This is a genomic window from Oceanimonas sp. GK1 (assembly GCF_000243075.1).
Taxonomy (GTDB): Bacteria; Pseudomonadota; Gammaproteobacteria; order Enterobacterales; family Aeromonadaceae; genus Oceanimonas.
Genome location: NC_016745.1, coordinates 3,070,172 through 3,185,514 on the forward strand (window position 1 = coordinate 3,070,172; position 115,343 = coordinate 3,185,514).

At 61.6% G+C, this 115,343-nt stretch carries 90 protein-coding genes and 1 pseudogene (1 of these 91 cut by a window edge); 40 read left to right on the forward strand and 51 right to left on the reverse strand.

All coding sequences use genetic code 11. From position 1 onward, the window contains the following. Positions 1-48 precede the first annotated feature (48 nt). Together gabT and GU3_RS14555 are read right to left on the reverse strand one after the other, a co-directional pair. Positions 49-1,329, reverse strand: coding sequence for a 4-aminobutyrate--2-oxoglutarate transaminase (gene gabT / locus GU3_RS14550; protein WP_014293290.1), 1,281 nt, complete (start codon positions 1,327-1,329; stop codon positions 49-51). A 23-nt stretch (positions 1,330-1,352) separates the two neighbouring features. Then, the gene (locus tag GU3_RS14555; RefSeq protein WP_014293291.1) at positions 1,353-2,816 is read right to left on the reverse strand and encodes an NAD-dependent succinate-semialdehyde dehydrogenase; all 1,464 of its coding nucleotides are present in this window, start codon (positions 2,814-2,816) and stop codon (positions 1,353-1,355) included. 166 nt (positions 2,817-2,982) lie between these two features. On the opposite strand from GU3_RS14555, the gene GU3_RS14560 reads away from it, so the two are divergent. From GU3_RS14560 to GU3_RS14580, 5 genes are all read left to right on the forward strand, one after another. Then, positions 2,983-3,912, forward strand: a complete 930-nt coding sequence (locus GU3_RS14560; protein ID WP_014293292.1) for a LysR family transcriptional regulator — start codon at positions 2,983-2,985, stop codon at positions 3,910-3,912. 266 nt (positions 3,913-4,178) lie between these two features. Then, on the forward strand, positions 4,179-5,186 hold the full coding sequence (dctP, locus tag GU3_RS14565; RefSeq protein ID WP_014293293.1) for a TRAP transporter substrate-binding protein DctP: 1,008 nt from the start codon (positions 4,179-4,181) through the stop codon (positions 5,184-5,186). Positions 5,187-5,241: 55 nt separating this feature from the next. Then, positions 5,242-5,775: a TRAP transporter small permease subunit gene (locus GU3_RS14570; protein ID WP_014293294.1), complete on the forward strand. Its 534-nt coding sequence runs from the start codon at positions 5,242-5,244 to the stop codon at positions 5,773-5,775. Continuing rightward, entirely contained in the window at positions 5,772-7,091 is a 1,320-nt protein-coding gene (locus GU3_RS14575; protein WP_014293295.1) for a TRAP transporter large permease subunit, read from the forward strand. Before GU3_RS14570 ends, GU3_RS14575 begins: the two co-directional genes overlap by 4 nt. Positions 7,092-7,097: 6 nt before the next feature. Continuing rightward, entirely contained in the window at positions 7,098-7,520 is a 423-nt protein-coding gene (locus GU3_RS14580) for a universal stress protein (RefSeq protein ID WP_014293296.1), read from the forward strand. Positions 7,521-7,701: 181 nt separating this feature from the next. Here GU3_RS14580 and GU3_RS14585 read toward each other — a convergent pair whose 3' ends face one another. Both GU3_RS14585 and zntR read right to left on the reverse strand, forming a co-directional pair. After that, positions 7,702-8,958, reverse strand: coding sequence for a purine/pyrimidine permease (locus tag GU3_RS14585; protein WP_237711152.1), 1,257 nt, complete (start codon positions 8,956-8,958; stop codon positions 7,702-7,704). A 210-nt stretch (positions 8,959-9,168) separates the two neighbouring features. Continuing rightward, on the reverse strand, positions 9,169-9,597 hold the full coding sequence (gene zntR / locus GU3_RS14590) for a Zn(2+)-responsive transcriptional regulator (RefSeq protein ID WP_014293298.1): 429 nt from the start codon (positions 9,595-9,597) through the stop codon (positions 9,169-9,171). Between the two features lie 197 nt (positions 9,598-9,794). On the opposite strand from zntR, the gene purH reads away from it, so the two are divergent. Both purH and purD read left to right on the forward strand, forming a co-directional pair. After that, positions 9,795-11,378 carry a bifunctional phosphoribosylaminoimidazolecarboxamide formyltransferase/IMP cyclohydrolase gene (purH, locus tag GU3_RS14595; protein ID WP_014293299.1) on the forward strand — a complete coding sequence of 528 codons (1,584 nt, stop codon included), beginning with the start codon at positions 9,795-9,797 and terminating at the stop codon, positions 11,376-11,378. A 22-nt stretch (positions 11,379-11,400) separates the two neighbouring features. Then, positions 11,401-12,684 carry a phosphoribosylamine--glycine ligase gene (gene purD / locus GU3_RS14600; RefSeq protein ID WP_014293300.1) on the forward strand — a complete coding sequence of 428 codons (1,284 nt, stop codon included), beginning with the start codon at positions 11,401-11,403 and terminating at the stop codon, positions 12,682-12,684. 89 nt (positions 12,685-12,773) lie between these two features. Here purD and GU3_RS14605 read toward each other — a convergent pair whose 3' ends face one another. The 4 genes from GU3_RS14605 to GU3_RS14620 all read right to left on the reverse strand — a co-directional run bounded on the left by GU3_RS14605 (position 12,774) and on the right by GU3_RS14620 (position 15,046). Further along, positions 12,774-13,145 carry a sirohydrochlorin chelatase gene (locus tag GU3_RS14605; protein WP_014293301.1) on the reverse strand — a complete coding sequence of 124 codons (372 nt, stop codon included), beginning with the start codon at positions 13,143-13,145 and terminating at the stop codon, positions 12,774-12,776. A 1-nt stretch (position 13,146) separates the two neighbouring features. Continuing rightward, positions 13,147-13,569 carry a hypothetical protein gene (locus tag GU3_RS14610; RefSeq protein WP_014293302.1) on the reverse strand — a complete coding sequence of 141 codons (423 nt, stop codon included), beginning with the start codon at positions 13,567-13,569 and terminating at the stop codon, positions 13,147-13,149. A 122-nt stretch (positions 13,570-13,691) separates the two neighbouring features. Continuing rightward, positions 13,692-13,964, reverse strand: coding sequence for a nucleoid-associated protein HU-alpha (gene hupA / locus GU3_RS14615; RefSeq protein ID WP_014293303.1), 273 nt, complete (start codon positions 13,962-13,964; stop codon positions 13,692-13,694). A 218-nt stretch (positions 13,965-14,182) separates the two neighbouring features. Next, on the reverse strand, positions 14,183-15,046 hold the full coding sequence (locus GU3_RS14620) for an NAD(P)-dependent oxidoreductase (protein WP_014293304.1): 864 nt from the start codon (positions 15,044-15,046) through the stop codon (positions 14,183-14,185). A 158-nt stretch (positions 15,047-15,204) separates the two neighbouring features. Between GU3_RS14620 and GU3_RS14625 the strand changes: the two genes are divergently transcribed. Further along, a complete protein-coding gene (locus GU3_RS14625; RefSeq protein WP_014293305.1) occupies positions 15,205-17,175 on the forward strand; it encodes a TonB-dependent copper receptor in 1,971 nt (656 codons plus the stop codon). A gap of 24 nt (positions 17,176-17,199) precedes the next feature. Here GU3_RS14625 and GU3_RS14630 read toward each other — a convergent pair whose 3' ends face one another. Then, positions 17,200-18,090, reverse strand: coding sequence for a LysR family transcriptional regulator (locus GU3_RS14630; protein WP_014293306.1), 891 nt, complete (start codon positions 18,088-18,090; stop codon positions 17,200-17,202). 140 nt (positions 18,091-18,230) lie between these two features. Between GU3_RS14630 and GU3_RS14635 the strand changes: the two genes are divergently transcribed. After that, a complete protein-coding gene (locus tag GU3_RS14635; RefSeq protein WP_256380375.1) occupies positions 18,231-19,400 on the forward strand; it encodes an MFS transporter in 1,170 nt (389 codons plus the stop codon). 9 nt (positions 19,401-19,409) lie between these two features. On the opposite strand, the gene GU3_RS14640 is transcribed toward GU3_RS14635, so the two are convergent. The 5 genes from GU3_RS14640 to GU3_RS14660 form a co-directional block, all read right to left on the reverse strand. Beyond that, complete coding sequence (locus GU3_RS14640; protein WP_014293308.1) at positions 19,410-20,213, reverse strand: DUF1338 domain-containing protein; 804 nt, start codon at positions 20,211-20,213, stop codon at positions 19,410-19,412. A 19-nt stretch (positions 20,214-20,232) separates the two neighbouring features. Further along, positions 20,233-21,702: a succinylglutamate-semialdehyde dehydrogenase gene (astD, locus tag GU3_RS14645; protein WP_014293309.1), complete on the reverse strand. Its 1,470-nt coding sequence runs from the start codon at positions 21,700-21,702 to the stop codon at positions 20,233-20,235. Further along, the gene (gene astA, locus GU3_RS14650) at positions 21,695-22,723 is read right to left on the reverse strand and encodes an arginine N-succinyltransferase (RefSeq protein WP_014293310.1); all 1,029 of its coding nucleotides are present in this window, start codon (positions 22,721-22,723) and stop codon (positions 21,695-21,697) included. Before astA ends, astD begins: the two co-directional genes overlap by 8 nt. A gap of 65 nt (positions 22,724-22,788) precedes the next feature. Next, complete coding sequence (locus GU3_RS14655) at positions 22,789-24,003, reverse strand: aspartate aminotransferase family protein (RefSeq protein WP_014293311.1); 1,215 nt, start codon at positions 24,001-24,003, stop codon at positions 22,789-22,791. Between the two features lie 365 nt (positions 24,004-24,368). Beyond that, entirely contained in the window at positions 24,369-24,950 is a 582-nt protein-coding gene (locus GU3_RS14660; protein ID WP_014293312.1) for an aminodeoxychorismate/anthranilate synthase component II, read from the reverse strand. Positions 24,951-25,282: 332 nt separating this feature from the next. Here GU3_RS14660 and GU3_RS16665 point away from each other — a divergent pair, with 332 nt between their 5' ends. The 3 genes from GU3_RS16665 (at position 25,283) to GU3_RS14680 (ending at position 32,018) form a co-directional block, all read left to right on the forward strand. Continuing rightward, entirely contained in the window at positions 25,283-29,662 is a 4,380-nt protein-coding gene (locus GU3_RS16665; protein ID WP_014293313.1) for a PAS domain S-box protein, read from the forward strand. After that, positions 29,643-30,842, forward strand: a complete 1,200-nt coding sequence (locus tag GU3_RS14675) for an EAL domain-containing protein (RefSeq protein ID WP_014293314.1) — start codon at positions 29,643-29,645, stop codon at positions 30,840-30,842. Before GU3_RS16665 ends, GU3_RS14675 begins: the two co-directional genes overlap by 20 nt. A 69-nt stretch (positions 30,843-30,911) precedes the next feature. Beyond that, positions 30,912-32,018, forward strand: a complete 1,107-nt coding sequence (locus tag GU3_RS14680) for a sensor domain-containing diguanylate cyclase (protein WP_014293315.1) — start codon at positions 30,912-30,914, stop codon at positions 32,016-32,018. A gap of 28 nt (positions 32,019-32,046) precedes the next feature. Here GU3_RS14680 and GU3_RS14685 read toward each other — a convergent pair whose 3' ends face one another. Both GU3_RS14685 and GU3_RS14690 read right to left on the reverse strand, forming a co-directional pair. Further along, entirely contained in the window at positions 32,047-35,091 is a 3,045-nt protein-coding gene (locus GU3_RS14685) for an efflux RND transporter permease subunit (RefSeq protein ID WP_014293316.1), read from the reverse strand. A gap of 14 nt (positions 35,092-35,105) precedes the next feature. Then, the gene (locus GU3_RS14690; RefSeq protein WP_041543286.1) at positions 35,106-36,167 is read right to left on the reverse strand and encodes an efflux RND transporter periplasmic adaptor subunit; all 1,062 of its coding nucleotides are present in this window, start codon (positions 36,165-36,167) and stop codon (positions 35,106-35,108) included. 162 nt (positions 36,168-36,329) lie between these two features. Here GU3_RS14690 and GU3_RS14695 point away from each other — a divergent pair, with 162 nt between their 5' ends. Continuing rightward, the gene (locus tag GU3_RS14695; protein ID WP_014293318.1) at positions 36,330-36,767 is read left to right on the forward strand and encodes a hypothetical protein; all 438 of its coding nucleotides are present in this window, start codon (positions 36,330-36,332) and stop codon (positions 36,765-36,767) included. 155 nt (positions 36,768-36,922) lie between these two features. Here the strand turns inward: GU3_RS14695 and GU3_RS14700 are convergent, their stop codons facing one another. Together GU3_RS14700 and zapE are read right to left on the reverse strand one after the other, a co-directional pair. After that, the gene (locus tag GU3_RS14700) at positions 36,923-37,945 is read right to left on the reverse strand and encodes a DUF5924 family protein (protein ID WP_014293319.1); all 1,023 of its coding nucleotides are present in this window, start codon (positions 37,943-37,945) and stop codon (positions 36,923-36,925) included. 123 nt (positions 37,946-38,068) lie between these two features. Next, positions 38,069-39,184 (reverse strand): cell division protein ZapE, encoded by a 1,116-nt coding sequence (gene zapE, locus GU3_RS14705; protein WP_014293320.1) that lies wholly within the window; start codon positions 39,182-39,184, stop codon positions 38,069-38,071. A gap of 184 nt (positions 39,185-39,368) precedes the next feature. On the opposite strand from zapE, the gene pcaQ reads away from it, so the two are divergent. Next, positions 39,369-40,298, forward strand: a complete 930-nt coding sequence (gene pcaQ, locus GU3_RS14710; RefSeq protein ID WP_014293321.1) for a pca operon transcription factor PcaQ — start codon at positions 39,369-39,371, stop codon at positions 40,296-40,298. A 154-nt stretch (positions 40,299-40,452) separates the two neighbouring features. Here the strand turns inward: pcaQ and GU3_RS14715 are convergent, their stop codons facing one another. Genes GU3_RS14715 through GU3_RS14730 form a run of 4 tightly spaced genes read right to left on the reverse strand, consistent with a single transcriptional unit; the run spans position 40,453 to position 44,513 of the window. Then, positions 40,453-42,024: an FAD-binding oxidoreductase gene (locus GU3_RS14715; protein WP_014293322.1), complete on the reverse strand. Its 1,572-nt coding sequence runs from the start codon at positions 42,022-42,024 to the stop codon at positions 40,453-40,455. Positions 42,025-42,038: 14 nt separating this feature from the next. Then, the gene (locus GU3_RS14720) at positions 42,039-42,677 is read right to left on the reverse strand and encodes a hypothetical protein (RefSeq protein ID WP_014293323.1); all 639 of its coding nucleotides are present in this window, start codon (positions 42,675-42,677) and stop codon (positions 42,039-42,041) included. A gap of 2 nt (positions 42,678-42,679) precedes the next feature. Continuing rightward, positions 42,680-43,009 carry a cytochrome c gene (locus tag GU3_RS14725; protein WP_014293324.1) on the reverse strand — a complete coding sequence of 110 codons (330 nt, stop codon included), beginning with the start codon at positions 43,007-43,009 and terminating at the stop codon, positions 42,680-42,682. A 34-nt stretch (positions 43,010-43,043) separates the two neighbouring features. Beyond that, positions 43,044-44,513, reverse strand: a complete 1,470-nt coding sequence (locus tag GU3_RS14730; protein WP_014293325.1) for an aldehyde dehydrogenase family protein — start codon at positions 44,511-44,513, stop codon at positions 43,044-43,046. Positions 44,514-44,974: 461 nt separating this feature from the next. Between GU3_RS14730 and pcaD the strand changes: the two genes are divergently transcribed. The 6 genes from pcaD (at position 44,975) to GU3_RS14760 (ending at position 51,177) form a co-directional block, all read left to right on the forward strand. After that, a complete protein-coding gene (gene pcaD, locus GU3_RS14735; protein WP_041543289.1) occupies positions 44,975-46,150 on the forward strand; it encodes a 3-oxoadipate enol-lactonase in 1,176 nt (391 codons plus the stop codon). 2 nt (positions 46,151-46,152) lie between these two features. Further along, positions 46,153-46,851 carry a protocatechuate 3,4-dioxygenase subunit beta gene (gene pcaH, locus GU3_RS14740; protein ID WP_193372532.1) on the forward strand — a complete coding sequence of 233 codons (699 nt, stop codon included), beginning with the start codon at positions 46,153-46,155 and terminating at the stop codon, positions 46,849-46,851. A 3-nt stretch (positions 46,852-46,854) separates the two neighbouring features. Beyond that, entirely contained in the window at positions 46,855-47,454 is a 600-nt protein-coding gene (gene pcaG / locus GU3_RS14745) for a protocatechuate 3,4-dioxygenase subunit alpha (protein ID WP_014293328.1), read from the forward strand. 202 nt (positions 47,455-47,656) lie between these two features. Beyond that, complete coding sequence (gene pcaB, locus GU3_RS14750) at positions 47,657-49,015, forward strand: 3-carboxy-cis,cis-muconate cycloisomerase (protein WP_202798262.1); 1,359 nt, start codon at positions 47,657-47,659, stop codon at positions 49,013-49,015. Positions 49,016-49,066: 51 nt separating this feature from the next. Beyond that, a complete protein-coding gene (locus GU3_RS14755; protein ID WP_014293330.1) occupies positions 49,067-49,999 on the forward strand; it encodes an AEC family transporter in 933 nt (310 codons plus the stop codon). A 257-nt stretch (positions 50,000-50,256) separates the two neighbouring features. After that, positions 50,257-51,177: a transporter gene (locus GU3_RS14760; RefSeq protein ID WP_014293331.1), complete on the forward strand. Its 921-nt coding sequence runs from the start codon at positions 50,257-50,259 to the stop codon at positions 51,175-51,177. Between the two features lie 40 nt (positions 51,178-51,217). Here GU3_RS14760 and GU3_RS14765 read toward each other — a convergent pair whose 3' ends face one another. Continuing rightward, positions 51,218-52,126, reverse strand: coding sequence for a helix-turn-helix domain-containing protein (locus tag GU3_RS14765; protein ID WP_014293332.1), 909 nt, complete (start codon positions 52,124-52,126; stop codon positions 51,218-51,220). 133 nt (positions 52,127-52,259) lie between these two features. Here GU3_RS14765 and pobA point away from each other — a divergent pair, with 133 nt between their 5' ends. Both pobA and tatA read left to right on the forward strand, forming a co-directional pair. After that, positions 52,260-53,444, forward strand: a complete 1,185-nt coding sequence (gene pobA / locus GU3_RS14770) for a 4-hydroxybenzoate 3-monooxygenase (protein WP_014293333.1) — start codon at positions 52,260-52,262, stop codon at positions 53,442-53,444. 58 nt (positions 53,445-53,502) lie between these two features. Further along, a pseudogene (gene tatA, locus GU3_RS14775) lies at positions 53,503-53,655 on the forward strand (twin-arginine translocase TatA/TatE family subunit); the annotation flags it as partial. A 112-nt stretch (positions 53,656-53,767) separates the two neighbouring features. Here the strand turns inward: tatA and GU3_RS14780 are convergent. Beyond that, complete coding sequence (locus GU3_RS14780) at positions 53,768-54,670, reverse strand: LysR family transcriptional regulator (protein ID WP_014293335.1); 903 nt, start codon at positions 54,668-54,670, stop codon at positions 53,768-53,770. 160 nt (positions 54,671-54,830) lie between these two features. Between GU3_RS14780 and GU3_RS14785 the strand changes: the two genes are divergently transcribed. The 3 genes from GU3_RS14785 to GU3_RS14795 are packed head-to-tail and all read left to right on the forward strand — an operon-like array spanning position 54,831 to position 57,768. Next, on the forward strand, positions 54,831-55,037 hold the full coding sequence (locus GU3_RS14785; RefSeq protein WP_014293336.1) for a hypothetical protein: 207 nt from the start codon (positions 54,831-54,833) through the stop codon (positions 55,035-55,037). After that, positions 55,030-56,484: a sodium:solute symporter gene (locus GU3_RS14790; protein ID WP_014293337.1), complete on the forward strand. Its 1,455-nt coding sequence runs from the start codon at positions 55,030-55,032 to the stop codon at positions 56,482-56,484. Before GU3_RS14785 ends, GU3_RS14790 begins: the two co-directional genes overlap by 8 nt. A gap of 12 nt (positions 56,485-56,496) precedes the next feature. Beyond that, positions 56,497-57,768, forward strand: a complete 1,272-nt coding sequence (locus GU3_RS14795) for an amidohydrolase (RefSeq protein ID WP_014293338.1) — start codon at positions 56,497-56,499, stop codon at positions 57,766-57,768. A 60-nt stretch (positions 57,769-57,828) separates the two neighbouring features. On the opposite strand, the gene bcsC is transcribed toward GU3_RS14795, so the two are convergent. From bcsC to GU3_RS14845, 10 genes are all read right to left on the reverse strand, one after another. Next, positions 57,829-61,281: a cellulose synthase complex outer membrane protein BcsC gene (gene bcsC, locus GU3_RS14800; protein ID WP_041543292.1), complete on the reverse strand. Its 3,453-nt coding sequence runs from the start codon at positions 61,279-61,281 to the stop codon at positions 57,829-57,831. Beyond that, complete coding sequence (gene bcsZ, locus GU3_RS14805; RefSeq protein ID WP_083829480.1) at positions 61,272-62,369, reverse strand: cellulose synthase complex periplasmic endoglucanase BcsZ; 1,098 nt, start codon at positions 62,367-62,369, stop codon at positions 61,272-61,274. The genes bcsC and bcsZ overlap by 10 nt, the downstream gene beginning before the upstream one ends. Positions 62,370-62,372: 3 nt before the next feature. After that, complete coding sequence (gene bcsB, locus GU3_RS14810) at positions 62,373-64,634, reverse strand: cellulose biosynthesis cyclic di-GMP-binding regulatory protein BcsB (RefSeq protein ID WP_014293341.1); 2,262 nt, start codon at positions 64,632-64,634, stop codon at positions 62,373-62,375. Continuing rightward, positions 64,631-67,222, reverse strand: a complete 2,592-nt coding sequence (gene bcsA / locus GU3_RS14815; RefSeq protein WP_014293342.1) for a UDP-forming cellulose synthase catalytic subunit — start codon at positions 67,220-67,222, stop codon at positions 64,631-64,633. Before bcsA ends, bcsB begins: the two co-directional genes overlap by 4 nt. Continuing rightward, the gene (bcsQ, locus tag GU3_RS14820; protein ID WP_014293343.1) at positions 67,222-67,938 is read right to left on the reverse strand and encodes a cellulose biosynthesis protein BcsQ; all 717 of its coding nucleotides are present in this window, start codon (positions 67,936-67,938) and stop codon (positions 67,222-67,224) included. Before bcsQ ends, bcsA begins: the two co-directional genes overlap by 1 nt. Continuing rightward, positions 67,935-68,147 carry a BcsR/BcsP family cellulose biosynthesis protein gene (locus GU3_RS14825; RefSeq protein ID WP_014293344.1) on the reverse strand — a complete coding sequence of 71 codons (213 nt, stop codon included), beginning with the start codon at positions 68,145-68,147 and terminating at the stop codon, positions 67,935-67,937. The genes bcsQ and GU3_RS14825 overlap by 4 nt, the downstream gene beginning before the upstream one ends. Continuing rightward, positions 68,123-69,712, reverse strand: a complete 1,590-nt coding sequence (bcsG, locus tag GU3_RS14830; RefSeq protein WP_041543294.1) for a cellulose biosynthesis protein BcsG — start codon at positions 69,710-69,712, stop codon at positions 68,123-68,125. The genes GU3_RS14825 and bcsG overlap by 25 nt, the downstream gene beginning before the upstream one ends. Beyond that, positions 69,702-69,884: a cellulose biosynthesis protein BcsF gene (locus GU3_RS14835; RefSeq protein WP_014293346.1), complete on the reverse strand. Its 183-nt coding sequence runs from the start codon at positions 69,882-69,884 to the stop codon at positions 69,702-69,704. The genes bcsG and GU3_RS14835 overlap by 11 nt, the downstream gene beginning before the upstream one ends. Then, a complete protein-coding gene (locus GU3_RS14840; RefSeq protein ID WP_014293347.1) occupies positions 69,885-71,387 on the reverse strand; it encodes a protease in 1,503 nt (500 codons plus the stop codon). A 220-nt stretch (positions 71,388-71,607) separates the two neighbouring features. Continuing rightward, entirely contained in the window at positions 71,608-72,318 is a 711-nt protein-coding gene (locus GU3_RS14845; protein ID WP_014293348.1) for a UTRA domain-containing protein, read from the reverse strand. Between the two features lie 199 nt (positions 72,319-72,517). Between GU3_RS14845 and GU3_RS14850 the strand changes: the two genes are divergently transcribed. The 6 genes from GU3_RS14850 to GU3_RS14875 are packed head-to-tail and all read left to right on the forward strand — an operon-like array spanning position 72,518 to position 77,722. Next, positions 72,518-73,564, forward strand: coding sequence for an ABC transporter substrate-binding protein (locus GU3_RS14850; protein WP_014293349.1), 1,047 nt, complete (start codon positions 72,518-72,520; stop codon positions 73,562-73,564). Between the two features lie 2 nt (positions 73,565-73,566). Next, entirely contained in the window at positions 73,567-74,370 is an 804-nt protein-coding gene (locus GU3_RS14855; RefSeq protein ID WP_014293350.1) for an alkaline phosphatase family protein, read from the forward strand. Continuing rightward, positions 74,367-75,278: an ABC transporter permease subunit gene (locus GU3_RS14860; RefSeq protein ID WP_014293351.1), complete on the forward strand. Its 912-nt coding sequence runs from the start codon at positions 74,367-74,369 to the stop codon at positions 75,276-75,278. The genes GU3_RS14855 and GU3_RS14860 overlap by 4 nt, the downstream gene beginning before the upstream one ends. Then, positions 75,271-76,053 (forward strand): ABC transporter permease, encoded by a 783-nt coding sequence (locus GU3_RS14865; RefSeq protein ID WP_014293352.1) that lies wholly within the window; start codon positions 75,271-75,273, stop codon positions 76,051-76,053. The genes GU3_RS14860 and GU3_RS14865 overlap by 8 nt, the downstream gene beginning before the upstream one ends. Continuing rightward, the gene (locus GU3_RS14870; RefSeq protein WP_014293353.1) at positions 76,053-77,069 is read left to right on the forward strand and encodes an ABC transporter ATP-binding protein; all 1,017 of its coding nucleotides are present in this window, start codon (positions 76,053-76,055) and stop codon (positions 77,067-77,069) included. The genes GU3_RS14865 and GU3_RS14870 overlap by 1 nt, the downstream gene beginning before the upstream one ends. After that, positions 77,069-77,722: an HAD family phosphatase gene (locus GU3_RS14875; protein ID WP_014293354.1), complete on the forward strand. Its 654-nt coding sequence runs from the start codon at positions 77,069-77,071 to the stop codon at positions 77,720-77,722. Before GU3_RS14870 ends, GU3_RS14875 begins: the two co-directional genes overlap by 1 nt. Position 77,723: 1 nt before the next feature. Here GU3_RS14875 and wrbA read toward each other — a convergent pair whose 3' ends face one another. Continuing rightward, positions 77,724-78,323 carry an NAD(P)H:quinone oxidoreductase gene (gene wrbA, locus GU3_RS14880; protein WP_014293355.1) on the reverse strand — a complete coding sequence of 200 codons (600 nt, stop codon included), beginning with the start codon at positions 78,321-78,323 and terminating at the stop codon, positions 77,724-77,726. A gap of 272 nt (positions 78,324-78,595) precedes the next feature. After that, the gene (locus GU3_RS14885) at positions 78,596-78,937 is read right to left on the reverse strand and encodes a DUF2750 domain-containing protein (RefSeq protein WP_014293356.1); all 342 of its coding nucleotides are present in this window, start codon (positions 78,935-78,937) and stop codon (positions 78,596-78,598) included. 136 nt (positions 78,938-79,073) lie between these two features. Here GU3_RS14885 and GU3_RS14890 point away from each other — a divergent pair, with 136 nt between their 5' ends. The 4 genes from GU3_RS14890 to GU3_RS14905 all read left to right on the forward strand — a co-directional run bounded on the left by GU3_RS14890 (position 79,074) and on the right by GU3_RS14905 (position 82,148). Next, a complete protein-coding gene (locus GU3_RS14890) occupies positions 79,074-79,721 on the forward strand; it encodes an isochorismatase family protein (protein ID WP_014293357.1) in 648 nt (215 codons plus the stop codon). Further along, complete coding sequence (gene pncB, locus GU3_RS14895) at positions 79,714-80,904, forward strand: nicotinate phosphoribosyltransferase (RefSeq protein ID WP_014293358.1); 1,191 nt, start codon at positions 79,714-79,716, stop codon at positions 80,902-80,904. Before GU3_RS14890 ends, pncB begins: the two co-directional genes overlap by 8 nt. Before the next feature lie 98 nt (positions 80,905-81,002). After that, positions 81,003-81,797, forward strand: coding sequence for a phenylalanine 4-monooxygenase (gene phhA, locus GU3_RS14900; protein ID WP_014293359.1), 795 nt, complete (start codon positions 81,003-81,005; stop codon positions 81,795-81,797). Between the two features lie 9 nt (positions 81,798-81,806). After that, positions 81,807-82,148: a 4a-hydroxytetrahydrobiopterin dehydratase gene (locus GU3_RS14905; RefSeq protein WP_014293360.1), complete on the forward strand. Its 342-nt coding sequence runs from the start codon at positions 81,807-81,809 to the stop codon at positions 82,146-82,148. A gap of 97 nt (positions 82,149-82,245) precedes the next feature. On the opposite strand, the gene GU3_RS14910 is transcribed toward GU3_RS14905, so the two are convergent. Genes GU3_RS14910 through puuD form a run of 4 tightly spaced genes read right to left on the reverse strand, consistent with a single transcriptional unit; the run spans position 82,246 to position 86,366 of the window. Beyond that, positions 82,246-83,523 carry an FAD-binding oxidoreductase gene (locus tag GU3_RS14910; protein ID WP_041543859.1) on the reverse strand — a complete coding sequence of 426 codons (1,278 nt, stop codon included), beginning with the start codon at positions 83,521-83,523 and terminating at the stop codon, positions 82,246-82,248. Positions 83,524-83,535: 12 nt separating this feature from the next. After that, positions 83,536-85,020 carry an aldehyde dehydrogenase PuuC gene (gene puuC, locus GU3_RS14915; protein ID WP_014293362.1) on the reverse strand — a complete coding sequence of 495 codons (1,485 nt, stop codon included), beginning with the start codon at positions 85,018-85,020 and terminating at the stop codon, positions 83,536-83,538. Positions 85,021-85,038: 18 nt separating this feature from the next. Next, positions 85,039-85,599 (reverse strand): HTH-type transcriptional regulator PuuR, encoded by a 561-nt coding sequence (puuR, locus tag GU3_RS14920; protein WP_014293363.1) that lies wholly within the window; start codon positions 85,597-85,599, stop codon positions 85,039-85,041. Then, positions 85,596-86,366, reverse strand: a complete 771-nt coding sequence (gene puuD / locus GU3_RS14925) for a gamma-glutamyl-gamma-aminobutyrate hydrolase (protein WP_202798264.1) — start codon at positions 86,364-86,366, stop codon at positions 85,596-85,598. The genes puuR and puuD overlap by 4 nt, the downstream gene beginning before the upstream one ends. A gap of 184 nt (positions 86,367-86,550) precedes the next feature. On the opposite strand from puuD, the gene GU3_RS14930 reads away from it, so the two are divergent. Then, a complete protein-coding gene (locus GU3_RS14930) occupies positions 86,551-87,963 on the forward strand; it encodes a glutamine synthetase family protein (protein ID WP_041543299.1) in 1,413 nt (470 codons plus the stop codon). Positions 87,964-88,025: 62 nt separating this feature from the next. Continuing rightward, positions 88,026-89,510 (forward strand): Na+/H+ antiporter NhaC family protein, encoded by a 1,485-nt coding sequence (locus GU3_RS14935; protein ID WP_014293366.1) that lies wholly within the window; start codon positions 88,026-88,028, stop codon positions 89,508-89,510. A 90-nt stretch (positions 89,511-89,600) separates the two neighbouring features. Here the strand turns inward: GU3_RS14935 and GU3_RS14940 are convergent, their stop codons facing one another. From GU3_RS14940 to GU3_RS14955, 4 genes are all read right to left on the reverse strand, one after another. Continuing rightward, entirely contained in the window at positions 89,601-91,337 is a 1,737-nt protein-coding gene (locus GU3_RS14940; protein ID WP_014293367.1) for an EAL domain-containing protein, read from the reverse strand. After that, positions 91,337-93,973: a GAF domain-containing protein gene (locus GU3_RS14945; RefSeq protein WP_014293368.1), complete on the reverse strand. Its 2,637-nt coding sequence runs from the start codon at positions 93,971-93,973 to the stop codon at positions 91,337-91,339. Before GU3_RS14945 ends, GU3_RS14940 begins: the two co-directional genes overlap by 1 nt. Before the next feature lie 236 nt (positions 93,974-94,209). After that, positions 94,210-95,205, reverse strand: coding sequence for a cytochrome d ubiquinol oxidase subunit II (locus tag GU3_RS14950; RefSeq protein WP_014293369.1), 996 nt, complete (start codon positions 95,203-95,205; stop codon positions 94,210-94,212). A 1-nt stretch (position 95,206) separates the two neighbouring features. Further along, the gene (locus GU3_RS14955; RefSeq protein ID WP_014293370.1) at positions 95,207-96,613 is read right to left on the reverse strand and encodes a cytochrome ubiquinol oxidase subunit I; all 1,407 of its coding nucleotides are present in this window, start codon (positions 96,611-96,613) and stop codon (positions 95,207-95,209) included. Between the two features lie 294 nt (positions 96,614-96,907). On the opposite strand from GU3_RS14955, the gene GU3_RS14960 reads away from it, so the two are divergent. Both GU3_RS14960 and GU3_RS14965 read left to right on the forward strand, forming a co-directional pair. Beyond that, positions 96,908-98,776, forward strand: a complete 1,869-nt coding sequence (locus GU3_RS14960) for a sensor histidine kinase (RefSeq protein WP_014293371.1) — start codon at positions 96,908-96,910, stop codon at positions 98,774-98,776. Beyond that, complete coding sequence (locus GU3_RS14965) at positions 98,773-100,137, forward strand: sigma-54 dependent transcriptional regulator (RefSeq protein WP_014293372.1); 1,365 nt, start codon at positions 98,773-98,775, stop codon at positions 100,135-100,137. Before GU3_RS14960 ends, GU3_RS14965 begins: the two co-directional genes overlap by 4 nt. A gap of 75 nt (positions 100,138-100,212) precedes the next feature. Here GU3_RS14965 and GU3_RS14970 read toward each other — a convergent pair whose 3' ends face one another. Further along, positions 100,213-100,953, reverse strand: a complete 741-nt coding sequence (locus tag GU3_RS14970) for a M48 family metallopeptidase (RefSeq protein WP_014293373.1) — start codon at positions 100,951-100,953, stop codon at positions 100,213-100,215. A 257-nt stretch (positions 100,954-101,210) separates the two neighbouring features. On the opposite strand from GU3_RS14970, the gene GU3_RS14975 reads away from it, so the two are divergent. Beyond that, positions 101,211-102,833 carry a methyl-accepting chemotaxis protein gene (locus tag GU3_RS14975; protein ID WP_014293374.1) on the forward strand — a complete coding sequence of 541 codons (1,623 nt, stop codon included), beginning with the start codon at positions 101,211-101,213 and terminating at the stop codon, positions 102,831-102,833. A 43-nt stretch (positions 102,834-102,876) separates the two neighbouring features. Here GU3_RS14975 and GU3_RS14980 read toward each other — a convergent pair whose 3' ends face one another. The 6 genes from GU3_RS14980 to GU3_RS15020 all read right to left on the reverse strand — a co-directional run. Next, positions 102,877-104,247 carry a sodium-dependent transporter gene (locus GU3_RS14980; RefSeq protein ID WP_014293375.1) on the reverse strand — a complete coding sequence of 457 codons (1,371 nt, stop codon included), beginning with the start codon at positions 104,245-104,247 and terminating at the stop codon, positions 102,877-102,879. A 137-nt stretch (positions 104,248-104,384) separates the two neighbouring features. Then, the gene (gene hppD, locus GU3_RS14985) at positions 104,385-105,458 is read right to left on the reverse strand and encodes a 4-hydroxyphenylpyruvate dioxygenase (RefSeq protein WP_014293376.1); all 1,074 of its coding nucleotides are present in this window, start codon (positions 105,456-105,458) and stop codon (positions 104,385-104,387) included. A 123-nt stretch (positions 105,459-105,581) separates the two neighbouring features. Beyond that, entirely contained in the window at positions 105,582-108,401 is a 2,820-nt protein-coding gene (locus GU3_RS17175) for a hypothetical protein (protein WP_148265922.1), read from the reverse strand. Positions 108,402-108,451: 50 nt separating this feature from the next. After that, positions 108,452-112,582, reverse strand: coding sequence for a peptidoglycan-binding protein (locus tag GU3_RS16890; protein ID WP_158308472.1), 4,131 nt, complete (start codon positions 112,580-112,582; stop codon positions 108,452-108,454). 23 nt (positions 112,583-112,605) lie between these two features. Beyond that, positions 112,606-113,442: an SH3 domain-containing protein gene (locus GU3_RS16895; RefSeq protein WP_083829483.1), complete on the reverse strand. Its 837-nt coding sequence runs from the start codon at positions 113,440-113,442 to the stop codon at positions 112,606-112,608. Positions 113,443-113,561: 119 nt separating this feature from the next. After that, on the reverse strand, positions 113,562-115,343 hold the 3' portion of the coding sequence (locus tag GU3_RS15020; protein WP_014293382.1) for a UvrD-helicase domain-containing protein. Its footprint extends 231 nt past the window's final position; the window shows 1,782 of its 2,013 coding nt (coding positions 232-2,013); its start codon lies beyond the right edge, outside the window; its stop codon occupies positions 113,562-113,564.

Sequence of the window (115,343 nt, forward strand, 5' to 3'; positions counted from 1 at the left end):
GCGGGCACCAGGCCCGCCAAATGATTTGACATCGACGTATCTACCGGCTCAAACGAGCTCGGCCAGCACCTGCTCAAGCAGATCCAGACCTTCACTGACCACTTCCAGCGGTGAGGTCAGGGCGGGCAGGAAGCGAATGACGTTGCCGCGTACACCGCAAGACAACAAAATCACGCCCTTCTCGATACCCTTGGCCACCACGGCCTTGGTCAGTTCAGGGTTGGGCTGATCCACATCCCCATTGTGCACCAGCTCCATCGCCACCATGGCGCCCAGGTTGCGCACCTGGCCGATATGGTGAGGATACTTGGCCTGCAGCTCGGACAGGCGTTTGTTCATCAGCTCGCCCAGGGCCAAGGCCTTGTCGCACAGCTGCTCTTCTTCAATGATGTTCAGCACTTCCAGGCCGGCGGCGCAGGCCAGCGGGAAGGCAGCGTAGGTGCCACCCAGGCCGCCCGGGTTGGCGGCGTCCATGATGTCCGCCTTGCCCACCACGGCAGACAGCGGGAAACCGCCGGCAATGCCCTTGGCCATGGTCATCAGATCCGGCTCGATGCCGGCGTACTCGGTGGCAAACAGTCGGCCGGTACGGGCAAAACCGGTCTGGATTTCGTCGCAAATCAGCACGATGCCGTGCTGATCGCAGAGGGCACGCAGCTTTTGCAGGAAAGACGGCGGCGCCGGGTAGAAACCACCCTCGCCCTGTACCGGCTCGATGATCAGCGCCGCCACCCGGCCCGGCTCGATATCGCAGTGGAACAGCTCGTCCAGGGCCTTGAGGGACTGGGCCTCGGTCACACCGTGGTAGGCGTTCGGGTACGGCAGGTGATAGATCTCGCCCGGGAAGGGACCAAAGCCGGCCTTGTAGGGGGCAACCTTGCCGGTCAGGCCCATGGCCAGGTTGGTGCGGCCGTGAAAACCGCCGTTAAAGGCGATCACGCCGCTGCGCTTGGTGTGGGCGCGGGCAATTTTCACCGCGTTTTCCACCGCCTCGGCACCGGTGGTAACGAAAATGGCCTTTTTCGGGCTGTTTCCCGGTGCCAGCTTGACCAGTCGCTCGGCCAGTGCCACCGCACTTTCGTAAGGGGTGACCATGGCGCAGGTGTGGCTGAAGCGCTGCAGCTGCTCGCTCACCGCGGCCACAATGCGCGGGTGGCTGTGACCGGTGTTGACCACGGCGATGCCGGCGGCGAAGTCGATAAAGCGGTTGCCTTCCACGTCCCAGATTTCATTGTTCTTGGCGTGATCCACGTATACCGGCGCCATGTTGCCCATGCCGCGGGCAAAGACGGCGTCCTTGCGCTGCTGAAGTTGCTGGTTCTTGCTCATGATAAGTCTCCTTTGGTCGCGGCTCAGCGAATGCCGCCCATGCACAGGTATTTGGTTTCCATGAAATCGGCCAGGCCTTCGGCGGAGCCTTCCCGGCCGAGGCCGGATTCCTTCACGCCGCCAAAGGGGGCGATTTCGTTGGACAGAATGCCTTCATTAATGCCGATCATGCCGTATTCCAGCTGCTCGGCAATGCGCCAGATACGGCTGTGGCTCTCGGTATAAAAATAGGCGGCCAGGCCGTAGGGGGTGTCGTTGGCAATGGCCACGGCCTCGGCCTCATCGGCAAAGCGGATCACCGGCGCCACCGGACCGAAGATCTCCTGGCTGGCAATGGCCATTTGCTGCGTCACGTTACCCAGAATGGTGGGAGCGTAGAACAGCTCGCCGGCCTCGTGCCGGCGACCACCGGTCACCAGGGTGGCGCCCTCGGTCAGGGCCGCATCCACCATGCCGGCAATCTTGTCGATGGCAGCCTTGTTGATCACCGGCCCCAGGGTAGTGGCGGCGTCGAGGCCGTTGCCTACCATGAACTTCTCCACCTCGGCCTTGAAGCGGGCCATGAATTCATCGTAAATGCCATCCTGCACCAGAATGCGGTTGGCGCACACGCAGGTCTGGCCGGCGTTGCGGAACTTGGAGATCACCGCGCCGGTGACGGCAGCATCGAGGTCGGCATCGTCAAAAACAATAAAGGGCGCGTTGCCACCCAGCTCCAGGCTGAGCTTTTTCACGGTGCCGGCGCTCTGGCCGTAAAGCAGCTTGCCCACCCGGGTGGAGCCGGTGAACGACAGCTTGCGAACGCGGGCGTCATTGGTCAGCACATTGCCCACCACGGCGGCCTGGCTGGAGGTGACCATGTTGATAACGCCATTGGGAATGCCCGCCTGCTCGGCCAGGGCCATCAGCGCCAGGGCGGAAAACGGGGTTTCTTCCGACGGTTTGACCACGGTAGTGCAGCCCGCCGCCAGGGCCGGCGCCAGCTTGCGGGTGATCATGGCGTTGGGGAAGTTCCAGGGGGTGATAGCCGCCACCACGCCGATGGGCTGCTGAATGCTCAGCGCCCGCTTGTCGGCGGTGGGCGCGGAGAACACTCGGCCGTAGGCGCGCTTGGCTTCTTCGGCGTACCACTCGATGTAGGACGCGCCGTACAGCACCTCGCCCCGGGTTTCGAACAGCGGCTTGCCCTGCTCCTGGGTCATCAGCCGGGCCAGGTCTTCCTTGTGCTCGATAATGAGGTCGAACCAGTCCCGCAGCAGGCGGGCGCGCTCTTTCGGGTTGAGCGCACTCCAGGCCGGCAGGGCACGGCTGGCGGCGTCGATGGCGGCACGGGTCTCGGTTTCGCCCATGTCGGGCACCTGGCCCAGGGGTTCGCCGTTGGCGGGGTTGTAAACGCAGATGGTGGCGCCGCTCTCGGCCTGACACCAGCGACCGTCGATATGGCCGCTTTCCCTTACCAGGATGCTGTTGACTGCAGAAATGCTCATATTGGCTGCCTCATGTTGATTCCGTCCTGCCCGTAAGTCCCCTCTTCAGGTTTTGCCGTGAGCGGCGCCACAACGGCACGGGCCATGGTTTGACAACATGCTAGCCGTGAGCGCAAAGTCGGGTAAATCATCTCCTATCAACATATACATTGAAGCAGTTCAAACTATGAGCCAGACCAACCGGCCCGTGCTGGGCCAGATCGGTGACTATGAAATCCGCCTGCTGAAGCTGTTCAAGACGGTGGTGGAATGCGGCGGCTTTTCGGCGGCGGAGACCGAGCTGAACATCAGCCGCTCTACCATCAGCGTACACATGGCCAACCTAGAAAGCCGGCTCAAGCTCAAACTGTGCCGCCGGGGCCGCTCGGGCTTTTCCCTCACTGACGACGGCGAGGTGATTTACGAATCGACCAAGCGGCTGTTCAGCCGGCTGGAAGAGTTCCGCTACACGGTGAACGAGCTGCACGAGCAGCTCAGCGGCGAGCTTAAAATCGTGTCCAGTGACAGCATCTGGCTGGAAGACGAGTTTTCCATGGTGGAGGTGTTCGCCGCCCTGGGCGAACAGGCGCCGGATGTGAACGTGAGCGTGGACGTGGCCTACATGGGCGAGATCGAGCGCCGCGTGCTAAGCGACGACGCCGACATCGGCTTTATTCACTACCACCGGGATCTGGAAGGGCTGGATTACCATCATCTCTATCAGGTGCGCTGTTTTCTGTATTGCAGCGATCGCCACCCGCTGTTTGCCGAGCAGGACGACGCCGTGATTGCCGAACGGCTGCCCGAGTTCAAGCTCATTCACCCGGGCATTCACACCAACCCGGAAACCAGCGCCCAGCATGCGGGCCTGCAGCTGGCCGGGCGCGCCTACCACTACGAGCCCCGGGCCGCGCTGATCCTCTCGGGCCAGTACATCGGCTTTTTGCCCGAAAGCTACGCCCGGCGCTGGGTGGACGGCGGCCGCCTGCGGCCCCTGCTGCCCCGCCAGAAAACCCACCTGCTGGGCATTTCCGCCATCACCCGCAGCCACGGTCGCCAGAGCCGGTTGCGCCAGCTGTTCCTGCAGCTGCTGAAAGAACAGCTGACCCGTTCCTGAGCCTTTGGCCGGCAGCCTGCCGGCCATAACAATATGATCACACTCACAGTTCCCGCCACAAATTCTGCTGCATCAATACTCAAATACGGTGCTAACCACTGTATACATAAGGGTTTTCCGCTTTTTGTTTGAGTGTCATCAAACCTAAGTTGAATTCCCGTGAATTTAACCGGACGTTAACCTGACGCAGACTGCTCACCGCTAACACACCCGCTTCGGGCCTGGCCCGACGCCAATGGAACGTGATAACACAAGGGACTAACCACATGAACACACTCTGGAGCTCTGCCCGCACCAAGATTGCCGCTTCCCTGATTGCCGTGGCCGGCATGGGGGCCACCATGGAAGCCATGGCCGCCGACGTGACCTGGCGCTTTACCAACCTCTACTCCCGCGGCACCGCCTTTGGCGACGTTTATCAGTCTTTTGCCGACAAGATTGAAGCCGACTCCAACGGCCGCATGAAGATCAACATGCTCTACGCCGGCGAAGGCGTCGACACCAAAGGCATCATCAGCGCCACCAAGTCCGGCTTGCTGGACATGGCCGCGCCCTTCCAGCCCATGCACGCCGGTGAAATTCCCTTCGGCGTGGTGGAAGTGGGCCTGCCCGGCTCCGACGGCAGCCTGGAAGAGCTGAACCAGCTGTTTCACGAAAAGGGCTGGAGTGAGGTGCTGACCGAAGCCTATGACCGTCACAATCTGGTGTGGCTGGATCCCTACTTTCAGCCCGGCGTCTACGTCATCACCAAGAAAAAAATCGAGTCCATTGACGACTTCAAGGGCCTGAAAATCCGTGCCCCCGGCGCCTATGGCCGCTTCTTCCGTGAACTGGGCGCCTCACCGGTCAACCTGGCCTGGGGGGAAACCTACACCAGTCTGGCCACCGGCGTGATTGACGGCACCATCGGCTCCAACCTGATCGACCACCGCGACGGCAACTTCGCCGAAGTGGCCAAGTTCATGTACCCGTTGCCGGTGTCCAGCGCCCAGGCCCTGCCGGTACTGGTCAACAAGAACGCCTGGAGCAAGCTGCCGGACGATCTGAAGGACGTGGTGCGCAACGCCGCCAAATGGCATGCCCAACAGCAGGCCGAGAAATCCGCCCTGTGGGAGAAGGAAGCCGTGGCCGACATGGAACAGCTGGGCATGACCTGGAGCCCCGCCGCTTCCGAGGCCGATCAAGCCAAATGGCGTGACGCCGCCGAAGCGGTATGGGCCCACTACGGCCAGACCGACAAGTACAGCGCCCGCCTGGTAGAACTGCTGAAGTAAGCCTTATCACTGCCCCGCACCGCGGGGCAGTCTGCCTGACTCACCCGGATTGATGATGAAAACACTGCTTAGTATCTGGTGCAAGGCCACCGGCTGGCTGGTGTCGGCCACCAGTCATACCATTTCCCTGGCGCTGCCGCTGCTGGCGGGCACCGTCGCCTTTGAGGTGTTCTCCCGCTACGTGCTCGACCGCCCTACCCTCTGGGCCTATGACGTTTCCCTGTTTCTGTTCGGCTACATCGGTGCCCTGTGCGGCGCCCACGCCCAGCTGAAAAAATCCCACATCAACGTCGACATCGTTTATCTGGCGGTGTCTCAGCGCTGGAAAAACGCCTTTGACCTGCTGGCCAACACCCTGGGTGGCTTTTTCCTGCTGGTGATCGCCACCAAAAGCTGGGAAAAGGCGGTGGAAGCCCTGGAATTCGGCTATACCCGCCAGTCGGAATGGGCGCCTTCCATTTCCCATTTCTGGATCATGGTGACCGCCGCGGCCGTGCTGTTTCTGCTGCAGCTCTCCGCCGACATGATCAAGGACGCCTGGCAACTGGTGACCGGCGAACCGCTGCTGAGCGAGGAAGAACAACAATGAGTATTGAACTGATCACCGGCCTGCTGCTGCTGGGCGTGCTGGTGTCCTTTATCATGGGTGCCCAGGTGGGCCTGGCGCTGGGCGGCGTGGCCATGCTGCTGGGCTACGCCACCTGGGGCGACGGCATTTTCAATATCGTGCCCACCACCATTGAAAGCACCCTGTTCAGCTTTGTGCTGCTGGCCATTCCCCTCTACATCTATATGGGTCAGTTGCTGACCCGCTCCGGTATTGGCGATGCCATGTTCAAGGCGAGCCAGCTGGTGATTGGCCGCATTCGGGGATCCCTGGCCATCAGCGTGATCGGCGTCTGCTCGATGATCGGCGCCATGGTCGGCATTATCGGGGCCGGCATCATGACCTCGGGCAGCATTGCCCTGCGCCCCATGCTGGAGCGCGGCTACGACAAAAAGCTGGCCCTGGGCGTGATCATGGCCGGCGGTGGCCTCGGCATTCTCATTCCGCCCAGCATTCCCATGATACTGTTCAGCTCCACCACCCAGAATTCGGTGGGCAAGATGTTTATCGGGGCCCTGGTGCCGGCGCTGATCTCCATCACCGTGCTGGTGCTGTATGTGGTGATCTCCTGCCGGCTGAACCCGGAACGGGCCCCCCTGGGCCACGCCCTGGACACCGTCCCCCAGAACCGGCGGGAGAAGCTGATTACCCTGCGCGACGGCTTTATGGCCCTGGGGCTTATCGTGCTGGTGCTGGGCAGCATCATCAGCGGCATTGCCACCCCCACCGAGTCCGGCGCCATCGGCGTGGTCGGCGCCCTGCTGTTGGCCATCATTTACAAACGCTTCAAGCTCAACATGATGAAACGCTCCGGCGCCGAAACCGCGCTGCTGGTGAGCGTGGCCATCTGGATCGTGCTGGGCGCCTCGGTATTCAGCAACTTTCACCTGCTGATGGGGGTACAGGGCATGGTGGCCGACTTTGCCGCCGGCCTGGATCTGCCGCCCATCGTCATCATCATCATGATGCAGGTGGTGATGCTGCTGCTCGGCTTTATCATCGACGAGATGATCATCGTGCTGATCTGCGCGCCCCTGTTCACCCCCATCGCGGTGAGCCTGGGCTATGACCCCATCTGGTTCGGCATTCTGATGATTCTGAATATCGAGATCGCGGTGCAGACCCCGCCCTACGGCTTTGCGCTGTTCTACCTCAAGGGCATCGCCCCTCCCGGGGTCACCATGATGGATATTTACAAGTCCATTCTGCCCTTTGTCATGCTCAAGCTGGGCGTGCTTGTCCTGTGCATGCTGGTGCCGGAAATCGTGACCTGGCTGCCCAATAAACTGATGGGGTAACGACTCATGTTCAAGGAAATACTGCTGCCGCTCGACTTTGAGCACCAGGATCTGTACGCCCAGGTGGTGGAGTCGGCCCTGCGGCTGTGCCACCCCGAAGGCCGCATTCACCTGCTGTACGTGAACCCGTCCCGGGTACATCACGCCGCCGCGCCCTTCTACTCGGAAGAGTTGCTGAAAAAGCAGGATCAGGCCATTCGCGACCGGCTGGAGGAGTTTATGCAGCATCATATTCCCGCCGAGCACCGCGGCCGGCTGGAAACCCGCCACGGCGTGGTGTACGACACCATACTGGCCCGGGCCAAAAAGCTGGCAGTGAATCTGATCATCATGCCCGCTTCCCGCCCGGGAGCCGAGACCTACCTGCTGGGCTCCAACTCGTCCAAGGTGGTGCGCCACGCCGACTGCGCCGTGCTGGTGGTGCGGTAAAAGGCTGGGGACTGGGGACTGGGGACTGGGGACTGGAATTCTGTAGGCCCCGGTTTATCCGGGGCAACACATCCCTGTCTTTGTCATTCCGGGCTAGACCCGGAATCCATTCTGCAGCCGGCAGAGTTGCTGGCCCTGGACTCCGGCCTTCGCCGGAGTGACAGCTTTTTGTCGCCCTTGATTAATGCCCTTTCACTTTCGGCCAGAGCTGCTCCATGGCCAATGCCAGCAGGGTGCCGGTCAGCAGGCCGTTGCCCAGCAGGTATTGCGCCATGCTGGGGAAATGCCGGTACAGGCCGGCAGGCAGGAACATGCAGCCCACCCCCAGTAACAACGCCACGCCCACTATGGTGCTGGCGCGGTTGTCCATGCCGTGTTTGGTAATCAGCTGAAACGCCAGGCTGACCAGCTTGATAAAGGTGGCCAGCAGCGCCGCGTTGGCCACCGGCGCCGGCAACAGCGACAACACCCCCACCGCACTCGGAAACAACGACACCAGGGCCAGCAGGGTACAGGCCAGAATAAAGGGCGCGCGTCGGTCTTCCCCGCTCAGCTGAATAAAGCCGGCCGTTACCGGCAACGGCACCACGGCAATGGTGGCAAAACTGCCGGCCAGACCGTGGCTGATGCCCGACGCCCAGCTGCTGCGGTTGATCACGGCGTGATCGTCACGCTGGCGTTCACGCACCACTGCCGAGACCGCGGTCACCGCCGCTATCTGGTTGGAAAACAGCAGCAGGGAAAACAGCACCGCCACCACCAGCATGCCCGCATCCAGCCGGGGCAGGCCCCAGGCGAACAGCTCGGGCAACGCCAGCCCGGCGCCTTCGGTTGGGGTTGCCGGCGACAGCTCAAACAGCCAGAACGCCGCCCAGCCCAGCACGATGCCCACCAGCACCGCATAGGTGCGCAGCAGGTTGTGGCGGCTGAAGGAGCACAGCAGCACCCCAAGGAACACCAGCAGGCCAATCAGCAGCACCGGCAGGCTCATGGTGCCGGTACGCGGATCCGTCACCATGCCGCGCACGAACACCCCGGCCAGCTGAATGACCAGCAGCAGAATAAAGCAGCCGGTGACCAGCGGCGTGAACAGAAACAGCAGCCGGTGCACCTGGCGTGCCAGCCCCAGCACCAGCATGATAAGCCCCGCCACCAGCACGCCGCCGGAGAGCAGCCGCAGGGTGTCGAAGCTATCAAACCCCTGCTCACGGCCGATGTAGGCCATCACCACAAACACGATGGCCCAGGAGCCGGCGGGACCGTCGGCGATAGGATAACGGTGCCCCAGCCAGGCCTGCAGCCCGGAGCTCAGGCCCACCACCAGCAGGGTGCGCTGCACCAGGCCCGCCACCTCGGCACTGTCCAGACCAAAGGCCTGCCCCAGCACGATGGGCAGCGCCAGGGCGTTGGCCAGCAAAAACACAAACCACTGAGTCACGCTCAGTCCCCACCCCAGGTGGTGTCGCATTAAAAATCTCCCGTGTTGAAAAATGAAGAAAACGCCGTAGCTGCCGCTTCAGCCGGCAGGGCGTGCAACGCACGCCTTTAACTCAGATGTCTGCATCATTGCGCCGGCTAAAGCGGCGCCTACCATTTCTGCAGGCAAAGCAAAGACAGGCCGCAAGCTGCGGCCCTTTTCAGGGGGACATTAACGGGCGTTATTGTCGGTATTCTCCAGCCGGCCGTCCAGGGCTTCCAGAATGGAGCAGTGCTCGGCGCTTTCCTGACCGCCGCAGCAGGCGTCGGACAGCTGGCGCAGCGAGCGGCGAAACTGCTCCAGCTCGCGAATGCGCTCTTCCACGTCGGCCAGCTTGGTGTCGGCCACCGCCTTCACCTCCCGGCAGGTCACCTGGCAACTGCTGATGCGCAGGGCCAGCAGCTCTTCAATGTCTTTCAGGGAAAAGCCCACCTTCTTGCTGCGCAGAATAAAATGCAGGCGTTTCTTGTCGTCTTCGCTGTATTGCCGGTAACCGGTGGGCGTGCGCAGACTGGGCACCAGCAGCCCTTCCTTTTCATAAAAACGCAGGGTATCGGTCTTGATGCCAAAGGCCTTGGCCAGCTCGCCGATGCGATACATTTACTTCTCCTTGCGGACGGTATTAATTAGACGTAAAACCTCTCGACACCAAACCAAATAGTCCGGCAGAAGGCGGCAAAAACGGGTAGAATATGCCGCCTCCGTTCTGGCGTACCAGGCGGTTTGGTAAAGCCGGTGGTGTCCTTTCGCCGATTTTACCAAACCCCCCGATGAATCGTTAAAGGAACGAGAACATAATGGAAACTGCCCGACCCATTCGCCGTGCTCTGCTGAGTGTGTCCGACAAACAAGGCATTGTGGAATTCGCCCAGGGGCTGCACGCCCGTGGCGTGGAGCTGCTGTCCACCGGCGGCACCGCCCGTCTGCTGGCGGAGCAAGGCCTGCCCGTGACCGAAGTATCCGACTATACCGGTTTTCCGGAAATGATGGACGGCCGCGTCAAGACACTGCACCCCAAGGTACACGGCGGCATTCTCGGTCGTCGCGGCCAGGACGACGCCATCATGGCCGAGCACGGCATTGCGCCCATCGACATGGTCGTGGTCAATCTCTATCCTTTTGCCAACACCGTGGCCAAGCCTGACTGCACGCTGGAAGACGCCATCGAGAACATCGACATCGGTGGCCCCACCATGGTGCGCGCCGCGGCCAAAAACCACAACGACGTGGCCATTGTGGTCAATGCCAGCGACTACGATCGCCTGCTGGCCGAGCTGGATGCCAACGGCAACAGCCTGACCCAGGCCACCCGCTTCGATCTAGCCATTGCCGCCTTTGAGCACACCGCCCAGTACGACGGCATGATCGCCAACTACTTCGGCACCATGGTACCGGCCTATCATGAGGCCGCCGAGGGCTCCAAGTTCCCGCGCACCGTCAACTACCAGTTCACCAAGAAGCAGGATCTGCGCTACGGCGAAAACAGCCACCAGAGCGCCGCCTTCTACGTGGAAAACAACGTGGATGAGGCGTCCGTGGCCACCGCCACCCAGTTGCAGGGCAAGGAGCTGTCCTACAACAACATCGCCGACACCGACGCGGCCCTTGAGTGCGTGAAAGAATTCGACGAGCCGGCCTGTGTCATCGTCAAGCACGCCAACCCCTGCGGCGTGGCCCTGGGCGAGAACCTGCTGGAAGCCTACGATCGCGCCTACCAGACCGATCCCACTTCCGCCTTTGGCGGCATCATCGCCTTTAACCGCGAGCTGGACGAAGCCACCGCCCGCGCCATTATCGAGCGCCAGTTTGTGGAAGTGATCATCGCCCCGTCCATCAGCGCCGAGGCAAAAGCCGCCGTGGCCGACAAGAAGAACGTGCGACTGCTGGAATGCGGTCAGTGGAGCAACCAGACCAAGGGGCTCGATATCAAGCGCGTGAACGGCGGCATTCTGGTGCAGGACCGGGATCAGGGCATGGTGGACATGGCCGACCTCAAGGTAGTTTCCAAGCGCCAGCCCACCGAGGAAGAGCTGAAAGACCTGCTGTTCTGCTGGAAGGTCGCCAAGTTCGTCAAGTCCAACGCCATCGTCTATGCCAAGGGCAGCCAGACCATCGGTGTGGGCGCCGGCCAGATGAGCCGCGTGTACTCTGCCAAAATTGCCGGCATCAAGGCCGCCGACGAAGGCCTGCAAGTGGAAGGTTCGGTGATGGCGTCCGACGCCTTCTTCCCCTTCCGTGACGGCATCGACGCCGCCGCCGCCGCCGGCATCAGCTGTGTGATCCAGCCCGGTGGCTCCATGCGCGACGAAGAAGTGATCCAGGCCGCCGACGAGCACGGCATGGCCATGGTGTTTACCGGCATGCGCCACTTCCGGCACTGATCGGCTAAACGAGGAAGCAACCATGAACGTATTGGTTATTGGCGGTGGCGGTCGTGAACACGCCCTGGCCTGGAAAGCCGCCCAGTCTCCCAAGGTGAGCCGGGTGTTTGTGGCGCCGGGCAACGCCGGCACCGAGCTGGAACCGGCCCTCACCAACGTGGCCATTGCCGCCACCGACATTCCGGCCCTGTTGGCCTTTGCCAAACAGGAGCAGGTTGAGCTGACCATCGTCGGCCCCGAGGCGCCCCTGGTGGCCGGTGTGGTGGATGCCTTTGAAGCGGAAGGCCTGGCCATTTTCGGCCCCACCGCCGGCGCCGCCCAGCTGGAAGGCTCCAAGGCCTTTACCAAGGACTTTCTGGCCCGCCACCGCATTCCTACCGCCGCCTACCAGAACTTCACCGAAGTGGAGCCGGCATTGGAATACCTCCGTCAGCAGGGTGCCCCCATCGTGATCAAGGCCGACGGCCTGGCAGCGGGCAAGGGCGTGATCGTGGCCATGACCCTGACCGAAGCCGAAGACGCGGTACGCGACATGCTGGCGGGTAACGCCTTTGGTGATGCTGGCAGCCGGGTGGTGATCGAGGAGTTTCTGGAAGGCGAAGAAGCCTCTTTCATCGTGATGGTAGACGGCGAGCACGTACTGCCCATGGCCACCAGCCAGGATCACAAGCGCGTAGGCGACCAGGATACCGGCCCCAACACCGGCGGTATGGGCGCCTACAGCCCGGCCCCCGTGGTGACGCCCGAAATCCATGAGCGCATCATGGAGCAGGTCATTATGCCCACGGTGCGCGGCATGGCGGAAGAAGGTCATGTGTATAAGGGCTTCCTCTACGCCGGCCTGATGATCGACCAGGCCGGTCAGCCCAAGGTGATCGAGTTCAACTGCCGCTTTGGCGATCCTGAAACCCAGCCCATTATGCTGCGGCTCAAGTCCGATCTGGTGGAACTTTGTCTGGCCGGCTGTAAAGGCGGGCTGGACAAGGTCACCGCCGAGTTCGACGAGCGCGCCGCCGTGGGCGTGGTGATGGCCGCCGGCGGCTACCCCGGCGCCTACCGCCAGGGGGACGCCATCACCGGCATTCCCGCCGAGACCGAGGGCGCCAAGGTGTTTCACGCCGGTACCCAGTTCAAAGGTGACGACGTGGTCACCGCCGGCGGCCGAGTGCTGTGCGCCACCGCCTTAGGGAGCACCGTCAGCCAGGCCCAGGCCAATGCCTATGAGCTGACTCGCCAGATTCAGTGGGACGGCGTCTTCTTCCGCAACGACATCGCCTGGCGGGCGATCGCGCGGGAGCAGCAATAAGCCGAGGCGACACGCCGAAAGCAAAACGGGGCCAAATTGGCCCCGTTTTTTACACCCTCCCCTTTTTAAGGGGAGGGTTGGGGTGGGGTTTAATCTTCATTCCCCTGCAATTGCGCTGCCAGCCAGTGCTCAAAACCGGGAATGGCGCCGAGATGGGGCAGTTGCGTGAGCTTCACCCCCGGATACTGGGCCTTTTTCTCCGCCAGCACCGAGGGCAGATCGTTCACCACGTGCTTGCCTTCCGCCAGAAAGTAGGGGAACAGGGTAATGTCCCGGGCACCGGCGGCCACCTGGGCGTCGATCACCTGGGCCAGGGACGGCTCGGCCAGCTCCCAGAAGCCATAGCCTACCAAATCAAAGCCGCCATTCATGGCGGCTGTCATGCGCTGGGCGAACCCGGCGATTTCCTCGTTGGCGGCCGCCCGTCGGCTGCCGTGGGCGACCAGAATAAAGCCTTTCATGCTACTCCTTGTTGATACACACGTCCGGCGGCTGGGCCGCCAGCACATCGACGCAAAAGTCCCAGCAGGCAATGCGGTAATGCTGAATGTCCTCGTCCAAGTGGGCCCCCTGGGTTTCCTGATGAAACCAGGTAAGAAAACGGGACGGGGTGATCAGCTGGATCTGGCTGTCGATGTCGCCATCGTCTTCCTCGAACAGCTCGGGCACGTCGGCCCCTTCCAGCACGCGATAACCATAGAGATGGCCAAAACTGAGCCAGTAAACAATGTGCGGCGGGGTGTCCATGTCGGACGGCACCCCCATGGCCAGCTCCAGGCAGCCACTCCAGACATCCTGATGCAGCTCGGTGAGCATCAGCCCCGGGGTCAGTCCGCGGGCGCCGGCCCACGGTACGGCGACCTGACGAATTGCGTTCACTTCCATAACAGCCTCCCTGGTTCGGGACAGGACCTGCTTCAGTTATAACAACCGAATGATCGCCGGGGCAAGCACAGTGTTAAAAAAACCCGGCCTGGGCCGGGTTTGCTGTGTCCTGATGTCGCGTCTTAGTTGACCGCGTCTTTCAGCGCCTTGCCGGCCACGAAGGCGGGCACGTTTGCCGCTGCAATCTGGATTTCCTTGCCGGTTTGCGGGTTACGACCGGTACGGGCGGCGCGGTGGTTTACCTTGAAGGTGCCAAAACCCACCAGCTGAACAGGATCACCTTCTTTGAGGCTCTGAGTGATACCGTTGAGTACTTCTTCCAGGGCTGCCTTGGCCTGAGCCTTGCTCAAATCGGCCTTGGCGGCGATTGCATCGACAAGCTGAGTCTTGTTCATAGGGTATCCTTTCTCACTTGGCATTAAGCGGTTGCCCACTCTAGTCAAATTCGAGGCTCAAGCAAAGCCTTTGGCTTGAGGCCTGTTATCAAGTGCCGTTGTTTTGTGCGGAAACTGCGGAAAACATCACATAACCGCGGATAAACGCCTCGGGGGAGCCCGAAGCAGTGCTCAGCATAGCCGAGCGGCCCGGGCTCTGCCAAGGCCTGCGGGCCGGCTCAGGACTTAAGATCCCGAATCACCACGGTGGAGTCGCAGCGACCCATGCCCTGGGCCAGCAGGCGCTCGTAGACCTGGTGCACATGCTCGGTCAGGGGCAGTGTGAGCCCCTGCTGTGCCGCCTCGTCCAGGCAGATGCCCAGATCCTTGTGCATCCACTGGGCGGCAAAACCAAAGTCGAACCGGTCGTCGGCCATGGTCTGGGCCCGGTTCTGCAATTGCCAGCTCTGGGCGGCACCGCCGGCCAGCACCTCAATCAGGGTCGGAATATCGAGGCCGGCCTTCTGGGCGATCATCAGGCCTTCGGCAATGCCCTGTACCGCACCGATCACGCAGATCTGGTTCACCATCTTGCAACGCTGGCCGGCGCCCACCGGGCCCAGCCGGGTGACTTTCTTGCCGTAGGCCGCCAGCACCGGCGCCGCCTCGGCCACGTCCGCCTCACTGCCACCGATCATCACGGTGAGGGCGCCGTTTTCCGCGCCCAGCTGACCGCCGGACACCGGGGCGTCGATAAAGCGCACGCCCTGCTTGCCCGCCGCCTGCGCCAGCTCTTCGGCCAATTTGGCCGACGTGGTGGTGTGATCCACCAGCAGCGCCCCCGCCTGCATGCCCGCCAATACGCCGTCGTCACCGTACACCACGGAACGCACGTCGTCGTCGTTACCCACGCACAACATCACCATGTCGGCGCCTTGGGCCGACTCGGCCGGGGTGGCGCCGCTGGTGCCCCCAAAACGGGCCACCCAGTCCGCCGCCTTTTGCGGGTTGCGGTTATACACACAGACCTCATGACCTGCCTGCTGCAGGTGGCCGGCCATGGGAAAGCCCATCACGCCCAGTCCGATAAATGCCAGTTTCATGTTCAGGCTCCTTGGTGATTTGTAAACGGCGGCCATGATCCCATGCTCGTCTTTGAGTAACAAGATGGCCAGCCGCTGCGACAATATGCCGCATTGTTCTCAGCCGGTACCCACCTTACCCTGCGCGACACGTTTTTTCACAAACTCAGTACCATTCCGTGAAACATCATTCCGTCGTTACCCTGAGCCTGCCCCTGCTGGGCCTGGCCACCGCCCACGCCGCCGAGCAAGCGCCCCTGTACCCTGCCACCCCCATCACCATTACCGCCTCGGCGCTCAGTGCCCCCGGCGAGGTGCGCCTGGATCCGAGTGCGCCGGTGCAGCCCATTCCCGCCGCCGACGGGGCCGGCCTGCTGAAAACCGTGCCCGGCATCAGCATTACCCGCAAGGGCGGCATGGCCGGCGACCCGCTGCTGCGGGGGCTGGGGGGCTCGCGCCTGGCCATCACCAGCGACAACCAGTACGTGCTGGGCGGTTGCGCCCATCGCATGGATCCGCCCACCGCCTATCTGTTCCCCCGCTCTTTTGATGAAGTGGTGATCACCAAGGGGCCGCAAACCGTGACCCAGGGGCCCGGCCTGGTGGCCGGCTCGGTGCAGTTCAAGCGCCACCCGCGCTATTACCTTGACCCGGATTTCAGCCTGGACGGCGGCCTGACCACCGGCAGCGCCGACCGCGTCGACGCCTTTGCCAGTCTCGACGCCGGCAATTCACTGGGCTACACACGCCTGAATGCCAACCACAATGAGGCCGGCAACTACCGGGACGGCAGCGGCAACCGGGTCAACTCCGCCTACAACAAGGACAGCCAGAGCGTGCAACTGGGGCTGACCCCGAATGAACTCAGCCTGCTGGAGCTGTCCTATGATCGCAGCCGGGGCGAAGCCGCCTACGCCGACCGGGCCATGGACGGCAGCCAGTTTGATCGGGACGCCTGGGGCGTGAAGCTGGAACGCCAGGCCATTACCCCCTGGCTGGGCAAGGTACAGCTGCAATACGGCCACAGCCTGGTGGATCACGTGATGGACAACTACAGCCTGCGCCCATTGGAAGGCATGATGTACAAGGCCATGAACCCGGAGCGCACCACCAACACCGCCCGCCTGTTGGCGGAGCTGAACCTGGGGGCGCACCAGACTCAGGTGGGTGTGGACTGGCTGGAGGATGCCCACCGCTCGCGCATGGCCATGGGCATGAACCAGGCCGCCGCCGATGGGTATATCAACAAGCCCTGGAAAGACACGCAAACCTTTGAAAATATCGGCGTGTTTGTGGAAGACAACTGGCTGCTCAATGACCGGCAAACCCTGGTGAGCGGCCTGCGACTGGATCACACCGAGGCCCGTTACCACAACAACGCCGTGGCCGCCGCGCTGCAACAGCAGGAGTATGACCTGTATGCCGGCTTTGTGCGCCTGGAACACCGCCTGCAGAACTGGATCTGGTATGCGGGCTACGGCCAGGCCGAGCGGGCGCCAGATTTCTGGGAGCGGGACAAAAGCCAGACCGCCGCCCTGAACACCGAGACCAACCACCAGCTGGATACCGGCCTGCTCTATCGCAACGGCAACCTGAGCGGCTCGGTGTCGCTGTTTGCCGGCTACGTGGACGACTTTATTCTGGTGGACAACACCACCAGCCCCCAGGCCCGCAATGTGGATGCTCGCCGTGTTGGCGGCGAGGCCGAGGCAAGCTGGCGCTTTACCGATAACTGGACCCTGGCGTCCAATCTGTCCTACACCCACGGCCAGAACCTGAGCGACGATTTGCCCCTGGGCCAGACCCCGCCGCTGGAGCTGAACACCAGCCTTGGCTATGACAATGGCAGTCAGGAGCTGGCGCTTCTGATGCGCAACGTGGCCAGCCAGCACCGCTTTGCCGAAGGGCAGGGCAACATTATTGGCCAGGACACCGGGCCGTCCGCGGGCTTTACCGTGTTTTCCCTTAATGCCGGCTGGCAGGTCACGCCCACCGTCAAGCTGGCCGCCGGCGTCGACAACCTGCTCGACAAGGATTACAGCGAGTTTATTAACAAGCAGGAAAGCTACCCGCTTGGCGACAACCCGGTAACCGGCCGCATCGGCGAGCCCGGCCGCCAGTGGTGGGCCGAGCTGCAGTTCAGCCTCTGATCCGCCAAGCGGCCCCGGGGCCGCTCAGCCAAACTGGTGCAGCAGCCGGGCCATGTCCTGCCCGCCGCGGGCAAACTGCGGGCTTTCCCGAATGATCTTCGCCAGACGAGTGCTGGCCTCGTTGACCTGCTCGGCCAGAAAGAGGGTGGTGTCGGTTCTGGGCAAGGGCGGCAGGCCCTCTTCCACCACCATCAGCCCTTCTTCCAGGGTACTGCGGGGAATGACCCCCACACCGATCCCCGCCCTGACCGCCGCCAGTATTCCGGCCCGGCTCTGACTGGTAAAGGCAAGCCGGCAGGGTTTCTCCCACAGCTCCAGGGCCTGCAGGGCGGCGTCCCTGTGGTAGCAGCCTTCCACAAACACCGCCAATGGCAGGGGATCCCGCAAGTGAACCTGGTGCACCGGGGAGCGCACCCAGACCAGCTCATCACCACCGAGCCGCGTTCCGCCCTGGGCCCGCAGCGGCATTTCCACCAGGGCCAGATCCAGCTTTCCCTGCTGCACCAGCGACACCAGATGGTGGGGCCGGTGATCGCACTGCACCTCCAGCCGCACCTCGGGGTAATTGAGCACAAAGGTTTCCAGCAGGGGGGGCAGACTGCGGGTGGCGTACTGATCATGAGTGCCAAACCGGACCTTTCCGCCCACTTCGGCATTCAGGAACGAGCCCAGTATGCGATCATGCTGATTCAGCAGCAGCTGGGCATGGGAGCGGAGCAATTCTCCCGCCGGCGTTAGCCGCACGCCGTGTTGCCCGCGCTCCAGCAGATCGGTCGACACCAGGCCCTCCAGCCGGTTCAGCTGCATGCTGATGGTCGACGGCGCCCGGTGCAGGCGACCGGCAGCCACCGTCAGGTTGAGGGTTTCGGCCACCACCACAAAGGTGCGCAGCAGGGTAATGGGCAAGTCACGCATGATGAGTTTTCAACCTTGTTGAAGGCAGATATGAATATTCATCGATTTACCGAACGACGGCAAGCATTCAGGATATCCGGACGAGAGCGTCATCACGGGATCAGGGAGTGTTCAGGATGAGATTGGCCGTTATATTCGGAATGAATCAGGTAGTCAGCCATGGATTTGGCATGTTTCTGTTTGCGGCCCTGGTGCCGCTGATGCGTGAAGCCATCCAGCTCAGCCACTGGCACCTGGCCGCCATCGGGGCGCTCACCCAGCTGGCCTATCTCGCCGGCGCCATGCTGCTTGGGGTGCTGGGCCACCGCCTGAACACGGCACGGCTGGCGCTGACCACCGGCAGCCTCTCCACCGCCCTGCTGTTTACCATGGCGCACCTTGAGAACCCGTTGTTCATTATGCTGGCACTGACCTGCCTGGCCGCCAGCGCCGCCATCAGCTGGGGCACTCTGGTGGAGATCATCAGTCGTCATGTTCAGCCGGGCCAGCGCTCGACCTATCTCTCCACCGTCTCCAGCGGCACCGCCTGGGGTTATGGCCTGAATGGCCTGCTGATCCTGCTGGTAGTGCCCTCCCTGGGCTGGCAACAGGCCTGGCAACTGGCCGGGGCGACCGGTCTGCTGGTGGTGGCCCTGACCTGGCGCCTGCTGCGCAGCCTGCGGTCGCCTGCCGCCAGCACCACAGTGGCCGCCGAGCCGGCCATGCCCGCCACCAGGCTGCTGCTGACCATCGCTACCGAGCGAACCGCCTTTCTGGCATGCCTGATCTGCCTGCTGGCCGGCTTTACCACCATGCCCTTTTCCACCTGGCTCAATACTTACCTGGATCAGCTGGGGCTGCCCGCCAGCCTCGGCGGCTATACCTGGACCACGGTGGGGCTGACCGGCATGGTGGCCGGCCTGCTCACCGGCGGCCTGGCCGACCGTAAAGGCCACGGCGTGGCCCTGCTGATCATCTTCGGCGGTTTTGCGCTCGGCCAGCTGGCGTTTGCCTATGATCCGGCCCGGTTTGCCCTGGTGGCCGGCTTTGGCTACGGCCTGATGTATTTTCCCATGTGGGGCATAGTGGCCGGCTGGGTGGGCAGGCATTACTCTTCCACCGTCACCATGCAGATCAGCGGGCTTTGCATGGTGACCTTCGGCCTGGGCGGCACCCTGGGTAACCTGCTGGCGGGCTATCTGCGCACCGTCACCGGCTCACTGGACGCCGTGTTCATGACCCTGGCGGGGGCGGCGCTGTTGCTGGTGGGGCTGGGACTGTGGATATGGAGCAGCACGCCCGCCGTCAGCCCGCAGCCCGATCTGCCCTGAGCGGCCCCGTTACTGGTGCCCGATATCGGTACTTTCAAAGATTTTATCCGCCGAGGCCGCCACAAACCCGGTGTAAAGCTCACCGTCGGGCTTGGGATAACGCAGGGCAAACTCGTAAAAGCAGCTGGGCAGGGCCGCCTCGCCATCGGTAAAGTGCACCAGGGTGGTGTCGGCCAGGGTGGAGGACTGTTCCAGCAGCACCTCGGGTGAGCCCTTGATCTCGCCGCCGGCGTCGTTGAGCCGGAACCCCGCCTGCTTGAGGGCACTGTTCACCGCCTCCAGGCTGTCGTAATCCTTAAGGTGGTTCACACTCACGGTGAAGTGATTGGCGCGGTAGCCGTACACCGCCAGCCAGGCGGCGTACTCACTTTCCGCCAGCAGGGTCTTGTAATCCGCATGAGAGATTCGCCAGGGCGCGCCGGAGTAGAGAAAGTCCTTCCGCTCCGCCAGCGTGTCGTCCACCTGATCGATAAGCCCGGCCACGATGCGCTGCAATTCGGGCGAGCACTGCTCCAGCAGCAGCTCGCTGATAAAGACCTTGGGCGCGGTGGCATCCGGGTGCTCGTAGTGGCGGGCATAGAGCTTCTTGGCCTCAAAGTGGTACTCGCCCTTTTGCTCGTAGCCCAGCGCCAGAAAAGGGGCTGCCAGCTTCTCCAGCCCGAGTTTGGGGTGGTTAAAGGTACGAAAGGCCACATGATCGTTGACGATGGCCTCACCGCCCTTCAGCAGATCGTGAATTTTCAGCGCGCTGGGGGTCACGGTCAGGTAATGCTGCCAGAGGGCGTCGAACAGTTCCTGTACTGAAGTGTGCATGGCGGTCTCCTTGTGTTGCTTAAAAGCTCAGTCCCGGCGACAGGGTCGCGGGCATGACCAGATGGTCTCCTTCCACCGAAGCCACCGGGTAGGCACAGTAGTCGGCGGCATAGTAGGCGCTGGCCCTGTGGTTGCCGCTGTCGCCAATACCGCCAAAGGGCGCGGCGCTGGAGGCACCGGTGATGGGCCGGTTGCGGTTGACGATGCCGGCACGGATATGGCGATAGAAGTAGTCCCAGTCGGCTTCGCTGTCGGACAGCAGCCCCGCCGACAGGCCGTAGCGGGTGCGGTTGGCCAGGGTCAGCGCTTCGGGCAGGTCGTTGAAGCGGATCACCTGCAGCAAGGGACCGAAATATTCCTCGTCGGGCAGTTGGGCCACACCGGTGACATCAACAATGCCCGGCGACACCAGGCCGGTGCCCGGCTGCAGGTGTTTCAGCATCAGCAGCGACTGACCGCCAAAGGCCAGCAGATGAGCCTGGGCCGCCACCATGCCCCGGGCGGCGCGCTCGGAGATCATGGCGCCCATAAAGGGCTGGGGATCGGCGTCGTAGCGGCCCACGCGAATGGCCTTGCTGACCGCCACCAGCCGGGCCAGCAGCCGGTCGCCGGCCTCGCCCCTGGGCACCAGCAGACGGCGGGCGCAGGTACAACGCTGGCCGGAAGTGATAAAGGCCGACTGCACTATGGCGTGCACGGCGGCGTCTTCATCGGCCACCGTGGTCACCACCAGGGGGTTGTTGCCGCCCATCTCCAGCGCCAGGATCTTGCCCGGCTGGCCGGCGTACTGCTGATGCAACAGTTTGCCGGTGTTGGACGAGCCGGTGAAAAACAGGCCGTCAATGCCCTCGTGGGAGGCCAGTGCCTTGCCGGTATTCACTTCCCCCTGCACCAGGTTGAGCACGCCGGCGGGCAGCCCCGCCTCGGCCCACAGCCGCACCGTTTCCTGGGCCACCAGGGGGGTGAGCTCCGACGGCTTGAACACCACCGTATTGCCGGCGATCAGCGCCGGTACTATGTGGCCGTTGGGCAGGTGGCCGGGAAAATTGTAGGGGCCGAACACCGCCACCACCCCGTGGGGCTTGTGGCGCACAAAGGCGCGGGCGCCGGGCATGGGATTTTCCACGGTGCCGGTACGCTCAAAGTAAGCCTTTTCGGAAATCGTGGCCTTGCCGCTCATGGCGGCCACTTCGGTCAGTGCCTCCCACTCGGGTTTGCCGGTTTCCCGGGCGATCAGTTTCGCCAGCGGCGCCTTGTGCTGCTCCAGCAGGCCGGCAAAGGCCTTGATAACGGCCAGGCGTTCCTCTACCGGACGAAAGGCCCAGTCGGCACTGGCGGCCCGGGCCGCCGCCACGGCGGCGTCTACCTGGGCGGCATCGGCGGACGCTCCCTGCCAGACTACCTCGTTTTTGGCCGGGTCGAGGGAGTCAAACCGTTCGCCCGCGCCTGCCAGCCACTGACCATTGATGTATTGCACGGCCTCAGTCATTGCGTTTCATCTCCGCTACCCTGACGGTATCCCCGTCCTCTACCCCGAGCAGGCGTGCGACCTCGGCGGTCATTACCGCCTGCCCCTGTTGTTCGTTCACCGCCATCTCGCCCAGCAGGGCGCGAAATTCCGCAAAGCGGGTATTGCTGATCAGATAAAGCCCGGTCTGGACCGGATGGCCGACCTGCACCGTCAGCCGGCGGCTGTTGCGGACCGTCTGGATATGACGCACCTCGCACTCCACCGTGGGGCCCGCATCGAAAATGTCGACGTAGCCGCGCCAGCAAAAGCCTTCTTCTTCCAGCAAATGCAGGGCCGGGCGGGTCTTATCGTGGGTTTTACCGATCACCCCTCTCGCCTCTTTTGACAGCAGGCTGACGTAAATGGGGTATTTGGGCATGAGATCGGCGATAAACCCCTTCTGGCCGATGCCGGTAAGGTAGTCGACCGTGGGAAAGTCCATGGAGAAAAAGTGCTCCTGCAGCCAGCTCCAGAACGGACTGTTGCCCTTGTCATCGGACACCCCGCGCATCTCCGCCAGCACCCGCTGATCAAACAGCTCGGGAAATTCCGCCAGAAACAAAAACCGGCATTTCGACAGCAGCCGGCCGTTCAGGCCCTGGCGGGCGGGCTCGCGCAAAAACAGGGTGCACAATTCACTGACCCCGGTGTAATCGTTGGTGAGCGTCAGGGTTTGTACCACGTTATGAATGCCCAGCTTGCGGGAGCTGTGCACCTGCTTGCCCAGCAGGTAGGTATAGAAGGGAGACGACAGCCCCACCGCCGACTCCAGCGCCGTGGTGCCCAGCACCTCACCGGTTTCGCTGTCTTCGGCCACAAAAAAGTAAAGGCACTCGCCCTTGCCGCCGGCCCGGCTGGCAAAGGATGCCATCGAATGATCGATCTTGTTTTGCAGCAGCTCGTCGTTCACCGGCAGCGAGGTAAAACCATGGCCGGACTCGATGGCGATCTGCTTGAGAATGGCAAAATCACGCTGCTCTATGGGTCTTATCACCAGCATGCAGCACTCCTTATGATGATAGTGGCGGGGCACCCCCTGCCCCGCCGGTAATGGCGGTGGTCGCCTCAGCCGTTGACCACCCGGGCCACGGCGCGCTCAAAGCGGGCCAGGCCTTGCCGTACTTCTTCCTCGGAGATCACCAGCGAGGGCGCAAAACGCACCACGTTGGCGCCGGCGATCAGCACCATCAGGCCTTCTTCCGAGGCGGCCGCCAGAAAGTCCTTGGCCCGGCCCTGGAACTGCTCGTTCAGCACACAGCCCAGCAGCAGGCCCTTGCCGCGGATTTCCTGAAAACAGTGGTGTTGCTCATTAATCTTAGCCAGCGCTTCGCAGAACCAGCCTTCCCGCTCCTTGACGCCGGTCAGCACCTCGGGAGTATTGACGGTGTCAAAGGCGGCCTCGGCCACGGCGCAGGCCAGGGGATTGCCGCCGTAGGTGGAGCCGTGGGTACCCGGCTTGAGGGAGGCGGCAATGTCGGCACGGGTAAGCATGGCGCCGATGGGAAAACCGCCGCCCAGGGCCTTGGCACTGGTGAGAATATCAGGGGTCACCCCGGTTTCCATGTAGGCATAGAGGGCGCCGGTACGGCCCACGCCGGTCTGCACCTCGTCAAACACCAGCAGCGCCTGATGCTGGTCGCACAACGCGCGCACCGCCTTCACAAAGTCAGCGTCGGGGCTGATGATGCCGCCCTCGCCCTGCAGCGGCTCCATCACCACGGCACAGGTGCGGCTGGACATGATGGCCTTGAGCGCCTCGAGATCATTGTAGGGAACGTGATCGATATCGGCGGGTTTGGGGCCAAACCCCTCGGAATAAGCGGCCTGGCCACCCACGGTCACGGTAAAGAAGGTGCGGCCGTGAAAGCCCTGCTGAAAGGCGATGATCTGGGTTTTTTCGGGACCAAAGTGCTCAATGGCATAACGACGGGCCAGCTTGAGCGCCGCCTCGTTGGCCTCGGCGCCGGAGTTGCAGAAATACACCCGTTCGGCAAAGGTGGCGTCCACCAGTTTGCTGGCCAGGCGCAGGGCCGGCTCGTTGGTCCAGACATTACTCAGGTGCCAGAGTTTTTCGCCCTGCTCCTTGAGCGCGGAGACCAGGGCCGGATGGCAGTGGCCCAGGCAGTTGACCGCAATGCCGCCGGCAAAGTCGATAAACTCCTTTCCTTGCTGATCCCATACCCGGGCGCCCAGGCCCCGCACCGGAATGCTCTGGGCCGGGGCGTAATTGGGTACCATCACCTGATCAAACGTCTCGCGGGTAACAGCCATATCAGACATGCGTTCTTCCTCCGGTTACCGCAGCATGCTCTGCGATAAAAGTTAAATCCATGTAAAGATGCAAGCATTATTGCAAAGTGACCGCAACTTGTCGCTGTAAAAAGTTACAATTATGGTCATTTGTTTTGCAAGATAAAAAATTGTAGTCATTTATCTTGCATAAGCTCGCAAGGCGTCGAGCCCGGACCGGCAGCGCGCGCGTGCCGGCTGCATAAACAGGCATGAAAAAGAATTTTGCACCGGACTCACCGCCATTATTCCCGGTGGCGGCACGCCTGGCGAGCGAGAAAGTCTGATGGGGAAAACAAGAAAAACTTATAGTTGCAGGCCGGTGCCGACGGGCAAGACAGCGCCGGCCCCCGCCTTCACAGGAGATCCAGGTAGTTTTGCAGCAGCCGGTGGCCGCCTTCGGTCAGAATGCTTTCCGGATGAAACTGCACGCTGTGCACCGGCAGGGTACGGTGCTGCATGGCCATGATTTCGTCGCGTTCCCCCTGCGCCTGTTCGCTCCAGGCGGTCACCTCAAAGCAGGCGGGCAAGCTGTCGTCTTCCACCACCAGGGAGTGATAGCGGGTGACGGTGAGCGGATCGGGCAGGCTCGCAAACAGGCCGGTGCCGGTATGGCGAATGGCCGAGGTCTTGCCGTGCATCACTCGCCGGGCCCGGATCACCCGGCCGCCAAAAGCCTGGGCAATGGCCTGGTGCCCCAGGCACACACCGAGCAGCGGCACTTCACCGGCAAAGCGCTCGATGGCCGCCAGTGACACGCCGGCCTCGTTCGGGGTACAGGGGCCGGGGGAAATCACCAGCCCCGATGGGCGCAGGGCGGCAATCTCGTCCAGACCAATTTCGTCGTTGCGGCGCACCACCACCTCCTGCCCCAGCTCACCGAAATACTGCACCAGGTTCCAGGTAAAGGAGTCGTAGTTATCGATCATCAGCAGCATATTAAACTTATCTCTTTGATATTGAAGGCGCTAACCAGCAAAACACTGCCTTGATACCCGCTTGTCCGAGACCTCAACAGCACCCATGAGGAGGCGGTATTTTCGCATCTATCCGGTTGGCGTCAAACCTCGCTGAAGGTAGGCTGTTTGGCTTAACGGCCAAATGGCATGATGAGCGCGGCCAGACATGAGGTGCGCGCGGGCACGGCAAGCGGCCTGCATTTTTTCAGAGAGTCAAACCCTATGGACCTTTACCCTCCTGCATGCAAAGGGCTGGCGGCGGCACGTCCGGCGCGGCCTGCCATGATGTTCATGCCGTCGCAGGTACCCGCATGAAGCACACTCCCGCCAGCCCCCGCCTTGCTCCGCCCCATGCCGACGGGGGGCTGCTGCGCCGCAACCTGATTGCCGCCCTGCTTTACCTGCTGGCGGGAGGACTGGGAATGCTGCTGACCGTTTCCTCGGGCTATGCCTCACCGGTCTGGCCTGCCGCCGGGGTTGCGGTCACCCTGCTGCTGAAATGGGGATGGCGTTGCTGGCCCGGCATCTGGCTGGGGGGCCTGCTGATCGACAACGGCCTCAACACCGCGCTGGATGGCCTGCTGTGGCCGGCCATGAGCGCCGCCCTTGCCACGCTTCAGGCCCTGCTCGCCGCCTGGCTGATCCGCGGCTATTTACAGGGCAGGCTGTCGTCACTCACCGCTGACTGGCGGCTGGCCCTGTTTCTGGTGGGAGTCGGTCCCCTGACCTGCCTGCTCTCTTCCGGCCTGGGTACCCTGATCATGCATTGGGACGGGCGGATTGAGGAAAGTGCCCTGGGGGGCGAATGGTTGCGCTGGTGGACCGGCGACACCCTGGGGATCCTCCTGTTTACGCCCATCAGCCTGTTACTGTGGCCGCGGCACCACGGCGTGCTCGCGCCCGCGAGCGGCAGCGCCCGCTTTAGCCTGCCGCTGATGATCACCACGGCGCTGCTGATACTCGGCCACCTTGGCCTGGCGCAGCTGCTGGAGTTGCGGGCCCGCAACCAGGATCACGCCATGATGGACATGATCAGCAACAACGGCACCAGGCTACTGGCCGAAACCCTGCTGCCGCTCACCGGCCTGGCTCATTTTTTCAGCGCCAGTCAGGAAGTCACCCGCGAGGAGTTCCGTCAGTACACCAGCAGCTTTCTGAGTCATCCGGCCATTGTCTCCGTGGACTGGGCCCCCCGGGTCGAGGCGGCACAGCGCGCGGCCTTTGAAGCCGGGGTGCGGGCAGAAGGAATGGACGCCTTTGAGATTACCGAGCTGGATCAGGCTCGCCACCTCACCACCGCGGCCCCGCGCGCCGAGTATTTTCCCACCCTGTTCAGCGAGCCATTCAGCAGCAACCGGAAAATACTGGGCCTCGACCACCACTTTGAGCCCCAACGGATATCGGCCATGACCCTGGCCCGGGACAGCCAGAGCCCCATCGCTTCGGGCCTGCTGCCACTGGCGCGTACCGACCGTCAGGTAACCCTGGTGTTCATGCCGGTCTGGCAAGACCGGCAGCTGGCGGGCTATGTGGTGGGAACCCTCGATCTGCAGCAATTGTTTGCTCCCCTGCTGCTTCATGCGCGCCGACAGGGGCTGCAGTCCCGGGTTACCGATATCACCCCCGGCGCCCGAGCCGTCACCTTGATCGACGAACTGCCGGCCCAAATCGAGCCCGAATGGAACCATACTTTTCGCTTCTGGGGCCGTGTCTGGCAACTGGACATGCAACCCACCGTTCCCTACTGGCAACCCGGTGCCAGCAGTGAGGAGCGCGTCTTCCTTGGCTTTTCCATGCTGACCGCCCTGCTGGCGGTATTTGCCACCCTGAGCAGCGCCAGCCGTCATCACGAGGTTCGCCGCCAGGTAGGAGAACGCACCGCCCAGCTGCGCAGCGAGCTGGACGCCCGCACCACCGCGGAGCACGCCTTGCACATCAGTGAGCAGCGCTACCGCCGGCTGATTGAATGGTCGCCCTTTGGCGTGCTGGTGCAATGCCATGGCCGCTGCCGGTTCGTCAATGCCAGCACCATGAGGATGTTCGGGGCCAGCACCGCCGACCAGCTGCTCGGCCAGGAGCTGCTCGATTTTATTCACCCGGACAGCCAGGCCATGGTGGCCGAACGTCTGGCCCGGCGCACCGAGGGCCAGGGGGTGCCGGAGTCTGCCGTGGTGCACTATCGCCGGCTGGATGGCTCTTATTCCTGGGCAGAGCTGACCTCCGTCGCCTATGAATACGAAGGGCAGCCGGGCTCACTGGTCCTGCTCAACGATGTCAGCGACCGCATTCGGGCCGAGGAGCAGCGGGATCGGTTTTTTACCCTGTCGCTCGATCTGTTCTGCATTGCCAGCACCGAGGGGTATTTCAAGAGCGTCAACCCGGCGTTCACCCAGGTGCTCGGCTGGAGCGAGCAGGAATGGCTCAGCCGGCCCATTCTCGATTTTGTTCACCCCGACGATGTGGAAGCCACCCGCCGGGAGCTGGCGTTGCTGGCGCAGAACGACATCAGCACCCTGGCCTTTGAAAATCGTTACCTTTGCAAGCAGGGGGGATGGCGCCGCCTGTCCTGGAAGGCGCTGCCCCAGCCGGGCGGGCTGCTGTTTGCCACCGCCCGGGACATCACCGAGCAACACCAGACGGCCCAACGGCTGACCGAACTGAATGCCGAGCTCAAGCTGCGCATCAAGGAGCGCGGCCAGGCCCTGGCCGCGCTCCATGCCCAGAAGGAGGAAGTCAGGGCGGTGCTCGATCACCTGATGGAGTGCGTCATTACCATCGACAGCCGGGGGATCATTCGCCGGGTCAACCCGGCGGTGCAGCCATTGCTGGGGTATGACCCGAACGCGTTGCTCGGCCACAATATCTCCTGCCTGATGGACAGCCCCTTGCGGGAGCAGCATGACCACTATCTGGCCCGCTACCTGGAAACCGGCCAGCGCCACGTCATCGGCAGCAGCCGTGAAGTTACCGGCCGGCACAAGGAAGGCCATGCCGTCAGCATGGAGCTGAGTGTCTCCGAGTACAGGATTAACGACGAGCCGTTTTTTATCGGCACCCTGCGCGATATTCGCGAGCGCAAGGCCATGATTGCCAACCTGACTCAGGCGCGGGAGCAGGCCGAGCAGGCCAGCCGGGCCAAATCCGCGTTTCTGGCCACCATGAGCCATGAAATTCGGACCCCCATGAACGGGGTCATCGGCATGGTCGACGTGCTGGCCCGGGATCAACTGACCCCTTACCAGCAGGATCTGGTCAAAACCGTGCGGGACTCGGCGACCAACCTGCTGACCATCATCGACGACATTCTCGATTTCTCCAAAATCGAAGCCGGCAAGCTGGCCATCGACATGATCCCCACCGAGATCACCGCCTTGCTGGAAGAGCAGTGCCGGGCGCTCGGCCCCATGGCCGCCGCCAGAGAGGTGGATCTGCACCTGGCCACCGGTCCGTCGGCCTGGATCTACAGCGATCCCGTTCGCCTGCGCCAGATCATTGCCAACCTGGTCGGCAACGCCATCAAGTTTTCGGCCCGTGAGCATCAGGCCATCCCCCGGCGGGGCGCGGTAGACATTCACCTCAGCCTCACCGAGAGCAGCCCGCCCCAACTGGTGCTGGAGGTCGCGGATAACGGTATCGGGATAGCCCCAGCACAGCGGCACAACCTGTTTATGCCCTTTACGCAAATGGAAAGCTCAACCACACGGCGCTTTGGCGGCACCGGACTCGGGCTGGCGATTTGCAAGCGCCTGACCGAGCTGATGGCCGGGCAAATTGAGGTGGAAAGCCAGCCTGGCCAGGGCTCCCTGTTCCGCGTCACCCTGCCGGCCCGGCCGGCAGCGGCGCCCGATCCACAAACGCCATCCGTCCTCCCCTCCTCCGCCGCAGACCGAAGGGCCATGCCGGAGCACCTGATCCTGGTGGCCGAAGACGACGCCATCAACCGCAAGGTGATCCAGTATCAGCTTGGCTTGCTGGGCTATCGCTGCGAGGCGGCACACAACGGGCGAGAGGCGCTGGCCATGTGGCGTGACAAGCCGTTTGACCTGCTGCTCACCGACTTGCACATGCCGGAGATGGACGGCTATGAGCTGGCCGAACACATTCGCCGCGAAGAGCAGGGGCCGCATCGCCTGCCCATTCTGACCCTGACCGCCCATGCCCAGCGGGGCGAGGCCGCCCGCGCCCTGGCCAGCGGCATGGATGAGTATCTGACCAAACCGATAACGCTGGACGCCCTGGAAGCGGTGCTGGCCCGCTGGCTCCGCGGCACCACCCGGCCAGACACCACGGACGCGCACGGAACCAAGCTACAGGAAGCTCTGCTCGATCCCCAGGTGCTGGTGCAGATGCTCGGCCATGACTGCCAGCTGATGACCGACACCCTGCAGGATTATACCGATGCCCTGGGCAGCCTGGCCGTTAGACTTGAAGAGACTTGCCTTGCCGGCGACTTTCCCGCTATTGTCGCCCTTGCCCACCGGCTCAAGTCTTCCTCAAGAGCGGTCGGCGCCCAGCGTCTGGCAACCCTCTACAGCAGGGTGGAGGACGCCGCCAAGCACGGCGACAGCGCCACCGTGCACAGGGCCGCCGCCGACCTGACGGCGCTGAGGCTAGCCACCCTGCAGGCCGCAGAGCAACAACTTGTCCACCTTCAACGATCCGAGCATAAGCATGAAGATCCTGGTCATTGACGACGACACCTTTATTTGCCGGCTCATCGGCCGGCAGCTGAACGGGCTGGGCTTTGCCCATGTCGAGCCCTATGAACGAGGCGCGGACGCCATTACCCGGCTGGAGCAGCAGCCTGATGAGGTTGAGCTGATTTTTTGTGATCTGCAGATGCCGGAAATGGACGGCATTGAATGTATCCGTCAGCTGGCCCGTCTCGGCTACCGGGGCATTCTGGTGCTGGTCAGCGGCGAGGACGAACGCATTCTGCAAAGCGCGGAGCGACTGGCACTGAGCCACGGGCTGAGGGTGGCCGGCACCCTGTTCAAACCGGTGGCGAGCGAGCAACTGCACCGCCTGCTGCAGGGCCTGCCGGGAGCCACCTGCAATCGCGTGGCCGCCCGCTCCAGCTACAGCGCCGTCACCCTGGCCGAGGCCATCAGCCACGGTCAGCTGTGCAATTACTACCAGCCCAAGGTCGACCTGAACAGCGGCGCCCTGACCGGGGTGGAAGCCCTGGTGCGCTGGCGGCACCCGCAGGACGGCCTGATCACTCCCGATCAATTTATTCCGGTGGCGGAAGAGCACGGGCTGATTGATGATCTACTTCAGGTCGTGCTCAAGCAGGGGCTGGATGATGTCCGCCGCTGGCATCATGCGGGGCACAGCCTGCGGCTGGCCGTGAACGTGTCCATGAAAAACCTGGTCCGCCTCGATTTTCCGGAGTATGTTGAACGGACGGCGCAGGCCGCCGGCGTCGCTCCCGGCCTGCTGACCCTGGAGATCACCGAAAGCCACCTGATGAACAACCCGCAGGATGCGCTCGACATTCTGACCCGCTTGCGGCTGAAGCGCATTGGCCTGTCTATCGATGACTTTGGCACCGGCCACTCATCCCTGGCCCAGCTGCGGGACATTCCTTTTACCGAGCTGAAAATAGACCGCAGCTTCGTGCACAGCGCCTGGCGCAACAGTGCCCTGCGGACGATTCTGAACGCCAGTCTCGACATGGCCCATCGCCTTGGCCTGCACACGGTGGCGGAAGGCGTGGAGGATCAGCACGACTGGGATTACCTGCGCAACGCCGGCTGTGATGTGGCTCAGGGCTGGTTTATCGCCCAGGCCATGCCGGCAGAACAACTGCTGCCCTGGTGGCGCAACTGGGAAACACGCCGCCCCACCCTGGGCCCAGAACAAGGCTGAACCTATGGCACCCGCTTGCTATTGCCGGCGGCCCGACAAGCCCTTATTCACCCTTAACCGGTACATACCATGACCCGTCCTACTGACCAGCCCGGCCACACCCCCGCCCAGGATGAAGAAGCCCGCCTTGCCGCCCTGAACGCCTACGGGATCCTGGATACGCCCCCGGAGCCGGCGTTTGATGACATCACCGAGCTGGCGGCGTTGATCTGCGATACGCCCATCGCCGTGATCAACTTCGTCGACCGGCACCGCCAGTGGTTTAAGTCCGAACAGGGGCTGGGAGTGAGGGAAACCCCGCTGGACATCTCCATTTGTGCCCATGTCATTTTGCAGTCGGAGTTATTTGTCGTGCCCGACACTCGACAGGACGCCCGCTTTGCCTGCAATCCGCTGGTGACCGGAGAGCCCTATTTGCGCTTTTATGCCGGCGCCCTGCTCAAAAGTCCGGAGGGCTTTCCCCTGGGCACCCTGTGCGTACTCGACCATCGGCCCCGGGAGCTGACGGAGAAACAGCGCATCGCCCTGACCGCCCTGGCCAGTCAGGTGATGAACAACCTGGAGCTGATACGCGTTCAACAGGCCCAGGCCGCCTTGATCGAGCAACTGCAGTCGGCCCAGAAAGAGCTGATCCATCTGGCGTCCACCGATCCCCTCACCGGCCTGTATAACCGGCGGGCCATCGAGGAGCGCCTGAGTCAGGAGCTGGCGCTCATTGAGCGGGGCCGGGCGCCGGCGGCCCTGATGCTGATGGACCTGGATCATTTTAAAACCATCAATGACGACTTTGGCCACGAAACCGGCGACAGGGTCATTGAGCACTTTGCCCGGGTTTGCAAAAACGTGTTTCGTCAGTCCGATATTATCGGTCGCTGGGGCGGTGAAGAGTTTGTGGTGCTGCTGCCCGGCGCCACCGAAGCCGAGGCCTGGCAGGCGGCGCAGCGCCTGCACCAGTCGTTGCGGCAGACACCCCTGGTCGGTGATGAGCACCCGCCGCTGCTTATCACCGTCAGTATCGGCCTGTGCAGCCTGAGCAAAGACTGCGAGCTGGAAGACACCCTGCGCCAGGCCGACGAGCTGCTCTATCAGGCCAAAGACAGTGGCAGAAACCGTACCGTCTGCGCCTCTGCAACCACCGATGGTGAAACACCTGACGACCTGACTACTCCGGACTGAACCGGCCAGCCCTGTTGCCATTCCCCCTTCATGATCCGACGGGCCTGATGCGAAAGATAGCCACATAAAGCAGCGGCACCACAATCAAGGTCAGCACGGTGGCAAAGGCCAGACCAAACATGATGGTGACCGCCATGCTCTTGAAGAAGGGATCCATCAGCAGCGGCGCTACCCCCAGTATGGTGGTAAAGGCCCCCAGAAATACCGGCCGGGCCCGGCTGACGGCGGCATCCACCACGGCGGCAAAACCCGGCTTGCCGTCGGCTCTCTCGACATCGGCCTGATCCACCAGCACAATGGCGTTTTTTACCAGCATGCCAATCAGACTGAGCAGGCCGAGAATCGCCATAAACTCAAATGGCACCTGGAATAACACCAGCCCCAGGGTCACGCCAATAATGGCCAGGGGCGCAGTCAGCCAGATCACCAGCGGCTGGCGCAGGGCGTTAAACATCACCACCACCGCCAGTATCATGGCGCTGAAACCATAGGGGGCCGACAGGGCAAGCCCTTCATTGGCTTCTTTGGAGGCTTTATCTTCTCCGTGCCATTCCAGCCGATAACCGGGCGGCAGCGTCATGGCTTCAATCTCGGGGCGCAGCCGTTCCAGCAGCGGCCCGGAAAGCTCACCGGGCAGCGGATCCGCCTGGGCCTTAATGGTGGGGAACCTGTCCACTCGGCGAATAATGGCATCCACCCATTCCAGCTGCACCGATGTGACCAGCTGACTCACCGGCACATATTGCCTGGCGGTGGGACTGTAGACCTGCACGTTCTCCACCATGTCGGCGCTGGTGCGCTCGGCTGCCGGTGCCCGGGAAATGATAGGGATAAGCTGATCCTCTTCCCGGTACACGCCAATCTGCTCACCACTAAAGGCACGGTTAATGGCCTGGCTGATGTCGGCCAGGGTCAGTCCGGCCCGGCGGGCGGCCACTTCATCCACCACCGGGCGCAGCACCGGCACTTTTTCACGCCAGTCGTCCTGAATGGCAATGGCACCGTCGTCCTTCGCTATGATGGCCTTGGCCTCTTCCGCCAGCCGGCGCAGCACCGCCGGCTCCGGCCCCATAAAGGCGGCTTCTATTTTCTTGCCGCCGCCCCGGCCCAGCATGAATTTCCATACCTTGATGTCGGCCAGCGGATGCCGCTCGGACAGCTGCCGCTGCAGCTCTTCCACCATGTCGGCAATGTGGCCGGGATCCTCCACATCCACCAGCAGCTGGCCATAACTGGTGTTGGGATCTTCAGGGCCGTAGGTGAGCATAAAGCGCAAGCCCCCCTGACCGATAAAGCTGGTCACATGGGTGACCCCTTCCTGCTGTTGCACAAAGTCGCCCATGCGCGACAGCTCCGCTTCGGTTTCCCGAATGTCCGTACCCTGAGGCAGATACATGTCCACCACAAACTGGGGCCGGGCCGACTCGGGCATAAAGCCAGGCTGCACCCAGTTAAAGCCAAAAATGGCCCCGGCCAGCAGCGCCAGCAGCAGGCCGCCGGTGATGGCCCTGTGCTGCAGCGCGCTGCGCAATATTCCGCGATAACGGGCCAGCACACGCGATTCGGGAGCATTGGCCGCTGCCGGTGACACTTTCAGCAAGGTCACACACAACAGCGGCGTGAGGGTCACCGCAAACAGCCAGCTCAGCAGCATGGAGTAAAGAATGACCCAGAACAGCGAGCCGGCGTATTCCCCCATGTCGGTCGGCGACAGACCAATGGCGCTGAACGCCAGAATGCCCACGGCGGTACCGCCCAAAAGCGGCCACTGGGTCGCCTGCACCACGGCGGCAGCGGCGTTGTCGGCCCGCTCGCCCCTTTGCATGCGCACCAGAATGCCGTCGGTCACCACAATGGCGTTATCCACCAGCATTCCCAGGGCAATGATCAGCGCCCCGAGTGACACCCGCTGCATGGCAATACCGTCGAGCTTCATGGCGATTAGCGTGCCGGCCACGGTGAGCAGCAGCACGGCCCCCACAATGATGCCGCTGCGCAGGCCCATAAACAGCACCAGTACCAGCACCACTATGGCCACCGCCGCCGCCAGGTTGGCCACAAAGCCGTCCACCGCCTCGCGCACCGAGTCGGACTGATAGGACACTTCGTTCAGCACCATGCCAATGGGGCGTTCGCCGTCCAGCTCTGCCAGCCGGGCCCGCACCGCATCGCCCATGTTCACCACGTTGCCGCCAGCCACCTGGGAAATGCCCAGGCCAATGGCCGGCTGGCCGTCATACTTCATCAGCGCCCGGGGCGGTTCGCTCTCGGCCCGGGTAATGGTGGCCAAATCTTTAAGGAACACCACTCGATCGCCATCCTGAGAAGTAATGGCCAGATTGCCCAGGGCCGCCACCGAGTCGGCCTGGCCTTCGGGGCTGAAATAGACCCGCTGAGGGCCGATCCGCAGGTTGCCCGCATCGCTTATCACGTTTTGCTGACGCAGGGTCTGGTAGATGTTGCCCAGAGGCACGTCCAGGCGGGCCGCCTGGGCGGCAGAAATTTCCAGATAAATGGCTTCCTGAGGGGCCCCCAGGGTCGTGACCCGGGCCACGCCCGGCACCTGCAGCAGTTCCCGCTCCAGCCCGTGCAGATAGTCCTTGATTTGCTGCAGGGTAAAGCCTTCGCCGATGACCGCAAAAAACAGCGCATACACATCGCCAAAGTCGTCGTTCACTACCGACGGCCCCGCCCCCGGCGGCAGCTGACGCTGGGCGTCGTTCACCTTGCGCCGGAGCTTGTCCCACACCTGCTCCAGCTCCCGGGCGCTGTGGGCAAAGCGCATGTCGATTTCCACCTTCACCAGCGAGTCACCCATGCGCGATACCGAGGTCACTTCTTTCAGCTCCTGCAATTGCTGCACGGCCTCTTCAATGACTTCGGTGACCTCTTCCGCCACCTGCGCCGGCAGCGCGCCGGGGTAAGGAGTGGAGATCACCGCCTGACGGATCACAAACTCCGGATCTTCAAACCGGCCCAGGCTCTGATAACTGATGTAACCGCCCACCAGCAACAGCAGGCAGGTCATCCAGGCAATGGTGCGCCTGGCCAGGGTATGTTCGGCAATATTCATGCACAGATCCTTGTTCAGGGAGTGGACAGCATGGGGCGCACTTTCATGCCTTCCCGCAACTGACTGACGCCGGCGGTGACAATACGCTCACCGGTATTCAAGCCCTGGTTCACCACCACGTGGTCGCCCTGAATGGGCCCAAGGATCACCGGCTGGCGCTCCACCCGGCTGCTCTCCGCGTTCACCTTCCACACGCTGGTGTCGCCATCGGGACCGGCCACCACCGCCCGTAGCGGTATGGTGACCGGACCGGGCGGCCCCTGCTTCACCGCGTTAGGCATGATTTCTACCGACATGCCCGGCAACAGGGTAAAGCCGGGCTCGGCATCCAGCGCCAGCACGGCTTCATAGCTCTGGGTTTGGGGATCCGCCTCGGCAGAAAATGACTTCAGCCGCACCGGCAGCGGTTGCTCGGGCCTGTCGGCAAACACCGCCTGACCTTCCACCTGTCTGGGGGCGGTGCGCACCACCCGCTCGGGCACGCTGATCACAATTTCCAGATTCTGGGTGTCCTGCAGGCTGACCACCGGCTGCTTGGCCTGAATATTGCTGAAATTTTCCACCTGACGGCGGGTGATGACGCCACTGAACGGGGCCAGCAAGCGGGTGTCGTCCATGTCCTTTTTGGCGGCCAGGTAACCGGCCCTGGCCACTTCCATGGCGGTACGCTTCTGATCCACTTCGGCCCGGGCCACCGCCTGACTTTGCTGCCAGATGCGGTTAACCCGGTTGTAATCGGTGCGGGCCTTGTTGTATTCGGCTTCGGTGGAATTCAGCCGGATTTGATAGTTTTCGCCATCGAGCCGGGCCACCAGAGTGCCCTGCTCCACCCGCTGGCCTTCCTGCACCGGCAGCTCGACAATGCGACCGGGCACGTTAAAGGCCAGCTCCGCCCGCTGCACCGCCCGTACCCGGCCGGGAAAACGCAGGCTGCTGTCGCCGCTGCCGGCACCGACCTGCATGATTTGCGCCGGGCGCACGGTTTCTTCATCAGTGGCCGGCGGCGCTTTTTGTTCACAGCCGGCCAGCAGTGCCGCTGCTCCCAGCAGGACGACCAAGGCGTGTTTCATTCCCATGGCATGATCACTCTTGTGTTATTTGAGTCTGGTTTGGCATTAATCGGGGTCGAAAAGATTGAGCTGTCAGTTAGTGTCGGCCAAAGCCGGCTTGCCAACAAGGTTGCTGTCGCCCAGAATGGGTCATCGTTTTTTCTTTTTTTTCAGAAAGATATAAAAACCATGGCGATAGATGACGATCATCTGACCACCCATTTCGGACGCATCTGGCCGGCCCATGTGGAGGCATTGACCGGCCTGCTGATCCAGCTGCGGCAGCAGTTTGACGGCGATCTCGACTTAATGCTGATCCTGGGCATTATCGGCACCCGTGCTCAGCCCGCGCGTCAGGCCAGTGCCATGACCTATGCCCAGTTTATGGCCGGCGAACGGCCCACCCCGGCGGGACGGCCCATCAATATTCAGTCGGTGGCGGAGTGCAGCGGCATGGCCCGGGAGACGGTGCGCAGAAAGGTGAGCAAACTGGAACAAATGAGGCTGATCACTCGGGAAGCCAACGGCAATCTGCTGGTTACGCCAGAGGCCACCCGTGCACTGACGCCGGCGACCGAAGCCAGCCTGCGTTATATGGCGGAAATGCGACAGCATTTTGTGGCATGAGCAGAAAGCTCACCAGCGCGAAGCCGGTCGTGAGCACTGCCGCGGCCTCGTGGCCGAGCCCGGCGGCGACGCCGATGGTGGCGGTCAGCCAGATGCCCGCCGCCTGGCTTCGCGATGGAGTGTGTCTGATTTCGAGCCGTGACCGGCATGGCGGTTCACTGCGTGACGTCGAAGCGCAGCATGCCGATCATCTGCCCGGCCTCGGTCACGACCCGTACGCGCCAGCGGCCTTCGGGGTTGCCGGGGAAGTTGCGCTTGTGGGTCCAGGCGCGGTAGCCCGCTTCGCGCCCTCCGCTTATGTCCAGCGGAATGCGGTCGACGCGCCGGCCGTTGTGCTCCCAGACATGGTAGATGCGCTCCTTCAAACCGCGCGGTGCGTTAATCGCGGTAAAGGCATAAAGCCCGTTGTCGTGCAGTTCCCGGCTGGACAGCTGGCGCAGGCGGTTACCGGGTTTGCGCGAGGCATCGTCGATGCTCATGGTCACGGCGACATCGGTCAGCCACAACGTCGCCGGAGGAACCCAGATGCGACCTAGCCAGCCCACCAGCCCGACACTAAGCGCGAGCAACGGGATAGCGATCAGGCTTTTCCAGTTCCATTCGGGAAAGAAGCTGAGCAGGCTGGGCAAGGCCAGCAGCACGGCAATGATCAGCGAACAGAGGTAACTCTGCGGCGTGGACAGGTGAAAGATGATCGGCAGCGCCGTCAGCAGGACCGCGAACAGCGTCAGCGCATGGAAAGCCAGATAGATCCAGCGGCGCGGCGCCAGCCATTGGTAATACAGCGGATCGATCAGCGAGATCAGCGCGGCGATGCCCAGCAGCACCGTGAACGCCGACTGGCCGCTGTTCCAGGTGGTGGTGATGAAGAAGAACGGGATGATGAAGAACAGGCTTTCCTGATGCACCATTTGCGTGACGTAACGCAGTAGTGGAGGCGGGACCTTCCAGCCGAACCGGCGCTCCACGCCGCGGCGCAGGCTGTTTTCCAGCATCAGCCAGAGCCAGCTGGCCAGCATCACCGCCGCGATCACCTTCGCCAGCCCAGCATGGCGCTCCACCAGAACGAAGCTGGCAACGCCCGAGCAGAACCCGAACAGCGCGACGACGCCCGGATAGCGCAGGATCAGGCGCGAGGCCAGATTGAAAAGGCCGGCAAGGCGGGATTTCAGCAGCATCTCGGTTTCACGTTAAGCGGTGCCTTCTATGAGTATCGGTGCCGGCTGCGAGCGCGGGCTGGTCGCCTGACGATCGTGACTCATGCGGCCTGTGCAACAGGCCTATCAACCGGCTATTGGCCGTTATTTTTCAGCCCCAAACCGCGCCAACTGCATTTCCTTTAGCCGGCTCAGGGTACGGCGAAACGGAAACGCCAGGGCGCCGTCCTGATAGAGTTCCTCCATCGGCACCGCCGCCTCAAGGTACAGCGGTATACCTCTGTCATAGCATTCATCCACCAGGGCGATAAAGCGGCGCACGCCGTCGTCCTGGCGGGACAGCACCGGCAGCCTACGATCGCCGGCGGCCACCTGCACGGCGCCGTCTTCGGTGCCCCGGGCAATGCCAGCCTGCCGGCGGTCACAACTGAGCCGGGGCACCGCACCCAACAGCACCTGGTCAAACCGGTCACACAACGCGATAAAATCCTGGGCTGCCAATGGCTGCTCACACAGGTCCGCATAACGGCACCAGAGCACCCGCTTATGGCGCCCCAGCACGGGTATGGAGCGGTTGCCCAGAATAACAGGCTCGCAATTTTGCTCCGTGCCCGCCAGTTGCTCAAACACCCCAGCCAGCGCCTTCGCATCCTGCACCCAGTAACGCTGCTGCGGCCGGCCCGGATGCAGGCGGTGATCCTGCTCGCCATGTACCGCCACCACTTGCATATGCTCCGTCATGGCCGCCACCGCCGGCAAAAACTGCGCTCGGTTGAAGCCGTCCGCATACAGTCCCTCGGGCGGCTGGTTGGAGGTGGTCACCAGCACCAGCCCCTGCTCGAACAGGTGGCGCAGCAGCCGGCCGAGCAGCATGGCATCGCCAATGTCACTCACAAACAACTCGTCCAGACACAGCACCCGCACCTCGGCGCTCATTTCCCGGGCCAGTACCTTCAGTGGCTCTTCGGTGCCGGTGAGCTGAAACAGCCGTTTGTGCAGTTGCTGCATAAAATGATGAAAATGCAGCCGCCGGGCGGGCACACCGGCGCTGTGCAGGCTGGCAAAAAAGCGGTCCATCAGCCAGGTCTTGCCCCGCCCTACCGGTCCCCACAGATACACGCCGCCGGTCGCGGCCTCCCCCGCCAGCAGGCGGCGGTAACAGCCTTCCAGCCACTCGACGGCGTGGCGCTGGGCGGCATCGTCGGCAAACCCGGACTCCAGGGCGGCAAGCCAGGCGGCATGGGGGGATAACAGGGTCATGGCTCCTCTCTACAAAATGCAGCGTCTTCAACTCGAAGTCCGTCACTGTACTCGATTTGGTAACATGATACCTTCTGCCGTTCATCGTCCGAAGGCGGCCCCTCACGGGTACGGCCGTCTCTTTCCGGGTAAATCTTGCGATGCTCCGGTTACGACGGCCGCCTACCCACCACCCGAGGCCCAGATGATAGAGAACCGAATCAAGTTCCGTCACTTGCAATGCTTTATTGAAGTCGCCCGCCAGAACAGTGTGAGCCGGGCAGCGGATATTCTGTCGCTGACCCAGCCGGCGGTATCCAAGAAGCTGAAAGAGCTGGAAGACATGCTGAACGTGCAGTTGCTAAAGCGCAGCAAGAAAGGAGTTGAACTGACCCAGTTTGGCGAGCTGTTCCTCAGGTATGCGGGGGCCAGCATGACCGCCCTGCGTGAAGGCACCGAATCCATAGTACAGGCCCAGCAGCAGGGCAAAACGCGCCTCAGCGTGGGCGTGTTGCCCACCGTGGCCGCCAGCATGTTGCCAAAAGCCGTCATGCATTTCCGTAGCGCGGGCATGGAGGTGACCCTTAATCTGGTATCCGGCCCCAACACCCTGCTGCTGGGGCAGTTGCGGGTGGGCGAGCTGGATCTGGTGGTTGGCCGGCTGGCCGAGCCGGAGTTGATGACCGGGCTCTCGTTCCAGCACCTTTATTCGGAACGCATTACCTTTGTGGTCCGCCCCGGCCATCCCCTGCTGGACAGAGATCCCTTCAATATTCAGGCGCTGCGTGACTTCAACGTGCTCTTCCCCACCAGGGAGTCCATTATCGCCGCCTCGGCAGAGCGCTTCCTGATCTCCCGGGGCGTGGGGCTGCCACAGGACCGCATTGAAACCATTTCAGACTCGTTCAGCAAGGAATATATTCGCCAGACCGATGCCATCTGGATCATCTCCCGGGGGGTTGTCGCCAGGGAAATAGAAGAAGGCGAGCTGATGGAGCTGCCGCTGGATACACGGGACACTCTGGGCCCGGTCGGGCTGACCGTCAGGGCCGACAGCCTTCCCACGCCGGCGCTTCAGCTGTTCATGAACAGCGTGCGCCATGCGGCGGCGGCCATCGGCGAAAAAGAACCCTGACGGCCCGGTCGTTCCGGCGCAGCCGGGCGGTGGCGCTGCACCAAAGGCCGCGCCCGCAACAGCCATAAAAAAGGCCGGCGCAGCAGTCCTTGCCAAAGGCTGCCGTACCGGCCGTTTTTTTATGGCAGGGTACCGTGGCACCCTGCGTGTCGGCTTACCAGTCGTTGAACTTGTCGAGATCGATACCGGACTTGCCCGGGGCCAGGATGTTGTTGGGATCCAGGGCCTTTTTGAGGGTATGCTCCAGGCGACGTTTCACCGGACCATAGCTCTGGGCAACCCGCTCCATAAAGCGGGTGTTCACCCGGTATACAGCGTAACCGCGCTTTTCGAACTCATCGAGCAGCTCATTGAAGCATGCGTCGGCCCGCTTGGTTTCTTCCGGGTTGGTGCGGTCATAGAGCACGTCGATCACGTGGTGCATGTCGCGCCAGCCCACAATAAACTCGCCCACGTAATCCAGGCCGTGCTTGTTCAGGATCTGCTTGGCCAGGGCGTACTGCTTGTCGCACTCACTGCCCCGGGCCTGGCTGACCGGCGCAAACCACATGGAGCCGCCGCCCCCGCGCCAGTTGTACAGGCCAAATTCGCGCAGGTTGGGCACCCCCGACATCAGCTTGGCCCGGTAGGTGAAGGGCTCGGTGCCACCGGCTTCTTCCTCGGTAATGATCTTGCCCTTGCCCAGCTGTTTCAGCGCCCCGGTCACTATGTTCCAGTTCACCGCCACCTGCTCCGGGGTGCCGTACAGCGCGCAGTACACGTTCCAGGCGCCCAGGTGCTTGTCTTTCTGAATTTGCTTGAGAATGGCGTCCGAAGTGGCTCCCGGCTCGCTGGTGTAGTCGGCGCGACGTACTCCGGCGGTGGAGGCTTCCCAGAGCACGCCGGCGATCACCACCGAGTTGGGGATCACCTGGTTGATGCGCAGCGGGCGAATAAACTCGACGATCTCGGCGATGTCGGTCTCTTCCTCAAACTGGATCTCAAACGGCTTGATCACCGGCGGCTTGGGCATCAGCCAGAAGCCCAGCTTGGTACAGATGCCGTAGTTGGCCTGGGTAAACATGCCATCCAGGGTTGGACCATAGCCCCACTTGAAGACCTGCCAGGCGTTGTCACCTTCCACGCCGCCCATGCCGGTGCGGTAAATATCGCCGTTGGCCAGCACCAGCTCCATGCCGCACTGCATCAGGAAGTGCTCACCGTAGGGGGTATAGCCCACGCCCCGATCCATGGTGTTGCCCAGGGGGCCGGCAATGGCCGAAGGCGCCGAGAACGACAGCATCAGCGGAATGTTGTTTTCCTGCAGATAGTCATACAGTTGCTGGTAGGTGACCCCCGGCTCAACCAGGGCGGTACCCAGCTCGGCGTCCACATGGATGATCTTGTTCATCTTTTTCAGATCGAGAATGATCTGGCCGCGATGGTGGGGCGCGGTACTGCCGTAACCGAAGTTGCGGCCGGTAGACACCGTCCACACCGGGATCTTGTGTTCATTACAGATCCTGACCACCCCCTGGATCTGCTCCACCGTGGTGGCGGTCACGGCGGCGGACGGCGCATGCTCGGCGTCCTCGCTGGGCATCATGATCTTGTTGTAGGGCTTGAGCTGGGCGTCTTCCACCAGCACGTTCTCGTTACCCAGCAGGGCCCGGAACTTCTCGATAGCCTGATGGAACTCCCCCTGCTCAACATCGCGGGGCAATACCTTGTAATTTTGTTCACTCATGAGATGGGCTTCCTTCAGGTCTCAATGGAAAATGAAACATAGTGGCCATTCAGGGCCATGGCACGGGCGGGGGGAGCCGCCCGCAGCGGGCGCTGTCCAGGCTGGGGCGAGGCCAGGGCAAAGGCCAGGGCCGGCGCCCATTGCGGGCCCGCCGCCAGCGTCTGCTCGGTCAGCACCGAGGGAAGGCTGCAGCCCTCGGCCAGGGCGGCAAACTGGCTGATGCAGGCGCCGGCCTCGGTGGTGGCCGACAGCCGGTGCCGGGATTGACCGCCCTCGGTCACATGCTGACCGGACCAGTGCAAACGGGCGCCGGCGCTGCGGGCCAGGCTCAGGATCAGGGCGCCGCTGGCATCGTCCACCAGGCCAATAATGCGCTCACCCGAGGCGGTGTTCAGCCGGTGTTGCAGGGCAGACACAAATTCCATTCCGCTGTCGGTGCGCATGACGGCGGCGCCCCGGCCGGCCGGGTGCGCCCGAACACCTGCGCCAAAAACCGCCTCGGCCTCGGCGCCGCTGACCAGTACCAGCAGCGGCTTGCGGGCCCCGCCCACGGCCGCCGGAGCGGCGCTGGCCAGGCCCACTCGACCCAGGGCCAGGCCGGTCAGCCCGCCCAGGGCCATGCCTTTCAACAGGGTACGACGTTCAATGCCCATAGTTACTCCTGAGCCGGCGCCGGCAGTTGCTGAATGTATTCACCCACCTGTTGCAGTGACACATCATCGATAAAGGAAGCCGGGAAGGCCGGCATGGCCCTGAATCCCTGACGGACGATGATGCTGATATAGGCCGGAGGCAGCTCCCGGCCCGCCAGCACGGGGCCGATTTCGCCATTGGTTTCATGACAGTGGCCACACACTTTCTGATAAACATGCTCGCCCCCTTGCCACTGACCATCGCCGCTGGCACTGGCAGAGAAGGCGGTCAGTGCCGCCGGCATCACCAGGGCGGCGACCACGGACTTGACCTTGCTGATAGATAAAAACATGGATGCTCCTTGCTTAAACAGGTAATGAGTGCGCTTAGAACGGATACCGACGCGGCTCGTACTGCACGGTGATCCAGTGGTCGGTGGTGAACTCCTCAATGGCCCACTCACCGTTAAAGCGACCCAGACCCGAGCTTTTCTCGCCGCCAAAGGCCGCATTCGGCGCATCATTCACCGGCATGTCATTGACATGGGTCATGCCCGCCTGAATACCCTGAGCGAAGCGCACCCCCCGCTCCAGGCTGCCGGTAAAGACGGCGCTGGACAGGCCGTATTCGCTCTGATTGGCCAGTTCCAGGGCGTGCTGTTCGTCGCGAGCCACCTGAATACCCACCAGGGGGCCGAAGATCTCTTCCCGGGCAATCTCCATGTCGGCGGTCACGTCGCCAAACACATGGGGCGGCAGCACATTGCCCTGAGGCTCGCCCCCCACCAGCAGAGTGGCTCCCTCCGCGTTGGCGGTTTCAATTTTCTGCAACAGCCCCTGCAGCTGCTTCTGGTTGATCACCGGGCCCACCACCGTCTCGGCCTTGCTCGGATCACCGTAAGGCAGTGCCTTGACCCGCTCCACATAACGACGGGTGAATGCCTCGGCCAGGGGCTGCTCCACGATGATGCGGTTCACCGCCATGCAGATCTGCCCCTGGTGCAGGAACTTGCCCACCACGGCGGCGTTGACCGCCTGCTCGAGATCGGCATCGGCCAACACCACAAAGGGGCTGTTGCCGCCGAGCTCCAGCGCCACATGCTTGAGGTGTTTGCCGCCACTGGCCAGGCGACCGATGTTCAGGCCAATCTCGGTGGAGCCGGTAAAGGAAATAAAGGCCGGTACCGGATGCTCGACAAAAGCGTCGCCAATCTCGGCGCCGGAGCCCACCACCACATTGAGCACACCGGCAGGCAGGCCGGCTTCTTCAAAAATGCGGGCAATCAGCAGGCCACCGGTTACCGGGGTATCACTGGCCGGTTTGATCACCACAGCGTTCCCCAGGGCCAGGGCCGGCGCCACGGAACGCTGGGTCAGGTGAAGCGGGAAATTCCAGGGGCTTATCACGCCCACCACCCCCAGCGGCTTGCGGTAGACCCGGCTTTCCTTGCCCGGAACGTCGTTGGGCAAAATACGGCCGTGCACACGGGAGGGAAAGCTGGCCGCTTCCAGGGTAATGGCGCGGGCGGCCCCCCACTCGATCTGGGCCTTGATGCGGGTACTGCCCGACTCCTTGATGATCCAGTCGACAATCTCGTCCTTGCGCTGATCAAAGATCTCCACCGCTTTCAGCATGATCGCGGCTCTCGCCGCCGGTGCCATGGCGGCCCAGCTTTTCTGGGCCTCGCGAGCGCAATGGAAGGATTCATCAAGATCCTCTCCGGTGGCCAGGTTCAGCTCCAGCAGGGTTTCCTGGGAATAGGGGTTCTGCACCTGCAGCTTGCGCTCCGAATGCCCTGCCCGCCACTGACCGGCGAGGAGCTGTAACTCAAAATTCTGATAGGGGGCGGTAGTCATAGAGCAACATCCTTTACGTTGAAAATGTCTCGGCATCGGAGCTGACACCCAGATTCGACTATTCGGGGGGAATATGAACGCCAGGGTCCGTGTCACCGTCCTGCTGAGCCCACCGCAATGATGGGCAAGACGAATGTTATACCAATGTTACCTCTATCAAATTAATGTTCCATTAGTGATATTTAAAATGAATTTATCGCTTAATTGTATGTCGTTTTTGACATACGAATATCCTTCGCACCTTCGCAGCGTTCAAAACAAGGGGGGATAAGCCCGCCTGGCTGGCTGAAGAAATGAGGCAACGGCAGAATGACGGGCTGGCACAAATGAGACAGCGGAAGGGGACCGGCACCCATGTATCTCATTTTCGATATGTGAAATTAACAAATCCTTATTTTACATAACCATTGGTTTAAGCAACATTGAATGCCAGTCTCTTACCAGCCTAACAGGCCATCACGATGACACAGTCTCTGGCAACCAATGGAGTACAGCTCCACTACCAACTGGAAGGTCCCAGCCATTTGCCGCTGCTGGTCTTCTCCAACTCGTTGGGAACGGATCTGCGGGTCTGGGATCCCCTGCTTCCCCTGCTGGCAAGCCGGTTCCGCTTCCTGCGCTACGACATGCGGGGGCACGGTCTGTCGGACTGCCCTCCCGCGCCCTATCACATTGACGATCACATCAATGACCTGATCGGCCTGCTCGAACAGCTCAACCTCGGTCAGGTTACGCTCTGTGGCCTGTCGGTAGGCGGTATCGTCGCCCAAGGTGTGGCGGCCCGCCGGCCCGACCTGGTCGACGCGCTGATCCTGTGCGATACCGCCCATAAAATAGGGCCGGCTCAGGGCTGGGAAGATCGCATTCGGGCCATTCGCGAAGGAGGCATCGAATCCATCGCCGACGCCGTGATGGAGCGCTGGTTCGCCACCGAGTTCCGCACCCGCCGCCCCCTTGAGCTGGCTCGCTGGCGCAACATGCTGGTGCGCACCCCGACAGAAGGCTATGTGGGCACCTGTGCGGCCATCCGCGATGCGGATCTGACCGAAAGCGCGTCCCGCCTGACACAGCCCACCCTGTGCCTGGTGGGCGATCAGGACGGCGCCACGCCCCCCGAGCTGGTCAAGAGCACCGCCAGCCTGATCCCCGGCAGCCGCTTTGAGATGATTGAAGGGGCCGGCCACCTGCCCTGTGTGGAGCAACCCGCCGCCCTGGCCGAGAGGATCACCGACTTTCTGACGTCGCAGACGCCGCCTGACCGGTTCGAACAGGGCATGAAGGTACGTCGCTCTGTGCTGGGCAATGCCCATGTGGACCGGGCAGAAGCCCGCAAGACGGCCTTTGACGAGCCCTTCCAGACGTTTATTACCGAAGGCGCCTGGGGATCGGTATGGAGCCGCCCAGGCCTGAGCAAGCGGGATCGCAGCCTGCTGACCATCGCCTTGATGGCGGCCCTCGGTCATGAAGAAGAGCTGGCCATGCATATTCGTGCCACGCGCAATACCGGTGCCAGCAAGGCGGAGGTGCAGGAGACCCTGCTACACATCGCCGTTTACGCGGGGGTGCCGTTCTCAAATATCGCCTTCCGCATCGCAAAGGAAGTCTATAGCGAACTCGAACACCACAAGGAGCCATGATCATGAGCAGCGTTACCAACAGGGACTGGTCCAGCCATCCCGCCTTTATCTCTCCTGAATACAAGTCTTCCGTTCTGCGCGGCGTATCCCAAAGCCTGGTGCAGATCGATCCCGAGCTGGCCGAGCTCACCGGCCCGGCCTTCGGCCCCGAGGTACTGGGTCCGCTGGATCACGATCTGACGAAAAATGGCCAAATCAACGGGGAGCCCATCGGGGAACGCATCGTGGTCACCGGCCAGGTTTTTGACGAGTCAGGCCAGCCGGTCCCCAACACCCTGATCGAAGTCTGGCAGGCCAATGCCGCCGGCCGCTATGTGCACAAGCGCGACCAGCACGAGGCACCGCTCGATCCCAACTTTCTGGGCGCGGGTCGCTGCCTGACCGATGCCGAAGGCCGCTACAAGTTCTATACCATCAAGCCCGGTGCCTATCCCTGGGGCAACCACCCCAATGCCTGGCGGCCCAATCACATTCATTTTTCCCTGTTCGGACCGTCCATCGCGACCCGCCTCGTCACCCAGATGTACTTCCCCGGGGATCCCCTGCTGGCCTATGACCCCATTTTTGAAAGTACGCCGGCCGAGGCCCGTGACCGTCTGGTCAGCGAGTTCTCCCTGGATGTCACCGAAGACGGTTTCGCCCTGGGATATGTGTTCAATATTGTACTGCGTGGCGTGAATGCCACTCCCGTGGAGGCCTGAGCCATGACCATGAAACAAACTCCTTCCCAGACGGTTGGCCCCTACTTCGCCTATGGCCTGACCGCCCAGCAGTATCACTATAACCACGGCCAGGTGGCCGGCAGCCAGCTGGTACGGGGCGAGGTGCAGGGTGAGCGCATTCGCCTCACCGGCAAGGTCTATGACGGTGAAGGGGTGGCCATTGACGACGCCATGATCGAAATCTGGCAGGCCAATGCCGCCGGTCGCTTCCATCATCCGCTGGACCAGCGCGCCGATCGCGCCCTGGACCCGGGCTTCCTCGGTTTTGGCCGTTGCGGCACCGGTACTCAGGACGATCTGAGCTTTGTGTTCGACACCGTCAAACCGGGCGCCGCCCAGGATGGCCATGCCCCCTTCATCACCGTTGTGGTGCTGCTGCGCGGCCTGTTGAGCCATGCCTATACTCGCGTCTATTTTGAAGATGAAGGCCGCGCCAATGACGCCGACCCGGTGCTCAACAAGGTGCCCGCCGAACGTCGCCCCACCTTGCTGGCCAAGCGGGTGGAGACCGGCACCGGCGTGGAATACCGCTTTGATATTCACATGCAGGGCGACCGGGAAACGGTCTTCTTCGAGGTGTAAGGCACCCGGGCGCCAGCCGGCGGTGTTTTCTTCGCAGAGAAATGGCGCCGGCCTGTGTATCGGGTGGGCCTGAGCATCGATATGCTTCTGGACGCCCCGCGTAGTCAGGGAGCAAGGCGCCTTCCCATGGGCCCGGGGAAGGCGCCTTGCGGCTCACGGTGTTCACCCTCAAGGTTTGCCGTGCCGGTATGCTTTATATTGAATGTCCCACCCGATCCTCAGCGAGACCATGATGTTTTCCATTTCTCCTTTTGATTCTTCCCTGTTCCGTGAGCTGTTATCCGACTCAGAGGCCGCCCGCCTGCTGGGGGACGAGGCCAGGATTAGCGCCATGCTGACCACGGAGGGCGAGCTGGCCCTGGCCCAGGCCGATTGCGGCCTGATCCCCCGCGACGCCGCCGAGGCGATTGCCCGCACCGCCGCCACCCTGACCGTGCCCGCCATCAAGCTGGCTTCGGGAACCGGTGCTGCCGGCGTGCCGGTGCCGGCCCTGGTCAGGGCGCTGAAGCAGGCGCTGCCCGAGGAGCAGGCCCGCTGGGTCCACTTTGGCGCCACCAGCCAGGACATTGTCGATACCGCCCTGGTGCTCAACTGCCGGGCGCTGCTCATGCTTTTTGAGCAACGCCTGGCGAACCTCATTTCCAGCCTGGCCGCGCTGGCCCGGACCCACCGCCACACCCTGACCGCCGGCCGCACCCGTACCCAGCAGGCGGTGCCGATGAACTTTGGCTTCAAGGTCGCCAACTGGCTGGCGCCTCTGCTGCGCCAGCAGGAACGGCTGCAGCAGTTGAAGCCACGCCTGCTCAAGGTCCAGCTGGCCGGTGCCGTCGGCACCCTGGCGGCCATGGGCGAGCAGGCTCCCCGCATCGCCGAGCGCCTGGCCGAGCGGCTGGCGCTGGCTCCCGGCCGTAACTGGCATACTCAGCGTGACAGCCTGGTGGAGCTGGCCGACTGGCTGTCCATGACCACGGGGGTGCTGGGCAAAATGGGGCAGGATTGGCTCTGGCTCAGCCAGACCGAGGTGGGCGAAGTCACCTTCAGCAACGGCGGCGGCTCTTCCACCATGCCCCAGAAATGCAACCCGGTGAATGCGGAAATGCTGGTGGCCATGGCCCGCCACAATGCGGGCCTCACGGGGCAGATGCACCAGGCCATGTTACAGGAGCACGAGCGCAGTGGCAGTGCCTGGGCCCAGGAATGGCTGGTGTTGCCCACCATGCTGATGGCCACGGCGGTAGGGCTGCATCATGCGCAGGAGGCGCTCGATCACCTGGTGGTCAACACCGGCCGCATGCAGGCGAACCTGGAGCTGCATAACGGAGTGATCTTCGCCGAAGCCGCCACCTTTGCCCTGGCCCGGCACATGCCCCGAGACCAGGCCGCCGACCTGGTCAAGGCCGCCTGCCAGCAGGCTCTGACCGGACAACAGCACCTGTTTGAACTGATCCGGGAGCAATGCGGGCACCAACTGGATCTGGCGCAGTTACAGCAGCACCTGCTGGAAGGAGGCGCTACCCTGGCCTGGTTTGACGATATTCTGAACGCTGCCGGTCCTGCCTGAGCCGGCCGATAGTGCCGCCGCCCCACCCCATCATTGCAAGAAGGTGTCTCCATGCAGGCCATCATCTCCATTACCGCCCCCATCTTTCTGCTGATTGGTATCGGCTACGCCGCCGTTCGATGGCGCATCATTCCCACCGAGACCATTCCCGGCCTGGGCCGTTTCGTGCTCTATTTCGCCATGCCCGGACTCATCATCAATAACCTGAGCAAGATGCACATAGGGGACGTCCTCGAGCCCGGTTACATCCTGGCCTATAGCCTGGGCTCCCTGCTGCTGATGGGACTTGGGCTGTTGCTTTTTCGTCTGCTGCGCCAGGAGCCGGTGCTGGCCTCGCTCAAAACCATGGGCATGGTCATGCCCAACACTCCCTATTTCGGCTTTCCCATACTGCTGCAGGTCGTGGAAGGGGTCGCCAGCCAGGCGCTGGCCATGGCCATGCTGGTGGAGGCCCTGCTGATCATTCCCCTGTCGATGGCGCTGCTGGAATTTCACTCCTCACGCCATAGCAACCAGCCCCTGAGCCAGGTGCTACTGACCCTGCCCAGGCGGGTGCTGCGCAATCCCATGATCATCGCCATTCTCGTCGGCCTGCTCATCGCCTTGCTGGAGCTGCGCCTGCCATCGGCCCTGAGCACCACCCTGAACATGCTGGGCCAGGCGTCGGCCGCGGTCGCCCTGTTCGTGATCGGCGCCTCCCTGGTGGGCAGCCCACTCAAGGGCAAGGTGGGTGCCATGCTGCCCGTGATGGCGGGCAAACTGATCGCCCACCCACTGCTGGTGGGGTTGATGATTTGGCTGCTGCCCCCCTTTAACCCCGATCTGCAGCTGGCGCTGCTGTTGCTGGCCGCCATGCCGATGATGAGCATTTACCCCATTTTCGGCAGCCAATATGGTCATCGTCATTTTGCTGCCGGTACCCTGCTGCTGACCACCCTCGGCGCCTTTATCAGCGTCTCCCTCCTGCTGTTATTTGTCCGCTGAGCGGCACCGGGCCGCCAGGGGGATGGGCCCGGTTTTATATGCAAAACGATATAGAAGCAGCCTCGCTTTTTCATTGTTCCATTTCCTTCCGGTGCTTTAACGTTGTTTCGACAATGAAAACAGGATGTAGCCAGATTGACAGGGGATTCCGCCCTTTATGTTGTCGGAACTGACGCTGCCTGATGCTGCTTCCTGTGCTGAATTCCCTTTCCACCGGCGGGCCGGCGCCCGACCGATATTTCATACAAAGGACTGATATGACCTGTTCACATGTTCAGACTGCTTTCGGCCGGCGCCAGGCGTTGGCGCCTCTGGTTGTCACCCTGCTGCTGACCGCCCCCACCGCCCTTGCGGTCACCGGCCACTATGTGCCCGGAGTGGAAGGGGTCAAGGGCGCCTCGGTGCCGCCGGCCGGCACCTATTACCGGGGCTACGCGGTGCATTACGATATTGAGCAACTCAATGACGACAACGGCCAGGCCCTGCCCGACAGCAACACCGGCTCGGTCACCGCCCTGGCCAACCGCGTTATTCATATTACCGACAAGCAGTTTCTCAACGCCGACTACGGCTTTGAAACCATTATTCCCGTGCAGCGTACTTCCCTGGATTTTGAACGGCTCGGGGTCAACAGCACCGAAACCGAAATCGGTGATGTCTTTATCGGCCCGGTCGTACTGGGCTGGCACGGCCAGCAGTGGGATGCGGTGTTTGCCTCCGGAGTCTGGTTCGACACCGGCAGCACCGCCGAGCCCGCCTCCGCCGGCAAGGGCTACAAAAGTGTGATGACCACCCTGGGCGGCACCTACCATATGGACGCAGCCAAAACCTGGTCGTTCTCGGCCCTGTCCCGTTACGAAATCAATTTCGATGACGACAATGGCGTGGACAGGGGTGACAGCTTCCTGGTGGAGTGGGGCCTGGGCAAGCGCCTGAGCAACGGCCTGGAACTGGGCCTGGTCGGCTATGACGGCTGGCAGCTTGACGAAAACACCGGCGGCGACCTGGCCCCTGGCCAGGACCAGGTAAAAGTGGAAAAACACGCCCTGGGCCTGGAAGTGGGCTATTTCTGGCCAAGCCTGGGCTTTGGTCTCAACGGCGCCTACCTCAACGAATACCAGGCGGACAACAGCACCGAAGGCGACCTGTACCGCCTTACCCTGACCAAGATCTTCTAACCCCCTTCTCCCGGGCCGATGCCTGCCAGGGGTCGCTTCCTTAACGGAGCGGCCCCGTTTTGTTCTCGTCGGCAGCCGCGCCGAATTGGGCGATGCCCGCCTGTCGAAAGGCGTTGGGCGAGGTGCCGGTCAGACGGCGAAAAAAGCGGGAAAAATAGGCCGGCTCGCTGAATCCCAGCCGGTCGGACACCTGGCTGACCGTCATCGGGGTATAAAGCAGGCTGCGCTTGGCTTCCAGCAGCAGCCGCTGGTGCATACACTGCAACGCACTCTGTCTGCCCAGGCGACGACAGAGGGTGTTGAGGTAGGCCACGGAAATCCCCAGCGTGTCGGCATATTTCTGCACCGGCCATTGCTCTGCATAATGCTCTTCCACCAGCCGGGAAAAACGGAAAAATAGCCGGTATCCCCTGGTGACCGGCGCTTCATCATCGCCCGGCTCCAAGCTTTTTCGCTGCAGCCAGGTCAGCAACAAATGAACCCAGGACAACAGTGCCAGCTGCCGTCCCGGCAAGTAGTGAAAGTATTCCCGAGCCAGTCCGTCAAACAGGGAGCGTAGCCAGGCCGCGTCTTCGCCGAGCTCCATGCAGCGCGACGCGCTGCCAAAGGCCAGGGGCATGTTCAGTGACTGCTCAAACTGGCTGACCAGCGGCACCGCCAGGGTCAGCACGCCGCCGGTCACATTCGGGGAAAAGCGAAAGCCGTGCACGCACAGGGGCGTCACCCATTGCACCACGCCGTCAGTCAGGGTTCTGATGTCGCCTTCAATATTCAGCTCGACCTCTCCCTGATGCACATAAAGTAACTGGTAAAGATCACCATGCCGGTGCGGCTTTATCTCCCAGTCGTGCAAGCGGCTGCGCTGAGCAATCGACTCATAGTGCAGCATATCGGGCGCTCCCCAGGGATCCTGCTCACCATACAGTTTGAAAATCGGAATCTCGCTCACGAAAAGCTCCTCCTTGTTTCAAAAAGTCCAAGTATAAACCTATAAAGTGCCTTCTTGTTCACCTCCGAATAACTAAAAATACAATTAATCAACATTAAAAGAGGATGCCGGCTTGCCGGCTGTGGAGGATGTGATGAAAACCCAGGTTGCCATTATTGGTGCCGGCCCGTCCGGCCTGCTGCTCGGCCAGTTGCTGAGCAAGGCGGGGATCGACAACGTGATCCTGGAACGCCAGACACCCGACTATGTACTGGGCCGGATCCGCGCCGGGGTATTGGAGCAGGGCATGGTGGATCTGCTGCGCGAAGCCGGCGTCAATGAACGTATGGAGCAGGAAGGACTTGTCCACCAAGGCTTTGAGCTGGCGCTGGACGGCCGCCTCGAACATATCGATCTGAGCACCCTGACCGGCGGCAAAACCGTGATGGTGTACGGCCAGACCGAGGTCACCCGGGATCTGATGGAAGCCCGCTCGGCCGACAAGGGAAAAAGCATCTATCAGGCCGCCAATGTCGAGCTGCATGATCTCAAAACCCAGGCGCCCTATGTCACCTTTGAGCACAACGGCGAGCGTCATCGCCTGGACTGCGACTACATCGCCGGTTGTGACGGCTTTCACGGTGTATCCCGCAAATCCATTCCCGAAGGGGTGCTGACCGAGTTTGAACGAGTCTATCCCTTTGGCTGGCTGGGCCTGCTGGCGGACACGCCGCCGGTACACGACGAGCTGATCTATGCCCGTCACGAGCGGGGCTTTGCCCTGTGTAGCATGCGTTCGTCGACCCGTACCCGTTACTACGTGCAGGTGCCGTCCACCGAAAAAGTGGAAGACTGGTCCGATGAACGTTTCTGGAATGAGCTGCGCAGCCGCCTTCCCGCCGAACAGGCGGAAAAACTGGTCACGGGTCCGTCATTGGAAAAAAGCATTGCTCCCCTGCGCAGTTTCGTGGTGGAACCCATGCAGTACGGCAACCTGTTCCTGCTGGGCGATGCCGCCCACATCGTCCCGCCCACGGGCGCCAAGGGGCTGAACCTGGCCGCCAGTGACGTCAATACCATGTACCGTATTCTGGTCAAGGTCTATCAAGAAGGCCGTACCGATCTGCTGGAGAAATATTCCGAAATCTGCCTGCGCCGCATCTGGAAGGCGGAGCGCTTCTCCTGGTGGATGACCAGTATGCTGCACGATTTTCCGGAAAATGACCCCTTTACCAAGCGCATGCTGCAGACCGAGCTGGAGTATTTTGTCGGCTCCGAGGCGGGACGCAAAACCATAGCGGAAAACTACGTCGGCCTGCCGTACGAAGCAATCGAGTGATCGCCGGCGGTGTCACCGTATCGCCATACCACAGCCATGAAGGAGACGTCTTATGGGAATAGGTGGAATCGGTATTTGGCAGTTGTTGATCGTAGCGCTGCTGCTCGTGCTGCTGTTCGGTACCAAGAAGCTGCGCCACCTAGGCAATGATCTGGGCGGCGCAATCAAGGGCTTCAAAGGGGCGATGAAAGACGACGCCCCTCCCCCCAAGGAACACCCCAACCGCGTTCAGGATCTTCGCTCCTGATCCCCAGCCGGGGCCCGCCCCGGCTTTCCATCCCAATAAGCACATCGTCGGCACAATTCTGAGCCAAAAACGGGGATCAGGTTACCGGCACCGGTTTCAGCTCCCGCACCACCTCGATAAAATTCTGCAAGGCGGGTGAGTAATGACCGGTATTCCAGGCAAAAGACACCGATACATCACATGCAGCCAGCTCCGGCATCTCGATGAAATGTACACCGGGCGGTGCTATCCATTTGCAATCGTCCGGCACCACGGAAATGCCCAGGCCGGCGGCCACCAGGCTGAGTATGGTGATATTGTCGGCCCCGCTCTGCACGACCTTGGGATAGAAGTTCAGCCGGTTCAGGAAATTGATCACGCGATCGTAATACACCGGTGACGAAACCCGCGGACCCCAAACAAAATTAAACGGCTCAAGCTGCTCCACCCGCTGCGGTGGGGCGCCGACCAGAGGCGATTGTTCGGGTACGGCAAGCACCAAATGGCCCCGATTAAACAGCCGGGATTCCAGGGAATCGGCTGGCTTGTCATCCATATAGAGAAAACCGGCATCGATGGTGCCGTCCTGCAAGCGTGTGCGCTGAGGGCCGGACAACAGCGGAAGCACTTCCAGCGCAACCCGGGGATAACGCGTTCTGAAGGTCGACAGGACCTGCTTGATGACCGGCACCCACAGGTGCGCGACCGTCACTCCCAGGGTGATCTTGCCGGTGGTACCCTCGCTGAGGGAACGAATGCGGGTGATGGAGCTTTCCCGACAGGCCAGCAAGGTTCTCGCTTCTTCGTACAATGCCCTGCCACTGACCGTAAGCCGGATTTCCCGGGCTCCGCGCTCAAACAGACTGGTTTCCAGCTCGGTTTCCAGGGCCTGGATCTGACGGCTCAGGGCTGGCTGGGCAATGTGTACCCTGCGGCTGGCGGCCGAGATCGAGCCCTCTTCCACGATGGCCACAAAGTAGCCCAACTGACGAAAATCCATTTTGACCTTCCCTCCTGACAGCCTCTCAGACATACCTTATCAGCATGGCTTGTATATTTATTTAATATTTTTTCTATGGTTAAAGCTTTGTTAACCTGCCGAAACGTTACCCACACAGGCTGGTAACAAAAACATTGCAGCATTGCAAAGGAGATGCCACATGCGAAGCAACTACTGGATAGGGTTACATTTTGTGCTCTGCACCCTGGCCATGATCTGGCCCGGCGCCCTGATCGCCAACCGCTACGAGCCCACGGTGCTGGGCCTGCCGTTCCTGTTTTTCTGGTACATCCTGTGGATGTTCCTGCTGTTTGCCGGCATGCTCGCCGCCTTTATCAAGCTGCACGGAGGCAAGCGCGATGTCTGATTCCATGATCGTCACCGGTATCACCCTGCTCTACCTGACGGCCGTATTGTGGGTTGGCGTGCGGGCCAGAACCAAAAACACCGGCTCCAGCCTGGAAGAGTACGTGGCTGGCGGCCGCCATGTGGGCGTGGTCATTCTGTTTTTTATTCTGGGTGCGGAAATCTTCTCGGCCTTTGCCTTTCTCGGCGCGCCCGGCTGGGCCTACAAGCACGGCGCTCCCGCCCTCTATATTCTGGCTTACCTCAGCCTGGTACCCATCATCATCTGGATCATGGGACCCAGGGTGCGCGAACTGGGCCAGCAGCACGGTTACCTGACCCAGGCTGATCTGATCTCCCATCACTACAACAGCAAAGCCCTGGGGGCCTTCGCCGGTATCATCAGTGTGGTGGCCTTTATTCCCTACCTGGCCATTCAGATCGCCGGGGCCGGCCTGCTGTTTCAGGCGGCAACCGGTGGTCTGGTGCCTTTCTGGCTCGGCTCCCTGCTCGCCTTTCTGGTGGTCGCCGCCTACGTCTACTGCAGCGGCCTGGGCGGCATAGGCTGGACCAACCTGATGCAGGGGGTGATGATGGTGATCATTGCCTGGTTCCTCGGCTGGACGGTTACCGACAATCTGTTTGGCGGCGTCGGCCCCATGTTTGCGCAGATCCAGCAGCAGATGCCGGAATACCTGACCATGCCCGGTGCCACCGGCGTCATGGGCTGGGGGGCGTTCAGCACCGCCATTCTGGTCAGTGCCTTTGGCGGCGCCATGTGGCCACACTTGTTCATGAAGTTCTATACCGCGGAAAGCGTTCACAGTCTGCGCAAGGTCAGCGTGTTTTACCCCCTGTTCGCCTACCTGCTGGTACCGCTGCTGTTTATCGGTTTCGCCGGCATTTTGACCTTTGCCGACGAGCCCCTCGCCAAGCCCGATGAAGTACTGCTGAAACTGGTGATGGAAGTGCTGGATCTGTCTCCCTGGGTCACCGGCATCATGCTGTCGGGCGCACTGGCCGCGGCCATGTCTACCGGCGCCAACCTGGCGCATACCGCCGCCACCATCGCCGTGCGGGATATTCTCTGCCACTCTGTTATGCGAAACGCCTCGGAAAAAGCCGTGGTCAAGGCCATTCAGATAAGCGTGCTGGTCATCTCCCTGCTGGGCTACCTGTTCGCCCTGTACAGCCCGGCCTCCCTGGTCGCCGTGCTGCTTGGCGCCTTCGGCCTGATCCTGCAACTGATGCCCATGGTGCTTGGCGCCCTGTTCATGCCAACCCTGCTTAGGGGCGCCGTGGTTGCCGGCGCCGTTCTGGGCGGTGTGCTAACACTGACCTACCAGTTTTACCTGCCCTCACCGCTCAACTTCCACCCGGGCTTTTGGGGCATCTCCCTGAACCTGCTGGTGGTCGCACTCTGGCAGTGGCTAAGCCTGCGCGGCGCGCAAGCCGCCGCCGTCAAATAATAAGGAGACCGCATGAATCCCAGTCCGCTGATATCAAGCGCCATTGATGAGATCTATGACGACATTGAACGGCTCTACCAAGATCTGCACCAGCATCCCGAACTGCCGTTTGAAGAGTATGAAACCAGCCGCAAGCTCGCCGAGCAACTGCACCAGGCGGGTTTCGAGGTCACCACAGGCGTGGGCAAGACCGGGGTGGTGGGCCTGCTACGCAACGGTGAGGGTCCCTGTGTCATGCTGCGGGGTGACATGGACGCCCTGCCCATTCGCGAGCAGACCGGACTGAGCTATGCCAGCCACAAGGAAACGGACGCCGGGGTGCCGGTGATGCATGCCTGCGGCCATGATCTGCACGCCAGTTGCCTGAGTGGGGCCGCGGCGGTACTCAACGCCCTGAAAGCGCACTGGACCGGCACCCTGATGATAGTGCACCAGCCGGCAGAAGAGATTTTCGGCGGTGCCCAGGCCATGCTCGACGACGGCCTCTACACGCGCTTTGCCCGGCCCGATGTGATCCTTGGCCAGCACAATATGCCGGCCCTGTCCGGTATGGTCGGTCACCGCGCCGGACAGACCATGGCGGCGGCCACGACCCTGGGCGTCACCATCCATGGCAATGGTGGCCATGGCTCCATGCCGGCGCAGACGGTGGATCCCGTGGTGATCGCGGCCCATGCAGTTGTACGCTTGCAGACCATAGTGTCCCGTGAGGTGGAGCCGAGTGAGCAGGTTATTGTTACCGTCGGCAAACTGCACGCAGGTACCCAGGGCAACGTGATCCCCCACAGTGCCGAGCTTGAAATCAACATTCGCAGCTTCAGCGACGAGGTGCAGGAGCAGGTGATCACCGCCATCAAACGGATCATTGATGCCGAATGTCAGGCCGGGCGCTCACCCAGGCCCGCCGAGTATCGAGTGCTGAGCCAGACCATCACCATGAACAACGATGAGAGCACGGTGCAACGCCTGCAGCAGGCCCACCGGCGTTTTTTTGGAGAAGAACAGGTCTTCGAAATGAGCCGTCTGGGAGGCAGCGAGGATTTTCCCTATTTTGGCAACGCCGCGGCCGGGGGCTTTGGTGGTCAGGATATTCCCTATGGCTACTGGTTTATCGGTGCCGCCACGCCGGAAAAATGGCAAGCGACCACCGGAGATCAGCCTGCCGAGCGCATGCGCCAGCTGCCCATGCCCCACTCCCCCTACTACGCCCCGGATCGACGGGCTTCCCTGATCACCGGTATGGCCGCCATGGTCACCGGGGCCCTGGCCTTTTTCGAACACTGACACATACCGCCCGGCATATCGGGCCTGCCTGATGGCAGCCTGATTCTCCCTCCAGTCTCCTCAACGCCATTCCGAATAGGGAGTAAGCGGTTCTACCGGCATGTCCAGATCACCGAGCCAGGGCGAAAAGTGATAGCGCAGATACAAAAAGCCATGCCCGGGGGCATACTCATCACTCAGCTGCCAATTCAGGCCGCCCCCCAGGATCCAGTGTTCATCAAGACGATACTCGCCCCGGGCCGCCAAGCTGATGCCGGGGCCGCCGCCCGTGTCGGCTTCGCTGGTGCGGGCTGCATTTGGCCGGGTTGGCTTGCCGCTGGCTGCAATAGCCGACCACTGCGCCGGGTAAAGGTCGCCCCCCTCGGAGCGGGACCAGGACCAGCCTGGTGATCCCTCAAGTACCCCGGACCAGTGCTCGCCACGGCGGGCATAACGCACCGGCAGGCCCAGAGAGACATAGCGCTGCGGGCTGTAATACCCCCCCTGCCCCAGGGTGTCTTCACTCAAATCCTTCTGATACTGAAAATAAAGCAGTGAGGTGCCCACCCGCAGTTGCTCATGGGGTTGTTCAATCAGCCGGTAGTAATAGCCGGTCATGGCACTGAAACGCTGATTGTCAGCCACGTTTTCGCCATTCAGCGAGTGCGCTCCCAGGCTGCCCCAGATACCGCTTTCCTCGCCCTGATCATAACTTAGCCCCAGGGTCAGGCCGGTGGCGGTAACCCCGCCCCAGCGCTGGCCAGTCACCGGATCCACGGCACCGGCGTAAGACACCAGCGAATTGCTCATGGGCCGGCGCGACAGGGTCAGGTTGTAGCCCAGCTCTCCCCAGTCTCCATCGTAATTGAGGCCGCCCAGCCAGTTGTTTACCTCAAAGCCAAGAGGAGAATGGCCCAGATCCCAGCTCCACTGGTCGCCCTGCCAGCCCACCGCCAGGCCGGTACCTGAGCTGTTCTGCGAGCCAACATCGCAACCGCCAATGACCGCATTACAGCCGCCAAAACGATCGTCCGCTTCCGGTGTGCCGGCATTCAGCCCCACTTGCTCCGCCTGCAACCAGGCTCGGCCATTCACCCAGGGCCATTCGGCCCTGAGCAAGCTGGTGTTAAGGCGCAAATCGTTCACCCCGGTGGGATTGTTGTCGGTACGCCAGCCGAAGTCCTGTTGCAGTTGCAGGGTGAGATTCTGCCGGCGATAGCGATCGGCACCTTCCCGTTTCAGACTGCGCTGTAGCCAATCATCGCCGGATTGTTCACGGGTAGCCCGGGTCAGGGCGGCCCCGTCAAGAGGCGCAACCGCTTCAAAATCCAATTCGCCGAGTGCCGCCAATCCCTGAGCATACAGCGACAGTGCATGCTCGGAATTGTCTTGCAGGCGGGCCGCATCCCGTAACAACAAGGGATCTGCCGGGGCCTCGGCCACCAGAGCCGTCATTTGCGCCGCCGCCTGCTGCTGCTCTCCCGTGGCCGCCAGCACGTTGATATAGCGCCGGCGCTGGTTCATGCTGGCATCGGCAGGCAGTGAATGTGACTGAAGCCACGCTCGCGCCTGTGCGAGTTGCTGCAAGGCCAGCCGGCTTTCCGCCACTCCCAGCCAGGCATCGGTGTTGTCGGGCGCCTCTGCATAAATACGCTGATAGGCACGCAACGCCTGGGGGTAGCGCTCATCTTCCGTTAACCAATCTGCCAGTAACAGCCGGTCGTCTACCGTGCCGGCCTGCGCCAGCAGCTCCTGCGCCCCGGCCTCATACCCCTGCTCACGCAGTTGCACGGCCCGGGCCCGGCGCAGTTCGCCTGCCAGCCGGCTGGCCAGGGCACTCATGCCCTCGGACCAGCGTTCAGGCTCAATCTGCTGCAAGCTGGTAAGGGCGGCGGCATCCTTGTTCTGCGCCGCCAGAAACTGGGCATGGGCATGACGTACTTCGGGATCATCACCATGGCGTTGCAGCAGGGGAGCAAAAACGACGGCGGCATCCTGGCTTTGCCCCTGCTGTTGCAGCAAATTGGCCAGATCATAAGTCAACCAGGGCTGAGGCGGCGCCAGCTGCACCGCCTGGCGCAACAGGGAAATGGCATCATTTGTGCGCCCTTCGGCCTGCGCCTGCTCTATTTGCGGCGTCAGTTGTTCCAGCTGCAGACGGTCTTCCAGCGCCGCATAATCACGGCGTACGCCTACCGGTAGCGCACGCAGCACCGCCACTGCCCGCTCGGATGATTCAACGCGATAAAAGTCCACCAGAGCATAAATCACTCTGGCATCCAGCGGCACCATTTGTCTGGCCCGTTGCAGCCAGCGCTCGGCCACTATCCTGTTTTCCTGCGCCAGTGCCACCTGCACCAGCCCCAGTAGTGGCGGTACATCCGCCGGGCGTAGTTGCCGCGCTTGTAAAAAGGCCTGCTCGGCAAGACGGTATTGCTCGTTGGACAGCGCTCGATCGCCCTTCTGCACCCACACCAGAGCCTGGGCATACTGCTGCAGATCCTGCCATTTGGAGATCAAGCCGCCATCCTGCTCCCGTTCAACCGCCCGGCTTAGTGCCGCCTCAGCCTGAGGGTATTGCTCCAGCTGAATAAGTGTCTGCCCCAGGGCCCCCTGAAAGCCGGCATGCTGAGGGTAAGCGGTTACCGCGCGACGCAGCAGTGGCAGTGCCTGGTGGTAACGTTCCTGTTCTGCCAGCACCACGCCGCGCTGGCCGGCCCGCCAGGCGGGATCGTTCAGCAAGGCCCGCTGCTGCTGCCACACGCGCCGACCGCCATGCTCATAGCTGCTGCCCGGGTAACGCTCAAGAAAGCGCTGCCAGAGCCCGGCGCTGCGTTCGGATACCGGCAAATCAATCAGATAGTTGTATTCCAGCTCGGCGGCCCGGTTAGCAACCGCCGGACTTTCCGCAAGTTGGCCCAGTAGGGCCAGCGCCCGCTCCGGCTGTTCATCGGCCAGCCACAAACGGGCCAGAGTCAGGCGCAGCTCGGGGTTACCGGGAAAACGCTGCTCCAGTTGTTCCAGGCGGGAAATGGCCCGAGGGCGCTCACCGTCCACCTGCGCCTGAGTACGCCAGTGCTCCAGCCCAAACTGCAACCCGGGCGGCTGCTCTCCCCACAACTGCCGGTACAGCGCCATGGCCTTTTGCGGCTGACCGCTGGCCGCCAGCAACTGCGCCTGCTGACGCAGCGCTTCGCCGTCGTCGTTATAGGCGGCCAGCAGCGCTTGGCCTTGTTGCAGCGTGATTTCAGACACGCCCGCCGTCCTCAGCCGCGCCAGCCGGGCTCGCGCCTGTTCGAATTCTCCCTTGCGCAGGCTGAATTCCATCGCGGCCAGGGCCACATCGGCATCGAGCGGAGCCATCAGCTCCAGCCGGCCCAGGGCATTTTCCACCATGTCATCCCGGTACAGGGCCTGGCCCAGACGTAACTGTTCCAGCAAAAAGGCACGCTGCCCGGCCGGTGTGCCGGGCTCGGCCATCACAGAATGACTCAGTGCCCACAGGCAACAGGCCGATAACACCGCTAGTTGCATGTACCCTCCTTGGCTAACATCAACCTGCCTTGTTGATCAAAGCGATAGCGTTGCTCGTAGTTCCCCATGCCAAACAGCAGCAGGGAGCGATCATAGTAGGCATCCGCCGTCGGTGGCTGCTCGTGCAGCCGCTGCAACTGGCGCTTGAGCTCGGACGCCTGATCAGGCAAGGCCGCCAGCATGGGCAGTAGGGCGGCGGAGAACCCGACGGGCCCGGTGCCGTTAAACGCACCGGTGACAGTATTTGTCCGCTCAGGCGGCGCGCCGGTTTGCCGGACGTGTGCCAGCATGGGCCGAAAATGAACCAGCAGCTCACTCCGGCCCGGCGAACCCGGCGCCGCCAGCCCGGCCCATAAGTACACGCGTATGGCGTCGTAGCTGCCGGTTTCCAGCGCTGTCAGTTCAGGCGCTCCGCTGCGTTGCCACCACAGCCAGTCGGGTGCCAGCCCTTGGGGCGCCGAGACCTTCAGCAAATGCAGACTGGATTCATACACATCCTTCCAGACCCGGGCCTCTTCGGCAAAGCGGGCCAGCAACGGCAAGGGCAGGTAAGACGGGTTCAGCTTCCAGCCTTCAGCTTTTTCAAACCCCTGTTTGCCTGGCAGCAGGGTTAACCCCAGCCCGGGCAGCCAATGCAGGCTTTCCGCTGCCGAGCGCCATAACAGCGCCCGCCCCCGCCGAGTATATTCGGGTTGGTGCCAGAGCCGGCCCGCTTCCAGCAGGCTGTAGGCAATCCATAGATCCGAATCAGCGGCGTTGTTGGGATCCAGTACGCGCCAGTCGCCCTCGTCACTTTCGCCCCACAGCCAGGCCGGCAGGCGTGCAACCAGATCGCCGCCGGCCAGGTTGTTCTCGGTCCAGCGCAACAGTTGCGCAAAGGCTGGCTTATCATTGGCCACCAGGGCAAAGAACAAGGCATAACTCTGCCCCTCTGACGTTGTAATGGCCCGGGGCGAAGCCCCATCAATAATGCGGCCATCCTCGCTCATCATGGCTGCCTTGTATTGCTGCCACAGCGGCCAGCCACACTCTGCCCCGAGCGCGCTTAACGGCAATAACAGCCATAATCCTGCTAGCCAGCGTATCATGGCTCAGGGCTCGCCACGCACATCACGCCGGTGCGCCAACCAGCGCAGGCTACGCCACAGCAGCACTGCCAGCAGCAGGACACTCAGCACCGCCAGTAACGCCAACCACACCGGATGAGGTGACAGCAGATACCAGAGTTTCACCCACCAGGGCAGATGGCCAATATAATACTGCTCCCCCACCAGCTGGCTGCTGACGCCGCTATCCCGCAACAGCGCCACCGAGCCGAAAATGTCGTTTAGACGGCCATCATCCTGCAGGGTTTGGCGCAGCAATTCATAATCCTGGGGCTGATTACCCAGCAATGCCACCAGGCTGCGGCCGGGGGCATAGGGAGACTCCATGCCCACGATAGCGGCCAGCGGCCCTTCAGCCGACACCGCCACTTTGGCGTTGGCATCAAAGTGGGTTTTGTTCAGCCGGGACGGTGGCCAGGCCTGTAGTGGCGAGGCATTGGCGGCCTGCATCAGCCAGTCGGTGGGTTGGTTCAAGCTTGCCGCCGGCGCCTGTGTCAGGCCTTCCGGTAACGGGCCGAAAACCAGCAGATCGAGCTCGGACTCCCTTAGGACCGCGGGATCCTGGGTCAGCCTCAGCGCCAGGGCCGGATAGCCGGTTTGCGCCGCAATGCGAGCCAGCGTCTCCAGCATCAGGCCGGTCTGCAGGGGGCTGGGCGACGCCGGCATCAGCACCAGGGTATCGGACAAGTCCGCCATGCGGCTGAACGGAAAGCCGCTGCGCACAAAGGCGCCAAGATCGGGCATGGCCATAAAGTGGTGATAGCCGGAAAAGTCGATCACCGAGTTTTCATCAATCACCGCACGGCTGTCCACCACCAGAGTGGTCTGGCAGCGGCCGGGCTGGGCGCTGCCAAAAGTGCTAGCAAAACTGAAGTCGTAGCGAATGGTGTTGCTGGTACCAATTTTCAGCGACGGCACCATTAACTGATTTCGGGCGTTGGCAGTTTCACTGGAGGTTACCGCCAGCCGCAGCTTTTCCAGCTGGTTGTCCCGCTCAGCGGTTAGCGGCAAACTACCGATGAATTCGCCGTTAATGCTGATGTTCAGGCGCGAGTCGTCGTTGGCGGTGGGGGCCGTGTAGCGATAACGAGTCTGCAGGGGAATGCCCTGGTTCTGCCACACAAACAGATCCGGCGGCAGCCGTACTGTCAGCTCAATGGGATCAGGAATAAGGCCACTGGCCTGCAACTGCCCCGGGTACTCCACCAGCTCGGCAAACCGCACCGGCCGATCGGTAGGCGTCCAGTTGGGCGCATCATAGGGTTTACGGGGGGTCAGTGGCTCTGCCTGCTCAATCACCGCCCGTTCCCCCCGTAACAGCTTGCCGCCCAGCGCCAGGGCCCGCACCGCCCGCGCCAGCTCGTCATTGCCCTTGCCCTGTACCAGCAGGATTTTGGCATAAGGACTGTCGGGATGATCCAGCAGCCGCACTTCGGCCTTGTCGACCGGCGGATACAGCGTTTTATCGGCCATAAAGGCGGGCCGGTGATCGTTGGTAGCCAGTACCATAATTCGAGCCAGCGGTGCCCTGTCGTCAAGCAGCGGTAAAGCGTCATAACTGACCTCAAAGCCGGCGCCGCGCCAGCCGGCCAGGCTGCCAAAGTAGGAGGCCAGCACACCGGCCGACTGCAAAGTGGCGGTATCGGGCGCGCCGGGCAGCACCATGTTCAGGCGCAGTGGCTCATTGTCGCTGGTATCGAAAAACGGTTGCGGAAAATAGGACAGATCATTGGTCAGCGCCAGCGCCTGCTCGGTCAAGGAGACCCGGCTGTTTTTGGCTAGGTTGAGCCACAGCGCGCTATGTGCCGGATCTTCACAGATGTCGGTATAGTGCCCCACAAATTCAATGCGGATCTGGTTAAAGTCGGTGATTAGCCGCGGGTCCAGGCGCACTTGCCTTTGCACCTGCCGGCCGGGCTCCCCTTCGGCAATCACCAGGGTGTCCATCAGCACTTCGTTCAGGTACACCCGCAGGTGCGACAAGCCCGGCAGCAGGGCCGGCGACGGCGTATAGGCCAGCGTCAGCTCGCCGTTTTTGGCAATGCGATCCCGGCGCAGGGCAAAGTTGATCACCTGGCTGTTTTTGACTCCCCGCAGCATCAGATCCCTGCTCTGGGCCAGTTGCTCAAAGCTGCGCTGCACCGGCCAGGCCGGGGGTTCCTGTTCATGCTGCTCCGCCTGGGCCCAGGCATTCAGTGTCAGCAGCAACATCAGGCTGGCGGTCAGCCAGCTTGGCAATTGACTCATAAGGCAGTCCGTTCCTGTGGGTAGGTTGCGCCGGCTTTCGGCCAGCGCGGTAAAAAGGATCCCAGCCAGCGCAACAGGGCCAGCAGGGGAGAAAACAGCAAGCGCAATTCGGCGGGCAAGAACCGCCACAGGCGGGCATAGCCCCGGGCGCCAACGGCAAATACATCCAGCAAACTTTGCAGCGGGCGCTCCTGCCCCTGGACCGGCAGCCAGCCCAGCCAGGCATCGGTCCGGGCAAAGGTGCATTGCACAAAATCAATGCGCTGCTCGCGGCTGAGGCTGGCCAGAATAATGCCGGTTACGCCGTTACGTTCCCGGCTGACCACACCGGGAAAGGCAAAGACCCGCTCGCCCCGGTACAGCACCAGCTCCACTTCGGTGTCCGGTGCCAGGCTGCCAGCAGCGGGGGCACGAATGGCGACACCGCCATCGGAATAATCCAGCAGGGTGCCTGCCAGCAAGTGACCGCCCGGCAGGCGCAGGGCCGCCGGCAGGCTGATGGTGACCCGTGGGCTTTGCCGCACTTGGCGAGCCTCGGCGGCAATGGCCACGGCGGCGCCGATGATCAGCAGGTTATAGAACACCCACAGGCAGGTGATGATTACTGTGCCCTGCTCCATGGCCGGGCCATATACAAAGCGCCATACCCCAACACCCAGCCCGGCCAGGTTCAGCAAGGCCAGCACCAGATAGGGCCGGGCAATGCGCCAGTCGAACAGGGCCTCAGTCATCAGCCCGCCCTTGGCGGTGACATTGAATTTGCCCTTGGACGGCGCCAGCAAGGCCACAGTAGTGGGCCGGGCGATATACCAGGCCAGCACGGTTTCATACACCTCGCCCCAGAAGGTTCTGCGATAGCGGCCCTGCATGCGGGCGGCGGTCAGGCTGGAATGCATCATGTGCGGCAGCACATACAGCATCAAAAGCGCGGCCGGCGCGTAAATGATGTAGGAATGCAGCAACAAAAAGGCCAGCGGCGCCAGCAGGAACACCAACCGGGGCACCCCCGCCAGAAAGTGCAGCATGGCGTTGGCGTAACACAGCCGCTGAAACAGGGTCAGCCCCTTGCCCAGCAAGGGGTTGTCTACCCGAAATATCTGCGCCATGCCCCGGGCCCAGCGAATGCGCTGGCCCACATGGGCCGACAGGCTTTCGGTGGCGAGCCCCGCCGCCTGGGGAATGCGCATATAGGCCGAGTTCCAGCCCCGTCGGTGCAGACGCAAGGCAGTGTGGGCGTCTTCGGTGACGGTGTCGACGGCAATACCGCCAATTTCTTCCAGGGCGCTGCGCCTGAGCAAGGCGCAGGAGCCACAGAAAAAGGTGGCATTCCACATGTCGTTGCCATCCTGCACCAGACCATAGAACAGCTCACCTTCGTTGGGCGTGCGCCGGAACAGCCCCAGGTTGCGCTCCACCGGATCCGGCGAGAAGAAGTGATGCGGAGTCTGCACCAGCGCCAGCCGTGGGTCCTGCAAAAAACCTCCGGCGGTGAGTTGCAAAAAAGAGCGCACCGGCACATGGTCGCAGTCGAAGATGGCCACCAGTTCGCCACTGGTTTGCTTTAAGGCATGGTTGAGGTTACCAGCCTTGGCATGATTGTGCTCGCTGCGGGCAATGTAGCCCACCCCCGCCTCTTCGGCGAAACGGCGAAACTCCATTCGTCCGCCATCATCGAGAATATAAACCTTCAGCTTGTCCGCCGGCCAGTCAACGCCCAAAGCAGCGTAAACCGTGGTGCGAACTACCGACAAGGGCTCGTTATAGGTAGGGATCAGCAGGTCCACCGTGGGCCACTGCGAGGTGTCCTTTGGCAGCGGCACCGGCCGACGCTTGAGCGGCCAGCAGGTTTGTATATAACCCAGCAGTAAAATCAGCCAGGAATAGGTTTCCGCTGCCAGTAAAATCAGCCCCAAAGTCAGATCCAGACTGTCGTTCCAGTTCAGCGTGGCACTATAGCGCCACCACAGGTAACGACAGGAGATCAGCACCGACAGTACTATCATCAGCAGGGTGGGAAAACGCCCGGGCAGCCGCCGTACCGCCATGGCCAGCCCCCACAACAGCACCACAAACACCAGTTGAGCCCCATAGCCAAAAGGCTGGGTCACCCCCAGCAGCGCCAGCAGCAGCGCCAGCCCCAGCATCAGCCAGAGGGTCAGTTGCCGCTTGCGGCGCCCCCGGTTGCGCCACCAGGTTCGACTACGTACCGTTCCCGGCGCCGACAGAGTATTTCTCAGTGAGGAAAGCAGTCGCTTGCCCAACTTTCGCCGGCTGCGACCGGCTACGGTACCCATGCCTTTCAGCCGGCTCCTGCCCCAGGCCATCAGGCTGACGGGGCGCTCCGGCCAGGGCCGCACCAGCAAGAGCCAGCCCCCCTGAATAAGGTAACGCAACGGGTCTCCGGGCCGCGGCCGCCCCCTGCTCAGGTGAGGCATGGCATGGTCAAGCTGGGCCAGCCAATGCTGCCAGCCCGGTTGCTCCAGGCGCAGCACCAGCCGGGCCAGTAACCACCACAGCGTCAGCCAGATTGCCGTGGCGCGTGTGCCGCCCTGCCGGCGCAAGTGGTGATAAAGCGCACTCGGGGTCATCACAGCCGCTCCCGTCTGGCCATGCACCATGCCGCCAGGCTGTCTGCAGTGATGGCATTTTGGCTTTGCGGCGCATAGGCCCCCAGCGGCAGCTTGTGCGCCAGGGCTTCGGCGGTCGCTTCATCCCGGTGCATGGTCAGCGGCAACAAGCGATCGGCAAATTGTTGCCGCCATAGCAACAATACATCTTGCTGCAGCCGGCTGGCGGGGTCAAAGCGGTTGACCAGCAGCCAGTGCCTGGAAGGCTGAGCCTGCAGCAACACGTGACAGGCAGCATCGGCATTCACCACCTGAATGCTTAAATCCGGCTGCAGGCTGCGCGTCTGGGCAAGTGCGTCATGTGGGGAGTCAAATAACACCCAGTCAAAACCGGCCAGCAGCCGGTTCATGCGCCGGTTCCACTCCCCTGGATGATTACGCAACCACAGCGCCAGCCGCTCCCGTTCCTGCACACTGGTATGGCCATAAGGCAACAGGCACAATCCAGGTTGCAGCTCTACCGCCTGAGCTCGCCAGTCGGCGCTTTCCACATGGGTACGAGCCCAGCCCTGCCGGCGGCTGATGGGCTGCTCAAAATGCAGGCCCAGCATATTGGCAGAGGACAAGTCTACCAGTAATACTCGCTGCTCCAGCCGGTGCAGGGCATGGGCCAGCGCCGCCAGCATGGTGGTACTGCCGGTGCCGCCGCGAATGCCGCTGACGCAGACCAGTTTCATATATCGGCCTCATATCTTGTGTCGGCAGAAGGCTGCCCTCCGGTCAGTTCAGCCAGTTCGGCCAGCAGAGGCCAGCGCCGCAAGGCCTGCTCCAGTGCCTGTTCATCAGCAATGTTCCTGTGCTCCCATTGCCCCAGTTGGCGACACAGCAACAAGGTATCGTCTGCCGATCTGACCGATTCGCTCAGTTTGTCGGGTATGGTAGCCATTTTCCGCTCTCCTCAAGCTTCACAAAGGCTTTTCCCTGCTGTTGCATCACCAGGGTGCCGGCGTTTTCCGCTATCCACTCTGTTTCGGGCAGACTGGCCGTCAGAGCGCGCCAATCCGGGACGCCGCCCTCCGTTATCTGTTGCCGGTACAACCGGGCTACCAGCTCCGCCAGCGACAAATAACTACTGGTTTGAGTAATATGCAGAGGAACGGTATTGGTCGTATCCATACCAAAAAATTTGATGCCCACCGGCACATGGGTAATGGCCGGTGCCGGCAGCTCACGCATACCGGCTATCTGCATGCGATCCCCATGCAGGTTGGCACCGTGCTCAGGCACCAGCACCACCATCACCCGCCGGCCGCTTTGCTCCAGCCGATCAAAAAAAACGTCAAGATCATCAAACAACTGCTCGAGTCGTGCCTGATAAGGGGCCGGCTGTGTGCCACCATCGGCCAGCACCCAGCGATTGCCATCGTGCAGACTGGTGCTGTTGTAATAAAGAGCACGGCCGCCTTCTCCCTGCTGCAACCGCTGCTGCCACCAGCGGTTGAGCACATCGGCATCGCGCCGAATGGGAGCACCATCAAAACCGATAAGGTAACGTGGCAGCCCCTGAGGCCCCACTGTCGGTTGCCCCAGGCCGCCCTGACGTTGTACTTCACCCAGAAAATCATCGAACTGGCCGTTATGGTTCAGTGCCAGGTCGGTGCCAAACCCCAGGTTACGTAGGTTTTCCATCAGCATGCACTGCTGCGGGGCCGGCTCAAACAGACTCTGGTGGCTGCCCTGACCGCAGCCGGCCCGCAGCAGCCGAATCGCCGCCGGGCCACTGTATGAGGTCGCCGAGTTAAAGCGATCAAAAACAAGATCCAGACGTGCAAACAGGGCATGGTTTGTCAGGCCCGTCTCCTGCAAATCATCCCAGGACAGGGAGCAGATATTCAGCATCAACAGATCGAAAGGCGCGCTGCTGGCCGATGATGGAGGGAAATTCGCAACAAGCGTCTGCTGCTTTTGGTAAAAGGTCTGCAGTTGCGTATCAAGGGGCATGGCCGGGGCGGCCGCCGGCTCGGAGGCGACGACCAGATCATGGGCCGACGACTCCTGCTGGTACAGCAGGGGCTGCAGTGCCAACCAGCCAAGCCCCGCCAGGGTCAGGGTGGTAAAACGAATCCAGTGTTGCAAATACAGGTAGACCACCGACGCCACCAGCAGGCCGCCCAGCAACTGCCAGTTAATAAAGCGTCCAGTCAGCTCCAGCAGATAATCGGCGGTAAAATCGGCCACGCCGGGCTGGGCCAACAACCGCGAAAACGGTGGCAGCCAGCTGTCCTGATAAAGCAATGCCAAGGCCAGCGGCAAGGCCAGCAATAGCCGCAAGCGGGGTAACCAACGTCCGGACAGGGGCAACAACAAAAATGCTGCCAGCGCCAGGTTGGGCAAGGGTTGCAAGTTCAAATAGCCTTGCCACAACAACAACAACTTGACGATAAAATACAAGTTCCAGTGGCTCAGCCCAGGCCAACGCAGTGGCGGCCTAGTGGTAGCGTCAGCTTTCACGATGGCTCTCCTTGCGTAATACCCAGCGCACACCGACTCGTTTCAAATAGCGGTTGGGTAATAACAGATCGATCAGCGCCAGAACAGCACGCCCTGTCCGTGCCAGCAGCCACCAGCCAATCAGGGCCAGCAGGCCGCTCAACAGGGCCAACTGCCATATATCCGTGTACATTCAGCCTTCCCGTGCTTCCAAAAAAACAGGCTTGCTGTCAAAGTGCCTGTTATTATTAACTTTCTCAATATTCAACGAGGTCGCCGATGTGATCTCGGGTAGGGTATCATCCTGCTCAAAGCGTGCCTGAGGCAGCTCCTCGGTATCACTAAATATCCGGCATTCGCTGAACAACTCAGGCCAAGGCAACCGGCAGATATTGCCCAGTGCGGCTTCCCGCATTTCATTGGGGCAGGCAAACAAAAACAAATAAACACAATCATCCACCAGGCAGGCCAGATCTCCCTGACGACGCAGGTTCAGCTGGCTCAGACACAATTCCGTACTCAGGCCGCTACGCAGCGGCAAGGCCAGCAGCTGATGATCTGCCTCACCGCTGCTGGCACGAAACACCGCATCGGACTGTGCGTAAAATGCGCTCGGGCTGAGCAAGCCGCTGGCCGCCGGCGGCCGGTAGCGCAACAGGAGTTCATGCAGATTGTCCACCCAGGGGCGGTGCCAGCGCTGCCCGTGCAAACAGCTCAGCAGGCCCATAAATTGCGCATGGGACAAACCGGAAGGAATAATCAGGTTGGCACCGCAGTGCAGCAGCAGCTCCTGCTCCGCATTCCGTAGGCAGGGGCGCAGCTTGCGAATGGCCAGCCGAAGGCAGGGCCCCCGCTGACTGCGCAGCCGGTGCAGTTGTTGCGCCAGCTCCGGCACTTCTTCGTTATGGCTCACCGCCGCCACCAGGGTACCCTCGGTGGCGGTCAGCGCTGCCTGCCAGAACTTCTCATCTTGTTCTACTGTTCGCCAGCCGGCGGCTGGTGGCGGCATTCGCTCCAGCGCCCTCTGCTGGATCAGTACCCCCTCCGCTTCATGCAGACTGTCGCTTTGCCAGGTGACTGCCGGCCGCACAGCAAAGCGCTCGCGTTCAAGCTGCAGTGTGTATTCTGTCCCTGCCAGCCAGCCCAGCCGGTTGTGCCAGCCTTCTACCACCAGGCGGACGCCGCCATCGTTGCGCTCCAACCTGAGCAAACCGGAAAGGCGGTTAGCCAGCGCTCCAGGCAGCACCCGTTCCTGGCCATGACAAAACACCACTATCGCCACTCCCCGGCGCTCGGCCCAAGCCTGCATGGTCTGGACCCAGGCGGTTACTTTACCGCCCAGTGCCGCCACCCGTCCGGCGGGCAGCAGCACCATCAGCAAACCGGCTCGAACTCCGGCCCGGCGCAGCTCGGTTGGCAGCCGCTTCAGCTCGGCGCCACGGCGCCCGGCGGCCAGCGTAAACAGCGCCATGTGTTCGGGGCCGGCCTCGGCAGGCAGTGCCTGCAACAAGGCTTCTCGTTCATCGGCCGGTGCCACCAGGGTGGTTTGCTGCGCAAACGGCAGCCCGATAATCAGCTGTCTTGCCAGCCGCAGCATGTCGTCATGCCGGACCACCGACAGCCAGTGCAGGCCCGCCATGGTCAGCAGGCTCGCCTCGCGGGGCAGGCGGTCAATAGCCAGGTTAAGTGAAAACATGGTGTCGAGCTCCGTCAATGAGGCTGGCACTGCTCACGAGAAGAAAAAGGAATCAATTGAGACTCAATGTATGCATTTTGGGGAACAGAATCCAGCCCGGCCGGAAATAGACACACCTACAGTGAACATGCGGATACCACCTTGGTATCAAGGCGGCGATATTTTATGCGTTCTCATCCTTTATTGCACTTTGTTTAAACAAACTCAGGCGACTCTGTGTTCACTGCCGACTTTCCACTCGAATGCGCACGGCGTCGTGGCGCCAGATTTCACGGTCACAGTCGATCACCCGATCGTACTGATCGTAATTGATGCGGTTCACCGCCAGCACCGGGCTGCCCGGCGCCAGGTTCAGCGTCCGCGCCGCTTCTCCCCGGGCCGCCGTGGGGCAGATATCAAAGCGCGAACGGCCGTACTCCAGCCCGTAATCCCGCCGGTAAAGGGCGGTCAGCGACTGGCTCAGATCCTGCTGTGCAATGCCCGGAAACAGCTCGGGGCGCAGAAAATGCTCCACATAGAGCACGGTACGGCCGTCGATACGCCGCGCCCGGCAAATACGGAGCAACCGGCTCAGGGGGGAAAGGCCCATCTCCGCCACCAGCTCGCAGGGCGCCACCACCGTCTCGCAGGCCAGCACCTCTGTCTGGGCCTGGCGCTGCTGGGCGCGCACCAGCTCGTGAAAATGAGAACGGCTGACCGGGTTGTATTCCAGCCGGGGCAGCGACACAAACCAGCCGCGTCGCTCTTCCCGGTAAATCAGCCCCTCGGCTTCCAGCATCGACAGTGCGTCTTTTACCGTAATGCGGGTGGTATCAAACAGGGTGGCCAGCTCCCGCTCGGCGGGCAGCTTGTGTCCGGGGGCCAGGGTGGCGGCGGCAATTTGCCGGCGCAGGGTATCAATGATCAGGGCATTCAGGGATGAAGTCGTCAAAATCGTACGTGGACTGGTCCAGGAAATGGGTAGCGCCAGCATGGCGAGTCAAGATGACACCGCCATGACAGCAGCGGGCGATATTTCCATCAAGCCGCCGCAAAACTGCCACGCAACTGTCGCCTCGCTGTAGCCTCACTGTCATCTGTCCCGCCTAGCATGAGTTCGAACCTGACCTAGTCCAGAGGACACCACACTCATGAAACAGTTGTTCACCGCAAGTCTGCTTACCCTGGCCCTGGGCACCACCGCCCAGGCCACCGATCTCAGCGAACTGGAAGCCAAGGCCCGGGCCGAAGGCCAGGTCAACAGCGTCGGCATGCCCGACAGCTGGGCCAACTGGAAGGATACCTGGCGGGATCTGGGTAACCGGTACGGCCTGAAGCACCAGGACACCGACATGAGCTCGGCCCAGGAAATCGCCAAGTTCGCCGCCGAAAAAGAGGATGCCACCGCCGACATCGGTGACGTGGGCGCCGCCTTTGCCCCCATCGCCGTGCAGCAGGGCGTGACTCAAGCCTACAAACCCTCCACCTGGAGCGAGATCCCCGACTGGGCCAAGGATGCCGACGGCCACTGGATGCTGGGCTACACCGGCACCATCGCCTTTATCGTCAACAACGAGCTGGTAAAAAAGGTGCCTACCTCCTGGGCGGATTTGCGCGACGGCGACTATCAGGTCACCGTGGGGGATGTGGGCGTGGCCGCTCAGGCCAACAGCGCCATTCTGGCCGCCGCCTTTGCCCTGGGTGGGGACGAGTCCAACCTGGCCCCGGCCCTGGATCTGTTCGCGGATCTGGCCCGCCAGGGCCGGCTGTCGCCGGTGGACACCACTATCGCCAACCTGGAAAAAGGCGAAATTGAAATGGCGGTGCTGTGGGACTTCAACGCCCTCAACTACCGGGATCAAATCGACCGGGATCGCTTTACCGTGGTGATCCCCTCAGACGGATCCCTGATCTCCGGCTATGCCACCATCATCAACAAGTACGCCAAGCACCCCAACGCCGCCAAGCTGGCGCGGGAGTACATTCTGAGCGACGCGGGCCAGATCAACCTGGCCCGGGGCTATGCCCGCCCCATTCGCAGTAACGTCACCCTGCCCGACGACGTGCAGGCCAAGCTGCTGCCCAACGAGATGTACGCCAATGCCCGCCCCATTGCCGACTTCGGCACCTGGGAGCAAAGCACCAAGCGCCTGCCGCGCCAGTGGCAGACCGAGGTGTTGGTGCACCAGCAGAGGTAAGCATGCACAAGGTCATACTGATCATCATTGACGGTTTGGCCCACGAGGTAGCCCGGCACAGCCTGGGCTACCTGCTGGCCATGACCGAAGCGGGGCGCGCCACCGGCTACAAGCTGCAGTGCGAACTGCCGGCGCTGTCGCGCCCCTTGTATGAAACCATTCTCACCGGCACCCGGCCGGTGGATCACGACGTGGTGCACAACGGCGTGGTGCGTTTGAGCAACGAAACCAGCCTGTTTCACCTGGCTCAGCGTGCCGGCCTCACCACGGCGGCGGCGGCCTACCACTGGATGAGCGAGCTGTACAATCGCGCCCCCTACGATCCGCTGCGGGATCGCTTTACCCAGGACCCACAGCTGCCCATTCAGCACGGCATTTTCTACCACCAGGACGATTACCCCGACAGCCACCTGCTGCTCGACGCCGAGTGGCTGCGCCAAGGCGCGGATCCGGATCTGCTGCTGATCCACCCGATGAACGTGGATCATGCCGGCCACCAGTTTGGCCTGGACTCCTCCCAGTACCGCAACAGCGCCCGCCGCTTCGATCTGCTGCTGGCCGATTACGTACCGCGCTGGCTGCAGCAAGGCTATCAGCTGATGATCACCAGTGATCACGGCATGAACCGGGATCGCAGCCACAGCGGCGCCCTGCCGGAAGAGCGGGAAGTGCCGCTGTTCGTGCTGGGCTCGGCGTTCAGTCACGACCGCCACGCCCACCCTCGCCAGACCGAGCTGTGCGGCACCCTGGCCAGCCTGCTCGGCCTCGATCACCACAAACCCCAGTGCCGGGAGCTGCTGACATGACCGATCTTGCCCTGACCACCGACCGGCCCTCACACACCGCGGCTCCCGTGAACACCGGCACGCTCCCGGCCGCTCGTCCTTCTCCCTGGCGGCGCCGGCTGCCGCTGCTGTTGCTGCTGCCCTTTGGCCTGGTGTTTGCCCTGTTTCAGCTGGCGCCCATTGCCTGGGTGGCGATCAACGCCTTTCAGGCGGGCGGCGACTGGAGCCTGGCCCACTTTCGCGAGATCCTCGGTTCCCCCTGGTATCACCAGTCCTTTACCAACAGCCTGGATCTGGCGTTCTGGTCCAGCCTGGCAGGGCTGGCCATTGCCACTCTGGGCACGGCGGCACTGCGGCGGGTGCCGGGCCGGCTGCAAAACGCCGTGGTAGCCTTTACCACCATGTCCAGCAACTTTTCCGGCGTGCCCCTGGCCTTTGCCTTTATCGTGCTGCTGGGCATGAACGGCGCCCTGACCCTGTTACTGCAGCAGCTGGGGCTGGCCGAGCAGTTCAATCTCTATTCCCGTGGTGGCCTGCTGGTGCTCTACACCTATTTTCAGGTGCCATTGGCGGTGCTGTTGCTGTACCCGGCCTTTGACGCCCTGCGCGACGACTGGCGCGACGCCGCCGCCCTGCTGGGCGCCGGCCCGGTGCGCTACTGGCTGCGGGTGGCGCTGCCGGTGCTGAGCCCGGCCCTGCTCGGTACCTTTATCATTTTGCTGGCCAACGCCCTCGGTGCCTATGCCAGCACCTATGCGCTGATGACCAGCAACTACAACCTGGTGACCATTCAAATTGCCGGCCTGGTGGCGGGAGACATCTTCCTCGAGCCCCAGCTGGCGGCGGCGCTGTCGCTGCTGCTGATGGCCCTGCTGTTGCTGGTCACCGCCGTTAACCAGTGGCTTGTTGCCCGGAGTCGTCATGTCTAAGCCCCCGCTGTCCGCCCGACTTACGGTCTGGACCCTGGTGGTCCTGCTGGCCGCCCCCATCGCCATTACCCTGGCCTATTCCCTGGCCGAGAGCTGGGGTGCCCGAATACTGCCACAAGGGTTCAGCCTCGAGTGGTATGCCAAACTGTGGACCGACCAGCGCTTTCTGGCCGCCTTTGGTCGCTCGCTGCTGGTGTGCCTGGCGGCGCTTACGCTCAGCCTGGTGCTGATTCTGCCGGCGCTGTTTGTGGTGTTTTACTACTTTCCCAAACTCAAAGGGCTGATGAACCTGCTGGTGCTGCTGCCCTTTGCGGTGCCGCCTGTAGTGTCGTCGGTGGGCCTGCTGCAACTCTACGCCGGCGGCCCGCTGCCCCTGGTGGGCACGCCCTGGATCCTGGTGCTGTGCTACTTCACCCTGAGCCTGCCCTTTATGTACCGGGCTTTGGCCAACAACCTGGAGGCGGTCAACCTGCCCGATCTGATGGATGCCGCCCACCTGCTGGGTGCCGGCACCACCCGCGCCTTTTTGCGAGTGGTGCTGCCCAACCTGCGCAACGGCCTGCTCAGCGCCCTGTTCCTGGCGTTTTCCTTCCTGTTCGGGGAATTTGTGTTTGCCAACCTGCTGGTGGGCACCCGCTTTGAAACCCTGCAGGTTTACCTGTACAGCCAGCGCACCACCAGCGGCCACTTCACCAGTGCCATGGTGATGTCCTATTTCCTGTTTATCGGCCTCGCCACCTGGGTGGCGCTGCGCCTGCAATCCCGGAGCGCCTGATGTTCTATCTGGAAGTTGCCCATCTCGCCAAATCCTTTGGCGACACCCGCGTGTTCAGTGACATTCACTTCGATATTCGCCGGGGCGAGCTGGTCACCCTGCTCGGCCCCTCGGGCTGTGGCAAGTCGACCCTGCTGCGCAGCCTGGCCGGGCTGGTCAGCCCCGATCACGGCCATATTCGCGTGGCCGGCGAAGACATCACCCATCTCAAGCCCCAGAAGCGGGGCATCGGCATGGTGTTTCAGAGCTATGCCCTGTTTCCCAACCTGACGGTGGCCGGCAACATCGCCTTTGGCCTGAGTATGCAAAAGCTGAACAGGGCCGAGCTGAACCGCCGGGTGGCGGAAGCCGTGGAGCTGGTGGGTCTGGAAGGCCGGGAAAAGCACTACCCCGCCCAGCTTTCCGGCGGCCAGCGCCAGCGGGTGGCGCTGGCCCGGGCATTGGTGGTGCAGCCGCGCATTCTGCTGCTGGACGAGCCGCTGTCGGCGCTGGATGCCCCCATTCGCAAGCGGCTGCGCGAGCAGATCCGGCGCATTCAGCAACAGCTCGAGCTCACCACGGTATTCGTGACTCACGATCAGGAAGAGGCCCTGACCATGTCGGATCGCATTTTTGTGATGAACCAGGGCAGTATTGTCCAGGCCGACACCGCCGAGGGCGTTTACACTCACCCGGCCAGTGACTTTGTGGCGGGCTTCATGGGCAGCTATAACCTGCTCGAACCGGCGCAGGCCGCCGCCCTGTTCGGCCTGCGCATTCGCGGCCGGCTGGCCATTCGCCCCGAGACCATTTACATTCGCGAACCGGGCCGCGACTATGGTCCGGCCATGACCGCTCCCCTGCCGGCCCGAGTGGAGCACCACCAGCTGCTGGGCAACGTGATCCGCTACCGCATGCGGCTGGCCCACGCCACCTTGGAGGTGGATACCCTCAACCGGGGCCCGGCCTCGCTGCTGGCCACCGGCACGCCCGTGGAGCTGCTGTTGCCCAAGAACGAACTGAGAGAGGTTGCCTGATGAACCTGGCCATTTTTGATCTGGACGAAACCCTGATTGCCGGCGACGCCGCCACCCTGTGGCTGGGCTTTCTCGCCGAGCAAGGTCTCGTCAGCGACGGCCTGCTGGCCGAAGAGCGGCGGCTGATGGAGCACTATTACGCCGGCACCCTCGACATGAACGCCTACATGGCGCTGACCCTGGCGCCGCTGGAAGGACAAGGCCCCGAGACGCTGGCGCCACTGGTGAATACCTTCATCCGCGAACGCATTGCGCCCATCGTCTACCCCCAGGCGCGGGAGCGGCTCGACTGGCATCGCGCTTTGGGCCACCGCTGCCTGATCATTTCCGCCACCGGCGAGCACCTGGTGAAACCCATAGCGCAGCACCTGGGGGTGGCGGACGCCATTGGCGTGCAAACCGAAATGAAAAACGGCCGCTACAGCGGCCGACCAACCGGCATTTTCAGCTTTCAGCACGGCAAGGTGGTGCGCCTCGGCCACTGGCTGCGGGATCACAACCTGGAACCCGGCTTCTGCTATGGCTACAGCGACTCCCACAACGATCTGCCGCTGCTGGAATACGTGGACGAGGCGGCGGTGATCAACGGCGATGACGCCCTGAACGCCATCGCCGCCGAACGCGGCTGGCAGCAATTAAGCTGGGCGTTGTAACTCAGCCAAACAGCTTCTTCGAAAGCTCAGCCACGGTTTTGCCCTGATAGCGGGCGATGGCCAGCTCCCGCTCATCGGGCTGACGTGAACCGTCGCCGCCGGCAATGGTCGTCGCCCCATAGGGTGTGCCGCCGCCCACCTGGGAGATGTCGGCCACCTCAGGGGTAGCGTAACCGATGGGCACGATGATCATGCCGTGGTGAGCCAGGGTGTTCCAGGTGCTGGTAATGGTGGTTTCCTGGCCCCCCCCGGTACCGGTGGAGCTGAACACGCTGGCCAGCTTGCCCACCAGGCCGCCCTTGACCCAGAGGCCGCCGGTCTGATCAAAGAAGTTGCGCATCTGGCCGCTCATGTTGCCAAAGCGGGTGGGCGTGCCGAAAATAATGGCGTCGTAATCGCCAAGCTCCCCGGGGCTGGCCACTTCCGCTTTTTGATCCACCTTGCCGCCGGCCTGTTTGAACGCCTCCTCCGGCATGGTTTCCGGCACCCGCTTGATGGTGACCTCAACCCCGGCGACTTCCCCCGCGCCCTTTGCCACCGCCTCGGCCATGGTTTCGATATGGCCGTACATGGAATGGTACAACACCAGCAATTTGCTCATCGCACTTCTCCTTTGCCTTGTGAATATTGCCTTTCACACTCTAGCCGCGGTAAGCGCAGGGCACAAAAAAACGGCACTCCAAAGAGCACCGTTTCTGGGCTGAGGTGCCACTGACATCGGACAAAAGGACTACTTCACGACACGCTTCAAGCACATCCCTGTGTCGCTCGGCAAATGCCATCCATGGCATTTGATCGGTCGTGAAGCAGTTCCTTATGCCCTTCCGTCAGAAACAGATCCGTTCGCCTGCAAGAAATTCAAAAACATAAAAATCAGGCGAATTCCTTCACCATTTCCAGTACGTCCAGCTCGACGCCGTCAAGCTCTTCGTTCCAGTTGGGACCAATGCGCACGCCGTCTTCCGACAGGTCTTCCACCCAGATTTCCAGGAATTCGGCCAGAGTAATCTCAAAAGGCTCGTACTCGGACCACTCGTCCACGCACTGGGCCTGGGCCTCGGCCCTGGTGGACCACAGCGGCATCACTTCGGTATCCTCAAACTCGGTGGAATCACACACCACCCACTCGTCTCCGAAGCGAAGCCCCCACATCAGGTTGTCGGCTTTCACTTGTTCGATAAAACGCTGGTATTCTGGCTGGTGGAGCTGGCTCATTATGGTCACCTTTGGCTTAATGAGGGGAAGACACCCCGATAGGGGGCGATACTGAACCAAATTAACCCTAGACTCAATCAAAACAATTTTAAACACCGTGCTACGCAGTGCCCACATTGACTCAAGGAGGTGGCGTATGAAACTGCCCGCCAAACACAGGGTAGCCAGTCTCGACGTGGATGCCCAGTATACCTTTACTCCCGTCTGCCCCGATGAACTGCCGGTGGCCGGTGGCGATACCCTTGCCGCCGAACTCAACCGCCAGGCCGCCTTTGCCGGTGTTCGCCTGGGATCCAAGGATGCCCATTCACCGTCGGCCCACTGGGTCGCCAGCGACGACAAGCCCGCCTTCAACAAAATATCGGGCGACAACGTCGATATTCGCTGGCCCCTGCATGCAGTGCCCGGCACCAAAGGCTTTGAACTGCTCGACGGCCTGCCCCACCCCGCCGACTACGACTTTTTCGTGTGGAAGGGGGTCGAGCTCGACATGCACCCCTACGGCGCCTGCTATCACGACTTGAGCGAGCGCCTGAGTACCGGGGTCATTGAGTACCTGCGCGGCAACCACATCGACACCGTGCTGGTAGGGGGGCTGGCCACCGACTACTGCGTGTTTCACACGGTCAAGCAGCTGCTGGCCGCCGGATTTAACGTCATCGTCAACCGCGCCGCCACCCGGGGCGTGGCCGACGACAGCAGCCGCCATGCCATTGCCGAGATGATCCAGCTGGGTGCCCACTTCGTGCATGATGCCGGCGAGCTGGAGCAGGCCGATGACTGAGCCCGTGATCACCACCCTGCTCGACACCGATCTGTACAAATACACCATGATGCAAACGGTGCTGCACCAGTACCCGGCCGCGGAGGTGGAATACCGCTTTCGCTGCCGCACCCCGGACGTGGACTTTTCCGCCTGCATGGCCGATATCAGCCGGGAGCTCGACCACCTCTGTACCCTGCAGCTCACCGACGACGAGCTCGGCTACCTGGCCGGGCTCGACTACCTCAAGCCCGACTTCATTCACTTTCTGCGGCTGTTCCGGCTCGATCGCCGCTTCGTGCAGCTGGACTGCATTGACGGCCGGCTGGAGCTCACCCTTCGTGGCCCCTGGCTGCACACCATTCTGTTCGAGGTGCCGCTGCTGGCGATCATCAGCGAGGTGTACTGCCGCCATCACTACTCAAGCCCCGACTGGCACCGGGCCCGTGAAAAGCTGCAGCAAAAAATCGCCCTGGCGGCCGACGCGCCCGCCAGCTTTCACTTCACCGACTTTGGCACCCGGCGCCGCTTCTCCCGCCATTGGCATGAGGAGGTGGTGACCCGCCTGGCCCAGGCCCTGCCGGTGCAGTTCACCGGCACCAGCAATCTGGATCTGGCCCGCCGCCTGGGGCTGAGCCCGGTGGGGACCATGGCCCATGAGTTTTTGCAGGCCTTTCAGGCCCTGGGACCACGGCTGATTGACAGTCAGAAGGCGGCGCTCGATGCCTGGGTGCGGGAATACCGCGGCCGCCTTGGCATCGCCCTCACCGACGTGGTGGGCATGGACGCCTTTCTGCACGACTTTGATCTCTACTTCGCCAAGCTGTTTGACGGCCTGCGCCACGACTCGGGCGATCCCATACGCTGGACCGAAAAGGCCCTGGCCCACTACCGCCGCATGAAGATAGACCCGCACAGCAAAACCCTGGTGTACAGTGACAGTCTGACCATGCGCCGGGCGCTGGAAATTCATGAGCGTTTCAAAAACGACTGCGCCATGGCCTTTGGCATCGGCACCCACCTGACCAACGATGTCACCGAGCCGGCTCCGCTCAACATGGTGATCAAGATGACCCGCTGCAACGGCCAGGCGGTGGCCAAGCTGTCCGACAGCCCGGGCAAGACCATGTGCGAGGACGCCGGCTACCTGGCCTATCTGTCCCGCGTGTTTGGGGTGCAGTTGTCCGCCGTAAACCAGAGCTGACACAGGCGTAAAACCACACTGCCACTCAGCCCTTCTCAGCCTTCGTTCCGCTCTCTAAATTAAGAGGCAATGAATAACGCTGACGAAGGGCACCTGCAATGACCGCCTCCCCCTACGTGGCCCGTACTCCGGGGCCCGATGGCATCATTCACTACTCACAGGAAGACAACGCCGTCTGGCACACGCTTATCACCCGCCAGCTCGGCTGCGTGCAGGGCCGCGCCTGTCACGAATACCTGACGGGGCTAAAGCAGTTAAACCTGCCTCATGACCGTATTCCCCAGCTCGACGAGATCAACCGGGTGCTGGAGCCCGCCACCGGCTGGCGCGTGGCCCGGGTGCCGGCACTGATCTCCTTTGACCACTTTTTTGAGCTGCTGGCCGGCCGGCAGTTTCCCGTGGCCACCTTTATTCGCCGGCGGGAGGATCTCGATTATTTGCAGGAGCCGGACATTTTTCACGAGCTGTTCGGCCACTGCGCCATGCTCACCCACCCGGCCTTTGCCCGCTTTACCCATACCTATGGCCGGCTAGGCCGAGATGCCAGCCCCAAAGAGCGCGGCTTTCTGGCCCGGCTGTACTGGTTTACCGTGGAGTTCGGCCTGCTCAATACACCGGAAGGCCGGCGCATCTACGGTGGCGGCATACTGTCGTCGCCGGGCGAAACCCGCTACGCCTTTGAGTCGGACCAGCCCGAATTCCGCGCCTTTAACCTGCTGGACGTGCTGCGCACGCCCTATCGTATCGATATCATGCAGCCCATCTATTATGTACTGGACAGCCTGGACCAACTCTTTGCCATTGCCGACATGGACATCATGGCCGAGGTGCACAAGGCGCAGGCCCTGGGGCTGTTTGCCCCCACGTTTCCACCCAAACCCACCGCCGTTTAAGGAGCATTCATGACCCACCTGGCCCAACAACAGTGCGAGGCCTGCCGGGCCGACGCGCCCAAAGTCAGCGATACCGAGCTGGCCGAGCTGATGAAGCAAATTCCCGACTGGACCCCCCAGGCCCGGGACGGCGTGCTGCAGCTGGAGCGGGAGTTCACATTCAAAAACTTCAAGCTGGCCTGGGCCTTTGCCGACAAGGTCGCAACGCTTGCCGAAAGCGAGTTTCACCACCCGGCCATTTTGCTGGAATGGGGCAAGGTCACCGTCACCTGGTGGACCCACGCCATCGGTGGCCTGCACCGCAACGACTTCATTATGGCGGCCCGGACGGACCGGCTGCTGGACGAGTGAGGAAAAACGTAAGACGTAAAACGTGAGGAGTAAGGGGTGAGGAGTAAGGAATGAGTGAGTCTCCATCTCTCCTACCTCTTCACCCCTCACATTCGGCTTAAACCCCAAGCTTGTCGCGCAGGCTGTAGTAGACCGCCCCCATGGCGCTGAAGGGCACCTGGAAACGGCGGCCGCCGAAAAACGGCAGGTGTGGCAGGCGAGCAAAGGCGTCAAAGCGCTCGGCCTGGCCTTTCAGCACTTCCGACAACAGCCGTCCCGCCAGATGGGTGCAGGTCACGCCGTGGCCGCTGTAGCCCTGCATGTAGTACACATTGGGCTCGAGCCGGCCGAACTGGGGCAGGCGCGACAGGGTCAGCAGAAAATTGCCGGTCCAGCGGTAGTCAATCTTTACTCCTTCCAGTTGAGGAAAGGTCTTCAGCAGTTTGGGCAGCACCAGGCGGTCGATGTCGTCCGGATCCCGGGCGCCGTACACCACGCCACCGCCGTACAGCAGCCGGTTGTCGCCGGTAATGCGGTAGTAATCCAGCAGGTAGTTGCAGTCTTCCACGCAATACTGGTTGGCAATCAGGCTTTGCGCCTGCTCGTCGCTGAGGGGCTCGGTGGTCACAATCTGAGTGCCGCAGGGCATGGCCTTGGCCGACAGTTTGGGCTCCAGGTTGCCCAGGTAGGCATTGCCCGCCAGCACCATAAATTTGGCGCTGACACTGCCCTTTTCGGTTTTCGCCAGGGCCGGTTCGCCATACCGAATGTCGGTGACCGCCGACTGCTCAAAGATGCGCCCGCCCAGTTGGCGAATGGCCTCGGCCTCGCCCAGGGCCAGGTTGAGCGGGTGTATGTGGCCGCCACGGTGATCCAGCAGGGCGCCCACATAACGATCGGTGTCGATCTCCCGGGCCACTCGGTCGGCATCCAGCAGCTCCAGGCCGTCGTGACCGTAGCGCTCCCAGTTGCCCTTCTGGCTTTCCAGCTCGTGCAGCTGGCGACTGTTCAGCGCAGCAAAAATGCCGCCGGGCTTGAAGTCGCACTGAATGTCGTACTGCTGAATGCGTTCGCGAATGATGTCGCCGCCTTCAAACATCATGCTGCCCAGCATGCGGGCGGTGTCGGCCCCGTAACGGGACTCGATCACATCGATGTCCCGGCTGTAGGAGTTGACCAGCTGGCCGCCGTTGCGGCCACTGGCGCCAAAGCCGATGCGGCCGGCTTCCAGCAGCACCACGTCAAAGCCCGCTTCGGTCAGGAACAGCGCGGTGGACAGGCCGGTGTAACCGCCCCCCACCACGCACACATCGCAGTGAATGTTTTCGGTCAGTTGCGGCCAGGACGCATGGGCGTTGGCGGTGGCCGCGTAATAGCTGTTGACGTGTTCCATGATATGCATACTCCCTTAATCCAGTGCCAGCCAGGTGGTCTTGAGCTCGGTGAACTTGTCAAAGGCGTGCAATGACTTGTCCCGGCCGTTGCCGCTTTGCTTGACGCCACCAAAGGGCACCGTCATGTCGCCGTCGTTGTAGTTGTTGATAAACACCGAGCCCGCCTTGAGCCGGCGCGCCAGCCGGTGGGCCCGGCGCAGATCCGAGGTCCACAGCCCGGCGCCCAGGCCATACTGGCTGTCGTTGGCGAGCTGCACCGCCTCGTCTTCTTGGTCAAAGGTGGTCACCGCCAGCACCGGGCCGAAGATCTCTTCCCGGGCCACCGTCATGTGCGGATTGACCTGCTCCAGCACCGTGGGTCCCATAAAGTTGCCGGCCTGCTCCCGGCCGTCCAGCCCCAGCACGGCGCCCTGCTCCAGGCCCTCGGCAATGTAGCGGCACACGCTGCCGTGGTGATCACGGTCGATCAGCGTCCCCATGGTGGAGGCCGGATCCAGCGGATCCATCGGTTTGAAATGCTCGGCGGCCTTTTTCAGCTCGGCCAGAAAGGCGTCCTTGATGCTGGCTTCCACCAGCAGCCGGGTGCCGGCAATGCACACCTGGCCCTGGTTATAGAAAATGCCGGCGGCGGACGCCCGGGCCGCCTTGGCCAGATCCGGGCAGTCGGCAAACACGATGTTGGCGCTCTTGCCGCCGGCCTCCAGCCAGACCCGCTTCATGTTGGAGCGGCCGGCGTATTCCATCAGCAGCCGTCCCACCCCGGTGGAGCCGGTGAAGGTGAGGCAGTCCACGTCCTCGTGCAGGGCCAGCGCCTTGCCCGCCTCGTGGCCGAAGCCGGGCAGCACGTTGAGCACGCCGTCGGGCAGGCCCGCCTCCTTTGCCAGGGCGGCGAGACGAATGGCGGACAGCGGGGATTTTTCCGAGGGCTTTAAAATCACCGAGTTGCCGGCGGCCAGCGCCGGGCCCAGCTTCCAGCAGGCCAGCAACAGCGGAAAGTTCCAGGGCACGATGGCCGCCACCACGCCAATGGGCTCGCGGCTCACCAGGGCCAGGGCGTCGGGGCCGGTGGGGGCGATTTCACCGTAAATTTTGTCCACCGCCTCGGCGTACCATCGCAGGCAGCGCACGGCACCGGGAATGTCGTCCCGCAGGCTGTGGCGAATGGGTTTGCCGGTGTCCAGGGTTTCCAGCAGCGCCAGCTCCTCGGCATGCTGCTCCATCAGCGCCGCCAGTTTCAGCAACACCGCCTTGCGCTCGGCGGGCGCGCGCTGCGACCACAGGCCCGATTCGAAACTGGCCCGGGCGGCGAGCACCGCCAGGTGCACATCGGCTTCCTGCGCCCGGCTCACTTCGGCCAGGGTGGCGTTGGTGGCAGGGTTGCTCACGGCGAAGCGCTCTCCGGCCACCGCCTCACGGTATTGTCCTTCAATAAACAGCCGGCTTTCGGGTTGCAGTTTTTCCGCTTCGGCCTGCCAGTGGGCCTTGTTCCTGAATTGCATCATGTGTCTCCGCCTTGATCACAGGTTGGCCGGGGTATGGGCGCTGATGATGCGGCATTCCCGGTCCGATGAATTGGTAAAGGTGTGGGGCAGACCGGTATCGATCACATAGCTCTGCCCGGCGCTCAACCGGTAGTGCTCGCCGTCCACCGTCAGCTCGATTTCCCCTTCCAGCACGGTGCCCACTTCCTCGCCCTGGTGTTTGAGGTGGCCGCCGGTGCTGGTGCCCGGGGCATAGCATTCAAGCAGAAAGCCCAGCGCCCGCCGGCGGTTGCCGTTGTGCACCAGCCGGAACGACACCCCTCGGCTGCCGATTTCCACCAGCTCCTCGGGCTCGATCACCACCTTGTTGCGCGCAGGCGCCTGGGGCTCGGCAAAAAATTCCGACAACGACATGTTGTAGACCTTGAGCAGCTTTTGCAGGCTGCTCACCGCCGGGCTGACCTTGTCCTGCTCTATGGTGCAGATGGCGCCGTGGGTCAGCCCCGAGAGTTCAGCCACCCGCCGCTGACTGAGCCCCAGCCGCCGGCGAATGTCCGCCAGCCGGCTGCCCGGGGCCAGCTCCTGGGCCGGGCTCACGCGCCGCTCCGGGTTCGGCCGTGCGCCCGGCAGGCGGCCACAAAGCCGTCGAACAGGGCCCGGGACAGCGGGTTATCGCGGCTGTGCCATTCCGGATGCCACTGCACGCCCAGGGCAAAGGGGTGATTCGGCAGGCTGATGGCTTCCACCAGGCCGTCGGGGGCGGTGGCCTCCACCCGCACGCCCGGCCCCACCTCCCTGGCCCCCTGCATGTGCAGGGAATTGACCCGCTGCACGCCGGCACCCGCCAGTTGCGCCAGCAATCCCCCCGCCACCGGCGTAATGTCGTGGGCCGGGGCATACTGCTGCTCCAGGGGGAGCTCCTTGTTTTCCCGGTGCTCGGCAAACAGGCCGGTTTCGTGCAGCCGCCGGTGCAGCCGGCCGCCGCTGGCCACCACCATTTCCTGAAAGCCGCGGCAGATACCCAGCAGCGGCAGCGTCGAGGCCCGAGCGGCGGCGATCAATTGCAGGCTGAGCCGGTCCCGGCCCGCATCGGTGTGCGCCTCTTCGCCGGTTTCGCCATAATGGTGCGGCTCCATGTTGCTGTAGCTGCCGGTGAGCAAAATGCCGTCGAGCCGCGCCAGCATGGCCGCCAGACTCTGTTCGTCCTCGCCCAGCTGGTGCACCAGGGGCACCGGCACCGCCCCGGCGGCCACGATCGCATCCAGGTATTTCTGTTGTACGGTCAGTCCGGGATGCGGCCCCAGCTGCTGCTGGCAGAGGATCACGCCCACCCAGGGTTTGTTAAATATATGAACCATCGTCATGTTCGCTCATCCGCTTTAAATTTTGAACACTTCGCGCTGTATCGCGCTTCACTGTAAAAAATATACTCAAAACCCTAGCATTCACGTTTTGAAAGCTCAATAATTTTTAACACTTGCAAAACAAAATAAACACACCTAACGTATCAACGTAAATTATATTTAACAGCCACATGACGGTGAGATCATGCAAGCGAACCCAACGGTAATGCCCCTTCCTTCGGCCAGCGAGCCGGCCCCGACGCCCTTTGAGCAGGAGGCCGCCGCCTACCTTGCCCGCTACCCCCAAACCCAATATGTAGACGTATTGCTGACCGATCTCAACGGCATCTTTCGCGGCAAGCGGCTGCCGGTCAGCGCCCTCGACAAACTGGAAAGCGGCTGCTTTTTTCCCGCCTCGGTGTTTGCCATGGACTTTCGCGGCAACGTGGTGGAAGAAACCGGCATCGGCCAGGATATCGGCGAGCCGGATCTGCCCTGTTACCCCATTGCCGGTACCCTGGTGCCTTCAGCGGCGGATCCGGACACCGTGGCCCAGCTGCTGCTGACCATGGTGGATGAAGATGAGCAGCCCTTTGCTCTGGAGCCCCGCAACGTGCTGGCGCGGGTATGGCAGCAGGTGAAAGCCCGGGGGCTGACCCCGGTGATCGCCCTGGAGCTGGAGTTTTATCTGGTGGACCGGGATAGGGACGAGCAGGGCCGGCTGCAGCCGCCCTGCTCGCCGCTGACACAAAAGCGGGACACCTACAGCCAGGTGTATTCGGTGGACAACCTCAACAACTTCGCCGAGATCCTGGCCGACATCGACAACCTTGCGGTGTTGCAGGGGCTGCCCGCCGACGGTGCAGTGGCCGAGGCCGCGCCGGGCCAGTTTGAAATCAACATGCACCATGGCAGCGACGTGCTGGCGGCCTGCGACCAGGCCCTGGCCCTGAAGCGGCTGATCAAGCTGGTGGCCGAGCAGTACGAGATGGATGCCACCTTTATGGCCAAGCCCTACCAGGATCACCCCGGCAGCGGTCTGCACGTGCACATTAGCATTACCGACGAGCAAGGCGAAAACCTGTTCGCCGACGAGCAAGGGGAAGACTCGCCGCTGCTGAAGCGCTCCCTCGCCGGCATGCTGGATCTGATGCCCGACAGCATGGCGCTGCTGGCCCCCAACATCAACGCCTTCCGTCGCTTTCAGCCGGGCATGTACGTGCCGGTGCAGGCGTCCTGGGGCCACAACAACCGCACCGTGGCGCTGCGCATTCCCTGTGGCGACGACGAGGCCCGCCGCATCGAATACCGGGTACCCGGCGCCGATGCCAACCCTTACCTGGTGGTGGCCACCCTGCTCGCCGGCCTGCTGCACGGCCTCGATAACCCGCTGCCGCTGCCGGAGCCGGTGGTGGGCAACGGCCTGGAGCAGGAAGGGCTGCCCCTGCCCACCCGCCAGAGCGACGCCCTGGCCCGGCTGGAAGGCGACACCCCGCTCAAGCGCTACCTGGGTGAAGACTTCATCGAGGTGTACCGCATCTGCAAGCAGGATGAGTTGCTCGAATTTGAACAGCGCATTACCGACATCGAACTGGAATGGATGCTGAAAAACGCCTGATTTCACCACACAGGTAACAGAGCGCCGGCCGGCGCCCCCCTCTCGATCAAAGGAAGATGACGATGGAACAACCCAACACCCTGGCCCTCAACCCCAGTGTCAAATGGCCACCGCTCTGGCGTGGCCTGGCGGTGGCCGTGGTGGCCGCCCTGGCCTTTGCCTGGCTCGGCTTCACCCATGAGCAAGGCAGCGACTATGGCGCGCTGAGCCTGTTGCCGGCGGCGCTGGTGATCACCATGGCGGTGCTGACCCGCAAAACCGTGGAGTCCCTGCTGGCGGGCAGCCTGCTGGGCCTGCTGCTGCTCAACCCCGCCGATCTGGTCAGCCCATTGGCGGACGTGACCCTGGCGGTGATGATGGACGAAACCATCGCCTGGCTGATCCTGGTGTGCGGCATGATGGGCGGGCTGATTAACCTGCTGGCCCGGGGCGGCGGCGTGCACAGCTTTGGTGCCGTCATGACCCGGCTTATCACCTCGCCCCGAAGCGCCATGATGGGTACCGTGGGCCTGGGGCTGGTGGTGTTTATCGACGACTACCTCAACTCCCTGGCGGTGTCGTCCTCAATGAAAAGCATCACCGACCGCTTTGGCATCTCCCGGGAGAAACTGGCCTACATCGTCGACTCCACCGCCGCGCCCATCTGCATTCTGGTGCCGGTGTCCACCTGGGCGGTGTTTTTCGCGTCCCTGCTGGAAGACTCGGGCGCCGCCGAGGGCGGCCAGGGCATGTCGCTCTATGTGGCCAGCATCCCCTGGATGCTGTACGGCTGGGCCGCGCTGCTGGTGGTGGCGCTGGTGGCGACCCGCAAGTTGCCGGATCTGGGCGCCATGAAAGCGGCCGAGGCCCGGGCTCAAGGCGGCCAGCCGGTGCCCACGGGCTGGCAGGACGAGGCAACACCCGCCCCCGAACGCAGCGTGCCCGGCTGGCTGGGTCTGACCAACTTCCTGCTGCCCATGGTGGTGCTGGTGCTGGCCAGCGTGTATTACGACATTGACCTGCTGAAAGGCGTGCTGGTAGCCCTGGGCGTGACCATGGTGCTGTATTCGGTGCAGCGGCTGCTGTCGTTCCAGCAGCAGGTGGACGCCACCCTGGACGGTTTCAAGGTGATGCTGTATCCGCTGGCCACCGTCTGTGCCGGCTTTATTTTGAAGGAAGTGAACGATCAGCTGGGCATGACCCGCTACATCATCGACACCGTGACCCCGCTTCTCACCCCGGCGCTGTTGCCCGCCGTGGTGTTTCTGGTGATGGCCGCCGTGGTCTTCAGCACGGCGTCGAGCTGGGGGGTGTTCGTGATCTCCCTGCCCATCGTGGTGCCCCTGGGCCAGGCCATGGACGTGCCCATGCCGCTGGTGGTGGGCGCCCTGCTGTCGGCCTCGGCTTTTGGCAGTCACGCCTGTTTTTTCAGCGACTCCACCGTACTGTCCGCCCAGGGGGCCGGCTGCGACACCATGGATCACGCCCTGACCCAGCTGCCCTACGCACTGATCGGCGGCGCCATCACCCTGGCCGCCCTGCTCGCCGCCGGGTTCTGGATGGTGTAAACCAATCCCTTTGTACCGTCATGCCGGCCTTGCGCCGGCATCTTTTTGCCAGCAACTCGCCGGCTGACATGACCTGCGCTCCAATCACCCTTAGCCGTTCCGGCTCTGGCAATACTCAATAAACACCTCGGGCTTGAGCGGCGGCGAATACCAGTAGCCCTGCACCTGGGTGCAGCCCATGGCACGCAACAAGGCCACCTGCTCGGGCCGCTCCACCCCTTCGGCCACCGTCTCGCAGCCCAGAATGCGGGCCATCTGAATCACCGCCTGAGCCAGCCCCCTGTCCTGCTCATCGGTGTCCATTTGATCCACAAAGGCCCTGTCTATCTTGAGCACCGACACCGGCATGGTTTTCAGGTAAGCCAGCGACGAATAGCCGGTGCCGAAATCGTCGATGGCAATACCGATGCCCGCCGCCGCCAGCTGGTTAAGCTGCACCAGCGCCAGCTCCATGTTTTGCATCAGCCCCGACTCGGTGACCTCAATCTCAATGGCCCCCGGCGGCAGCCGGCTGTGGGCCAGACGGCGGATCAGGCCGTCGGCAAAGCCCGGTTGCATCAGCTGCAACGCCGCCACGTTGACCGCCACTCGAAAACCGGGCGACACCTGCTCCCGTTCCAGCCACTGCTCCAGCTGGCCAATGGCGGTGTCGATCACCCAGCCGCCCAGGCGCAGAATATCGCCGCTGCTCTCGGCGATGGGAATAAAGTCCGCCGGCGGCACAAAACCAAACTCGGGGCTGACCCAGCGCAGCAGGGCCTCGGCACTCACCACCCGCTCTCCTTGCAGCGCCACCTTGGGCTGATACACCAGAAAAAGCTGCCGCTGCTCGGCGGCGGTGCGCAATGCCTGGCGGTAGTGGCTCAGAGTCAGCAGCCGCTGCTCCAGCACCGGCTCAAAGCAGCGCCACTCCCCGGCCTTGGGCGGCAGCGCAATGGCCGCCTGACGCACCAGGTGCTCATGGTTGTCGTGCATCATGCCGCTGTGACTGACGCCAATACGGCAATCCAGCTGCAACAGCAGTTGCTCCACCTCAATTCCCTGCGCCAGGCCGGCCAGCAGCCGCTCGGCCTGGCGGGCAATATCAGACTCGTTGGGCAGGTTCCTGTCCAGCACCAGCCACTCGCTGCTGCTCCAGGCGCCCACCACACACTCCTGCTCCTGCAGCAGCGACTGCAGGCGCGCACTCAGGGTCCGGCTCAGGGTTTCGGCCACCCGCAGGCCGTGCAGCCGGGCAATGTCTTCCAGGCCGTCGAGGGCAATAAAATACAGCACCACGCTGCCCTGCGGACTGTCCTGCAGCTGCTCCAGCAAACCGCGCCGGTTCAGCCGGCCGGTGACCGGATCACTGATCGCCTGCAACTGCAGTTCACTGGTACGCTGGCGCACCTCGTCTTCCAGCCAGGCGGCCCGGTCGCTGCGATCCCGCAACAGAAAGTGGGCCTCCAGGGTATTGCGAATGCGCTGCAATACCTCCGGCTGATCAAAGGGCTTGTTGAGAAAGTCCCGGGCCCCCAGGCCCAGGGCCCGCAGCCGGGTCTCGGCGTCGGTCTGGGCACTGAGCACAATCACCGGCGGGGCCCGCTCGCCCCACTCCTCCCGCAGCCATGCCAGCACCTGGTAGCCGTCCAGATATGGCATGCGAATATCAAGCAGCAACAGATCCACCGGCTGCTCGTGCAGGTGCCGGGCCAGCCGGCGCGGATCGGTTTCCGCGTACACATGGCGGTAGCCTTCGTCCTCCAGCAAGCACAGCAACAGCTCCACATTCACCGGATTGTCATCAAGCACCAGAATACGGGCATCGGTGTGGACGGGCGTGGTCATCAGGACGTCTCCCCGGTCAGGGTTTCCAGCAACGCCAGCAGCCGGGGAAGATCCACCGGCTTGGTCAGGTAATCCCGAAAGCCCGCCTGGCGGGCCTGGTTCAGCTCTTCCGGCATGGCCCTGGCCGAAAGCGCCACCACCGGCACCTGCCGGGTGCGCGGATGCCGGCCCAGCAGCAGGGCGGCTTCCAGCCCGCTCATGCCAGGTAGGTTAATGTCCATCAGAATAAGACTCGGCGGGCTGGCACAGGCCATTTCAAAGGCCAGCTCCGCCGAGGGCACGCAGGTGAGCTCAACGCCGTCGAGTGGCTCGAACAGCTCGCTCAGCAGCCGCTGATTGGCCGGGTTGTCTTCCACATACAGCACCGTCCTGCCGGCCCCCTCGGCCGGCGCCCGGGACGGCAATGCCTCCGTCAGGGCCGCGGGTGCCGGTGTGGCCAGCGGCAGGCAAAACCAGAACTCGCAGCCTTCCCCCGGTACCGTCTCGACGCCAATCTCCCCCTGCATCTGCTCGACGATGCGCTTGGTCAGGGCCAGGCCCACGCCGGTGCCCTCGATGGCGCCGTTTTCGGCGCCCAGGCGGTTAAAGGGCTGGAACAGCTGACTGAGCTTGTCGGCGGCAATGCCCGGGCCCGTGTCCCGTACCGAAATGCGCAACCGCTCCCCCTCGCAGCGACAGCCGATGTGCACCTGGCCCTGCGGACGATTGTATTTGATGGCATTGGACAGCAGGTTGAGCAGCACCTGCTTGAGCCGGGTGTAATCGGCGGTCACGGCCCCGCACCGGCCCATCTGGGGCTGCAGCCGAATATGTTGTTGCTGGGCCATGGGCGAGAGAATATCGCAGGCCTCGCGCACCACATCGGCCACCTCAATGGCCTCAAACGACATGTCGATGCGGCCGGCCTCGATGCGTGCCAGATCCAGTACCTCGTTGATCAGCGTGAGCAGGTGATTGCCGCTTTTATAGATTTGCTCCACCTGCCGGTGCTGACGCTCGTCCAGAGGCGTGCGCTGGTTGTTCAGCAGCAACTGGGCAAAGCCCATGATGGCGTTGAGTGGCGTGCGCAGCTCGTGGCTCATGGAGGACAAAAATTCGGTCTTCGCCCGGCTGGCCCGCTCGGCTTCGTCCCGGGTCTGGCGCAACTGCTCGGTAAAGGCATCCCGCTCGTTGAGCTGGCGATAAAGATTGATCAGCAGGGCACAGGTGGAGGTAAAGGGCTCCAGCCAGGCCACCAGCTCCTGACTGTAGTCGTCGCGGCCGTTGGCGATGGCAAACATGCCAATCACTTCGCCGTCATCGAGAATGGGCACCCCCAGAAAGTTGTGCAGCGGCGGGTGGCCGGGGGGAAAGCCGCCCCGGCGGGGATCTTCGGCCAGGTCGTTACTGAGCACGGTTTCCCCCCCGGCGAACACGCGGCCCAGCATGCTGTCCGGATTGGTGAGCAGCATCTCCCCCGCCTGCCATCGCTGCATCAGCTGGCGGGACGCCTCGCTCCAGGACAAGTCGGTAATGGCATGCACCTTCAGCGCCGGCCCGTTTTCCGCGGGCAGCACTTCGCCGATCAGCGAATAATCACTGCCGGTCAGCGTACGCAGGGCGTCCTGCAAAAAGGCCCACAGCCGGTTGCCGGACATCAGCGCGTGGTAGTCGGTCAGCCCCTTGTGCAGCACGCTCAGCAACTGCTGCTGGCGCGCCACCATTTCCGCTGCCCGGCGCTCGCGCTGCTCGGCGCTGTGCATCTCGCTCAGATCCGTGAGAATACCGATAAACTCGGCATGCTCATGGGGCCCGCTCTGGTGCACCTGGCCCACCGCCAGATGCACCGGCACCGAGTGTCCGTTCCGGTGCAGCGCCGCCACCCTGCGGCCCTTGCCGATAACCCTGGCCTCGCCGCCCTCGAGATAGTTGCGAATATAGTGATCGTGATGGGGCGCCCACCGGGCCGGCATCAGCCGGCTGACATTGTGCCCCAGCACCTCGTCGCGCCGGTAACCGAGCAGGTTGAGGGCATAGTCATTGATTTCCTGAATAAGCCCCCGGCCATCGATACGCACTATGCCCGCCGCCGCCCCCTGGGTAATGGCCTGGTAGCGGGCCAGCCGGCTGTCGCTCAGGAGTGCCTGCTCATTCAGCATGTGCCGCTTTCTGCGCAGTCGCAGCAGCGCCCGGGCCTGGCCGGCCAGCAGCTCCAACTGGCGTAGCGCCTCCTCATTCAGGGTACGGGGCTGGCTGTCCAGCACCGCCAGCACGCCCACCACCAGACCGGGCTCCAGGCAAAGGGGCACACCGGCGTAAAAACGCAGGCCCGGCTCGCCGGTGACCAGGGGATGCTCGGCAAAACGCGGATCCTGGCTGGCATCGGCCACCACCAGCGGCGTACCGTCGGCCACCACCCAGTTGCAGAAGGCGGTGTCCCGCGGGCTCTGCTGCACCGCCAGGCCCCAGCGACCACGGCTCCACTGGCGGTCTTCGTCCACCAGCGAAATCAGCCCCATGGGCATCTTCAGTAACAAACAGGCCAGCTCGACCAGTTGATCGAATTCCGGATCGACCGGGGTGTCGAGCAGATGCAGCCGACGCAGGCTGGCCAGTCGGGCCGGCTCGTTGGCAGGCAGGGGGGCGGGGCTTTTCATGATCAACATTCCCTGTTGGCCGCACCGGCAGGCGCCGGTGCTGCGTATTATTATCTTTCTCAACGGCATCTTAACGCTCCCGGAAAACAAAAACGACCCGTCAGGGTCGCTTTGTGATCAAGGGGAAGGTCAGATGCCCGTGAGCAGCAGCCGAATGAGCAGGCCGGCCAGAGTGAGCACCGCCACCCCCGCCAGGTAAAGGCCGGCAAACCACAGCCAGCCTTTTTTACCCGCCATCAGTAGCCTTCCTCAAAGTCTTCCACCTTGCCGGAGAAAATGCGGTAGCCCCACAGGGTATAGGCGCAGATCAGCGGCAAAAAGATGAGAATGCCGGGCAGCAGGAACAGCAGGCTGGAGTCCGGCGCGCTGGCCTGCCACAGGGTCAGCTGGTGGGGGATCAGGTAAGGGAACAGGCTCACCACCAGGCCGCCAAAGCCCAGCAGGAACAGACCGCAGGCCAGCCAGAAGGGCCGGGTTTCGTGCGGCTCGCCGTCCAGATCCCGGTACAGCAGAAAACCGAGCACCGCACTCAGCAGCGGCAGCGGCGACAGCCACAGCAAATTGAGGCCGTCAAACCAGCGGGCACTCACCTCCTCGTTGGCCAGCACCATCCACAGGCTGAGTACCAGCAAAATGACCATAATGGCCACCACCAGCCGGCGGCCAAGCTGGGCGGCCCGGGCCAGCACGGGATCCCGGCTTTTCAGCACCAGGTAGCAACAGGCCAGCAGGGCATAGGCCACCATCAGCGAAAACCCGGTGAAGATGCTGAACGGGCTGAGCCAGGCCAGGGCGCCCAGCTCACCGGGACCGGCCTCCACCCCCTGCACCACGGCACCGAGAATGGCGCCCTGACAAAAGGTGGCCACGGTGGAGCCAAGCCAGAACGACTTGTCCCACCAGGGCTTGGAGCGGTGCGACTTGAAGCGGTATTCAAAGGCCACGCCGCGGAAAATCAGCCCGATCAGCATAATGATGATGGGCGTATACAGGGTGGACAGAATGCCGGCGTAGGCGGCGGGAAAGGCCGCAAACAGCACCACGCCGCCAAACACCAGCCAGGTTTCGTTGCCGTCCCACACATGGGAGATGGAGCGCATCATGTGATCCCGCTCGCCTTCGCTTTGAAACCAGGGATACAGAATGCCGAGGCCGAGGTCAAAGCCGTCCAGCACCACGTACATCAGCACCGCAAAGCCCAGCAGCAAATAATAAAACAGCGCCAGATCCATCTCAGTTCTCCACCACATCGTGTTGCAGTTTTTTCACCCAGGCCAGGGCGAAGCCGGGGGCCTGAATGCCGATCATGTGCTGCTCCAGCCGGGCCATGTCCGGCGGCCCCTTGCGCACCAGTTTGGCCATAAAGTAGAGGTACACGCAAAACAGCAGGCTGTAGGTGAGCACGAACAGGGTGAGCGAGAACAACACCCGCTCCGCCGGCAACGGCGACACCACCTCCATGGTGCGCACCAGGCCATGCACCAGCCAGGGCTGGCGGCCCACCTCGGCCACGTACCAGCCGGCCAGGGTGGACACCACCCCCGAGGGGATCATCAGCATCATCAGCCACTGAAAGGGCTTGCTCTCAAACTGACCGTGCTTTCTGCGCAGCCACAGTCCCCACAGGGCGGCGCCGATCATCAGCACCCCCAGCCCCACCATGATGCGGAAGGAATAAAACACCAGCGGCACATGGGGGCGGTCTTCCGCGGGCACCGACTTCAGGCCCTGCAGTTCGCCGTCCAGCTCGTGGGTGAGGATCAGTGAAGCCAGCTTGGGAATTTTAATCTCGAAACGGTTGGTCTCGGCCTCCATGTCGGGCACCGCAAACAGCAGCAGCGGCGCGCCACTTTCCTGCTCGGGCCAGATCCCTTCCATCGCCGCCACCTTGATGGGCTGGTGCTCTTTCACGTTGAGGCCGTGAAAGTCGCCGACAATGGCCTGCAGCGGGGCCAGCAGCAGCGCCGCCCACAGCGCCATGGACAGGCCCTTGCGACCAAAGGCCATCTCGCGCTTTTTATACAGATACCAGGCGCTGATACCCCCGATCACAAAGGTGGCGCTGAGCATGGCCGCCAGCAGCATGTGCACCAGCCGGTAGGGCATGGACGGGTTGAAGATCACCTCCATCCAGCTGGCCACCTCGAAGCGACCGTCCACCAGCTCATACCCCGCCGGGGTCTGCATCCAGGAGTTGGCGACGATAATCCAGAACGCCGAAATCCAGGTGCCGACCGCCACCACACAGGTGGAGAAAAAGTGCAGTTTTTCCCCTACCCGCTGCCAGCCGAACAGCATGACGCCCAGAAAGCCCGCCTCCAGAAAGAAGGCGGTCAGCACCTCGTAGGCCATCAGCGGCCCGAGCACGGCGCCGGTGATTTCGGAGAAGCGGGAGAAGTTGGTGCCGAACTCGTAGGACAGCACGATGCCGCTCACCACCCCCATGCCAAAGGTAATGGCAAAGGGCTTGATCCAGAACTTGGCCAGCTGAAAATACACCGGATTGCGGGTTTTCAGCCAGAGCCCTTCCCAGATGGCAATGGCGGTGGCCAAGCCGATGGTGATGGCCGGAAAGATAATGTGAAAACTGACGGTAAAGGCGAACTGTATTCGCGATAAAATGGCGGCATCAAGCTCCATGGGTCCTCCTTAGCGGGCCAGCTGGCGGCGAACCAGTGCCGGCAGCCCCGCCATCAGAAGAACAACCAGGATTGCGGAAAATTCCATCAACAGCGTGATCAGGTTCATTATTGTTTTGCTCACTCGTTAGTCTGGTGACCAGGTAACTGCATTAAGCGTGCCAGCCTTTTGAAAACCCCGTACCGCCTTGCTCTGGATCAATCAAACCGCAAAAACTTGTGTTCACCGACAACAGGGTTTACAGTTTTTTCGCCTCCAACTGTCAACGTCATTTACATCCGGACACGCCGCGTTATGCCCCTGGAACTCGCCTTTGAACTGATGATGATGCTCACCAGCGGCTGCGCCCTGCTGGTGTCGGCCTGGCTGTTCTGGCGCGCCCGCAACCGGCGCAGCATGAAGGCGCTGGCGGGCTTTGGCGTGATGATGGCGCTGTGGTGCGCCGGCCATGTGGCGGTGTTTTACGGCTGGCACGATCTCGGCATGGCGCTGATCCTGGCCAACCCGCTGATGCCCACCTTTTTTCTCGACTTTGCCATTGGCTTTGTCAACCAGGGGCCAAGCCAGCGCCCCTGGTTGAGCCGGCTGGCCCGCTATCGCGGTTTGCTCTATGGCGCCGCCGTGCTGGTCAGTCTGGTCACCCTGTGGCGAGGCGGTGGCGACATCATCGCCTTTGGCCCCTTTGAGCACTATTTCGTGTTTCGCGGCAGCGGCTGGTTCAACATCGGCTACACCATTTTCATCGGCGTGCTGGCCCACGCCCTGCTGCTGTGGGGCTTTGTGCGCCAGCAAGGCAACCGCCGCCGCTCCATCGCCGCCATGTTTGCCGCCGGTGCCTGGGGGCTGTGGCTGGCCACCAGCTTTATTTTTCCGTCGCTGGGGCTGCTGTGGTATCCCTGGCCCATGCTGCTGCTGCCCAGCTACGTGCTGCTGCTGGTGTATGGTGTGGTGCGCTACCAGATGCTGGAGGTTAACGCCTGGGCCAACCGGGCGCTGCTGTGGATTTTAATGACCGGCCTGCTGCTGGGGCTGATGGCGCTGTTCAGCGCCATGGCCGGGCGCCTGGGGATGCAGGCCCTGGCCGCCGTGCCCCAGTGGCAGCTATGGCTGTATTCGCTGTTGCTGCTGATGCTGGCCCTGGCCCTGTACCAGCCGGTCAGCAAGCTGGTGGAGCGGCTGATCTACCCGGGCAGCCGGCTCGATGAGCAACTGCTCGAGACCTGGCTGGCACAACTGCGGGATGCCGACGGCTGGAATTCCCTGGCCGGGACCGCCCAGCAGTTGCTGGCCCGGCAGATGGGCCAGCCGGTCACGGTGCGCCTGCTAACCCGGCCGCCCTATTTCGAGCCCGGTACCGGGCTCGAGCTGTGGTGCCTGCAACTGGCCAACGGCTGGCAATTCCGGCTCAAGGGGTTTGACGATGTCACCCCCGGCATGCGGCTGACCGCCGAGGTGTTCGGCTCTCTGCTGGCCACCCGCTGCGGCCTGCTGGAGCGTTCGCTGCAACTGGCCGAGGCGGAGCGCAAGCGGGTGTCGGAGCAGCACCTGGTAGAGCTGGGCGGGCTGTCGGCAGCCATGGCCCATGAGCTGCGCAACCCGCTCAATATCATTTCCATGGCCACCGCCGGGCTGGACGCGGATCGCAAGGCCATGATCCAGGGGCAGCTCAAGCGGGCCGATCGGCTGATCGTCGACATGCTGGCCTACTCCGGCCAGTTGCAGATTCAGCCGCGCACCCTGCCCCTGGCGCCCCTGCTGGACAGCCTGCGCCCCCAGTTCGACTGGCAAGGGGTGCAGTTTGATTACGCCCTGCCGCCAGACTACCGGCTGTATGCGGATCCGTACCGGCTGCAACAGGTGCTCATTAATCTTGTCGACAACGCCCTGTCGTTTGTGCGCAACCAGGCAGACGGTCAACTGAAGCTGGAAGCCACCGCCACTCCCGGGGTGCTGTGGCTGCACAACAACGGTCCGGCCATCGAGGCCGACCTGCAGGCCCGGCTGTTCCGGCCGTTCGTGACCCAGCGCCAGGGCGGCAGCGGCCTGGGACTGGCCATTGTCCAGCGCATTATGGAGGCCCACGGCGGCCATGTTCGCCACCGCAACGACGCCGGCTGGCCGGTGACCTTTGAGCTTTATTTTCCCGAGGAGTCCACATCATGACCCAGGCCCGCATCGTCGTCATCGACGACGAGCCCGCCTTTCGCACCCTGAGCGCCCAGTGGCTGCAGGCCGAAGGCTACGAGGTGCACACCGGCGCCGATCTCGAGGCATTGCGCGACCTGCTGACGCGGGTAGACGCGGATCTGATCCTGCTGGATCTGTCGCTGCCGCCCCGCTTCGATCCCCATCACACCCTGAGTGCCCTGTCCGAATTCACGGATCGGCCGGTGATCATCCTCACCGGCCACGGCGAGCGGGAGCTGGCCCTGGAAGCCCTGCGTCAGGGTGCCTGGGATCTGCTGGCCAAGCCGATGGATCCGGATCTGCTGGCGGTGGTGATCCGCCGGGCCATTACCAAGCACCAGCTGGTGCGCGAGCTCAACAGCCTGAAAACCCGCATCAGCCGGCAAAGCCCCATCACCACCCTGATCGGGGCCTCGCCCGCCATGAACACCATTCGCGCCCTGGTCAGCCGCATTGCCCCCACCGACGTCCGGGTGCTGGTGACCGGCCCGTCCGGCACCGGCAAGGAAGTGATTTCCCGCGCCATTCACGATCTCAGCGCCAGGGCCAGGGGGCCCTTTATTTCGGTGCATTGCGGTGCCATTCCCGCCGAGCTGCTGGAAAGCGAGCTGTTCGGCCACACCAAAGGCGCCTTTACCGGGGCGGATCGCAACAAGGACGGACTGCTCAAGCTGGCCGACGGCGGCACCCTGTTTCTGGATGAAATCGGCGACATGCCAGCGGCCATGCAGGTCAAGCTGCTCAGGGTATTGCAGGAGGGCAGCTTTTATCCGGTGGGCGGACGGGAGTTGGAAACCATTAACGTACGGGTGATCTCGGCCACCAACGCCAGCCTGCCCGACAAGGTGGCCAGCGGCGAATTCCGGGAGGATCTGTTCTACCGCATCAAGGGAGTGACCATTGAAACCCAGCCGCTGGATCAGCGTCCGGAAGACATTCCTTTACTCATCAGCCACTTTCTGGAATTGCAGGCGCAAGGCAGCGGCCAGCCGCCGCTGCATCCGGACGCCGCCGCCTTTCAGTGGTTTATAGAGCGGCGCTGGCCGGGCAATGTGCGCGAGCTGAAAAGCACCCTCGACAGCGTGGCCGCCATCGCCCAGGGCGGCCTGATCACCCTGGACGACATCGCCCTGCTCTATCCCGAGGCCAGAGACAGCAGCCCGGCCATGCCCTCACCAGGTGGCGATACCCTGGAGGCTCAGGTGCGGGCGCTGGAGATTTCCCTGATTACCGAGGCCCTGGCCCGCCACGGCAACAACCGCACCCATGCCGCCCAGGCCCTGGGCTTGTCACGCCAGGGTCTGCTGAAAAAAATCGAGCGTTACGGGCTGTCATGACCGGCGCCGGCCGGCGCTGTGCGCACAAAAATGCCGGCTCAAGAGCCGGCAAAAAACCAACAAGGAAGAATACGGTTAGCTCTGGCAGGAAGCGTTGGCGGCCGCTTGCTGCGCCTTCTCGATGCGGGTGTCGGTGGCCGGATGGCTGGAGAACAGGCCGCCGCCACTACCGGCGTGCTTCATCAGCTTCTGCTGGGCGCGCACGGCAGCGTACGGGTTCATGCCCAACTGGCACAACACCTCAACGCCGTAAGCATCGGACTCCAGCTCATCCTGCTGGGAGAACTGGGCGCTGAGGAACTTGGTGCCGATGTCGCCATACTGGGACGACGCCAGCGAGCCCACGGTGCCGCCGGCCGCCACCGCGGCCTGTTTGGCGGCCTCGGTCAGGTAGGCGGTTTTGAACTGGTTCAGGGAGTGCTCAAACTTGACGTGGCCAATCTCGTGCCCAATCACCGCCACCAGCTCGGCATCGTCCATCACATCCATCAGGCCGGAATACACCCGCACCGTGCCATCGGGCATGGCGAAGGCGTTGATCTCGTCGGACTCGTACACCGCAAAATTCAGCGGCGTGCCGTCGATGCTGGTCAGCTCCCGGGTCAGTTTCGCCAGCCGCTTGCTGTAACGGCTGCTGGCCGGTGACAGCTTGCTCTGGGCATCCATCTGCTCCGCCGACAGGCTGGCCTGAGCCTGCAGCTCGGCCTTGGACAGGGTGATGCCCTTAAAGGCGGTCATGCCGGCGCCGAGCAGGCCGCTGGTGTCATTGGATACGCAGCCGGACAGGCCCGCTACGGCCACCAAGGCGGCGATCATGGTTTTTTTCACTTTATGCTATCTCTGAATATTGATGGCGAGGGACAACCCGGGCTCGGTGAAAGCCAGCCTCTCATTTTGGGAAAGGCGCAATGTAAATAAATAAAGATTCATTTGCAACCTTAATGGCCAACCAGAAAGGTTCCATATAAGGCCACTTCTGTACCTATACTGAGGTTGTTGATCTTCCGCAAACCGGCTGCGGCAGCGCTCACTTATGATGCTCACCAACAGAATGCCATTCGAGAGGTACAGCCATGCTGAGAAAACTTAAAATCGGCCCCAGATCCATCTTGTCCTTCAGCATGCTGGGTCTCATTACCCTGCTGCTCGGGCTGGTTGCCATCGTGCAGCTGGGCCGCATCGGTCAGGAAGTCAACGTCATGGCCAGCCTGCGTATTCCTGCGGCCACCGAGGTCGGTGAAATCAGACGGGACTTCCTGCTGATCCGCCTGTACACCCTCAACGCGCTCTATGCCGACGACGCTCAGCGCCGGCAGGATGCGCTCGTGCGCCTGAATGAGCTGGAAAGCAGCTATCAGAAAAACATGGCGGAAATGGAAAAGCACATTGAGTCGGACGAGGGCCATCAGCTGCTGGCAAAGGTGGTCAGCAGCAAGACCGACTACGACCAGCTGCAACAGCGCCTGCTGGCCATGATCCGCGCCGGCGACCTGGCCGGTGCCGAGCAGTTTCGCCATCAGGGCTTTAACGAGACCGGCCAGCTGGTGACCAGCCACCTCAATGAACTGGGCGCCTATCAAAAGCAGCGGGCCAATGACGCCGCCGCCATCACCAACAAAATGATTGCCCGATCCAATACCATCATGGTGGTGGCCATTGTGCTGGCCATGGCCCTGGTGGTGGTACTGGCCCTGCTGTTCAGCCGCAGCCTGCTGCTGCCCATTCGCAAGGCGGTGGAAGTGAGCGGCACCATTGCCTCGGGTAACCTGACCTCCCGCTTCAGCGACGATGCCAGGGACGAAGCCGGCGACATGATCCGGGCGCTGGCCACCATGCAGCAACGGCTGAAACAAACCATCATGGAAATCAACGATTCATCAAGCCAGCTGGCCTCCACCGCCGAAGAGCTCAGCGTGGTCACCGATCAGTCTACCCGCACCCTGCAACAACAAAGCGACGAGCTGGAGCAGGCGGCCACCGCCGTCAATGAAATGACCTCGGCGGTGGAAGAAGTGGCCCGTAACGCCGCCGCCACCTCCCACAACTCCGACACCGCCGACGACAAGGCCCGTATCGGTCGTGACAAGGTGACCCACACCATCAATACCGTTGCCGAGCTGGAGCAGGAAATTAGCCACACCCGCCAGGGCGTGGAAAGCCTGGCCACCAGAGTGCGCGACATTGGCACCGTGCTGGATGTGATCCGCGGCATTGCCGAGCAGACCAACCTGCTGGCGCTGAACGCCGCCATCGAGGCGGCCCGGGCCGGTGAGTCGGGCCGGGGTTTTGCGGTGGTCGCCGACGAGGTTCGGGCCCTGGCCCACCGCACCCAGGAGTCGACCAAAGAGATTGAGGCGATGATGCACGCCATTCAGAGCGAAACCAACGACACCGTCAGCGCCATTCAGGTCAGCACCGAGCGCAGCGCCCAGACCCGGCAAATCGCCCAGGAAGCGGGCGAGGCCCTGGCGCTGATTGCCGATGCCATCATGCAGATCAACGAGCAGAACCAGACCATTGCCAGCGCCGCCGAAGAGCAGGCCTCGGTCTCCCGGGAGGTGGACCGCAACCTGGTGAACATACGGGATCTGTCGGTACAGACCTCCGCCGGCGCCAACCAGACCAACGCCTCCAGCAACGATCTGGCCCGCCTGGCCGAACAGCTCAATCAGCTGGTGGCCAGGTTTCAGGTTTAAGCTTGCCGCAACAGGTAACAGCCCCGCATTCAGCGGGGCTTTTTTATTTCAGGTTGAAATAAAACACGATCAGCAGGGCAATGGGCGACAGGTAGCGGATCACCGGAAACCACAGCTTGTGCCAACCGCCCAGCTCGGCGGCGGAGTGCGCCGGCTTCATTTTCCAGCCCACAAAGCAAGCGGTAAACAGCGCCCCCAGGGGCATCATGATATTGGCGGTGAGGTAGTCGTACAGATCGAACAACGTCTTGCCCTCAAAGCGCGCAAACATGTCCAGCGGTGTAAAGCCGGACCATTCGTTCAGCGACAGCACTGTGGTAATGCCCACCAGCCAGGCCAGCAGGCCGCCGCCGACGGCGGCTTTTACCCGGCTTACGCCTTTTTCGTTCAGGTAACTCACCAGCGATTCCAGCATGGAAATGGACGAACTCCAGGCCGCAAACAGCAACAGCACAAAAAACAGAGTGGCAAAGAAGCTGCCACCGGGCATCTGGCCAAAGGCCACCGGCAGGGTCACAAAAATCAGCCCCGGCCCCGCCCCCGGCTCAAGGCCGTTGGCAAACACGATGGGGAAAATCGCCAGCCCCGCCAGCAGCGCCACCCCGGTGTCCATCATCGCCACCACCACGGAAGTGCGGGCGATGGACACTTCCTTTTTCAGGTAGGCGCCGTAGGCCATCATGGCGCCGCTGGCCAGGCTCAGGGTAAAGAAGGCATGGCCCAGCGCGACCAGTACCGCCTCGGCGGTGAGCGCTGAAAAGTCGGGCCGGAACAAAAAAGCGGCCGCCTTACCGAAGTGCCCCGTGGTCATCGCATAGCCCACCAGGATCAGCAGCAGCACAAACAGCGCCGGCATCAGCTTGGTGACCGCCCGCTCCAGACCATGGCGTACCCCGCCCGCCGACACCAGTACCGTCAGCCCCATAAACACCGAGTGCCACAGCAACAGCTGGCCGGGAGACGCCAGCAGCCCCTCAAACAGGGCGCCGGTGTCGTTCGCCGAGATACCACTGAACTCCCCACTGGCCGCCGAGACGATATAGGGCATGGTCCAGCCGGCAATCACGCTGTAAAAAGACAGGATCAAAAACGCCGCCAGGGTGGCCATGATACCCACCCCCACCCAGCCGCGGCTGCGTCCTTCGCTGGCCGCCACCCGCTCCATGGTGCCGATGGGACTCTTGCCGCCACGGCGACCCAGCATGACTTCCGCCATCATCAGCGGCAGCCCGATAACGGCGATGCAGGCCAGATACACCAGCACAAAGGCACCGCCGCCGTTTTCACCGGTGATATAGGGAAACTTCCAGATATTGCCAAGCCCCACCGCCGAGCCGACCGCCGCCATGATAAAGGCAAACCGGCTGGACCACTGCGCCGGACGAACGCCGGCTTGCTGCGCACTGTTAACCACACCCACTCCATTCTTGTTTTAGCCTGTTGGCAATATCAGCCACCCCGGCTAAAGGTGTAAAGAATGGCTGACAGCATGTCCTGCTATTTTGCCAGCTTGTGTTCAAATAAAAAACGGCTGAGTGCAAAAACTGAAGGTTATTCCGCCTTCAGTACGCCCCGGCGTATCTGATCCTCCTCAATGGATTCAAACAGTGCCTGAAAATTGCCCTCGCCAAAGCCGTCGTTGCCCTTGCGCTGAATGATTTCAAAGAAAATGGGACCGATGACGGTATCGGTGAAGATCTGTAACAGCAGCCCCTGCCCCTGAGTGGGCGCGCCATCCATTAATATGCGGTTTTGCCGCAACCGGGCCAGGTCTTCGCCATGGCCGGGAAGACGGGAGTCCAGACGCTCGTAGTAAGTGTCGGGCGTATCCATAAAGCCCATGCCACCGGCGCGCAACTGCTCCACGGTGCAGTAGATGTCGTCGGTCCCAAGAGCGATATGCTGAATGCCCTCGCCTTTATACTGACGCAAAAATTCCTCGATCTGGCTGTGTTCGTCGGAAGACTCGTTGATGGGAATGCGAATTTTGCCGCAGGGGCTGGTCATGGCCCGGGAACGCAACCCGGTCAGCTTGCCTTCGATGTCGAAATAGCGGATTTCCCGAAAATTGAACAGCCGCTGATAAAACCCGGCCCAGGTATCCATGTGCCCGCGGGCCACGTTGTGGGTGAGATGATCGATATAGGTCAGCCCCACCCCGAGAGGATGGCGCTCCACTCCTTCCATGGGGCGAAAGTCCACGTCGTAAATACTGTGATCGCCGTACCTGTCCACCAGGTAGATAAGGGAGCCGCCGATGCCTTCAATGGCCGGAATTTGCAGCTCCATGGGGCCGGCGCCGGACGGCACCACTTTGGCACCGTCGGCCTGCAACCGGCGAATGGCGGCGGCGGCGTCCTTCACTCTGAACGCCATGGCATTAGCGCAGGGGCCATGGCTCTGGGCGAAGCGCGCCGCCTGGCTGTCGGGCTCGGCGTTGAGAATAAAATTGATGTCGCCCTGGCGGTACAGGGTCACGTTTTTACTGCGATGGCGGGACACAGCCACAAACCCCAGCCGCTCAAACAGCCGCGCCAGCCGCTCGGGCTCGGTGGAGGCATACTCCACAAATTCAAACCCGTCGGTCCCCAGCGGATTTTCCCAAAGATGGTGGTTCTGCGCCATGATGCCCTCCTTTATCCCCCGAACCTTGCGGGTTAAGTATAGAGCCGAGGGTATTTAGAGAAGTGAAAGCTGCATGCTAGGTGTAAAAAAATGATTACAGCTATTAACCGAAAGCACCCTCGCTTAGCGAACTCTGCGAAGCGGGGTAAACATCCAGCCACCGCGCAAAGCCATAAAGCGTCCCTGGCTGATCTCACCAGTGGCCATTAAATCCCCCAGCATGGTATCTCTGGTGTAAGGGCTGCTGGTTTCAAAGGCCATCACATAGTCGCATACATACCCGGCCTGCCCTCTGTCGTCTGCACAGCCCAGTTTTTCAAAACGAGTGATACGAGCACTCACCGACTGTCCATGACCTGCCGCCATGATAGTCAGGCAACTCATGGCCCTTAAAGGATCATTCTGGAAGTCACCTCTTTGGCAGCGCTCATACTGACTTTGCAGGTTGCTGTTAATCTGATCCAACTTCGCTTTGACAGCAAAGAACATATCTTCTGCGCTGGGCGCCCCCGGTATTTGCTCTGTTGAATGATCAACCAGCCCTACCGAACGCAGCTCCAGTTGCTCAGTGGCCTTCCTGACTGCCATTGCCAATGGCGTTACCCCTATCAGATCTTGCTCATCGACATAACGCAGTGCAATACCACGAATCATCCTTTCGGGGTTGCCATCTCCCGGTTTGGCCTCAAAGAGCATGGCACTGATTGCACTTTGAATCTGATCATTTTCAATCATGACTCTGCGCCGTTTATCAAGAGCAGGAATGATGTCGAAATCAATGCGTTGTTTAATCGAAAGCGGCAGATTGCTTCTGAGTTGGCTCAGTCGTCGCTGATGATGAGTCAAGGCCGCCAGAGATTCGGGTGACATACGGCTTTCAGCTAGCTCCGTCTGTGCCTGCAGCAACTGCGGTGTCAGGACCTTCAAGGCCTTATCACTGGCCAGCTGAGTTAACTTTTGTTGTAAGTCTGCAGGAAGGCGAAGCCCTTCGGCTTCATCAAACAACTGCTTTAGCCGTACCAAAGTTGAGTTATCCTGAGCCATATTAGGAATACGTTCTACACTCAGCATAAATTCGGCCAGTGTAATTGATCGCCGTTTGCCACTGATAATTCGATTCATTCTCTCTAGGTCGGAAGCGTTCAGCTCAGCTTTTTTACTGCGTAATTCCCGCTCAATGGTATTAACCTGCGCCAGAGAAGCACGGTTATCATTCAGCGATGCTATATCGGCCATTTTTTCTTTCAACCACAGCGCGGTCTGACTACGATTCATTATTTGTGCCTGCAGCCGTTCATATTCAAAGTCACGATCAAAAATATCGGCCAACTTGAATGGGCGCGGGTCATTCACTCGCCTTGAACAACTCTGAGCAAGCTGGTAGATGGCCATACGCTCCACTTCTGTGGTCAACATCAAGGAAAGCCCGAAAACCGGCTCAAACACATCATCTTCCACCAGTGGTAATGCGGCGATCTGCATGTCGGTCCCTGTCATTCTACTGATCTCATGCTCGGTGCCAAAAGGAGTTGCCCAGTCAAGCAGAACCTGACACTGCTGATCGAGCGAATGCACCTGCGCCAGTTCGCCCCCCAAACTCCCCATAGACACCGCCGGCGCTTCGCCACGCTGAATGGCAGCAAGGGCAGCCCCCTGCAGTGGCAAAAGCTGAAACGTATCATCCTGATGATGCCGATTACGGCGGGTAACGTGCAGCACCTGATTTTCATCAGGTTCCAGCAATATAATAAAAGGGTCACGCAAGTAATGTGCAGGAAGGTTGCTGAATAGTCCTTCCGCCCGTTCTACTCCCAGAGGGACATAAACGATTTTCCCATCAGCCAGTGTGGTCAGCGGCTGCAACCGATAAACGTAACGATCTTGCTGAACGGGTGGCTCGTCCATCGGTGCCGAGGCGGAATAAAGCCCAAGCGGCGCATGATTATCCGAGGCCAGGGTCAGGGTTATCTGTGTTACATTGGGCAGCTCGCTCACCCACTGTGAAACAGGCACATTTTGCTTCCGGGCTCTGCGGTTAATATAACCAGCCCAGGTGCCTTCAATTGCTCCCCCAGAATAGTCCGGAAGAAAGGCGTCGCTACTACGCTGCAGACTAATGCTATTGCAGTGGTAGTTCACTGGCAGACCATCCACCTGGCCTGAAAGCTGGTCTCCGTTAGGCGACACACTTAAGTTTACGCCAAAGCGATTTTTACTATTGCTTAGCCACATACGATGACCAAGAGATAGCTTTCCGCTGTTATCCGCATGACCAGACGCAAGCCCATGAAGCTGAACGAATTCCTTGCTGTGTGGCCAGTCAAGAAAGTAACTGCCAATCAACTCATTACCATGCTGAAACAGTGTCAGCCGATATGGCCACTGAGCCTCATTTTTACAACTGATATTGCCTTCCCATACTCCTTGCAAAACTCCCCCACTGGCTGAAGTAACCCCGACTGCAGATGGTAAAAAGGCGGGTGCGCCCTCACGCTGAGCCGAAAAATTGCCGCACCCTCCTCTAATTTTTCCCTCCATGTAGAAACCATTACTGTGAAGCTTTCCATCAAAACCAAGGGCTGTATACCCCTCGGGTCGCTTAATCCATTCCTGTGGAGTAAAATGAAACTCCTTCGACGCCTCATTAAAACGCCCCAACACTCGAAAAACACCCTCTTCATTGGCCGTGTCAAAAACGGCAAAACGAAACTCTCCTTGCAGGAGTTCACCCCGCTCATTATTAGAAGGATTAACAAGCAATGAAAATGGGTTATCGGAAATGGAACCACAGTCGTAAGTTCCGGACCATCGCCCTGTCAGTTCACCGGCCGAAACCGCTCCGGCGAATAATAAGGCGAAAGTCAGCACCAGCAGTCCTCGCACAGAGAACATCAAAATAACCCGCCTAAAAAATACAAGCTCGCACCGGATAACTGACTGCATAAATACTCCACTAAAGATTTGGCAATAATAGTCAGATGACGCTATCAACATCAAAAGGCGATACTGCTCTCCTTAGTTTCTTCAGACGACACTTCACTTAGCAGCTCATCACTGCGTTCATAACTTTCCGCAAACAATTTGGCATATCGACGCTGGTCGTGCAGCCAGATCACTATTTCATCATGATCCTGAGTGGGGTTAGAATAGCGGGTCTGCCGGGTTGGTGTGACCGGATTCAGGGGCTGAGTAATACTGGCTCCCAGCATCAGTGGACAGAAACTTTGTTGCCCGTATATCTGGCTGACCTCATCATTGCTTCCAATAAACCTGAAATTACCCGTGGCTATATCGGGGTAGCGATGCTGACCAATCGAGCTGGGCGGAGTAGCCTGCTTGTCACCATCCATCCAGAAACTTTCATTACGTATCGTAACTCCCTGACACATCTGACTGGGTTCAAATTCAGCCCAGATGAAATCAAGGCCGCTACGACCGAAGCTATTGGTTGTACGAGAAAATATCGGCGATCCATAGCGCTGCTCTAGCGATGACTTAATTCCAATCAGGTTAATGCTTTTTGGAGAGAAACGCATTTGCCGGCGAATAGCCACCACCTTACCAGATGCTGCCGGAGGCTCATCAAACAACGTAATCATTTCCTGTTCGTTCTCAGAAATATACATTCGACCGGAGCTGTAAGCTTCCAGCTTGCCTGCCAGAGTAGTGGTCTGGTGCACACGGTCTGCAACCAGCATGCGTCCCACCGGCATATGTTTGCGGATAAGCAGCTCTGCCTCATCAAAACTCATTCCCAGCTTAATACCGAGTATGTCCAGATCTGGCTTCGATTCGGGATCCGGTGCCGATAGCAATGCAACCGGTAAGGATAAGGGATTGGCGAGTTCAAGTTCGAACCGCACCTCGCCAGTGTCGCGATCAACTAACCGGGCAGCCAGAGTCCTGGCCTCAAACAACAGGGTGTTGGCGGGATTGGCGACCGGCTCATCAGGAGGAGATCCCAAAGATAACCCAAAGCGTTGGGCAAAGGGCTGAGCCTCACGCAGGGCTTCAAGCCAGGAAGTATCTGGCCAGACCTCGGGTACTGTGGCACCGGTTGGCTGCAGCTCAATCTCCAGTACCAGGCCACTTCTTATCTTCCGGTGATCAGCTTTCAACACCGGCAGGCGGTCAATGCGGATCAAATCACGATAATAAATTGCCTTATTACCGGCGCCCTGCTTAAGCACCTTCTGCATTGCTCGACAGTAAGGATCTTCATGACCACTACATTCATAGCGAGGGCCGTTACCACGATTAGCAATAAAATCGGGGCTGTAATTCGAGTTACGCAACCACAACACCGAATCTGGGCGCGCCCAAGAGACACCCAGAAAATCACACAGTCTGAGCTGCATGCTCAGGCTTTCAGTCAGCGCTTCGCCACGCTCCTTGCTTCGCCGTGCCTGATCACAGGTAATACGGTGAGACTGATTACCATAAACCTCATTCTGTGCCACGCCATTATCAAAACGGAGCCTCACGGTCAGCCGTTCGGGCAACTGCGCAATGCGTTTCATACTCCAGGCTTTAAACTCGGCCAGCCGCTCCGTCAGTTGTTCCGGTGCAGGCGGCTGAGAAAAATCGGTGAAAAAACGCCCGCCAGGAACAGGTGCCGGGGCTACTTTCTCATAACTGAAACGACTGAGCATCATGCGCCTGAGCATGGCGTCATCTACTGTGTCCGGCAGATATTTCAGCTGCAGCAGGTCAGCCACCTCGGCAGAAAACGGTTGCGGACTATCGGTTTTCGCTGGCTTAACTAAAGCGGGTCCGGAAGGTACCGGCTCTGTGGGCATAACCTCAAAGGTGGTTGATGCAAGCGACTGCCTCTGTTGGCCAGCAGTTTTGACAAAAGCTTTCGCTGACCTGGGTACAGCTTCAATCACAATCAAAGGCGTGCCGGATGAGGCCCTCTCAAGACGAATACTGCCCATCTCAAGGCCGGCGGCAAGTGTCAGAAACTCTTCCTTCTCTGTTGACTTTGGTGCCAGCACAAGGGTATATGCGTCTCTTGGCTCAGGCAGTACCATCACCAGTTCTACTTCCTCATCAAGTCCGAAAACCTGCCCCTTCCCCCAGCGGCGCGGGATAACCAGACGGTCTTCAGACACCTGCAAACGCCTGGAGAATTCCTCGTACTTTTTCACACTGCTGGTGCCGGGCTTGGCAAACACAAAAACCTGACTACCATTCTCCTTGCCTGTCAGGTAGTCTCTACTCGCATGATTGGTCTCAATCCACAGAGTGTCCGGCAACGCGGCTGCCCGGGCCCGGGTCCACTCGGCAAAGTTGGTAATCAGCCATGAAGGCACTACCGCATCGCGATCTCGCAAGGCCAACGTTAAATCCGGAGGAAAGAATGCAGCCCAGGGAGTAGGCGGCTCACCTCGCTTCACTCTTTCCCGCTGAATGGCTTCCTCATGCATACGGCCCCTTATCCACTGACGAATTCCATTGCCAACCAGATCAAGCTGCTCATTAGCCAATAGCAACAAACCGAGTGTATCCGGGTTGTCTGCATATACTTCACCATCAGGGGATGCAGATACCGTTTCCAGGGATGGAAGTGGCAATGGATCAAGACGAAGAAAGGGTTCCGATAGATGACTGTGCGGTCGAAATAACTGCACACCTTCAACGACTGTTTCAAAATTAAAATATCGAGCACCTCTACCTGGTGATTCATGTATAGCAGTTAGTGTCACATCAACAGCATAAAGTGCATTATTCCGATAAAATGTACCCAATGTGTTCCCTATACTCACGGGAGGGGAAAAGTACATTTTCTTAAAGTCACGGGCATCATTTAATGGTACAGAAACTTCTGCCGGAAGCTTATATGCTGCTATAGGTGCATTCACAATAAAATTAAAACCATCAACCTTGTCAACAGGCACACTTGTACAGGGAGGTGAGTCATTCGAGTGCCCAAACAAAGTAAATACTTCCCTCTCAAAGTCATACTCACGAATATGTACAAAACAAAAAACAGTCAGAGGCATTGGTAAAAATGGGGCTTTAATGGACTGTAAGGATTGAGCTTCCTTTCTAAATTGATTAAGCAAGGACCTCCTCTCAAATTCATCAAATATATGATGAGGTAGTGTCACTTCACTACCAACTAATTTTTTGGGGTCAACTCCCGCCTTTCGAGCAATCTGTTGCTGCTCCTGGTCCGTTAGCAGTTTAAAGAAACGCTCGGCTTGGCTATCATCATCAATGATTGATGGTTTCTGTTTCAATAAAATAAATAAGGCAACTTTCCCAATCAAGTCAGATGCAGATTCAGGTATAAGTTTTCTTTCGATCATGGGCCCACGCACGATCAGTCTTCCTTGACGTGTAGGAAGTTTTTCTCCAAAAACACTCTCAAGAATAATAGCGTCAGAAGATGAATAAGTTAACTTGGATGCCTCATCAGATGAAGGAATCACAGGCTGTCCAGCTTCTGATGAAACTGGCATTGTCGATGGCATAACACCACCATTACACCCGGTCTGATTTCCACACTGTGCAACACGTAAGCTGGCAAGCAGATTATCGTTCACTTCACGAACCAGTGGCATATCGTTGTCACGCAGAAAATCACGAATTGCACTGCGGGTTCGGCTGCCCATCATACCATCAGCAGGACCGGGCTCATAACCCAGACGAGCAAGTAACTGTTGGGCTTCTCTAATCTTTTGGCGCTTGGTAAGCTGCGGTGATACCGATGAGGCTGGTTCAGTGTTAACATGCGAATTTTCACCGGCTTCTAGCCCAATTTTTTTAAACTTACCATCGTCATACTGAAGCCATCGAGCCACGACTGAATCGTTACTGTATCCGGTAAGTCGTAATATTTTCAGCTGCGGGCAATTCATATTCAGTATTTGCCTCACCCCTCCTGCCAGCAACTGAAGGTTTCGGCTTAGTGTTATTAATGACTCTCGGTCAGTAGCAGTTATTTTTACATTTACGGTCGTATCACACCAGTTTTCAGCATCCGTGGTAGCGTTCATATCGGCAAAGCTGGCAACATTACGCTCGGCCGACATTGCTGGGCTCGATAATACAAGAGTAACCAGAATAAACATGCGAGTTGCGAAATGGAAAAATGAAAAAAAATTAACTGCATTCATAACCATTACTCTTATATCTGAGATCAGGCATCTTCAATCACATAACCATCCGGCCCTTCGCAAATGCGAATGCGATCTTCCGTTACCGAGCCATCGGGCTGAGTCACCTTGGTAGTGTTAAGGCTACAGGTACGGTTAGCATCCACCATTACCGTTTCACCAGTGGTAGCCGGTGCTGTGGCTGATGAAACCTGTTGCGCTGCAGGAGCCGGCTGAAGGAGTTGAGCTGCGACAAAGCCATTGGCTGCGCCGTCTTCGGAAATCAGGAGCCAGTTTTTGTTTTGTACCTTACCGATAACATGCACCCGCTGCCCGGCACTTAAGCCGCCTACACTTCGATAGTCGGTGCCAGGTCCACCACGCACATTACTGCCGGCCGTCGCGATATAAGTTGAGCCAATAAGGTCAATCGGGGGCATTTGATCAATACGATCCTTCTTCACACGAACGGGAACCTGCTCCCGAGCCGTAGTACGCTGAGTAACTTCGGTTCGCCCAGTAGCACCGGTTTCGGGATCCCGCCATACCTGAGGTTGTCCAGTTTCCAGTGCACGAGTATTGGCCTGGGCCAACTGCTGTTGACCTGAACGACTGAGATGCCGGGCAATTTCACGGCCAATAAAGGCGCCCGCTATGGCACCGGCTCCGGTGGCCAGGATCCGGCCACTTCCACCGCCAACCTGCGAACCGATCAATGCGCCGGTAACACCACCAATAACGCCGCCAAGCGCATCGGCTCCGGTAAAGCTTCCGTTCTCTGTTGCTCCACACCCCAGCAAACTGACAATGAGCACTGCTATGCTGGTTACTCTGAGTTTTTTGACATTGGCGTAAGGGAACTGTGAGTTTTTGTGGTTCATGGGTCATGTCCTCTTTTCCGCCGCTGGTTACTCAAACATAGTAACTGAACAAAAAATAGACAAACCATAAGCCACTTAAGCAGCCAGCTTTACAAATCTCTTTTTGTCTGGAGAGAAGGTTATAGCCTACCTTCCCAACGACTTACCCCAGAATAGCCTCCTTCCAGCAGTTCCTTGACGAACGGCGACGGCAGTTGCCGGTCGGCGAGCAGAAACACCTGATCTCGAGCCCGGGTGAGGCCCACGTAAAACAGCCGGCGCTCTTCGGCGTGGGGAAACTCCTCTTCAACGGGCAGCAGGGCATCGAGCAGGGCGGCCTGCTTTTTCTCCGGTGGAAAGCCGTAACGGCCACGGGTGAGCCCCAGCAGGATCACGCAGTCGCTCTCCTTGCCCTTGGCGCCATGCAGGGTCTGGGCGTCGATTTGCAGGCCGGCAAAGCGCTTGCGCCAACCCGCCAGCAGGGCGTCGTCGGGCAGGCTGAAGCGAAAGCGGGACAGCAGGTAAACGGAGGCATTGGGCCGCTGGGCGGCAATCTGCCCCAGCAGCCGGGCTACCGTGTCCATGGTCTCGTCATCGGCCACCGGCAGTACGTGCACACAGGGGCCTTCGCTGCGCTTAAGGGTACCCAGGGTCTTGGGCAACTGCTGCGGGTTGCGGGTGACAAAACGGCTGGCCACTTTTTCAATCACGTTGTTAAAGCGGAAGGTGGTGTCGAGGGCGGTCACGGCGGTGGCCCCGAAGAAACCGGCAAAGTCGGTGGTCAGCCGCACATCGGCGCCGCTGAAGCGGTAAATGGCCTGCCAGTCGTCGCCCACGCAAAACAGCGACAGCTCGGGTGTGGCATCGCGCAGCGCCAGCAGCAGTTCGGCCCGCTCCCGGGAAATATCCTGAAACTCATCCACCAGCAGATGGCGCCAGGGCACCGCAAAGCGGCCGCCGCGCACCAGCTCGGTGGCCTGCTCTATCATATCGTCGAAATCAATGTCACCGGCATCGCGCAAGTGCTGCTGGTAACGGGCCAGCAAGGGGCGCACCAGTGCCAGCTGCGTTTCCTGCTCCGGGGTGGTGTGCTCGGGTTCGCCATAGAGCTTGAGCGCAGCCACCAGCGGCGCCCATTCCCGCGCCAGGCGGGCAAAATCCGGCGCGGGCACGGTCTGAAAACGGTGCTGGCGCAGCCAGGCCAGCAATTGCAGGCCGTAGCTTTCCTCACCGGCCAGCTGCTCCAGCCAGCGGGCAAAGGTGCGGAGTTTGACCTGCTCGTTTTGCGCCAGCTCGCTCAGGGCCGGGGTAGCGCCCGTTGCCTGCCCGATGATCATCAGCCCCAGGGCGTGAAAGGTGCTGACCTGCACGCCGGCGTTCTCGGGCCGGCGCGCCAGCCGCTCGCGCATTTCCGCCGCCGCTTCGTTGCCAAAGGCCAGCAGCAGCAGCTCATCGGGCCCGGCCTGGCCGGAGGCCAGCAAAAAGGCGGTGCGCGCCGCCATCACGCTGGTTTTGCCGCAGCCGGCACCGGCCAGCACCAGATTGTGATCCTCATCGGTGACGCAGGCCAGCCGCTGGGCCGCCGTGAGTGGATGGGCTTCCAGGGTGTCGAACAGCGCCTTGTGCGCCGCCAGCGCCTGCTCGCAGTACTCCTGCCGGCAGTGCTCGCGCCAGTGGTCATCGGCCTGCTGCAGGGTCGCCACCAGCTCAAAGGCGGCATGGGCCCGGTCGCTCAGTCCCGCGGGCAGGGGGTGCTCGCTCCAGTGCACCGGCTCTGCCGCCACCCAGTCCTGCAATTGCTGCCAGCGAGACCAGCGCAGGTAGCCCGCTTCCAGCAGCGCCAGGCAGCGCTCGGCCAGGGGCACCACCCGGGCCGCGTGATACTCAAACCAGCCCAACGCCAGTCGCTCAACCAACAGGTG

Coding starts and splice junctions, on each gene's coding strand:
- GU3_RS14960 (WP_014293371.1), top strand. CDS start 96,908: ATGCCCCTGGAACTCGCCTTTGAACTGATGATGATGCTCACCAGCGGC.
- astA (WP_014293310.1), bottom strand. CDS start 22,723: ATGCTGGTGATAAGACCCATAGAGCAGCGTGATTTTGCCATTCTCAAG.
- GU3_RS14885 (WP_014293356.1), bottom strand. CDS start 78,937: ATGAGCCAGCTCCACCAGCCAGAATACCAGCGTTTTATCGAACAAGTG.
- dctP (WP_014293293.1), top strand. CDS start 4,179: ATGAACACACTCTGGAGCTCTGCCCGCACCAAGATTGCCGCTTCCCTG.
- GU3_RS14580 (WP_014293296.1), top strand. CDS start 7,098: ATGTTCAAGGAAATACTGCTGCCGCTCGACTTTGAGCACCAGGATCTG.
- bcsC (WP_041543292.1), bottom strand. CDS start 61,281: ATGCAACTAGCGGTGTTATCGGCCTGTTGCCTGTGGGCACTGAGTCAT.
- GU3_RS14965 (WP_014293372.1), top strand. CDS start 98,773: ATGACCCAGGCCCGCATCGTCGTCATCGACGACGAGCCCGCCTTTCGC.
- GU3_RS14640 (WP_014293308.1), bottom strand. CDS start 20,213: ATGCACACTTCAGTACAGGAACTGTTCGACGCCCTCTGGCAGCATTAC.
- GU3_RS14860 (WP_014293351.1), top strand. CDS start 74,367: ATGACCGATCTTGCCCTGACCACCGACCGGCCCTCACACACCGCGGCT.
- pcaQ (WP_014293321.1), top strand. CDS start 39,369: ATGATAGAGAACCGAATCAAGTTCCGTCACTTGCAATGCTTTATTGAA.
- GU3_RS14610 (WP_014293302.1), bottom strand. CDS start 13,569: ATGGAAGTGAACGCAATTCGTCAGGTCGCCGTACCGTGGGCCGGCGCC.
- pcaG (WP_014293328.1), top strand. CDS start 46,855: ATGACCATGAAACAAACTCCTTCCCAGACGGTTGGCCCCTACTTCGCC.
- puuC (WP_014293362.1), bottom strand. CDS start 85,020: ATGCAATTCAGGAACAAGGCCCACTGGCAGGCCGAAGCGGAAAAACTG.
- GU3_RS14690 (WP_041543286.1), bottom strand. CDS start 36,167: ATGGGAATGAAACACGCCTTGGTCGTCCTGCTGGGAGCAGCGGCACTG.
- GU3_RS14930 (WP_041543299.1), top strand. CDS start 86,551: ATGCAAGCGAACCCAACGGTAATGCCCCTTCCTTCGGCCAGCGAGCCG.
- GU3_RS14760 (WP_014293331.1), top strand. CDS start 50,257: ATGACCTGTTCACATGTTCAGACTGCTTTCGGCCGGCGCCAGGCGTTG.
- GU3_RS16665 (WP_014293313.1), top strand. CDS start 25,283: ATGAAGCACACTCCCGCCAGCCCCCGCCTTGCTCCGCCCCATGCCGAC.
- GU3_RS14630 (WP_014293306.1), bottom strand. CDS start 18,090: ATGCGTGACTTGCCCATTACCCTGCTGCGCACCTTTGTGGTGGTGGCC.
- GU3_RS14975 (WP_014293374.1), top strand. CDS start 101,211: ATGCTGAGAAAACTTAAAATCGGCCCCAGATCCATCTTGTCCTTCAGC.
- GU3_RS17175 (WP_148265922.1), bottom strand. CDS start 108,401: ATGCAGTCAGTTATCCGGTGCGAGCTTGTATTTTTTAGGCGGGTTATT.
- GU3_RS14700 (WP_014293319.1), bottom strand. CDS start 37,945: ATGCTGCTGAAATCCCGCCTTGCCGGCCTTTTCAATCTGGCCTCGCGC.
- GU3_RS14875 (WP_014293354.1), top strand. CDS start 77,069: ATGAACCTGGCCATTTTTGATCTGGACGAAACCCTGATTGCCGGCGAC.
- bcsA (WP_014293342.1), bottom strand. CDS start 67,222: ATGACCCCGAGTGCGCTTTATCACCACTTGCGCCGGCAGGGCGGCACA.
- GU3_RS14560 (WP_014293292.1), top strand. CDS start 2,983: ATGAGCCAGACCAACCGGCCCGTGCTGGGCCAGATCGGTGACTATGAA.
- GU3_RS14755 (WP_014293330.1), top strand. CDS start 49,067: ATGCAGGCCATCATCTCCATTACCGCCCCCATCTTTCTGCTGATTGGT.
- bcsZ (WP_083829480.1), bottom strand. CDS start 62,369: ATGATACGCTGGCTAGCAGGATTATGGCTGTTATTGCCGTTAAGCGCG.
- gabT (WP_014293290.1), bottom strand. CDS start 1,329: ATGAGCAAGAACCAGCAACTTCAGCAGCGCAAGGACGCCGTCTTTGCC.
- GU3_RS14890 (WP_014293357.1), top strand. CDS start 79,074: ATGAAACTGCCCGCCAAACACAGGGTAGCCAGTCTCGACGTGGATGCC.
- bcsB (WP_014293341.1), bottom strand. CDS start 64,634: ATGAGTCAATTGCCAAGCTGGCTGACCGCCAGCCTGATGTTGCTGCTG.
- zntR (WP_014293298.1), bottom strand. CDS start 9,597: ATGTATCGCATCGGCGAGCTGGCCAAGGCCTTTGGCATCAAGACCGAT.
- GU3_RS16895 (WP_083829483.1), bottom strand. CDS start 113,442: ATGAACCACAAAAACTCACAGTTCCCTTACGCCAATGTCAAAAAACTC.
- pobA (WP_014293333.1), top strand. CDS start 52,260: ATGAAAACCCAGGTTGCCATTATTGGTGCCGGCCCGTCCGGCCTGCTG.
- GU3_RS14605 (WP_014293301.1), bottom strand. CDS start 13,145: ATGAAAGGCTTTATTCTGGTCGCCCACGGCAGCCGACGGGCGGCCGCC.
- GU3_RS14795 (WP_014293338.1), top strand. CDS start 56,497: ATGAATCCCAGTCCGCTGATATCAAGCGCCATTGATGAGATCTATGAC.
- GU3_RS14720 (WP_014293323.1), bottom strand. CDS start 42,677: ATGGGCATTGAACGTCGTACCCTGTTGAAAGGCATGGCCCTGGGCGGG.
- GU3_RS14850 (WP_014293349.1), top strand. CDS start 72,518: ATGAAACAGTTGTTCACCGCAAGTCTGCTTACCCTGGCCCTGGGCACC.
- GU3_RS14855 (WP_014293350.1), top strand. CDS start 73,567: ATGCACAAGGTCATACTGATCATCATTGACGGTTTGGCCCACGAGGTA.
- GU3_RS14870 (WP_014293353.1), top strand. CDS start 76,053: ATGTTCTATCTGGAAGTTGCCCATCTCGCCAAATCCTTTGGCGACACC.
- GU3_RS14865 (WP_014293352.1), top strand. CDS start 75,271: ATGTCTAAGCCCCCGCTGTCCGCCCGACTTACGGTCTGGACCCTGGTG.
- GU3_RS14655 (WP_014293311.1), bottom strand. CDS start 24,003: ATGTCTGATATGGCTGTTACCCGCGAGACGTTTGATCAGGTGATGGTA.
- GU3_RS14940 (WP_014293367.1), bottom strand. CDS start 91,337: ATGACCACGCCCGTCCACACCGATGCCCGTATTCTGGTGCTTGATGAC.
- GU3_RS14555 (WP_014293291.1), bottom strand. CDS start 2,816: ATGAGCATTTCTGCAGTCAACAGCATCCTGGTAAGGGAAAGCGGCCAT.
- GU3_RS14840 (WP_014293347.1), bottom strand. CDS start 71,387: ATGTTTTCACTTAACCTGGCTATTGACCGCCTGCCCCGCGAGGCGAGC.
- GU3_RS14685 (WP_014293316.1), bottom strand. CDS start 35,091: ATGAATATTGCCGAACATACCCTGGCCAGGCGCACCATTGCCTGGATG.
- wrbA (WP_014293355.1), bottom strand. CDS start 78,323: ATGAGCAAATTGCTGGTGTTGTACCATTCCATGTACGGCCATATCGAA.
- GU3_RS14945 (WP_014293368.1), bottom strand. CDS start 93,973: ATGAAAAGCCCCGCCCCCCTGCCTGCCAACGAGCCGGCCCGACTGGCC.
- GU3_RS14790 (WP_014293337.1), top strand. CDS start 55,030: ATGTCTGATTCCATGATCGTCACCGGTATCACCCTGCTCTACCTGACG.
- GU3_RS14680 (WP_014293315.1), top strand. CDS start 30,912: ATGACCCGTCCTACTGACCAGCCCGGCCACACCCCCGCCCAGGATGAA.
- GU3_RS14780 (WP_014293335.1), bottom strand. CDS start 54,670: ATGGATTTTCGTCAGTTGGGCTACTTTGTGGCCATCGTGGAAGAGGGC.
- GU3_RS14955 (WP_014293370.1), bottom strand. CDS start 96,613: ATGGAGCTTGATGCCGCCATTTTATCGCGAATACAGTTCGCCTTTACC.
- GU3_RS14835 (WP_014293346.1), bottom strand. CDS start 69,884: ATGTACACGGATATATGGCAGTTGGCCCTGTTGAGCGGCCTGCTGGCC.
- GU3_RS14620 (WP_014293304.1), bottom strand. CDS start 15,046: ATGAAACTGGCATTTATCGGACTGGGCGTGATGGGCTTTCCCATGGCC.
- zapE (WP_014293320.1), bottom strand. CDS start 39,184: ATGACCCTGTTATCCCCCCATGCCGCCTGGCTTGCCGCCCTGGAGTCC.
- GU3_RS14635 (WP_256380375.1), top strand. CDS start 18,231: ATGAATCAGGTAGTCAGCCATGGATTTGGCATGTTTCTGTTTGCGGCC.
- GU3_RS16890 (WP_158308472.1), bottom strand. CDS start 112,582: ATGAATGCAGTTAATTTTTTTTCATTTTTCCATTTCGCAACTCGCATG.
- pcaH (WP_193372532.1), top strand. CDS start 46,153: ATGAGCAGCGTTACCAACAGGGACTGGTCCAGCCATCCCGCCTTTATC.
- GU3_RS14935 (WP_014293366.1), top strand. CDS start 88,026: ATGGAACAACCCAACACCCTGGCCCTCAACCCCAGTGTCAAATGGCCA.
- purD (WP_014293300.1), top strand. CDS start 11,401: ATGAACGTATTGGTTATTGGCGGTGGCGGTCGTGAACACGCCCTGGCC.
- GU3_RS14785 (WP_014293336.1), top strand. CDS start 54,831: ATGCGAAGCAACTACTGGATAGGGTTACATTTTGTGCTCTGCACCCTG.
- hppD (WP_014293376.1), bottom strand. CDS start 105,458: ATGGCGCAGAACCACCATCTTTGGGAAAATCCGCTGGGGACCGACGGG.
- GU3_RS14725 (WP_014293324.1), bottom strand. CDS start 43,009: ATGTTTTTATCTATCAGCAAGGTCAAGTCCGTGGTCGCCGCCCTGGTG.
- puuD (WP_202798264.1), bottom strand. CDS start 86,366: ATGACGATGGTTCATATATTTAACAAACCCTGGGTGGGCGTGATCCTC.
- phhA (WP_014293359.1), top strand. CDS start 81,003: ATGACCGCCTCCCCCTACGTGGCCCGTACTCCGGGGCCCGATGGCATC.
- GU3_RS14715 (WP_014293322.1), bottom strand. CDS start 42,024: ATGAGTGAACAAAATTACAAGGTATTGCCCCGCGATGTTGAGCAGGGG.
- pncB (WP_014293358.1), top strand. CDS start 79,714: ATGACTGAGCCCGTGATCACCACCCTGCTCGACACCGATCTGTACAAA.
- GU3_RS14970 (WP_014293373.1), bottom strand. CDS start 100,953: ATGATCGCCGCCTTGGTGGCCGTAGCGGGCCTGTCCGGCTGCGTATCC.
- pcaD (WP_041543289.1), top strand. CDS start 44,975: ATGACACAGTCTCTGGCAACCAATGGAGTACAGCTCCACTACCAACTG.
- GU3_RS14950 (WP_014293369.1), bottom strand. CDS start 95,205: ATGGATCTGGCGCTGTTTTATTATTTGCTGCTGGGCTTTGCGGTGCTG.
- pcaB (WP_202798262.1), top strand. CDS start 47,657: ATGTCCCACCCGATCCTCAGCGAGACCATGATGTTTTCCATTTCTCCT.
- GU3_RS14730 (WP_014293325.1), bottom strand. CDS start 44,513: ATGACTACCGCCCCCTATCAGAATTTTGAGTTACAGCTCCTCGCCGGT.
- GU3_RS14695 (WP_014293318.1), top strand. CDS start 36,330: ATGGCGATAGATGACGATCATCTGACCACCCATTTCGGACGCATCTGG.
- purH (WP_014293299.1), top strand. CDS start 9,795: ATGGAAACTGCCCGACCCATTCGCCGTGCTCTGCTGAGTGTGTCCGAC.
- GU3_RS14825 (WP_014293344.1), bottom strand. CDS start 68,147: ATGGCTACCATACCCGACAAACTGAGCGAATCGGTCAGATCGGCAGAC.
- hupA (WP_014293303.1), bottom strand. CDS start 13,964: ATGAACAAGACTCAGCTTGTCGATGCAATCGCCGCCAAGGCCGATTTG.
- GU3_RS14675 (WP_014293314.1), top strand. CDS start 29,643: ATGAAGATCCTGGTCATTGACGACGACACCTTTATTTGCCGGCTCATC.
- astD (WP_014293309.1), bottom strand. CDS start 21,702: ATGACTGAGGCCGTGCAATACATCAATGGTCAGTGGCTGGCAGGCGCG.
- GU3_RS14570 (WP_014293294.1), top strand. CDS start 5,242: ATGAAAACACTGCTTAGTATCTGGTGCAAGGCCACCGGCTGGCTGGTG.
- GU3_RS14905 (WP_014293360.1), top strand. CDS start 81,807: ATGACCCACCTGGCCCAACAACAGTGCGAGGCCTGCCGGGCCGACGCG.
- GU3_RS14660 (WP_014293312.1), bottom strand. CDS start 24,950: ATGCTGCTGATGATCGATAACTACGACTCCTTTACCTGGAACCTGGTG.
- GU3_RS14575 (WP_014293295.1), top strand. CDS start 5,772: ATGAGTATTGAACTGATCACCGGCCTGCTGCTGCTGGGCGTGCTGGTG.
- bcsQ (WP_014293343.1), bottom strand. CDS start 67,938: ATGAAACTGGTCTGCGTCAGCGGCATTCGCGGCGGCACCGGCAGTACC.